This is a genomic window from Pseudomonas sp. S2_B07 (assembly GCF_054668435.1).
Genome location: NZ_CP162769.1, coordinates 282734 through 398076, shown reverse-complemented (window position 1 = coordinate 398076; position 115343 = coordinate 282734). Strand labels below are relative to the sequence as shown.

Here is a 115343-nt window from a genome sequence, read left to right as displayed (position 1 = left end):
GATCCGGCGCCCTGGTCGTGAAATCGTGGCCGTCGATCAATGCCCGGGATCCCAAGGACGGCCAAGGGCCGATGTTGATGGCTTTCTTTGAAGTCCTAGAACAGCTGAAAGGAAGCGGTTTCGCCTTTCTGCCAAAAATTGAACACTTTGGTTACGACCGCAGCGGTAACCCATTCCTGGCTCAGGAGCATATCGACGGTGAGCACTGGGATGAGCTGAAGGGGTTGTCAGTTGAGACCCGTATCGTCGTCGCCCACGGGCTAATCGAGGCAGTTGACGGGTTGCACGGCCAGCAATTGAGCCACGGCGATCTGCATCCACACAACGTCAAAGTCAATGTCGATTCCGCTCCCGAAAATACCCAAGTCTACCTGCTCGACTGTCCGGATTTCTCGGCTTCAGGCGCGTCACCGGTCAACACCCGCTACAGCCCCGTATTGGAAAACTGCACCCCAGCAGAGCGAGACAACTTTGCTGTGATGAGAATGGTGTTTGAGCTCCTGGACATGGACTGGGACGTGCCGTCGCAAAAGGACATTCCCGCCCTGAGGGCGGCCGTCGCCCACGAGATGGATACTGAATCCGGCTTTCTTTCCCTGGAGCGTTTCAAGGATGCTCTGGAAGCTGCTTTCACGCCTGCAAAAACCATTGAAATCGTCTCTGTCGTCCTTAGAAACAGAAGTGGCGATGCATTTGAGATCCTACCTGACAACGGGAAAGTATTCGTTGTCGTGAAACCCGACCAAAGAGCCCCCACCAAAGCCTTGGAGGTGACGTTCGCAGGTATCGGCGGGCAGTTACTGACCGAGTTCAATCCTGCTTCCAAGCAGTTTGTAAATGCGTTCAGGGCCAATCAGGAGATGCGGGTTCCCGCCTATCTGGCGCGTCAGGCAAACCACCACATAGAGGCACGGTTCAGCATTTCGGGCGGTACCAGCGTCAATGTCTATGAGCTGACCAAGCTTCTGGCAAAAGACGAGGCGTTTTTAAATCTCGCCGCGCAGGTGCATGACGCTGAAGTGCGTAAGCAAGCGGCGATTGAGGACGGTGAAAGCGTAGCGGACTCGATTACTGGTGAGGACGAGGACAACGGACTGGCCATAGATGAGGCGCAGCTAGAAGCTGTGAAAGTGCGCAGTTTCCCTGTCAGTCAGATATGGAAAACCATCACCTCTACTGAACTTGAGGCCCAGCCCTCTTTCCGTGTTTCCGAGGAACCACACTTCCACAAGGATGGCGTAGGACTTTTGATTCCCTACGCCATGGATGCGAAGGCCCTTGAGAGTTTTGAGGCGGGAGACAACATCCGACTGATCCTCAGAGACGGGGAGAAGGATATTGATATCGGTGAGATCAACCTGGGCATGAGCGTGCGTGATGCAGTCTACGTGCTTGCCTCCAGTCGTTCGAAACGCGTACAGGCTGACTCTCAATTGTTCCTCCAAAGCCGGCAAAATAAGACATCAATGACGCGTCGTCGTGGTGCGATGGAGCGGATTTTGAACCGGCAGTCAGTGCTGCCAGATTTGATGGATTACTTCGACGAAAAATGCAAACTGGCACCAAGGGGGTATGCAGAAGAGCCCAGCGATGCAGACTTTGCAGTGTACGAACGCACTACTGCAAGTGGCACGGTCATCGGACTGAATGAGGCCCAGCGTGCCGCATTTACGCAGCTTATCACTACAGGCCCAGTGGGCCTTTTGCAGGGGCCTCCGGGAACAGGTAAGACAGAGTTCATCGCGGCCTTCATCCATTATCTGATCAGCAAGGTCGGGGTGCGAAATATCCTCCTTGTCAGCCAGTCTCATGAAGCTGTCAATACTGCAGCAGAACGGATCCGCGCGCACTGCCGTCGACTGGACACCGAGCTGAACGTTGTGCGTTTCAGTAACCGTGACCAGGTTGTCTCTGAGGAGCTACTGGACGTTTATTCTCGCAATATCGTCGACCGCCAGAGAAATGGGTTTAGCGCTGAACTTAAGGAGCGCGTGGGCTTCATGGCTTCGTCGTTAGGTTTAAGTAAGGCTTTTGCCCAGACGATGGTCGATGTGAATCAGCGAGTGTTTCACTTGGTCCGATCGTTGAAAAAGCTGGACGAGGAAATTTTGCGCGCTCAGGGAAACGGAGCAGATCGAATGGCTTTGCAAGCGCTGAAGTCCTCTCTGATGGGCGAGCTGAATCTTAATGCCAGCTTGTTTCTTGGCGAGCTGGGTGAGGGCGAAAGCTCACCCCAAGAATTGCTGGAGCGCATCTATGATCACGTCCAAACGGTTCATGGCGTGCGGCCTCCGGAATTTAAACACTGCCTTGACCTGATCCAACTTTCTCATGAGTACGTTGAGCGCCTGTCGAGCAACAGGGCCAATTATGATGAGTTCCTCATGCGGTCCAGGACATTGGTTTGCGGCACCTGCGTGGGTATCGGACTGCAACATCTCAAGCTTGCAGAAACCCATTTTGATTGGGTCATCATCGACGAGGCTGCTCGATCGGCGCCGAGTGAATTGGCGATCGCCATGCAGGTGGGCTCTCGGGTCCTGCTAGTCGGCGACCACAACCAGCTGCGTCCTACGTATGAGGAAGAACATAAGGTAGCTATTGCCCGTTCCCTGGGCATTACCACCAGCTCAGCTGAATTCCAGCAGGTCATGCGCAGCGACTTTGAGCGAGTGTTCCATTCCCAGTATGGGCGTGCCACTCGAGCGACGCTCAATACGCAATATCGAATGCTTCCAGCGATTGGCGATCTGGTTAACGAGATCTTTTATGACATCGACCTTGAGAACGGTTACAGACCAAGTCCTACCTATTTTTCACAAAAGGTTCCTGAGTGCCTGTCCCATGTGGTGACCTGGATCGACACCAGCGAGTTAGGCAAGAAAGCCTACGACAGCGGCACGCTGAGCCTGTCTAACAATGCTGAAGCGGATGCGATCATACGGCTGCTAGAAGAAATCGCAGAGGACACCGAATTTTGCGCGGGCATGGCTATGGAGATGGCCGAGTCGCAAGAACCTCCAATCGGGGTCATCTGCATGTATCTCGATCAGCGAAAACTAGTGAGAAAGAGATTTGCCGAGAAAATCTGGTCGGAGGAGTTCCGCAAGCTGGTAAAAATTGAGACCGTCGATAGTTATCAGGGTAAAGAAAACAACATCATCATAGTCTCCCTGACTCGGGCCAAAGCGGATCAATCACCTGGCTTTTTGGCGACCCCGAATCGTATCAACGTCGCGATGTCACGCGCGATGGAGCGGTTGGTCATCGTAGGCAGTTTGAAAATGTGGAGCGGCAGGAACGCGAGGCTTCCATTGGGTCAGGTAGCCAGCTTTATCCAGACGAAACAGGACACGATCAACTACTGCATCAAACCAGTGACGCCGGCCAGGAGGGTTGTCTGATGGAGCTTAACCCAGTTGTTCTATTCGAGCTGGACGTCGTGGTGCCCGCGCAACAGTTCCGTATTGAGTACACCCTTGTGGATAAAGGGGGCCTGCCAGTCGTACCGGAATTTCTTCTGCGGCTGCTAAAAATTTCGGCGCTGCTGCCAGCTGAAATCGCCAATTATTTCGGGTTTACGGCTCAAGAGCTCAGTTTTGCAATCACACCGTTTCTACAAACGGGGGAGCTTAAAACGCGTCCTGATGGGCGAATAGAGCTGACCGATAAAGGCCGTGGCTTGTTTGCCAGCAACCATGAGTCACCGATTGTGAAGCGCAAGGAAGAGCGCGAGCAGATGTTCGTGTTTGAGCTCCTGTCGTTTACTTGCCTTGGAAAAAGCCTTGGAGATGCCGACTCCAAACGTTGCCTGGAATTGCAGGCGCCAAGCGATACGCTTTCCGAGTCCGGTGCTAAGGCCGTCGGTGCGTTCATGCGTCAAATTTACGACATTTATCGCGCTGGTCACCTGGGCGGGCAGGCGCAGGATGGGGGGCCGCCGGAGCTCTACAAGGTCGCAGGCGTTCAAAAAGTAAGGGATGGCTGGGAAAAGATAGAAGAGCGTGTAAGCATTGATGCCGACTCTCGGCAGATACGCTTTGTCGCGAAGGAAGGCCTGCGCGAAAACGAGATCTATATGCGTCAGCGTACGGAGCAGCTGGGCCGCATGCTGGGTAGAGGAAACCTCAATCAGGTTCTTCAGCTCGCCGACATCTTGGGAGATTCGGACGCCTATGACTTTATGTCTTCAAATGGGCTGGACCTTTCTGCTCTGTACAACAGCGCAAGTGCCGTTGCACAGGTTAGAGAGTCTTCCGGGCTGCGACTTTTTGGATCGCTTCAATTACAGCAAAACTGGGATAGAGTTTCTTCGGTGCTGCGCAAACATCAGAAAGCGCTTCAGGGTGAACCGCAAGCCGCCCCGATTAGCCTGTCCTGGCTGGCTCCGGCCTCTCACGAGCTCTGGGGCCGCTCGGCCAGGCATGCCCAGATTTGCAGTGCATTTTCTGATCTCTCAAAAACAAAAAGCAAGGGAGGCGGGAATGATGGAAAACCTGTTTTCGACGCTAAGATTTTGATCCCTGTTTCTGCCAGCGATGATTGGCCGGCGATCAAGCGCGCAAAAGGCGACTGCAACAATGCCAGACTGCTTCTGTGCGGCTTTGTAGAGTCAGAGCAACTGGCGCCGCTTGAGGCGATGGTCATTCAGGGAAAATGCGCGGTCGTGATTTACCATTTGGTTTTGCCGACGTTGTCTCCGGTGCCTATCCCATTCGGATTCATCACGGAGGATGCGGCCAAGATCCTTAATGTTGAAAACCTGATAAACCGCACGATGGGCGAGTACGTCACAGGTAATACGCAGCGTTACCTCGGTAGCTTCGAGCGACCCGCCGCCTGAGAGCAGGGACTGGGAACCTTCGCAGCGGTGGGGTAAAGGCGTCGGGCTTTCGACCTGGGGGTCGGCTGTTTTGGCATACCCCCGGATAAGGCGAACACTTCGGTAGCCCCCTTAGCCACGATGGCTTGGGGGCAGCTTGATTCATCAGCTTCAGATTTATCCGGTCAACGATGCAACAACCCATCCATCTACACGTCCGAGATCTGCCACGACAGGCAACCGCGCTCGAGTTTGCCGCTTCCACTGGCCCCGCGCATCGGCTAGAGATGCGTTGAAAAATGCGCCGCCGAAGTCTCGTTCACTGGATCGGTTTGAGGTCCAGTCGGAGGGTACTCGCGGCTATGTGAGCAGGTGGGCCAGAGCTGCAACCGTAAAGCTCAGGCCTACGAGCAGCGCAACTTTGGAGCGCATCTGGTAAGGACGATAGTGGGCGCTTTCAATCTTCGAAAACTCGGCTTCTCCGATGCCTGCATCGCTTCTCGCGTACAAAGCGATTTGGAGATTGCTCCTGGATTTTTCAGGGTCCCGCTTCGCCTCAACGTAGCGTGAATAGTTCCAGTACGAAATCCCAAGTGCTGTTGCGCACAGAGCCCATATCACTGATTGGATGAACAATACGGATGTCACGTTGCTCCTACCTCCTTGAACACAAATCCTATCGGTTTTCAACGGCCCGCAATGCCGCCTTGATGCTCACCTACAATTTTGGCCCAACGTTTGACGGTCGGGCCTGGTGTGTACCTGGGTAGGGTCAGACCTTCACTGGGGATGTCAGAATGTTCGGATCGAGCACGATCAAGATCGGATAAGTCACCCCGTACTGCCGTTCGTTGCCAGCAACAGCTTGATAGCCAGCTGCAATTGAAGCATCGACGATATCTTCGATGCAGTCCCGCGTCGTCTGCTGAAGTAGATTCCAGGCAAGCAGGCCAGCAGCGGTTTCACGCTGATAAAGAGCGAGATGCGCCATCTGTGCCATCAGCAGATCTCCGGGCCTAACTGCATACTTCATGATCTCGCCTGTCCTCCAGCCACCTTCCCAGTAGGGCTGGTACTCTGCTTGGATATTGCCCTTGCCCGGACGGCGGCTTACAACAAGCTGACGCAGACGCTCCGACTCCTGCGGTGTACACGTCACTCCTGGGTCAGAGATATCAAGCACATGCGCCCCCGGTTTAAGAGTTGCCTGATACACGTTGGGACTAGCATCGGGCCCTCCAGCGCTCCCCACAGCGAACTCACGATTTCTCGTGAAAAATAAGCCTTTGTGGAGCGGTGAGCGCCCCTTTAGAACGCCACGGCCAGTCAAGGTCCACTGATTGATGGTAGAAGGTGTTCCATGTAGCCAGCCTGTGCAGATGTTCACTGTTCTTTCCTTGTCCTAGAAGCTCCGGCGAGCCGGAGCGACCTCGTCTAAATTACTCGACCGGCTTGTACACATGCCGAGTAATCGCGAAACCATCATCGACTGACAGAACCTCGAAATCGTTCCCGAGCTGCCGAGCCATAGCTCGGAACGCAGTGATCTCTTCATCGTCTTGGTTGCTCTTGGCTCCCTGGTAGGTCTTGCCGATCTCGCGAATGCTATGCTCGATCAGACCCAACACGGACTCAGGCATATTCAGATGGGACGGTGATCTGCTTATTGCTCATGCGGTGCCCTTATGTCATGAAGGTTGAACAGCGGAGCTCCAAAAGTAGAATTCCGCTACTGCCAAAGCCCCACGTTTTACGGCAGGGCTTGAGTGTTCCGGGTGCGAATTTTCTACAGAAATACGGTGTCAGTGAGGGTCTTGCTACCATCAGCACTGGTGGTGGTCATCCGCATCCGCGCTCCCTCGCCACCTCGCGTCTCAAAGCCCTCGGGTGGATCGATCAAGAACCCGGCAGTGCGGGTGCTGGCATCGCCGAGGCCATAGACTGGGTTTTCTCCTTCAGCGCTCGGCTTCACATCGCCAAAACACGGCAACACCGCGTCGCTCTCTTCGGGCGTCAGTGGCAGGTACATATTATTGGAGTGCTGCACCAATTCACCGCTGCAGTGGCGCAACAGGTAGATATCAGACCCGAAGATGCCTTGGCGGCGTCGGATCTGCACGACGTAGCCGATCTGATTGATCAGCGGCGCCGGTCCTGGCCCCGTCAGCACGTACTGACCAAACTTGGGCAGTCGATCCTGAAAGCCGCTAAACATGGTCGTCGCGCGATCCTTCCAAACGGTCGGTTGGAGTACGCGGGCGAAGACCTCTTGATAATCTGGCTTTTCGCGGTCCATCGTAATTGCCCCCTCATTTTCACGGACGCGAAAACTGCGCCCCATTACCGCCGAGCCCGCGCGTCAATGGCGGGCAGATGATCCAGCGGATTCCCATGGTCAGTTAGTAAAGGGTCCGGAGCGCCTCAAGAAATCAGCTTGACCGTAAAAGCCGCCGCAAAAGCCTGTGGGCAACTCGCCATTATCACGCTTATATTACCAGCTCCGGGCAGAGCGCAAGCCGTCGATGCACACCTCACCTACAACGAATACACTCGCGATCCTGACTACCTGGGGAGCGTTGCATTGAAGCTGTTCGATCTATTGAAACTGTGGGAGCCGACGTTTTCTCCGGAACGGGCCAAGGTCCACCTGGCCAGGTACAACGGCGAGGATCATCCGCTCGACGTGTTCATACAGGGAGGCTTCGACGTATGGCAGAGTCGGCAAAGCAACCGCAATTTTAAGCTGCCCTACGTGGTTTCGCTGATTCAAGCGGGCAGTCCAACCCGCTGGTTGTTTGCGGGTCTGTTTCGGACAATGGATTGTGTCGAAAGAGACGGCCCGAAGCCTGACTACATCTACACCCTGGAGCGTGTGCCGGCGGCCGAAGAGTGGGTAGGGCGGCTGTATCTGAGCAGCAGCTACACCAAACGTAACTCCTACCCGTATGGTCAAACCCTGGCAGAGGACTTGGCAGTGACTGAACTGCTGGCCGAACGCCTCAGCATTGGCCATTTCCCTGGCTTCAAAAAGGTCAACCTGACCAAAAGCCAACTCGATGTGGTGGTCCAGCAGAACGTTGATTCCTGGCGCTCAGCCCTTTCGAGCGTCAAGGGTATCTACCTCATCACCGATACCCATACCGGCAAGCTTTACGTGGGCAAGGCCGACGGGGAGACAGGTATCTGGGGGCGCTGGTGTACGTATTCGACGACCAGCCATGGCCACAACGTGGCGCTGAAGCGGGAGTTTGGTATTGATGCTCCACCCGAACGCGAAAAAGATCTGCGATTCTCATTGCTGGAGATCGCAGACCTGCACGCGATGCCGGGGGAAATTGATGCCCGCGAGAGCCATTGGAAGGAAATCCTGTTGACCAGGTCGCATGGTTACAACCTTAACTAGTCATCATCAAAGCGTCGTGGGTAATTGCACCGACTCGCCCGCCCAGCATTCCGTCTGACCAGTCATTTGCATCGGATATGACCGCAGACCTCGTGGCCATGGCCGCTAACGAACGACCCAATGCTGACAAATGTGAGAGGCAAATTCGCCGTATAGGTAGCGATGGCGTCCACTCAAAATTCGCGGGTAGGTGCCCCCTGCGCAATTTCAGCGATCGAGTAGAATGAGCTTTGAACCCGAACGGCCAGGCTGAACGAATGCTCCGGAGGTATTCCCATGACAGATAACCCAATCGCTTTACGCAACGGTAACCAGGTCAGCCCAGCGGATGAAATTTACCCGCGCAAAAGTGGTGGCCAATACGGTAAAAAACTCGGTGTCGTCGGAGACCTGGTACCAGCGCTGAATTGTTATCAGATAACGGTGGTAAAAACGTGTGATGAAGAGCGAATCATCGGGGCAATAAAGGGAATGCTGGAAGACAATCGCCTGCTGGACCTCAAGTTTAGCTACCAGGCGATCATCGACAGCTTTCAAACGTACGTCGACCACGAGCAAGATGATACGTTGGGGCATACACAGCAAATGTGCACGGTAGCAACCCCCCAATTCAAGCATGCTTTCGAGAGTGCGCTGTCATCTTTCAATCCCTACCGGTTTGACCGGACCCCTCGGCGATTCGTCAGTGACGCGCTATTACCGCTGGTGACCATGGCTGATGCCTACCTCATCGTGTTGTCGATCGGTTTTCACTCGCGAACCAAGCGCACTCCATTGACAGCGCGCAAAGACAGCGTCGTTCTTCCTCTTATCGACGATGCCATCAAACTGCTCGAAGATCGACTCCAATACGCACTGTTACCATCAGGCTCTGCTAAAAAGTCTCCAATGGCGGCACTGCTTTTCAGCAGAAATATGAAAGGGTTTCTGCATTTCTACCCGTATTGCAAAGGGTATGACGGCGAGGCTGGAATTGTGCAGATGGTGTCAGAAGCGAACGAGAAGGAGTCTGGCGACTATTTTGATGGGTATATGGTGTCAAGCAGAATCCTGGGCGATGCCGATCCCTACTTAGTATTTGCCGAGACGCTTATTGAGTTGCTCAATCGATTCAAAGCCCTGCGTAATATAAGGCTAAACTTTGATCCTGATCCTGATGCTGAGCCGCAGTCAGATCCTAGGGCAATCCTCACCCATTCCGACAACAATACGCTGGCGCTCACCGCAGAAGTCCCGGCCACATAGCGGAACGAAAAGCTGGCCAGATCGGTCGCGGACTCGTCACTGGATACGGCTTGCCTCGAGCGCGACGAATCCTTCAACTAAATCCGGGTTGGATTATCGGCACCTGAGCTCTGAACGAGGAAGGTGCCTTTGGCTAAAACTACCCTCAAACCTCGAAAATCCGAAGATATTGCTGGGAAGGCAGACCCGAAACGCCGTCCACAATTTCGGTGGGGGAGGTAGAGAGGGCTCGGGCTGCGACCTTCTGGGATGCAATGTTCGAGTTCGGCACAATGGCCTCGACGTACAGCTTGAGAACTTTGCCCCGTGTTTCGTGCTGGAGCTGGGTCAGGCTCTTTTCGACTACTGCGTGCGCGTTGCCTTTCTGTCGATAGGGCTCGGCAACTGCATAGCCGATGTCAAAATAGGGAGTGTTGCCCACGGACTTCTCTAGGAAGTACACAGCGACGGCCTTGACTACCTTCCCTTCCATCAGGGCGTAGGTGGATCGGGGGGTGCCGTCTGCATCGTCGTGTAAAACGATCAGGTCAGGGAACAGAGAGCTGAGGCGTGGCTGGATCAAACCAGCAGTTAGAGCCTCCTGGAAGCCGAGCAGGCTTTGAAGCGGGTCCTGAGCGTGGGACATTTCGTTTCTCTTTGAGGGCGCCGCTGTGGGCAAGGGGCATTTTGGTATGGGCGTACGGTTTACTCGGCATTTTTGAGCAGAATCGAATAATCTCATCAGCGAGAAGGACGTCCATGTTTACGTCCGAGAAAACTGACAGGGAACGACTATGACCCAGCTACAAGAGGCCCCACAAGACATCATTGAGACCTTTCTTCCGACGATTCTTGAGAATGATGCGAAAGGGATTTTGTCTGATTTATTGGGGCAACCCGGGCTCGCTATGCACTTCATGGGGTTCTCAGAAGCCCAGACAGTGCGGGCGATTCGTCACGTGGTCGGGATCCTTGAAGAGTGCTACCGCGCAGGCCACCTCAAGATTGTAGTGAGCCATGAAGACACCCGACTCTATGGCTATGCCATGTTCTTCGTGCACCAGGTTCCCTCCATGCCACGTTACTGCCACAAAATCTTTGTGTTCGAGCCCTACAGGGGGCATGGCCTTGGTAGTCAATTGCTGAATGGCGTAGTGAACTATTCGCAAGGCACTTGCCTGCTTTGCAGACACGATTTGGTTCCGTTCTACGAGCGTGCTGGCTTGGAGTTCAAGGGCGAATTCACACCGCCGACCGCTCAGCAAGGCTTTGCCTTATCGAGGGATATGTATGCTGGCCTCGCCCTAATGGGAGCACCAGGGTCTGAAGATGGATCGCCGGTTTTCATGTTGAACGATGACGACATCAAGCAGCTTCTAGTCATTTGACTTGTTGGCCCTCTCCGCCTGACCTCAACCATTCCCCGTCCCCTTATCGAGACCCGCTGAATGCCGCAATTCGTCCAAAATGGCCCCTACATTCCCGAACGTTTGCTGCAGGCGCATGAAGAGGGGCGAGTGGTGTTCTTCTGTGGGGCAGGCATCTCCTACCCCGCACGCTTGCCAGGGTTCCGCGGCCTCGTGGAGGAGTTGTATCGGCGCCTTGAGCCGAATGCGAGTGGGGTGCAGAAACTGGCAATCAAGTCCAAGCAATACGACACCGCCGTCGGACTGCTGGAGGCTGTAGTCGGGCGTGAGAGAGTTCGGCGGACTATGGCGAGCATTCTCACGCCAGACCTGAGCTCGCCCAAGGCAACCGCAACCCACAAGGCCCTGTTGAACCTGGGCAGGACTCGCGATGGGCGCACGCGGTTGATCACTACAAACTTCGACCGTTTGTTCGAAGAGGTGACTCCCGCGGCGACGTTTCCGGTCCACGTCTTCCAAGCGCCCCTGTTACCCGTACCAAAAAATCGTTGGGACGGGGTGGTGTATCTTCACGGCCTACTGAGCGAGGCCCCCACAGCGAGTGAACTGGATCGCCTAGTGATTTCCAGCGGTGATTTTGGCCTGGCGTACCTCACTGAGCGATGGGCCGCGGGATTCGTGAGCGAGCTGTTCCGCAATTACACCGTTTGTTTCGTGGGTTATAGCATCACCGACCCCGTTCTTCGTTACATGATGGATGCTCTGGCTGCCGACCGCCTGCTTGGCGAATCGTCCCCGGAGATGTTCGCGTTTGGCAGTTACTCTCAAGGCGAGGAGGAAGATCGCGCCAACGAGTGGGAGGCCAAGAACGTCACACCGATCCTCTACAAGGAACACCGCCGTCATGCGTACCTGCACAAGACCCTGCAGGCATGGGCGGAAACCTACCGCGACGGCGTGCGCGGCAAGGAGCGCATCGTCGTTGAAAGCGCGATTGCTCGCCCTCTGGCAAGTACCGGGGAGGACGATTTCGTGGGTCGCATGCTTTGGGCGTTGAGTGACCGTCACGGCCTGCCTGCCAAGCGCTTTGCCGATTTGGAGCCGGTGCCTTCGCTGGATTGGCTAACGCCGTTGAGTGAGGCTCGCTTCGGCCATATCGACCTTGCCCGGTATGGCGTTCCTCCGAATACCCGCTTGGATAAAAAGTTGGCTTTCAGCTTGATACGCAGGCCCTTGCCTTACCCGCTGGCCCCATTCATGAGCGTGGTAGAAAGCGATGGTGTCATCGGTCTGTGGGATCCGGTGATGGGGCATTTGGCGCGGTGGCTGACTCGCCACCTGGATGACCCGGCATTGTTGCTTTGGCTCATCAATTGGGGCGGCCGTTTGCACGTCAATTTTGCCTCAGGGATTGAGCACAGCTTAGAACAGCTGGCCACCCTCGAGCGCGAAGGTAAAACCGACGAACTGGCCCGCATGCGAGCCGGTGCTCCCAATGCGGTACCCGGGCCTCTGATGCGTACGCTTTGGCGGCTGCTGCTCGGTGGCCGCGTCAAAGTCAGTCCGCGGGCACTCGATTTATACCGTTGGCGAAACCGATTCAATCGTGATGGGCTTACATCGTCCCTGCGTCTGGAGTTCAGGGAATTACTGTCACCACGTATTTCGTTGCGTGCGCCGTACGGCTCCTCCGCCGAGGATGGAGAAGGCCAAGAGCAACAACAACTCAAGGATTTGGTTGAATGGGAGATCGTCCTGATGGCGGATGACGTCCATTCCAACCTGAAGGATCTTTCCAGTATCGAGCGCTGGCAAGGAGCACTGCCCGGCCTTCTCACCGATTTCACGGGCCTGTTGCGGGACGCGCTTGACCTGATGAGGGAACTGGGGGGCGCTGATGACAGGCGTGACAACTCGTACACGCAGCAGCCATCGATCGATGTGCACCCACAGAACAACGACTACAACGACTGGACAGCGCTCATCGAGCTGGCGCGGGATGCCTGGCTGGCCACGGCTGCGGTTTCGCCAGAGCGCGCAGCCCTCGAGGCGGAGCTCTGGTGGACCATCCAATATCCTCTTTTCAAGCGCTTGGCTTTTTTTGCTGCAACGAAAGGTGATGTCATAGGCAGTCGCCGTGCCCTTGACTGGCTATTAGCGGATGACCACTGGTGGCTTTGGTCGTTGGAGACTGAGCGTGAATCCACACGCTTGCTCGTTGCCCTGGCGGAGAAGGGCGATCCTGGGATGGTCCTGGAGCTTGAACGCGCCATTCTTGCCGGCCCGTCTCTCACGATGTTTGATGACGGTGCCGATCCCGACCGGCTGGCTCGTGTTCTGGATAGGGAGGTATGGCAGCGGCTGGCTAAGGTCGCCGGCGCCGGCGCCACGTTGAGCGCGGTTGCGCAGGAGCGCCTGGATGCGCTCGGCCGGCAGTACCCGGAGTGGGAGTTGCCGCAAGATCAAAGCGATGAGTTTCCATACTGGAGCGGAAGCGACGATGACTGGCGAAAGTTCACTGCCACACCACGCCGACGCGGTGAATTGATCCAATGGCTAAAGCAACATCCAGACGCAGATTACTTCCAGCAGGATGATTGGCGGGAGCGTTGCCGCGACAACTTTGCAACTACTGCCTGCGCCCTGTGGGCCCTGGCGCAAGAGAATTTTTGGCCGGCAAGCCGCTGGCGCGAGGCGCTGCAGGCATGGTCTGAGGGCAAGCACGTCTCACGCGCCTGGCGTTATATGGCACCCGTATTGGCTGGGGCACCGGATGAGGCCATGGCGTCACTAACTCAGGGTGTGAGCTCCTGGCTGAGAACCATCGCTAAAACCTTTGTTGGGCACGAGGAGGAATTCTTTACGCTCGGGCATCGCGTCCTGGAATTGCACAACCGCGACGGCAGTGAGACGGACGACCCCGTTGGACGAGCCATCAATCATCCCGTGGGGCAAGTCACTGAGGCGCTGCTCCAATGGTGGTACCGGCAGTCACTGGAGGACGGGCAGGGGTTGTCTGTCGAGCTTAAGCCCACCTTTACGGAACTCTGCGATGGCAGGATTGAAAAATATCGGCATGGGCGTGTCTTGCTTGCGGCCCATGTTATTGCATTGTTCCGGGTTGACCGTGACTGGGCCACGGAACACTTGCTGCCTCACTTTGAATGGCAGCTCTCTGAGCATGAAGCTCGCGCAGCTTGGGAGGGTTTTTGTGGTCGCCCCGCCTATACCGCCCTCTGATGGAGGTGCTGAAGGGCTCGTTTCTGGATTCCTCTCGTCACTATGAAGCGTTGGGCAAACATCGTGTGCAATACGCCTCACTTTTGACTTATGCCGCACTGGACCCGGGTGATACGTTCACGTCCTCTGAGCTTGCTGGCGCTGTCCGCGCACTTCCTCCAGAAGGATTGCGGTACGCCGCAAATGCGTTGGTTAATGCTCTGGAAGGAGCAGGCGATCAACGTGCGGACTACTGGGCGAACCGGGTGGCCCCCTTTATCAACAACCTCTGGCCAAAAGGCCGGGACGTTATGACGCCGGTGATTGCCGAAACCCTGTCCCGCTTGTGTGTAGCGGCGGGCGGAGCATTCCCTGAGGCTATGGAGATACTTCGTGCGTGGCTACAGCCATTGGGTCATCCAGAGCCCGCGGTGCGTATGCTTCATAAAGCGGACCTTTGCAGGATTTTCCCTGAACACGCCTTGGATTTTTTGAGCCTCGTGATCGGTGAACAAACCCAGTGGCCACCCACCGATCTTTCCAACTGTCTGGAAGCTATCCGAACCACTGAGCCAGCGTTGGAGGAGGATCCACGCTACGAACAGTTGCTGAATTATCTACGTATGCATGGGTGCGGATGACAATCAATAGCGGTAGTTCGTGAATGGCTGCTTTTGGCCGATTCTGTTGAAACAGTCGGTTTTTTCAGAATGCCGCAGGATGGATCGGTGAAAGCGCCTCTTCGGAACGCTTCTACGTGAAATCTTATCTTGAAAGGCTCTGCGGACATTCAGGATTTCAATCTCCGAAGCGTACTTTTCTGCTTTAAAAATACGGCCGACTTTTTCAACAGAATCGGCCAATTTTTACCTGTCGCCACCGTCAGTTATGTGGTTTGGGCTGGCGAGCAATTAACATTGAGAGCGGTATGGAGTGAGGATGTTAAATCCAGTCCGGGATACGACTACCGCCCCCTAATCTTTTAGGCTTCATTCGACACGACCCTGTCGGGTGCTCCGCGGTAACCGAATGCGGTTTAATGCCCAGGCGGGTGAGCCAAAGCGAAGTACCCACTTACATCGACTTGACCGATACCACTTCCACAAATCTGAATTTTTTTCTGGCTGTCTTAGTAGCTTCTTGTTCTGCAACTAGGGAGCTCAGCGTATCGGCCTCATGTACCATCTCGTGCATCTCGCCTTCAAATTCATTTCCCACACGGAGCGTGACTCTCAACCTAGGTACGAAGCCTTTTGAGACTGACTTTTTCTTCTCTGCCTTCACCGGTTGCACGATCACAACATCCGGGACTGTGTCCTGCACGTCCGGGTGAATTGCCGGCGCAGAGGGCTCAGGATCACCGAATAGTGCACGGCGCATCTCATCTTCCATCAATTCTGTATTCACGCTATTTCTCAGAAGGGTGTTACCTGGCCAGCACGCCATCGGGACCATGCTGGAGATTCTCGTATACCTTGAGATTGACTAGGAGACTTCCCCCGGAACCCTCAAGTTGCTCAAGGTCGATGTGCCTGACTCAGTACGAAACGCCAGACAACGCTCCGCAATATTTCGACATCACCGGCTACGAGCTAAGAGTTTTGGTCCGTGTTGATCTCACGCCGAATACGTTCAAGCAGCGAGTCTAAATCTGTATCCGGATCGAGGAGCAAAAAACTCTCAAGGAGGAGGGTAAGCGGGTGCACCCCCATTCTGTCGGCAAGCTCCGATGCCTTTTCCAATGTAACGTTCTTAAGGCCGCGCTCAAGCGTACTCAGATACGTCCTGCTACTGACGATTCCAAAATCTTCTTGGGTCAAGCCCCTGCGAAGCCGTGTGTTACGTAACGCAATGGCGAACGCTTCCTTCAGTTCCATTTTGCTTAATCCACAAAAGGAACGATGAAGCCTTTTTGAACTCTATAGAGCTACAATCTATAGTGTTCATTTTGAGAGAGATTTATGCCCGCACTTCAGATTAGCGCCCGTCAGTTATCTGCGACGAGTAATGAGCATAGTCCTTCAACCATGCTGATGGTCGCGGTGGCGAACGTTGCTCAGCCGGAGCAGGGGATAGAGATAGTCAAACGCTTCTCCGGCCAACATCTGATCGACCTGTTCAACGAAATGGATCGGCCTGATTCAGATAAGGCCATCGTTGGTGTCCTGCTGGCAATTCCTCCAAAACTTAACGGCTCTCCGCGATGGATCGCTGAGAATGTGTTTGATTTTGGCCGAGTCGAGCTAAGGTTAGCGGATGACGCTTGCTTAGATACATACGCCTACCGGCTTGCTTCAAAAGCTGTATTCAGAGACAACGCTAAGGTCGACCCAGCAGATATCCTGGGCTGGAGATCACTCTATGAAACGTCCAATGCGAATGGTGACGTTGATCCAGAGCTTGTCGCCCATCAAACCTGGTTGTCTATCGTCATCACTCGAATGGTCAACGCGGTAAATCTACCTGATGAGGAAGATGCCCCTGAGTAGTTGTCGACTCTCCATTGGTACCGTAGCTCAATCCCAAAGGAGACCTTTTTGCAGATCAAACCGGGGAGGAGGGTACGGATACTTCTGTCTTTCAAGCGTATCGACCTCCACGCTAATCATCGCTGCCGGCGATAGGCCACGAGGAGCGCGACGACGAAGCCCCCTTACCCAACAGTGTTCACGAGAGTCGGCCATGAAAGGAAGACGTAAAGTCAAAACGTCTAAGTGGTTTTTAAAAGCTCAATTTGAGGCCGAAGCTCAGCGCATGATGGCAAATAGATCTAATGAAGCAGCACATAGATTTCTTGATGCGGCCTCGCAATTCGGAATAGAACATGAACCTACTGGGCGACTTGCGGGCGGCTAGCATAACGCTAATCCTCAAGGTGACCGCGGCTCCAAACGCCTATTTTCGACCCATTACATGTTGTCAGATAATGCCCCCCTGGATGCATAGACAAATCTGAATTGCCTAGCTGACAGCCTAACCCTCATCAAGCGTCCCAGTATTTCTTCCGATATTGAGAGCCCCATGCACAAATCAGATCTTCCAATGCTACTCACTCAGACTATCGAGGTAGTTATCCGCGCGGGGCAGCTACTTATTGCGGAATGGGCGAGGGTAAATGGACCACGAGGGAAGGGCGATAAGGCCATAGTAGACATAGAAATCGAACGCGTTCTACGCCAGCAACTTCTAGGACTTTTTTCTTGTGACTTCTGGGGCGAGGAAACCGGACATAGCCTCACGGGACATTCCTGGTGTTGGGTCGTCGATCCTAACGACGGTACGAGTGATTTTCTCAAAGGTCTCAAAGGGTCTGCCATTTCTGTCGGCCTTCTGCATAAGCAAATTCCGGTATTGGGCGTGGTCTACGCACCAGTCACTGTTGAGGGCTCGCCTGATTGCATCGCCTGGTCTGAGGGACTACCCGATTTGTTACGCAATGGACAGCCAGTAGCAAGAAAGCTTTCTGGACTGGCGTTATCAAGCGGCTCCTACGTGATGGTGAGTGCCGCCGCGATCATCAAGCCAGAGATCAATCGTGAGCTCTGTACCCCCAGCAGTTTTGTTGCGATGCCCTCAATTGCCTATAGGCTTGCAAAAGTCGCCGCAGGAGATGGCGTCTGCGGAGTTTCTCTGTACGCGGTTTCTGCACATGACGTCGTTGCAGGACACGCGTTGTTGCGAGGAGCGGGTGGCATTTTGCTCAATGAAAATGGTGAGCCAATTTACTATGTAACGGTCTCCAGACGCTGCTTCGGGGGATCAGAGATCGCGTGTCGGACATTGGTGGCTCGAGATTGGAATCGTATTTTCACAGCGGAGGAGAGCCAAGCTTAAACGGCAATCATTGACTTCGGCGTTTATAATCAAGCCATAGCAATGTTGACGCCTGAGGTGTCAGGCACTTCGCCCGCTGCTCCAGCAGTGCGCTTCGTGCAGCAGGAGAATTGGAAGGTAACTAGGAGTTCAAACCCATGACGATTGATCCCGCTAAAGATGTCAAAGCTACCGCGATCGAGGCATTCAGTCGGGTCGAGAGCTCAGCTCCTGCGGGCAAACCTGAAGGACCATGGAATAGACGTGTGTCATCGTCCGGGGGCGGCGCCTGCAGGAAGAGATGAGAAGCGTCGGACTATCGAAGAAAGAGAAGAGGAAATGGTTGCCCTTGCCAGAGCTCATATTCTGACGTGCGGCGACTTCCTTCTAGTTCAGGACTTGGCTAACCATCTGGGCATTCACGTTGAGCTCCTGAGTCCCGCACTCAAGGGGTGGGAAGCGGACCACCGAATTTTCTCGATCGATCACGATGGCTGCAGGTCTTTTCCAGTTTACGCGTTCCCATCGCAAGGCGGCGCCAGCCCGATTCCCGGTCTTAGAGATGTATTATCTGTTCTCTGTCCCATGAAAGATGGTAAGGGCGTTTCATTCTGGTTTATCTCTCCTAACGCATGGCTTGAAGGCAAGCGCCCACAGGACCTCCTTTCCACCGAGCCAAGCCGTGTTTTTGCTGTTCAGCACATGATCGCCAACTCAAAAAAATGGCACATTGCTATTGAAGTCGTGTTTTTGCACCCTCACATAGGTGGAGTCCACCTGAAAATTCGGTCAGGGATTAGAGCGATAAAATGTCCATAACGCCTGTGACACCGTTGAACAGCAATACATTCTCCGGCAGTTTTGATGATGAGGAACTTGCCATCTGGCTGGATGGTTGCCTGAATCAAAAACACCGAGTGGCTTATGTCCATGCCGGGTATCTGTGCAAGCTGGTTGACCTCGATGAGGCCAGCCTCGTTCTTTACCCATCTGATCCGGGGTCAAACGCCAAATCAAGCTTGAAGAAGTTGGTCGGCAAAAATCTGCTCCTCAGTTTAGAGATGCCGATTGAGGAACTACTCGATACCAAGGCAGCAGACAGGGGCTGGGCATTTACTCAAGTACAGAGTAAACCCCAAGTGGATGCTTTTATCGCTACCCGGAATGAGATACTCGGCAAAATCAGTGGTAGAGGACCAGACATTTCCGAAAAAACAGCACAGAAGGTCTGGGCTGATGCTGGCACGAGATGCATGTTTGAAGGCTGTGGCCATGACCTCTCCGAGGTTAAGCTCTGGACCAAAGCTGCTCGAGTGGGATATTTGGCGCACATTGTTGCATCAGACCCTGAAGGCCCGCGGGGAAATCAAAGCGACTCTCACCGTCTCGCAGATGTCCCGGATAACATCATGTTGATGTGCGATGAACACCATCGCCTGATTGACTCTTTTGCACCTCAGATTTACACCGCAGAAATCCTGAACGGGATGCGTCAGTCTCACAGGGATATCGTTCGTAATTATTTGAATTCGCTAGCGTTTCCTCGCACGAAGGCAGTGACTTTGCATGCGAATCTGGCAAACGTACCGACCTATTTCCATGACTCTGAATTGATTGAAGCCATTGTGGCGACCAGACGAGCCATGGAGCCCGGCGTCATTCATTACGTGCGTCGCAAATCTCAGCGAGACGACCGTCATCTGCCTGAGTTTTGGTACCAATATTTGAGAGAGCATGAGAATCATATTCGAGAGCTCGTGACCGGATTCAACTCCAGCAGTGGATTGAACACTGAAAATTTGGCCATCTTCCCTCTGCACCATATCCCGACCTTGGTTCTGGCAGGTCGAGTAATGGGTGAAGCCCAGGCTATTCAGATCTTCCAGTATGACAAGGTCCGAAAAACCTGGGCTTGGGACTCGAAGGCTAATGCTCATTCACCAGGTACTTTTAGTGTTAACTCTCTGCCGCCGGATCGCGCAGACGAGGTTTTTATAACTCTTGAGCTGTCGGCAAGCCTTGATGAGGACGCGTTGTCTGCTGATTTCAAAGCAGCGGTGGATTCCGGCCAGATGCCCTGGATTCGCGTAACGACTTCAAAGACAGGAGCTGACTGCATCGGGTGCTCGGAGGACCTCGATCAGTTCGCGCAAGCTGCCCGAAGAGCGATTGTTCACGCTCAAGACGTGATGAGGGTTCAAAAGGTGCACCTTATCGCTATCAGTCCTGCCAGCACGGTGTTCCGTTTCGGCCAGATGCTGCAGGCAGGTCACCACCCTGAGTACGTTGTTTATGACCGCGCAGGTCGCGACTACAAGTTTGTTCCTGCCCTATCAATCACGGGTCATCACGTATCAGCCACTGATGGACAACAGTCCGTCAAAATTTCTCTTCGATAACGAGCCTAAAGCCATGAGTAATACCAGAAGCGCAGACTTGGTGATCCACGCTGAACAGGCACGTCCCGTTCGGTTGACGAAGTCTTTTGAGTCGTACTCTGGTCTGCTCGACAGTCTGGGGTCTCACGCTCAAGACAGGCAGCTCGAATACAGGCATTGGGAAAAAGCACTCAATGAAGTGAATGTGCACATCACGGTGCGTGAAGATGAAATCGCGGCTGCAAAAGATGCGTATCAAGTAGTGGCTGAGCACCTGGCGGCGAATCTCTCCTGGCCCCCCGAGGCCATTTCAATTTTGCCTCAAGGTTCGGCCAGCACCAAAACCTTGATTCGATCGCCCAACGGAGGCGAAAAATTCGACATCGATGCAGTATGCCAGGTTGATATCTCTCGCATTGAGGCCTCAAACCCAATGGGCTTCTTTGAGTCTATTGGAGGGGCGTTGGTTGATCTGGAGGCTGAAGCTAAAAGACGTTGCTGGAATATCCCTTTTCCTGGCCAGCCGTTTTACCTCGAATTCACCCCATCCGTGCCGTTGGATACCGTTCCCCCGCAGACCTTTTACTCGATGGCGCCACGCTATCGTGTTGCGCGATACAAGGAAACGGCCTTGGCTGTGGTGGACACTCCAACAAAAAGCTGGAAAACCTCCAACCCTGCGGGCATGAGCAAATGGGTAGATGACACTGCCAAGCGTCCTCTCGTCCTTGTCGCAGCGATGGAGTCGTTGGCGAAAAGCCGGGTACTAGATAGTGTTGCACCTGTGCCGGATCAGACAGTGGAAATTACCGATACCCTCCGGGTAGCCATTCGCCTGTTCAAGCGTCATCGGGATATGTGCGTGAGACGCGGAATCATTGAAGCGGGGACCAAACCGATCTCTGTGATCATTGTTACTCTGCTGACCAGTTGCTATGAAGGTTTGGCTGATCTGAATCGGGTATTTGAACATCCCGTACAGGTATTGGACGAACTCGCGGCCTACATGCCGCACCTCGTTTTTAAGCTTGGCGACAAGTACCGAGTGGAAAACCCCACCGTTGAGGGAGAGAATTTTGCTGAGAAATGGAACGATGACGGGGGGGAGCGTTACAGATCGTTTATGACCTGGTGTGAGGCGCTTTCTGCTGATCTCAAAACTATTCTTGTATTAACTGACCCACCAGCTATTTCCAAGCGTGTGCGCGAGGTGTTCGGTATTCCGGCTCCAACCGGCGGTGGGAGCGGTCTGCCCACGATCGAGACCCCAAAACCTAGAGCCACTCCGGCAACCTCTGGGCTGGCTTGAACGATGGGGTGAATTAGTTGACTTTAAACCTGGCCCTCATACGCGACCAATTCCCGGATTTGCAGCCTTCAGCCTTAAGCCGGGAAGGGGGCATAACTGCCTACCAATTGCAGTTGCCTCCTTTCGAGCAGGAAAGGGGATTCAAGTGGGCTGAGTTACGTCTGCCCGACGGGTTCCCTGAGTGCACCAAAGCATTCATTCAACTGTCCCCCGATGCGGTGCTGCGTATTCCGCATCTTGACGGTGCTGGGATCCTTTGTATGGAGGGTGACCCCGGACCGGGCTTGGGTTACTCCTCTGAGGAGAGGATTCTTTTTCTTCTAAAGGCCTATCTGGAGCAGTTCCTAAAGCCGTGGTTGAATGGCGACCTGGACGGAGCCTTCGAGACTGAAACACTCAACTATTGGGCTATCGAGGTGTCTCGCGCCCGCTCGAAAACTGATCCAGTGAGAGCTGTTTGGACAGTTGATCCCCCTCCAGCGAAGGCGACGATCAGGAACGGTTTGCTCCTGATGCCGAATAGGATCATCGTTGCCGCGGATGAGGCTGTACGAATCACCAATCGCCTGGTCCAGATCGCGGGTGCCCGGCAGCGTACGCGGGTGTTGGTTGCGGACATCCCGATTTCACATGTACTTACTCCAGCCACTTGGCCTAAATCTGCGGTTGATCTGGATCGCATACTCAAAGGCCGGCTTCCTTCCGCGGAGTATTCGAAATTTCAATCACATCGAAGCCGGCGCGGCCGAGGGATTCATCGCGTGGTCCTATTGAGGAATGCTGAAATTGCCTTCGCATATCTTCTTCCAGGCGGTCCGCCAACGGTGCTGGACATGGGCAAGGGAAAGAAATCGTTTCCCTCTTTACCCAAAGTGCTGCCACTCACCACATCTCGCTTAGATCCGAATTGGACAGTCGGGCGAGACCAGCATCCGGAAGTTGGTTGGCGTCAGGCGAAGCATGTATTGGTGTTAGGAGCAGGGGCTCTCGGGAGTCCGATAGTCGATCATCTTGCCAAGGCTGGAGTTGGCAAGATATCGCTGGTGGATGCTGACATCATGTCTCCTGCGAATGTCGGGCGGCATCTACTTGGGGTGGAGTCTATTGGCGAAAGGAAGGTGTGTGCAGTTGCCAAGCGAGTCAATTCAGCATACCCCGCGACAGAGGTAGTTCCGTATGCCAAGAGCACAGCCGGGTGGCTAAAAGAAAACTCTTTAGCTGATGTACACGCAGTGCTCGACCTCACCGGCGAGCCAGATGTACGAGTACGGGTCGAACGCGCTCGACAGGAGCACCCATGCCCTTTGCTGGTCGGCTGGATGGAGCCCTATGTCGCTGCGGCTCATGTTTGCTCTTTACCGTCCGGGCAATTATGGCTGCAAGGAGCAATAGACCCTTTGTACAGCTTGCAGGCGGTGGTGTGGCCCAACGAAGTTATCCAGCAAGAACCCGGATGTAGCAGCCGGTTCCAGAGTTACACCGCAGCTGCGGCAGAACACGCTGTCGCATTGGTGGCTGAGTGCGCGTTGGAGATGATCGACGCCGTAGTAGAACCAATCCTCCCGAGAGTGCGGAGCTGGGTGCGCGGGCAACACTATCTGGATAAGCATTGGCCCGGACTGACACACAAGGAGTGGGCGAGCGTCGCATCTGAATTTGACGGCCTGATACTGGCGAGGCCGTTTCCATGAGCAGGATCTTTTTCTATCCCGACAACAGACAATATGTCCTGTTCACTGACCATGCCTTGGTACACATGTATGCACACGCTCAACGCCGGCTCTGGCAGAAGGAAGCAGGTGGAGAGATTTTTAGCTCAGAGCCGGACTCAAATGGACTGATCATCAGTAACGCCATGGGGCCGAATCCTACTGACCATCGACGCCGGCACGCTTGGAATCCGGATGTAAAAGCATCTGACAGGAACAGGCAGAGCGAATTCGAACAACACAGACACGCAGTAGGTTTGTGGCATACACATCCGGAGAGCACTCCATCCCCATCCTGGCGTGATGAGAAAACTACCTGGGAATACCTCGACTCCTTTCAGGGCGACAGAATTCGTTATCTCATGGTGATCATCGGCAACCGCGGCAGCATTCCGGGCATGGCTGTCTGGGTGGCCAGCGGCCAATCATCTCGCGACTGGCTACAGCTAGGCGAAGCTACAAGTCGGGCTGAAGTGGATGATCCCGAGATTCGGCGATCGCAATGTGCCGGCTAAGACTCGTAGCTTTTCGTGAGGCAATACGAGGCACGCAGAATATTCACCTTTGCTGAAGCGGTGTGATTGCCCTTATCAAGCGAAATAGCTCTGCCTGGTACTGAGCGTCTTGCAATGCCTGATGGTTTCCATCTGACTTGGGGTGAAGTCGAGCGGCCATCTGGCTGGAACGTGTGCCGGCCCAACTTGATCCTGTCGCTCCCATATAGAGCGCTTTGATATCCAGGGCGGCAAAGCCGAAAGGGTTCGACTTTAGGAAGTAGTGAAAATAGTAGTTGATAAACGACCAGTCAAATGGGGCGTTCAGTCCAACAAACACGGGAACACCGTCCGCGCCTGCTATGTTTGCCACCCAATCCTGAAACATCCTCATCGCATTTTCTGGACTTAACCCTTCAAGAGCGAGTGTCTCCAGGGATAGTCCGGTCACTGCCAGCGCCTCGGGATCGACGTTGGTCGAAATTGGCTTGAGCTCACACGCAAACACCTGTCCGGGATCGTCGACGTTACAAGCTCCGATCGTAAGCATGCTATACACACCGGGAATCGGGCCAGAGGTCTCGACGTCAACCGAGATATAAACTTCACGCTTTTGGCTCATGAGATCAAAGTGTCTGCTGAAATGAGAGTGGGACGCCCTTTATGGTGTTTCAGTTTTTGGGGCATGCATGATGGTGGATTTGTACGATATCAGTTTCTTTGCAGATTGTTGTCGAGTGGAGCAAGGTTCCATGCTTTAGAAACCGTACTTTGTACCGCTCAGACCGTCCAGTAGCATTTTTTGCGGAGGGGCCGAGGTTGATTCGTAAAAAGAGTTTCGCTAGCGTTGTGGCTTCAGAGTCTAAACCGGCCTAGCAACTGCCCCAGGTTTTCTGCTGACTGCCCGAGACGTCAACTTGCTTCAATGGATTGGTGCATAAGGTGTCGAGCGCAGAGATCGATCTGTCAATTGCTCCCTGCGTTTAACTGAACTTTTTCCGGCGATCGGTTAGCTTTCAGCTCTTTCGGATGAAATTTTTTCCATCATTGCACTCGACTCTTCGTCAGTTTTAAGCTGAGGGTTGCACATGATGGATTCCAACACTTTATTCGGTGTGCTCAAGACGGGTGCGACAATCGATAATTGAAGGTTCTTGCTCATATCCGCTGCTTCTTTAATCGTTGTTCGAGGAATGCACGCAATGCTTAAAAGACCCAACCAATGCTATTTTTTTTCGGGCATTGCATTCTGACGGTATGAAAGATTGGTACCTGCTTTGCATACTTAGCGGTATGGCATTGCAAGCTAGACCAGATAAGGAGTCGATCACTGAGATAACGTCGGAAGTAGCTAGCCGCATGCAGGCAATATCGCGACAGGTTGAGACGCCGGAATCAGCATTATTCCTCCAGGATTATACCCCGGAGCACCTACGTGCCTTCGAAATCGCTTTCGCCCCTCTGCTTATGTCATCTCTTGGTCTGAATCCAGACTTTGAACTTCTCCACGACCCTGTCACTCTGGAAGTCATAAAAGACCGTTTCAGTCTTCGAGTAGACGATGTGGAGCACTCTGAGGTCTTCGTATGGGAGTGATTGCCTAAATGTGCTCCCAGTGATGCGATCGCGTGCTTCGAAAGGTGTGTTGGCCGGACGGATATGACCCGTTGCCACGGGATACCCAGTGCCACCGCTTGAAGTTGTTCGTTATGCCATGCTGGCTAGGAGGAGGGGAGACGACCATCGACAAACGATCTTGCACTTACAGTGCCTGCGGCAGTACTTACGAACAAAGCCTAAATAGTAATGAAATTATGAGCTGAATGTAAAAAAATTGATTTTAAGCCAAAGTTTAAACTTGGGGGCGACGTTAGGAACCAGAGCTGGCAGGATTTATTTGTAACATTTGCCGCCGCGCGACTCTCGCTTATGGTCCTTTCAGTGTCAGGGCGAAACGGTGAAGACTTCAACGAGAATTGTAGTCTGTGCCACGGGGTGAGGAAGGGTATATGTTCCATCCAGTCTTGGAGGGCTGCACGGGCAAGACGGCCTCTCTAAGAGATAAGCTGGCCAGGGCAAGAGTATTTTAGAGAGTTCATTGAAAGATGATCCAAGTGTCGACGATCGCGTCCAATCAGTATGACGCAGAAGTTGTAGAGTAGGTAGGTAGGAATGAATGAATGAAGCAGCAAGGAGCATATTAATAACTCAACTAAATAGATGTTTAGTTGAGTTACGCAAAAACTCCCATTACTTTACAAAAAAAACACTGCAACAGAACATTTTGACGTAAGGCTGAAGGGGGGGACCAAGAGGGCATAGACGACTAATAGTGCGTAGTCTATTCTCAAGAGTAAACCTTGTGGGAGCACCTATCAATGGAGAAATACACTGAGACCTCCACGCCCATCTTGGACATCGTTCTGGTTGATGACGAGGGTCGGCGCTTACCTCCACCCGTCATGACGGTTATCGTTGATGAAAGAACGCGGGTAGTAAGTGGACTGACAATTTCAACTGGGAATCACGGTGGGGTTCTAGAAATACTCAAAAATCAAAGCGACTAATCGGCAAATGATTGGAAGCAGTGCAGCGTGGCTCCCTGCAAACCTTCTGTATCTCGCTGTAAATTAACTGGAATTGATATTCCACAGATGAGGGCCGTGAAAATTTGTAAGCAGACATCGCGCTCAAAGATGCGAATTTTAAACAGCGTCGAATTTGAAAGGAGATTTGAGTGCCAAAATTGTTTCATTGTGACGAAACCTGCAACGGCCGCGCTATGGCTGTGGCCGCTCAGATGACTCCCGAACAAAGCCTTTAACAAACCGTGCTGGTGAGGCTAAATTTATACAGTCACTCTGAGACCCACGTATCATTTTTAACTGACAGAAATTCTCAGTGCGTTCAAAAAGTCGCTTTTTTACCTGATTTATGAAGCTCAGCAGAACGGTTGGCGCGGCAACAACAATCTAGTTTTGTCAAAAAAATTAAGAAATTTAATGAATTAAATAACACACTGCATGTGCGGTCGCGTCACCAGGAACGAATTAGCACCGATTTGCGCAGATTCTGATCGCCACGATGTCGCATTAATTGTAAACACGAAACGGATGGGACAAACCCGAGTGCTCGTAAGCCCTTGAATTCGTGGTGGCATTTTTAACTGACGGTTTTCGCATTTTTAGCTGTTCTCGACACTTTTGCCTATCCGTGGGTGATGCCTAAGACCTTTTCGTTGGCCGCGAGCAATATCTTCTCGGCATCGGAGCAAAGCATCTGCTGAGGGCGACGGCCTCCGAGAAAAGCGTTGCTAGAAGCAAACCAAAATGCGATTCCCCATCCGCCTTTCATCGCTCTCAATACATCGAGGATCGCCTTCACGCCAGGTGCCGGCCTATGCCTGGAAGGCATACGTTGGAAACAACAAGCCACCGGCATGCTGAATTGAAAACACCTGTCTCTCAGCTTCCCATTCGTCCAGGCGCATAGGGGGCAGGTCAAGCCGCTGAGCAGTTTGATCCTGCGAGAGAAAATCACCGCTATCAAGGATGGCTTTCTTCGCGATCTCAAGCATTTGCTGCTCCCGAAAGGCGGTATCCCGGTTTGCTGCCATTAACAGACTCCCACGTGCAAACAAAGTCATAGTCCACCATTGGACGTCGGACCGCGAATCTTAGCAATCAAGGCACGCTCATTTTGATAGACCGATAGTGTGCAGGATTGCGCCAGCAGTGGCAGTAGACACAGTAGTTATCGAGGGGCACCCGGTAGTTAACCGGAAAAAGCGCAAACCATCGTCTAATTTTCTACCGAATATTCCACCTACATAACTGCTCGTAAGGCAGGCCAAACAAGGGCTCGAAGGTGATCAGCGATAAAAAAACGTACATCTAAATCACCGGAAAGACACCATTAATTAACCGGAAAAATGCGTTTAATTAAGCGGAATCATGGCGACAGCATCGTGTGCAGCGTAAATTTCTATACCCGATTCCGGTGAATTAACGTTCACTGAAGTGATCGCTATAAAGCCCTGTAAATTTTCTTCATAAAAATCAGTCACATAAAAGAATCGCAGGGCATTCCGGTTAATTAAGGACGCTGACAGTACCTTATGAGCCTCATGAACATTTCTAACATAGCATCTGATTTAACATAATATACATTACACGTAACAACGTATTTCAGGATCAGCCCGGTTGCACGCAGATTTCGCAGCTCTCGGAAGTAATCTCTTTTCATTTTGAGAACTAAATCCCTTGCGTGGGCGCTTCGCTGCCAGGAAAAGACTTTACTTCTGCGGGCTTCAGAGCCCATTCCGTGGGGCCTATGCGACTTTTCTTGTTCCTGAACCTTCTACGCAGAATGCGAATATTGCGCAGAAATACTTGTGCTGGAGATCAAGCCAGCAGTTCTCATAAGTAACGTGTAAAAAAATGGGAAGTAATAGTGTAAATCGAGCCTTTCGCCTCACGTTCACGGATTTGCTCGCAGATCACTTGTCCAGCAATCATCAGCGCGCTACAGGCTCTGGCGCGGCCTTTGTGACCGTCATCGTTCATGATTCTACGTCATGAGCAGCGGATCCAGAAATGTCGCCCTTGATGAGTACGCGGCGAGTCCATCCGAAAACACGTCGCTGCGTGAAATCTGAAGCGTTCAGCGTGGAGGTTGGTGCGTTGATTTCAAGGGCTGCCACACGTGAAAAGCGCCGCCTGATTTACTTGCAAATGCTGACAGTTTGGGCGGTGAACACCTTGCGCTTGAAGGCTGTTGAACTTTCCTCCTACCAAACACCCTGGACGCTCTCTTGAACCTAGCCAGATAAAAGCTCAGAAAAATGCCAATCCGGTACCGTTGTTAACCACAATTTTGACTTGTTAACTACGGTGGTTAACAAGTCAGAAAACAGGTTTACAGAGTGTTTTTGCCCCTGAGTGTTAGCCTATATTTGCCTGGCGCATCTGAGCTTTTAAAGCTCCGCAATGCTGTTCCAACTCCGGAATTGCCGCTTGGAACGGTTACACTTATAATTGCTAGCGCTGGTCTGTCAGCCGTAGACTTCCAGTTGTTGGCCCCGCAAGATTAGGTTGGACTACATCAGAGCGCGTGTCTGACGAGCGATATGTGCTCTTAAAGGTGGTCTACCGCCAATGGCAACCTAACAACCTTTACGTGAAGTCATTAGCTAACTCAACTAAATACCCATTTAGTCGAGTTGGCAACCTTCTAGCGCCCGTCCAGATAACGGAACAGTTCCTCTTCCTGATCAAAGTGCAGTCGCACAAGGGTATCCAGACGGATCAGCTGATGCTGAATCTCATCAGCAGGCGTTGTCGCAGAGTCGGCGCTGAAGTCGCCGCTCATGCGCACCAGTAAATGGATGAGGCGAAAAATCTCTCGATGCACGTGACTCATGGCCGACATCGGGTCCTCCCCCGGCATGCTTTGTGTCAGCAGCGGGTACAGTGTGTTTTCATCTTCGTGTTCATGCTGCGCCAGTGATGTTTGCAGCTTGTCGACCAGTTCCTGCAAGTCTGTCTGTGCTTGCGCAAGTGGGCGCTGGGCAAAGTCGCTGGCCAGTTGGTGCAGATCGCTCAGCACGGTGGAGAGTTGCTGGTGTTCGTCTTGCAGGTGATCGATGTGCTCTGCGGTAAGGTCTCGTTTCCTCAACGCCCATAACGGCCCCAATGCCCGCAAGGCGTTAATGATGATCGCGACGTCGATGCCCTCCTGCACCACGGCGCCAATCAGCGGCGGCAAGTAGCCAAAGGCGGCTGCCGCCATGGCCAGCAATGACATTCCCATCCCGACCAGCACACCTTGGCGTGCGATGTAGCGGGTTCGTCGGGCAATGTCCAACGCCTCGACCAGGCGATCCAGACGATCCACCAACAGCACAACGCCAGCGGCTTGCGCAGAAGCCGTGGCACCGCCCGCCCCCATGGCTACGCCGACGTTGGCCGCCGCCAGCGCCGGGGCATCGTTGATGCCGTCGCCGACCATCAGTGTGCTAGCGCGCAGGCAACCTTGCTGTACGGCACGCACTTTATCCTCGGGGGTCAACCCGGCACGCAGCTCGTCAATCCCGGCAGACAGCGCAATCATCTCCGCGGTTTCCAGGCGATCCCCGGTGAGCATGACGATCTTTTCGATGCCCCTGTTGCGCAGTCGACGCAGCGTCTGCGGGGTTTCGCGCCGAACCTTGTCCGAGAAAACCAGCAGGCCTGCGAGTTTGCCATCCACGTCGATGAAGCTTCCACTGCACGCCAGGTAATCCATGTGGCGCAGCATGGCGGCGACCCAGTCGGTTTCAGGGGGCGCTTTGTGAACAAAAGACAATGTGCCGAAACGCACCTGCACGCCATCGACGCGCCCACAAAGTCCAGAGCCTGGGCTTTCTTCTACTGTCTGCGGGACGCTGAGCGGCAACTGGCGCTGATGGGCCGCTTCAACAATTGCCTGGGAAACAGGATGCGTCGAGGCCTGTGCCAGCGAAGCGGCCAGGGCAAGCAGGCGCTGCGGATCGCCCAGTCCGTTGACCTCTATCGACTGCAGGCGCGCATGGCCGCTGGTCAGCGTGCCGGTCTTGTCGAGAAACACTTGTTTGACCCCGGCCAGCGCTTCCACGGTCGCGCCGTCCTTGATCAAGATCCCGCGCCGCGCTGCCCTCGAAATACCCGACATGAAGGCAATCGGTACGGCCAGAATCAAAGGGCAAGGTGTGGCCACCACCAGCACGGCCAGCGCGCGCAAAGGATCGCCACTCAATTGCCAGGCCAATCCGGCGATCAGCAATGTCAGTGGGATGAAGAACAAGGCATAGCGGTCGGCCAGGCGCACGAAAGGTGCGCGCGAACGACGTGCCTCCTCGGCCAGCCGCACGATGCCCGCGTAGGTACTCTGCGCGGCCGTTCGCGTGGCGATTAGCAGGATGGGCGCACCGACGTTGGAAACGCCGCTGGGCAGTTGCTCTCCTTCTCGACGGGTGACAGGCAGCGACTCACCGCTGAGCGCCGATTCGTCCAGAATGGCCGCAGGACTTAGCAGCCGACCGTCGACCGGGATCACCTCTCCCATCCGCACCAACAATGTTTGATGCAGTTGGACCTGCTCAACCGGAATCTCGCGCAAGCCACCCTCCTCCTGCAGCCAGGCAAAACGTGGCGCCCGGTCGATGAGCGCACGAAGCTCACGGTCAGCGCGTTGCTTGGTGAAAAACTCCAGGGTCCGTCCAGTCGCCAGCATCAAGGCAATCACCGCCGCCACCAGTGTCTGGTCAAAGACCAGGGCGGCAGTGATCGACAGCAGCGCGATCAGGTCGACACCGGCCTCGCGCCGGGCCAGGCGCCTGACGATTTCAACGAGCAGTACCGCAGACATCACCAGACTTCCCGCGGCCCAGCACCTCGATGCCCAATCAGGTGCTTGCGCAACATACGCAATGCCGCCGGCCAGCAGCGTCAGTGCGGTGAGCAGCAACAGAACGGGGTCCAGCCACTTACTGAGCATTGAAGTGAGTTCCTTAAAAGCGATGTGCATGCCTCGCTGTAAAAACATCTGTCGTTCATCGAGGTAGAGCTTAGGACTCGAATGCCTTTCGTGTCCCCGGGGCGCCGCAATTTCGGCGTTCGATACAACACAAGTCATGGTTGTGCCCGGGCAAATCGGGTGTTTGCCGTCTTTCTGATCTAAATCAATCAGGCGTTGGACGGACACGTAGACATTAGAGTCAGCATTCGCACACATCGCATTCGATGTGTGCAGAAACTCTCGTTTCGTGGAGGCTCCCATGGCTACGCACCTGCAAGGCACCCAACCGGTCATCCCGCCGACTGCCCACCCACTTGCAGGCAGTTTGCGAAAGGTGGAGCCCAAACGCTTGTCCTTGAGTTTGCTGATTGCGCTGGTGGTCGGTTCGATGATCGGCAGCGGCATTTTCAGCCTGCCGCAAAACATGGCGGCCAGTGCCGGCGCCGGAGCCATTCTGATTGGCTGGCTGATCACCGGTGTCGGCATGTTGTCGCTGGCGCTGGTTTATCAAACCTTGTCCAACCGTCAACCGGCTCTGGATAACGGTGTGTTTGCCTATGCGCGTGCCTTGGGTGGCGAATTCCTCGGGTTCAACTCAGCCTGGGGTTACTGGATCAGCGCCTGGATCGGCAACGTCAGCTACCTGGTGATTTTGTTCGCGGCGCTGAGTTATTTCTTCCCGCTGTTCGGTGAAGGCAATAACAAAGCGGCGATTGCCGGCGCGTCCGTGGTGCTGTGGTCGTTGCACTGGATGATCCTCAGAGGGATGCGCACTGCGGCCCGGGCCAACGCGTTGACCACGGTAGCCAAGATCGTACCGTTACTGCTGTTTATCGGCCTGGTGATCGCGGCCTTCCAGCGTGAAACCTTCACTGTCGATTTCTGGGGCTCGCCCGCGCTGGGCAGCACCCTCGATCAGGTCAAAAGCACTATGTTGGTCACCGTTTGGGTGTTCATCGGGATCGAAGGCGCCAACGTGTTCTCCGCCCGCGCCGCAGAACGCGCCAACGTCGGTCGCGCCACCGTCATCGGTTTTGTCATCACCCTGTTGCTGTTGATTGCGGTGTCGCTGCTGTCACTGGGCATTTTGAAACAACCGGAGTTAGCCGCCCTGAAAAACCCTTCGATGGCCGGCGTACTTCAGGCTGCCGCCGGGCCATGGGGCGCGGTGCTGATCAGCATCGGCTTGATCATTTCGGTGGGGGGCGCCCTGCTCGCCTGGACGCTGCTCGCAGCGGAGTCGGTGTTCACACCAGCCAAGGAAAAGGTGATGCCAGGTACGCTCGCCGTGGAAAACACCCAAGGTGTACCGGCCAATGCACTGTGGATCACCAACGGCTGCATTCAACTGTTCCTGTTACTGACGCTGTACTCGAGCGCCACTTACCTTGCGCTGATTTCCCTGGCCACCTCGATGATTCTGCTGCCCTACCTGTTCAGCGGTGTGTATGCGCTGAAACTGACCTTGCAGGGCCAGACCTACGCCGGCCACCGCGCCTTGCAACTGCGTGACATGGCCATCGCCGCGGTCGCGACGCTGTATTGCCTGTGGCTGCTGTATGCCGCCGGGCCTAAATACATGTTGCTCAGCGCTTTGCTCTACGCCCCCGGTTCGTTGATTTACCTGGCCACCATCAGGTCTCGCCAGGGACAACCGCTCAGCGGCCCTGAGACCGGGCTGTTGATCATTATCTGGACGGCCGCAGCCTTCGCCGGCTGGATGCTGTGGTCCGGGACACTGGCCTTGTAAGGTCAGTATCACGTGTTTGTTCTGTCGTGGTGGACCGCCAAACGGGTGTTCGCGATCCATCTCTATTACCCAAGAGGAGGAAATCAAAATGAGCAACAGTGAAAAAAAAGTACCGGTTCATAGCGACGACAAAGCCAGTCAGCATCCAGTGACAACAGACGTCTGGCGCCCCCTGGAAAAGCTTCGGCAACAGGTTGATCACCTGTTCGAAGACTTCAATCGCGGCTCGGGGCTGTCGCCATTCGGTCGCGGGCTGTTTGATGTCGAGCCGCTCTGGCGACGGGAACTGATCGGCCATAGCCTGCCTGCCGTGGACATCTGCGAGAAAGACAAAAGCTACGAAATCACAGCTGAGCTGCCCGGCATGGATCAGAAAAACATTGAGATCAAACTGTCCAACGGCAGCCTGATCATCAAGGGCGAAAAGAAAGAGGACAAGGAAGAGAAAGGAAAGGGTTATCACCTCAGCGAGCGTCACTACGGCTCCTTCGAGCGGGTGTTCAACTTGCCCAAAGGTGTCGATGCCGAGAAGATCGACGCGAGTTTCAGCAAGGGAGTGCTGAGCATCTCGCTGCCGAAAAAGCCCGAGGCCATGAAAGCGGATAAAGTCGTGCCAATCAAAGGCGAGTGAGTCCCAGGCTGCCCTGCCCCTGTCGGGAAACCGGTGGGGGCTTTTTTATGTTCATTGCAAAAGACTGAAACAAGGCGCGCGTTAATGCTGCGATCACAAGTTTTCTTCGACGCAGGAATTGGATTGTCTGACCGCCAGAATGCTGCCCTGCAACGAATACAGCGCGCGCTCCATAGTGCTGCCGATGAATCGATGAGTGCCCACCCGATGCACGGTGCCCATCACCACGACGTCAACCTGGTAATCATCGACAACTGCACTGATCACCGGCATAGGCAGCCCCATGAAAAAATGCCGGCGCTCTGGAGCAATGCCATAGCGCTCAGCCAGGGTGTTGAAGGCCTGATGAAGGGACTCTCGCAACCCATCCATGAAGGCCACATTCCAGCCGCCGGTGATCAGCGGCGTATCGCCATTGAATGCAGGCGATAAATCATAGGCGTAAAGCAGGTGCAGCGATGCGTCGCATTGCACGGCCAGCGTATGAGCTGCCTGAATAATGGCATCGTTCACATCATGGATTTGTGTGACCGTATCAAACAGGTCCACAGCGGCGACGATCCGATGAGGCAACTCATGATGGACCTGGTTGACCAAGTGCAACGCAACGGGACATCCACGCAGCAAATGGTAATCCAAAGGTGTAACGAACACCCGTCCAAGTACCGGGTCTACCGTGACATCCTTGATGACCAGGTCGGGCTTGAGCGCTTCTACACATTTCAAGATGTCGAGCACTGGATCGCAGGTAAAGACAACTTGCACGTTCACCTCTAATCCCTGTGCATTGAGACGCTGAAGTGTCTGGTCCCTCCAGTGGAGATAATGGCGCTGATATCGCTGATCCCCCTCCTCGTCTCTGTTCTCTTCCCACACTGGCGCCATGGGCGCCGGTTCTATAAAGGCTCGTACATCCAGCATGGCTCCACTGGCCCTGGCCAGGGCGATGGCACGCAGCAAGGCTGGGGCCTCTTTCAGGTTTGGGTTGGCGATCAGCAGCAAGCGTTGATAGTGGGCCATGACACACCTCCTCTCTACACCGGCCCATAGCGTGGCCATGTTCAAAGACTGCGCTTGTTGCACCCTTTGCCTGTTTGATTTACATCAAATCCAGGCAATTGAGCGCGCTGTCACAAGAGAGCTGATCCAGATCATATTCAGGCGCAGTCAGCGGAGTAGAAAGAAGTGAATCGCGAGATTTGCCACTGCGCGCCAACCTTTGAAGACGGCTGGAGGATCGCATCATGATCACTGTCAAAGACCCTGATGATCGGGCCTCTGAAGCCTATTCCAAAGTCACTGGGAAATACTGGATCGAAGCGCTCAAGGATGGTCGTCACGTGTTGATCCGGCAACTGACGGAAAAAGACCGCGAGCGAGAGTACAGCTTCATCAAACAGCTGTGCCCTGAGTCCCGGCACATGCGCTTTCTCACGCAGATCAACGACCCCGGGAACAAGCAGTGCCTGGCATACATCGCATTGGTCCACGAAAATGGCCAATTGATCGAGATCGGCGTCAGCCGTTATGTCGCCACGGGCGAATATAAGTGTGAATGTACGGTGACAGTCGCCGATCAATGGAAGCATCTGGGGCTGGGGACGCTATTGATGGCACATTTGATCTGGGCCGCGCGCAAGAACCGTTTCCACCAGATGTATGCGGTCGACGCCTCCAGCAATGCCCCGATGCGCGAGCTGGCCAGATCCCTGGGCTTCGAAACGCGCAACGATCCCTTTGATACCCGTCAGGTGATTCACGGCCTGTACCTGTAAAACGACTTGAGCGCTGTCAGCGAAAGCCATTATTTTTTTGCCCCCAGTGTTGCCATGTAATGGGCGACAGATTCGGCATCCGCATCCGACAGTGAATGATGTTGCTTCATCAGGGCGTCCCGGGGGCGCAGTTCGGTCTGTTGAAGCACCTTGATCTGGCGACTCATATAAGCGGCATGTTGACCCGCCAGGCGGGGAATCGGGCCATCTCCCTGACCGTCAGCACCGTGGCACGAACTGCACTGCGCGACGCCCGCCCCAGGCAAGCCCTGGCGAAAGATCAATTCACCGCGGGCATCGGGTGTGTCGGCATCCGCCTTCATGGGGCTCTGACTTGAAAAATAGTCAGCCAGTTCGGCTATCTGGGTCTGCGTCAGATGGGTAAATCCCCACATGTACTGAGTCCCGGTTTTATCACTGCGTGCATGGTCCTTGAAGTCAGCCAACTGCAACTTCAGGTACTCTTTTTGCTGCCCGGCTAACTTGGGAAACAATGGCGAGAAGGACTCTCCCGTCTGTCCATGGCATTGGGCGCAAACCTGGTCGTTCATGACGATACCGGACATGGGCGAGGTTGTTTGCGATGGCTCTTCGCTCGTACGGGTACACCCCATGAGCGCTGCCAAGCAGAGGGCAAGAGCAAGATGTGATCGGTTGAAAAAACTCTTCATGCCAAATGCTTCCATGATCTACGCCCCTGTGTTCAGCGGATCAATACGCGTCCTTCACCTGCCGTTCAATTCCCTCTGCTGATGACAGCCCTAGGCTGGAGCCTAGCTAGACGCAGACCATTTACAAGGTCAGAGCAGAATGAGCCTTGCGAGCCTGCATTCAGAATAACGCCCATCGCGTCAGGTCATATTCGGCAATCAGCGAATACTGGATCACGACACCTTCTCTTAAGGCTTTTCACCCTTTATTGACGAAACTCAATTGTTTATCTGGAGCAAGGTGTAGGAATACTCAAACAGGTGATGAAGCGACACAAAAGCTTGCGTTTAAACACAATGTGTCAAGGACCTGCGGATCGATTTCCGGCAGTTGTGCGCAAGCGCAATACCGCTGGCGGTAACCCACCCTTACGGGGACGACGGTCATGAACACACCCTCCCAAGACATGCTGGATAACCTGTATGGCTCACCTCGGCACATTGACCAGGCTGCCATCGCACCGCTTCTGCGCCAATACGCCGAGCCTCTGCCGGCGCTGGACTCATCCGCCTTTGGTGAAATGTTCGATCGCTATGCCGATGCGCGCGTGGTGTTGATTGGTGAGGCGAGTCATGGCACCAGTGATTTTTATCGAACCCGGGCAGCGATCACCCAAAGGCTGATTGAGCAACACGGGTTCAACATTGTGGCCGTTGAAGCCGACTGGCCGGACGCAGGCCATGTCGACCAGTATGTCCGGGGGTTGGCACATTCGGCGTGGAAACGTCACATCTTCAGCCGATTCCCGACCTGGATGTGGCGTAACACCGACGTGAGAGCATTCGCCCACTGGCTGCATCAATACAACCACACCCTCGCCACTGAGCGTCGCGTCGAGTTCCGCGGGCTGGACGTATACAGCTTGCGCAACTCCATCCATGAGGTGCTGAGTTATCTGGACCGGGTCGACCCACAGCTGGCCCACGAAGCCCGGCGGCGCTATGGCTGTCTGACCCCTTGGCAGGATGATCCCGCCTTGTATGGTCACTTCGTCGAACGTGCCGGCTTGATGCCTTGTGAGCAACCGGTGATCGAACAGCTCGACGCCATGCTGGCTGAACAACTGGCCGGGCTCATCCAGAACGACGAGGCATTCTTCAATGCGGCGCAAAATGCTCGGGTGGTGCAGGCGGCGGAACAGTATTACCGTGCGATTTATCGAGGGTCGACCGCCTCGTGGAACCTGCGTGACCGGCACATGTTCGACACACTTCGGGCACTGCTTGAGCACCGGGGTCCACAAGCCAAAGCCGTGGTCTGGGCGCACAATTCTCATATTGGCAACGCGGCTGCGACGGAAATGGGCTGGAAGGGTCAGTTCAACATCGGTCAGCTGTGCCGCAGTGCTTATGGGCGCGATGCTGTTCTGATCGGCATGAGCACCGACCGTGGTCAGGTGGCCGCGGCCGATGACTGGGACGGCGACATGCTCATCAAGGACATCCGGCCCTCTCGCCCGGACAGTTGGGAGCACCAGTTCCTAATGGCGGGTGTGCCGGCGTCATTGACCGACTGGCGAGACCCAACGCGCAAAGCGCTGCGCCGGGTGTTGTCCAAACCATTGCTGGAGCGGGCCATCGGGGTGATTTACCGCCCTGAAACCGAGCGTGGCAGTCACTACTTCGAAGCGACGCTGGCCGAACAGTTCGACGCCATGATCTGGATTGAACAGACCCAACCCGTGACAGCACTGGCGCTGCCGAAAAGCCAGAGACTCGAACCGGAAGACGAAACCTATCCGTTTGGCGTGTGAGGCCGATCAGGCGTTGTCAGGCGGGGCCGTGCAAATGCTTCTCGAACCAGTCGCCAGCGAGTCTGGCGACTTCTTCAAGGGCGCCCGGTTCTTCGAAAAGATGAGTCGCGCCCGCCACGATTTCCAGCTGCTGCTCACACCGCAAGGCATGACTGCTTTGATCATTCAATTCGAGCACCACCGGGTCCTGGGCGCCCACGATCTGCAGAGTGGGTGCCCTCACCTGCGACAATGCAGCCCCCGCCAGGTCGGTGCGCCCTCCCCGACTGACCACCGCATGCACCACCTCCGGGCGCACGGCCGCCGCCAACAACGCCGCCGCAGCACCGGTGCTTGCGCCGAACAGGCCGATTCGTAGCGAGTGCAACTTCACGTCCCGACCGACCCAGTCGATGACTTCCACCAGTCGCCTGGCGAGCAAGGCGATATCGAAACGTAGCTCCCGGGTGAGGTTGTCCAGCCGTTGCTCTGGCTCCGTGAGCAGGTCGAACAGCAGCGACGCCAGCCCCCTGCTGGCCAGCGACTCGGCGACATACTGATTACGCGGACTTGTACGACTGCTGCCGCTGCCATGCACGAAGACCACCAGACCGCAGGGGTTGGCCGGCAGACGCAAGTCGGCTGATAACTCAACGTCCTTCAGGTCCAGCTGTCGATAGTGCGACTCAGTCATCGACGTTCCCCTGAACCTTGGCGCTGGTGGCGGCTTCTCGCTGCCAGGCCAGTTGCAACAAATCAATGACTTCTTCGTCCGAGGTCTGGGGGAAATTCAAGTACCAATACCCGATCGACATCATCCATTCAGGCATGAGTGGGCAGATCACCTCATCGACTTCGAAGCTCAGCGTGTCCACCGTTTCCAGCGGCGCAACCGGCACGGCAACGACGATACGAGCAGGTGCCTGCATACGCACCGCGCGGATCGCCGCCATCATCGAGGCGCCCGTCGCCAGGCCATCATCCACCAGAATCACCACCTGCCCCTTGAGCTGTAAGGGTGGCCGGGCGCCCCGGTACAGCAACTCGCGCCGCTGCAATTCCCGTGTTTCACGCGCGACCACGGCGTCGAATGCGGCCGGGGAAATCGGGTGGGCCCGCAGCGCTTCTTCATTTCGGATCTGGATACCGCCACTGGCGATGGCGCCCATGGCGAACTCCGGGTTGGACGGCACGCCCAGTTTGCGCACCAGCATCAGGTCCAGGCGCACGTCCAGGGCCTTGACCACTTCATAGGCGACCGGAACGCCGCCACGGGGTAAGGCGAGGACGATGACATCGGGGCGCTGTGCGTATTTGAGCAACGGTTCCACCAGACGTCGACCGGCTTCTTTCCGGTCCTTCAACGTGGTTTGCAATGAGGGGCTTTGACTCATGAAAAACCTCCCCAGGCGATGACGCCTGTCGTTTCGTTTCAACATGGCCTGGCCCGATCTAGACGGCCAGAACGCTGCAAGGCACCTGGTACAGAATGTGTTCGGTCGTGCTGCCCAGCAGCTTCTCCAGGCCGTGATACTGGACTCTGCCCATCACGATCACATCCACCTTCTGCTCGCTGGCAAAATCGCTCAACGCCGAGACCGGGTGTCCGAGAACAAAATGCCGACGGTCAGAGGGGACGCCATACCGACCGGCCAATTTAATGAACGATTGTTCCTCGGTGGTGCGCAACTCTTTGGTGATGTCTTGAAGCGCCAGCCCCCCCATGTCCGCCAGATAGACCCCAGAAAGATCGCAGGCATACAGCAGGTGCAACTCGGCATCGCACTGCAACGCCAGGTTGGTGGCTTGCTGAATGATCCGCTCGTTCAGCTCGCTGTTTGCAGGCGCCGTATCCGAAGCGTCAACCGCCGCCACGACCTTGCGCGGCAAGGCATGGCCACCGCCGCCCACCAGATAGATCGGTATTGGGCAGTGGCGCAACAAATGCCAATCCAGCGGAGTGAAGAACGCGCGTTTGAGCGCTGATTCGTGTTGCACTTCCTTGATCAACAGGTCGGGCTGCATTTCCGTGACGCGATCAAGAATGTCTTGCTTCATGTCATCGGTCCACGCCACCTCCGTCGTCACTTCGAGCCCGAGAGCGTGGAGTTTGGTGGCCTGGTTCTGCAGCCAGTCGCGATGGTCCTGACGATAGCTTTCCAGGGCCTTTTCCTGCTCGCCTTCGTCAAGCAGTGACAGTATCTTCAACGGCTTTATAAACGCAGCAATATGCAAGCTCGCGCCGCTGGCCTTGGCCAGGGCGGCCGCATGGTTTATCGCAGGGGAATGGCGCAGGGCCGGGTTGATGATGAGTAACAAGCGTTGATATTGGCTCATGATCTGACTCCAGACAGGGGGGACTTGACGCGCCGGATCAGACGCCAGCGTTTGATTCAGAGTCCTCCGTTGATGTCGCCCAGGCGTTGATTTATATCAAATCCCTGCGCAAGACCGATCAATGGACTAACGCCGCTCATGGATTGACATTTCATTTCTCCGTACTTGATCAATATCAATAGGGCCGAGCCGAGCGGGATTACGTTGGCAGTGGCCCCGCACTTTTTGGCGGTTGATTGGTTTCGACAGGAGACGGCAATGTCTGCCCCACTTGCGAGTCAGCGGTTGCGCTTGTACGACAGCGATGAACTCGATGGCGTGCTGCAGGCGATGGCGCGCCAAGCGGCGATATTGTTGCCGCCCGCTCAATCGGCACTGATTGGCATCCAGCGCCGCGGCGAGCCTCTGGCACAGCGCTTACAGCAGCATCTTTCGCGTCAGACCGGCCAGCCAGAACTGCCGCTGTACCCCCTGAAGGTCAAGCGCTATGCCGATGACCTCAAGGTCCTGCATGCACATACGGAATTGACCGAGAACCCGCTTCTGGGCGCGCTGGACCTTGCCAATACAACCCTGCTTGTTGTCGACGATGTGCTTTTTGAGGGCCATTCACTCCTGCGCACCTGTGCCTATCTGGCGCAACTGGGGGCCCGTCGGGTCTACACGGCGGTATTGGTTGACCGGCATGTTTGCCAGCAACCGATCCGTGCCGACATTATCGGCGTGCATCTGCAAGTTGCCGCCCATGACATCGTCGAATGCAACGTCCCGCCCTACGAAATGGAGTTCTGCATTGAAGTGTTACGGCATGGTGCTGTCAGATGACGGCGCAACTGTTCGATAAGCCTCAAAGGAGCCAATGCATGCTCACTGACCGCCCGCTTCTTTTTGCCCTGCAAGGCAGTGAGCACTATGCAACCCGCGTCGCGCAGCGGCTTGGCTGCCAACTGGCCCTTCATGAAGAACGCAACTATGAAGATGGCGAACATAAATGCCGACCGCTGGCGTCGGTTAACGGTCGCGAGGTCGTGGTGTTCCATTCCTTGTATGGGGATGATCGGCAGAGCGCTAACGATAAGTTGTGTCGCCTGTTGTTCTTTTGCGGAGCACTCAAGGATGCCGGTGCTCGCCATGTGCAAGTCGTAACACCCTACCTCTGTTACGGACGCAAAGATCGTCGCAGCCAACCTCAAGACCCAACGATCACCCGCTACCTGGCGACCATTTTTGAAGCCTGCCACGTTGATCGTCTGGTTGCCCTGGAGGTGCATAATCCGGCCGCGTTCGACAATGCCTTTCGCATTCCTGCGTGGAACGTGCAGTGCACAGAATTATTCGCCGAGCATTTCGCCAGGTTCGTCGGCGACGCCGACGTGGTAGCGGTGTCCCCGGATTCCGGTGGTGCCAAGCGCGCCGAACAGTTTCGTCAGGCCCTCGAACGACAACTGGGACGCTCAGTGGGCAGTGCGCTGATGGAAAAGCACCGTGCTCACGCGACGCTGACGGGCACCCTCTTGGTGGGCGACGTATCGGGTAAGACAGCCATTGTTTTCGACGACCTGATCAGTACCGGTGAAACGCTGAAGCATGCGGGCCTTGCCTGTCAAAAGGGTGGAGCCACCCGATTATTCGCCGCGGCGACCCATGGTTTGTTTACGGCGGGCAGCCAACTGTTCGACCCGCCGCTTTTCGAGCACATTGCGATCTCTGACAGCGTGCCGCCATTTCGCCTGCTGCCCGAGTGTGTGACGCAGCACGTGCACGTACTCGACAGCACCGCCCAGATAGCCACCTTGCTGGCTGAAAATGGAGCATTCGATTCCGTCTGAGCGGAAGCTGTCGATCAGAGCCAATGGGAGTGCCTGACGTTGAAAAAGATGAAAATCAACACAGCATTCACACTGATGGAGCCAGGCCCGGTGGTCTTCGTCACCACAAATGACGGCCAGAAGAACAACATCATGACCATTTCGTGGACCATGGTGATGGGCTTCACGCCGACTTTCGCCATGACCACCGGCCCCTGGAACTATTCATACGCCGCGCTTCTGAAAACCAAGGAGTGCGTCATTTCAATCCCCACCGTCGATTTGATCGATTGCGTTATTGGTGTGGGGACCTGTTCCGGTGCGGACACAGACAAGTTTGCAACATTCGGATTGACGCCCGTGAAAGGCAAACATGTCAGGTCACCCTTGATTAAGGAGTGCTTGGCCAATATCGAATGCAACGTTATCGATGTCATCGAGAAACACAATATTGTTGTCCTCGAAGGCCTCGCCGCCTACATCGACGATTCACGCAAAGAGACACGAACCATTCATTCAGTGGGTGATGGTTCCTTCGTCATGGACGGACGCAAACTGGATAGAAGAGAAAGGATGCAGTCGAAGCTTCCAGAGGGTGTCTAGGTGTTTAGTGGTTGTGCGCAATCACCCATTCAAATGGACTCGTCATCGTCGTGCTGATCTTCCAGCTGAAATACATTGAGATCGGTCGAGTGAAGACGGGTCAGCGTCAACGTTGCCATGCAATAAGTGCATTTTCCGCTGGCAGAAAGGCGTCTGAGTGCCAGGCGCGTACCCGAGGGGTGTAGCCATCCACGGGCCGCGTGGCAGAGACAGAGATGGAAAAGATATAGCCTTGAATGGCGCCGGGAATGGGCCCGACAGCGTTCATCGGCAGGCATTCTGCCGGGTGTTCATCGTATGGGGCGGCATAGAGTTCCACCCTTACCCACTCCGGTGCGATCTCCCCCAGATAGACCGGCACGCTGATGTACAGCCGCTCGCCGTCGTGTTTCGCATCGACCGTGCCGAAATGAATGTTGTCCCATCCCAAGGCAACCGCCTTCTGCCAGGCATGAAGCGCACGTGCGAGCTCGGCCTTATCCTTGCTACGGCGTCGGAAAGCCTGGATCGCCGGTTGGTAACAACCGTCCAGGTATTCGAGCAGCATGCGATTGCTACTGAATTGCGGCCCCAATTGCGACATGCTGGCGCGCATGCGTTGCACCCATCCTCGTGGAATTCCCTGCGTGTCGCGCATGTAAAAGGTGGGGACTACTTCTTCTTCGAGCAAGCGGTACAAGCACTCGGCGTCGGCGACATCGTCGCTGGGGGCGTCGTCGCCGATCGCCCAACCGCAGGTGGACTGGTACGCCTCCGCCCACCAGCCGTCCAGTTGGGACAGGTTCAGTCCGCCATTGACCAGAACCTTCATACCACTGGTGCCGCAGGCTTCCCATGGTCGTCGCGGTGTATTGATCCAGACATCGACGCCTTGCACCAACTGTTGGGCCAGTTCAATGTCGTAATCCTCCAGGAACACGACATGCCTTCGTAGATTTGGACGATGAACAAACTCCATCCATGCCTGGATCAGCTGCTTGCCCTGCTCGTCATTGGGATGGGCTTTACCGGCGATGATCAGTTGGACCGGTCGATGTTCATCGGTTAGCAGGCGACTCAGGCGCTCCGGGTCATGCAGCAACAGATTCGGTCGCTTATAGTCGGTGAATCGCCGCGCGAAGCCGAGCGTCAGGCAATTGGGATCGAGCACCTGCGCGGCTTCTTCGACGTGCAGCGGTGACTCGCCACGTTGTCCAAGATGCCATGCCAAACGGTGACGCGTGTAATGCACCAAATCGCGGCGTTGCTCGGCGGCCATCGTCCACAAGGCCCTGTCATCACTGTTGGAGACCGTCCCTGAGAGAGACTCCACCGTGCCGAGCCAACGTTCCTTGCCACAGGTGCTGGTCCACAGGTGATCGGACCACACTGAATCCCAGGATGGCACATGGACGCCGTTGGTAATATGCCCTACGGGTATCTCTTGAAGCGGCCAGCGTGGATAAAGATCACTGAACAATCGACGGCTAACCTCGCCATGCAAACGACTCACGGCATTGCACTGGGCGCACCCACGCAATGCCAGAAAAGCCATGTTGAAAGGCTCATCGTCGTTCGCCGGATCACGCCGGCCCAACGCAAGCAGTTCGCGCAATGAAATGCGACAGTCTTCGAGAAACTCGCGCGCATACTTGTAAATAAGCGCGGGTGGAAATGAGTCGAAACCCGCAGCCACTGGCGTATGCGTTGTGAATACATTACCCGCACGCGTTGCCCACCACGCCTCCCAGAACGATGTTCCCATCTTGTGCATAAAGCGACGGGCACGTTCCAGCACAAGCAGTGCGGCATGACCTTCGTTAAGGTGGCACACGTCCACGTCGATCCCCAGTGCGTCGAGTACCGCCCAGCCACCGATGCCGAGCACCACTTCCTGGAGCAAACGCATTTCCGAGCCGCCGCCGTACAACTTAGAGGTGATACCGCGATCGGCGGCACCGTTGCGCAGATCGTTACTGTCCAGCAGGTACAGGCGCGTACGTCCGACAATGGCCTGCCAGATACGCAAATACAAAGTGCGACCGGGAAGTTGCAGCACGATTTTCAGCCAGGCCCCTTCATTTCCGATGGTTGGCTGAATCGGCAGGCTGGTGGCATCGTTGTAAGGATAGGCCTCATGCTGCCTGCCTTGCGCGTCGATGTATTGCCGAAAATAGCCTTCCTGATAGAGCAAACCCACCCCAAGGATTGGAGCACCCATGTCGCTCGCCGTCTTGAGGTAATCCCCTGCAAGCACACCGAGTCCGCCGGCATAGAGCGGAAAGGCCTCACTCAGACCGTACTCCATACTGAAATAAGCGATACGCGCCGAATCGCCAGCCGGTTGCCGCTGCGCATACCAGCCTGAGTCGTCGAGATAACTCCGATGCTCTGCAATGGCGTGCGCCAGTTTCTGCGAGAAATGGGCATCTCGGCAGAGTTCGTCAAGACGCTGCTGCGAAGCATTCTGCAGAATCATCCACGGATTATGGGTGCGCTCCCAAAGTTCTGGGTCAATCGATTTCCACAGGTCGTCGAGTGCATGATTCCAGGTCCAGCGCAGGTTAAGCGCGAGCTCGGTCAGTGTGCAGAGTGGCTCCGGCAACTCACGTGGCAAGAAGGCATACACGTCGACACCTCAATGTAATCGGCAGTTTTGCGGATCTTGATCAGGCGGGCCATGCGGCAACGGCTTTACGGTGTGCGATTAAGTGACAGGCGCTTTTCCACCGCCAGAACATGCCGAGTCGTGGCGAGCACTGCATCCGGATTGAGGCTTATCGAGTCGATGCCAATTTCCACCAGAAATTCAGCCATCTCGGGATAGTCAGACGGCGCCTGTCCGCAGATACCGGAGTGGCGGCCGTTGCGTTTTGCTCCCTCCACCGCCAGACGAATCATCTGTTTCACTCCCGGATCGCGTTCATCGAAATCGAAGGCGACGATTTCCGAATCGCGATCCACGCCGAGCGTCAATTGGGTCAGGTCATTGGAGCCGATGGAGAACCCGTCGAACAGTTTGGCGAAGGCGTCGATCAGGATGACGTTGTTGGGGATCTCGCACATGACGTAGACCTCCAGTCCGTTCTCTCCGCGCTTGAGGCCATGGCTGGCCATCGCTGCCAACACCTTTTCACCCTCCTCCACTCTGCGGCAAAAAGGGATCATCAATTTGACGTTAGTCAGGCCTATCTCGTCGCGCACCCGCTTCATTGCCGCGCATTCCAGCGCAAAACCTTCGGCATAGGCACTATGGGTATAACGGGACGCCCCACGAAAGCCGATCATCGGGTTGTCTTCTTCCGGCTCGAAATACTGACCGCCCAGCAGGGTCGCGTATTCGTTGCTTTTGAAGTCGCTCATGCGCACGACGCAGGGTTTTGGATACACCGCCGCCGCAATTGTGGCGACGCCTTCGGCCAAGGTCTTGACGAAAAAGTCCGCAGGATCATTGTAAGCAATACTCAGGGCAGCGATTTTTTCGCGTGTCGTGTCATCCACCTTTTCCGGGTGTACGAGCGCCATCGGATGCACCTTGATGTACTCATTGATAATGAATTCCATACGCGCCAGACCAATGCCATCCACCGGTAGCGAGGCAAGACTAAAGGCCTGATCAGGATTGCCCAGGTTCATCATAATCTTTGTTTTTGGATGTCCCAGCTGGCTGAGATCGGTGTGCTGAATGTCAAAATCCAGAATGCCTTCATAGACGTTTCCGGTTTCGCCTTCGGCGCAGCTAATGGTGATCGGTGTGCCGGTTTCTATTTTCTCTGCCGCGTTTGCGGTTCCCACGATGGCGGGAATGCCCAGTTCACGCGACACGATGGCGGCGTGACAAGTACGGCCGCCCCGGCTCGTCACAATAGCCGCTGCGGTCTTCATGACAGGTTCCCAGTCGGGTGCCGTGGTATCTGAGACCAGCACCTCGCCCGGTTGGAAATCACTGAGATGCTTGGCATCGTTGATGACACGCGCCTTGCCGGCGCCAATTCGGGTACCGACCGCCCTGCCCTTGAGCAGCACTGTTGATCTTTGCTTGAGATGGTAAATCTCAAGCACGCTGCCTTTCTTTTGCGACTCCACCGTTTCCGGTCGCGCCTGTACGATATATAAGCGGCCATCGATCCCGTCTTTGGCCCATTCCATATCCATGGGCTTGTAAAAACCGGCTTTGCTCGAGTAGTGGTTTTCAACCTTGATGGCATAGTCGGCCAGCACCATCACATCCGCATCAGAGAGGCTAAAGCGGGTTCGTTCTTCGTGGGGCGTGTCAATATTCTCGGTGTATTCCACCGCGATATTGCCGGTATTGAGCGTGTCGGTAAAAATCATCTTCTTTGCTTTGCTGCCCAGGCTGCGCTTCAAGACCGCCCGATAACCCTGGAGAAAGCTGGGTTTGTGCACATAGAAGCTGTCGGGGTCGATTGTGCCCTGCACCACATTCTCGCCAAGCCCCAGCGCGGCATTGATGAAGACGACATCCCTGAAGCCTGTTTCCGTGTCCAGCGAAAACATCACGCCACTGGCCCCGATATCGCTACGCACCATTTTCATGACCACGACGGCGAGATAGACCTTGTAGTAATCAAAGCCATTGTCGTATTTGTAGTGAATGGAGCGGTCGGTAAAGTTGGATGCCAGGCAACGTTTGTAGGCATCAAGCAGATCATCGTCACCGGCAATGTTGAGATAGCTGTCGTTCTGCCCGGCAAATGAGGCCTGCGGCGAATCTTCAGCGGTCGCCGAGGAACGCACTGCCAATGAAATGTTTTCGCCGTATTCTTTTTTGAGTTGGGCATAACTGTGCAAAATCGCCGTCTTTAGGTCTTCCGGCAATGAACAGCCATATACAATCGCCCTCGCCTTTTCCCCCCGCGCCTGCAAATCCTTGATGTTGGCGGGGTCGAGTCCGTCAAGTGCCGCATGCAGAGGCTGCCAGGCCCTATTGTGATCAAGTACATAACGATACGCCTCAACGGTGATGGCAAAGCCGTTGGGGATGCATACCCCCTCAGTCGTGAGGTTCTGGTACATCTCTCCCAGCGAGGCGTTCTTGCCACCCACCAGCGATACATCGTTGATACCCAGCTCTTTGAACCAGCGGATATGTGAAGGCATCACGATGTTTCTCCATTGGATGGGGGAGACTTTGTCGGCCGTTTCTACTTCATACAAAGCTTTATGGCTTGATGCCGTCTGCGTGTGTTGATCTAGATCAATTTGCGTCTTTTGAGCAGTAATAGCGGGGAGTTTCAGCCCCCTTTTTGATTTATGCAGAAGGTGTACCTGGACACCAACTGGCCCCGGACCCCGGACCCCGGACAACAAGACTGTCAACGGCTGATATCAGTTTTGTGCGCTTTGCGGTCGACCACCGCCATCCCGTAAAAACGACTTGAGTGAGGTCAGCGAACGGGTATTGAGCACATCGTGTTTTTCCAGCCAGGCTCGGCGCGCCTGAGCGACCCCGTAGCGCAAATAAGAAAAATCCGCGGTGCGATGGGCGTCCGAATTGATGCTGATGAGCACCCCTTGATCCTTGGCGTATTGGCACTGCAGGTCAAACAGATCCATGCGCTGGGGTTGCGAGTTGAGTTCCAGGCAGCAACCACGCTCAGCGGCTGCCTTGATGATTGCAGGCAGGTCCATGTTCAGAGGCGCGCGTTCATTGATCAACCGACACAGGGGGTGTGCCAGTATGCTGAAGTAGCGATGATCCATGGCCCTGAGCAGGCGTTGGGTTTGTTGATGCAGCGTCAAGCCGAAATGACTGTGGACGGCGCCCACCACCAGATCCAGGCGCCCCAGAATGTCGTCCGGCAGATCCAGGCGCCCGTCTTCGAGAATGTCGACCTCAACACCCTTGAGCAAGGTTATGCCCTGCAAACGGGCATTGAGCGAATCGATCTGGTCGATTTGCTTCAACAATCGATCAGTGTCCAGACCATGGGCCACCCTGAGGGACCGGGAGTGGTCGGTAATTGCCAGGTATTCCAACCCGGCTTGCTGCGCCGCCAACGCGATCTCTTCCAGGCTATTGCCGCCATCCGAGTCACGGGTATGAGCATGCAGGTCACCTTTGAGGTCGCTCAACTCAATCAGCCTCGGTAAACGACCTGTCAGTGCCGCCTCGACTTCACCGCGATTTTCGCGCAGTTCCGGGGTGATCCATACCAACCCCAAGGCCTGATAAACCGCCACCTCGGTGGTATGGGCCACGCATTCTGCGGCCTTGAACACCCCATATTCATTGAGTTTGAGCCCCAACTTCCGGGCCCTCTGGCGAATCGCGATGTTATGCGCCTTGCTGCCAGTGAAATACACCAGAGCGGCGCCAAATTGCGCCGGTTTTACAATACGCACATCCACTTGCAGGCCTGAACCCAGCACGACGCTGGCACGCGTGCGCCCTTTAACCAACACGGTGGAAATCTCCGGGTGCTTGAGCAAGTGTGCCGTGACGTTCACAGACGGCGCTGCGGCCACGAGGATGTCGATATCACCGACGGTGTCGCGCATGCGACGCAGACTTCCGGCCACCGTTGCTTCCTCGATGCCCGCAAGCTGCTGCAAGTATTCGATCAGCCGGCGCGCCACGGGCTCCACAAACGCCAGCGGCAAACGGTGTTCTTTTCCGATCCCCTGCTGCGCGGCACTTAACAGCCGCGTTTCCATCTTTTCGCCGAAGCCGGGCAGATGGCGGATTCGCCCCTGTCGAGCCGCCTCGCATAACTGCTGCGCGGTTTCGATCCCCAGATCGTGATACAGGTGCCTGACACGTTTGGGGCCCAATCCGGCGATGGACAGCAGTTCAACCAATCCGGGCGGTAATGTCGAACGCAACCGCTGGCGCAAAGCACAATTTCCGGTGGTAACGATTTCGTTGATCTTGCCTGCCAGATCAACTCCGATACCGGTCAGTTTGGGCAGTGGTTCGCCACGCGCGATGGTCTCCGCGAGCTCGAAGGTCAACGCCCTTAACGTGCGCGCCGCATTACGGTAGGCCCGGATCCGAAAGGGGTTGGCGTCATCGATTTCCAGCAGATCAGCAATTTCGTCAAAAACCGCGGCAATCTGATCATTGCCAATCACCTGCCAGTCCTTGAGCGAGGCCGATAGCAAGGCGGGTAACGGTTCCTGAGACGGTACGGCGGTGAGCTTCATTGCAAGAGCCCGTCCAGTGGGATGAAAAACGCGCGTCTGAGCGTTGATATTGACTCACGATCTGACTCCAGACCGGCGGGCGAGCCCCGCTCACCCCTTCAGCGTATGCGGCCGGGGGGGGTCGCGGGAACCATGCGCCACGCTTCAGGGCACTGGCGCACATAGGGGTAATAGCCTTTGGCAGAGTCGCAGTAATACCAATTGGGCGGTGACTGCGCGGCGGGCGGTGCAGCCCCCGTGGTTGCGCCGGGAGGGAGGATTGCTGGCGGCGATTCGATGATCACTGTAGGTGGATTGGCCGGGTAGTAGTAAGTCGGAGCGGGATAGTAATAAACCGGATAGGCAGGGTAGTAATAAGGACCGGGAATACGCGCAGCTTCCCAACCGAGGCCCAGTCCCAGGCCTATGCCCCACCAAAATGCCCCTGCACTGCCGTGATGCGAGTCGGCATTGGCCGGTAAGGCCAGGCTTGTGACAATCAGGATGATCCCTGTCAACGCGCACCGTCTTACCGTGTCGAGGTTCATGATGTTCACCCAATCGAACAGTGAGTCAGCGCCTACTTCAGGTCTGTTTGGTCCTGGTCGCCGTCCATTTGCGGTCTTGGCATGTGCATTTGCATCGGCATCTGCATTGGCATCTGCATCGGCATTTGCATTGGCATCTGCGAACCGTCATAGCCAGCATTCCTGTGATGCATCGCTGTCCAGAACAGGTCGAATATGGTTTTCTGTTCAGTTCCCAGAGCGTCATAAAACGTTTTGGTACGCACCTGAGCAGCATCCAGACGCACCAACTGCGCCTGCATCCAGTTGGTTTCTGCGCGCAGACGCTCTATCCCTTTTGCCATTCTTTCCGGCGTCGTTTCATCAAGAGGCGCTTGCTTCGCGCTCGCCATCTCGTTGCGCCGGGCCTTGTCCTTTTCCAGTTGCTGATTGGCATCCGCGGTGACCCCGGTAGCCCATGTCTCCCAGGCGGGCATTTGCTCCGGCTTGAGATTGAGCTTGGCTTTCAGTTTATCCAGGCTCCGCTGCGTATGTTTGACCCAATCGAAGTCCTGGAAATGATGGGTCATGCCACCTTGCGGTGACAGGGGTGGGTTGGCGAAGACGCTGCTGGATGGCATCAAGAAAACACTCGCCGCTATCAACATGCATTGTCCGATCACGCTTGATTTGTTCATTTCAGCTCTTCTCAATACGGTGGTGGGGATGGTTCGAGATTAGGAGCCAGGCAGGTGGATAATCTGATCCACATCAGAAAACAGCCAGACAAATGAGGTTGCGGCTAGACGGTCGATAGTGGCAGCCGCCGTGTTCCCTTGGTGACGCATCGCCAGCCCATCGCAAAGCACATCCGCGTCCTCCATGTCATGGGCGGTAGAGTGTTTTGCGATCAGCCAATCCAGCGAACCTCGGGCGTCTTGTGTGAGAGGGGGCCAGGCGCAGATTTCGGATGGCCAACGATAATGGGCGCCACTGGCGTCCACTCGGCCGGCAGGCCCAGGGCATGCTTGCCATCCGGCGTATTAAGAAAGCTCTGCGCGAAACCGATCCAACAGGTGGCAAGTCCTTCTGCATAGGCGGCGAGCATCAGATTCTCGGCAGCCAGGGCACAGTCTTCGACGATCCAAGGACTCGGAGCATTTCCCGAAATCAGGATGAGTGCAGGTGCGTGATAGAAGATCTGAAAGTTTTCGTCATTGAGCAACGTATGGAAGTGCTCGGAATGGAAGCCAGCGGGCATCGTCTTGAGCATGTGCGCTTTCGCTTCACGGGAGATTCGATCCAGCAGTGCCTGATCGCGAATCACCGTGAAAGTCCACGGTTGTTGGTTCATTGCGCTGGGCGCCTGGGCCGCGGCACTGATTAAACGCCGCAGGACGTTCTCATCAACAGCTTCTGTCGTGTATTCACGCGCCGAGCGCCGGCCGGAGATTGCCTTGTCGATGTTCATGAGTGCATACCTGATAAAGGGCCGTCTCATAAGGTTGTCCACCCGCATGGACCTGCTGTTGATTTAGATCAAATCAAGGCGGAACCCGCCTCTCGTTTCGTCAGACAACTCGCGCACGTCTGAACGACGCCACGTCGCGCGAACTTGATCTGCATCAGATGAACGCTGTGCGCTCACTGCACACTGGATTGGCCGGGTTCGCTCTTGCGAGACGGGCAACGCGGGAGAAATGGCTCGCGCAGGAGCGCTGACATGTATGGAAAAACCCTGGTACCTACCAGAAGCAGCGCCGCGCTGCGGTTTCTGATACGCGCCGTGTTGGTGGGCGCTTGCGCAGTGGCCTGGGGCGCGGACGACGCCGTGCTGAGGGTCGAACCGCGCGTCACGATCCTCGTTTACCACCGTTTTTCGGACACAGCAGACGACTCGATGACCGTGCGCATGAGCACCTTCGAATCGCAATTGCGTGTCCTGCGCGAGCGTGGCTACCACATCGTGCCGCTGCGTGAAGTGGTCGACTGGCTACGCGATCCCGAGGCAACGCTACCGCCCAAGCCAGTGGCGATCACCGTCGACGACGGCCATCGTTCGGTATACGAAAAATTGCTGCCGGTGATGCTGCGAGAGCGGTTCGCGGTCACGCTCTTTATCTACCCCTCGGCGATTTCCAACGCGTCCTATGCCATGACCTGGGAGCAATTGCGTGCACTCAGGCAGACCGGGCTCGTGGATATTCAGTCGCACACGTTCTGGCATCCCAATTTCAACGTCGAGCGCCGACACCGTTCGCCAGCAGATTTCCAGCAATTCGTTCACACACAACTCGACAAGTCACGTCGACGTCTCGAGTCGCAAACCGGCGCCCCTGTCGACATGCTCGCGTGGCCGTTCGGTATCTACGACGACGAATTGATCACGCTCGCCGCCGATGAAGGCTATATCGTCGGTTTGACCCTGGACGCGCGCAAGGCCGACCGGCACGCACGGCTGCTGGCACTGCCACGCTTTCTGATGACCGACGCCTATGGCGCCAACACGTTCGCACGCCTGCTCGGCGAACCGACCACTCAGCCAGTGCCCGCCGCAGGGAGCGCGCCATGACCTTGACCCGCGTCTTGAGGCGTTTGGCGATCCCGATGTTGTTCGTCGTCACGGCTTTGCTGGCTGTTCAAGCCTTGGCCTTTACCGGTGTCGTACTCGACTCGAGCACTCGTCATCCGGTGGCTGGCGCGACCATCACGACGTTGGCCGGTGTAACCCACACCAATGAGCATGGGCAATTCGAGACGGCTCACGCGGCACGGAGCGTCGCGGTTCGCGCCCCGGGGTATCTGCGCACCGAGGCCAAGCTGTCCGACGAGACGCCTGTGACGCTCACATTGACTTCGTTTCGTCCGAAAGCGGTTTACCTGTCGGTGTTCGGCATCACCAGTGCGACCTTGCGCAACAGGGCCGTCAGCCTTGCCGACCATACGGTGATCAATGCACTGGTCATCGACGTCAAGGGCGACCGCGGTCTGACGCCCTATCGCAGTGCCGCGCGCGAGGCAATCGGCGCAGCGGCCCGCGTGACCACCCGCGTACCACAGGCGCAGGACTTTCCTGCGCTGCTGGCCAGGCTGCATGCACAACACCTGTACCTGATCGCGCGGATTGTGGTGTTCAAAGACGACCCGCTCGCCGACGCGCATCCGCAGTGGAGCGTGCACACCGCCGACGGACAACCCTGGCGGGATCGCGAAAACCTGCAATGGATGGACCCGTTTTCCCACGACGTCTGGCAGCACAATCTTGATGTCGCCGAGGAGGCGGCGCGGATGGGCTTCGATGAGATCCAGTTCGACTACGTGCGCTTTCCCGACAAGAGCGGGCTACGCTTTGCCCTCCCGAACACCCGGGCCAACCGGACTGCGGCGATTGTCGAGTTCCTGCAGGCCGCACGCACACGGCTCGCACCCTATAACGTCTTCATCTCGGCGGACATCTTCGGCTACGTCTGCTGGAACCTTGATGACACCGCGATCGGCCAGCAGATCGAACTGCTCGGCGCGGCGCTCGACTATATTTCTCCGATGTTGTACCCCTCCAGTTTCACGTGGGGGTTGCCGGGCTGTACCAACCCGGCCGCCGCCCCCGGCCAGATAGTCCGGCGTTCCCTGGCGGAGGCCATGCAGCGCACCGGCCTGCCGGGCGTGCGCTTTCGTCCGTGGTTGCAGGCATTTCGCGACTACGCGTTCGATCATCGCCCGTTTGATGCGGCGGCGATCAAGGCGCAGGTTGACGCCGCCGACGCAGCCGGCACTGATGGGTGGATGCTATGGAACCCTCGCAATCACTACGAAGTCAGCGACCTGCCACAGCGTTGATGGGTGCGCTGAAGCACTGGACGCTGCTGCTCGGCATGGCGACGGCGACGCAGATGACGAGTGCCAGCGATCTTGATGCGCCGACACGCCTGCAAGCCGCACAGATCGTCGACACACAGATTGCCGCCGGACGACTTCCAGGTGCCGTTGTTGTGATCGGGGATTCCACACAGGTGCTGTATCGCCAAGCCTTCGGACAACGCATGACGACGCCCTCCCCCGAACCGATGACGCTGGACACCGAGTTCGATCTTGCGTCGCTGACCAAGGTCATCGCGACGACCACGGCGATTATGCAACTGGCCGAAGCGGGCCGCCTCGATCTGGACGCACCCGTTGCCCGGTATTGGCCTGCGTTTGCGATGCAAGGCAAAAACGCGGTGACGGTGCGTGAGCTGCTTGCCCATACCTCCGGGCTAGCGCCAGACTTGCCTGCGCGGCCCCCGCAGCCCGGCCGGAAAGCCGTATTGAGTGCGATCGCGGCGCAGCATCCGCGCAGCGCGCCCGGTGAACGCGTGCTCTACAGTGACCTGAATTTCGTGGTGCTCGGCGAGCTGGTCGAGCGCATCACTCACCTCCCGCTGGACGCGTATTGCCGTGTTCACATCTTCGGCCCGCTCGGTATGCACGACACGGTCTTCATGCCGGACGCCGGTCGAGCGGCACGCAGTGCACCGACCATCGCCAACAAGGCCGGCATCCTTCGCGGGCGCGTGCACGATCCCACGGCCCGCTGGATGGGCGGCGTTTCCGGTAACGCGGGGCTGTTTTCCACCGCGGACGACCTCGCCCGCTTCGCGCAAATGATGCTCAACAACGGGCGCGCAGGCTCCGTGCGCATTCTGCGACCCGAGAGCATCGCCGCACTGGCGGCGGCGTCCTCACCGCTCGCGGCCGTGCCGTGGCGCGGCCTCGGCTGGGAACTGGCCGCACCACTCGTGCAGAATCATGACCGCCTGCCGCCGATTGGCGTCATCGGCCACACGGGCTATACCGGTACGGGCCTATGGATCGATCGGGTCACACGCCAGTTCATTGTCATCCTGACCAACCGTGTGTACCCGGACGACCGCGGTGATGCTCGCCCGCTTCGTGCGCAGCTGCTCGCGTTACTGGCAAGCCGAGCCGTGCCTGTGAGTGCTGCACAGATCGGTCGGTCGTTGCCGTCAGCCTTGCCGGCGCTGCATGAAGCCAATCGCCTGCCGGCCTCGACCGGCCCAGTGCAGACCGGCATTGACGTGCTGGAAGCGCAGCGGTTTGCGCCGCTCGCTGGCCTGCGCGTGGGGTTGATCACCAATCGCAGCGGTTTTGACGCCGAGGGCAGGCGCACCGTCGACGTACTCGCGCATGCGCCAGGCGTCACGCTGGCGGCGCTGTTCTCGCCGGAACACGGGCTTGATACCGATGTGGATGAACGGGTCGGTGACACCCGCGACGCGGCGACGGGCCTCACCGTACACAGCCTGTACGGCGCAACGCAGCGTTTCCCGGTGGGGTCACTTCGTGGACTCGATGCGCTGATCTTTGACATACAAGACGCCGGCGTGCGTTTCTTCACCTATGAAACGACGCTCGGCTACGCGCTGGAAGCCGCCGCGGCGCGAGGCATTCCATTGTTTGTGCTGGATCGGCCCGATCCGCTCGGTGCACAGCGCTTCGGCGGTCCGGTGCTGGATAGCCTCCGCGAATCGTTCACGGGCTATTTTCCTGCGCCGCTTCAACCCGGCATGACGGTCGGTGAACTGGCGACTCTATTCAATCGCAATAAACACATTGGCGCGGACCTGCGCGTGGTGCCGATGCAGGGCTATCGACGCACAATGACGTTTACCGACACCGGTCTCGGTTGGGTGCCGCTATCGCCGAACCTGCGCACACTGTCCCAACTCGATCTGTACCCGGATGTCGGATTGCTCGAAGGCGCGAATGTGAGTGTCGGGCGCGGCACGCCGCATCCGTTCGAGTGGATCGGCGCGCCGTGGATCGACGCGACCCGCCTCGCAACCGCCCTGAATGCGCTGGATGCCGGCGCGCATTTCGCGCCACTCGACTTCGTCCCCACCGAGTCCACCTGGCGCGGTCAACTCTGTCATGGGGTGAGTATTACGCGCGACGCAGCTTCCGAGCGGCGCCCCGTGGCAAGCCTGGGACTGGCACTGCTCGCCACATTGCACCGGCTCTATCCCGATACGTTCAAGCTGGCGGCAACGCGCGGTTCGATCGGCTCGCAAACCGTGTGGCAAGCGATTCACGACGGTGCTACACCGGATGCAGCGCAAGCACTCGACGCTGCGGCGCTTGCGCGCTTCGCACGACTGCGGCAGCAAAACCTGCTTTATTGAGTGTGAGTACGGACGTCAATCCCTGTGAGTGAGAGCCTCCATCGTGCAGCCCGCAATCGCTGCCGGGCGGCCACTGTTCGGGACCTTCATCCCTTTTTCCCCAGGTAGGTGATGAGTTTGTCCAGGGTGTCCACTTGCTGGTAATCGCTTTCAGGAATTGCAATGCCCAGACTGCGGTTCAGCGCTTCGATGAAACGAAGCCAATCCATGGAATCCAGATCAACCTCTTCGCGTAGCGACCGATCGGGTCGCAGCTGCTCGATCTCAAGTTCCGGGGCAATGCCTTTCAAGGCTTTCCAGACTTCATCGCGGATCATGTTCGGGTTCATGTGTCCTCTCCTCAAAGCGCCTCTGGCGTCTGCAACAAGCGTCGGACTTCGCCCAGAAAACGTGCGCCGTAGTGACCGTCGCTGACTCGATGATCGGCGGACAAACTGCTAATGACCGTCGGCATCACACACAACTGGCCGTCTTTCACCCAGGGCCGCTCAGTGATCCGACCGAAACCGACCAAGGCCACCTGGGGCGGATAGATCACCCCTAATACGCTGTCCACGCCCTGATCGCCGAGTTGAGTGACCGTCATGCCGGCGCCTCCCAGCTCGGAGCTGCGCAGGGATCCGCTGCGGGCGCGCTCGACCAGGCTGGCCAGTTCACTCATTAACTGCGTCAGGGAGGTGTCCGCCACATGATGCAGAACCGGGGCGACCAGGCCCCCCTGGCGCAAGGTGATTGCCACCCCAAGGTCGGTATCGAGTGCGGGCTTGAAGGCGTTATCCAGCCAGAAACCATTGAGCTGCGGATACTCGCGCAAGGCCAGCGCCACCGCCTTGAGCAGCAAGACGCTGGGCAGCAGGCGTTCCTGAAGTGTGCTTTGCGCATTGTGTACCTGCAGCCACGCCATGACGTTATCCAGGGCGATGGTTTCGCTGAGGTAATAATGGGGAATCTCGCGTTTTGATCGGCTCATGGCTGCGGCGATGGCGTGCCGCATGGCCTGATCGGGGTCTGGAGGGTGCGTCACACGGGCAGCGGTCTCGATGTCCTCCAGGGTAATGACACCCTGTGGACCATGGCCTTTTACATCACCGGCACTGACCCCTAACTCGGCAGCACGCTTGCGCGCCGCTGGAGAAACCCGCGGGCGCCTGCCCGCCGGGGCTTGCTCTTCGATCAGCAGAGGTGCCGCTGTCGTTCGTCGTGCACTTTGCGGATTTTCGCCCGGTTCCAACAATCGGGCGATGGCGGTACCGACCGGTACTTTGGCGCCGACATCGATCAGCAGTTGCGACACCGTGCCGTCATGCCAGCACTCGACATCGATGGCGGCCTTGGCGGTATCGACGACGGCAATCACCTGACCTGGCTTGACCACATCGCCCGGATGGACTTTCCACTCCAGCAACGTGCCTTCATCCATATCAGCCCCCAGAGAGGGCAACTTGAACTCGATCATCGTTTACCCTCCGCGTCTGATACTCGAACGCGCCATTGTCATTGCGCTCACCCGGATGTCCCCTGGCACAACTCATGAGCGGCCGCGACGATCGTCGACACTTGTGGCAGGGCCGCCTCTTCCAGATGCCGGGGATAAGGGATCGGCACCTCGGCGCTGCACACCCGTGCCGGTGGAGCATCCAGCTCGAAAAAGCCTTGTTCAATGATCCGCGTAATGATCTCGGCAGATAGGCTGCCGCTGCGCCATCCCTCATCGACCACCAGGGCGCGACGGGTTTTGCAGACTGAAGCCATCAGCGTCTGGTCGTCCAGAGGGCGCAGGACCCGCAGGTCGATGACTTCGCAATCAATGCCCTCCCCGGCCAGCACCTGCGCTGCCTCCAGGGTTTTGCCGAGAGTGCCGCCATACGTGATCAGGGTCAGGTCCTTGCCGGCACGGCGTACCTTGGCAGAGCTGATGTCCACTGCCTCCCAATCGCCCGCATCACCCTCCAGGTTATAGAGCTGGGCGTGTTCGAATATCAGCACCGGGTCTGGGTCCAGCAGCGCGGGCCGGAGCATGCCGCGCGCATCTTCGATGGTCGCCGGAGCGAGGATTTTCAACCCGGGAATATGGGCGTACCAACCCTCCAGACTGTGCGAGTGCTGCGCTGCAAGCTGGCGTCCGGCACCGGTCGCCATGCGCACGACCAAGGGCACGGAGAACTGTCCGCCGGACATGTGCCTCAAGGCGGCCGCCGTATTCATCAAAGGATCGAGTGCGAGCAGACTGAAATTCACGGTCATGATTTCGACAATCGGCCGCATGCCCCCCAATGCCGCCCCTATACCGGCGCCCACAAAACCCAACTCGGACAACGGCGTGTCTCGAATGCGCTCGGGGCCGAACGCCTCAAGCAACCCCAGGGAGACGGCATAGCTGCCACCGTAGCGACCCACGTCTTCGCCCATCAGAAATACCCGTGGGTCCTGCTGCAGCGCCTCACGCATGGCCTCGCGTAGCGCTTCGCGATAGGTCATGCGAATGCTCATGGCGCCACCGTTGGGGTGTATACATCAAGAGACAAATCCTCGAGTGGCTCCAGGCGACCGCTTTCGGCATACGTCACGGCGGCTTCCACTTCCGCGTCCACCTGGGTCAGGATCGCCAGAAATCCGGGCTCGTCCAAAAGGCCTTGCGCCTTAAGCTGTGCACTGTACGTATGGATCGGCCCATGGGTCTTCCATTGCTCCACCTCGTCCTTGTCACGATACAGCTGCGGGTCGAACATCGAGTGGGCACGAAACCGATAGGTGCGAAACTCCAGAAAAAAAGGCCCACGCCCTGCGCGGATGTGTTCAACCGCATCACGAGCGGCTTCATACACCGCGATCACGTCCATGCCATCCACGGACCGGGTATCAACTTTGTAGGCCGAGGCTTTCGCACACAGGTCAGTTTGCGATTGCGAACGGTCCAGGGCAGTCCCCATCGCATAGAGGTTGTTTTCGCAGCAAAACAGCATCGGCAGCTGCCACAATGCCGCCAGGTTGATGGACTCATGGAAGGCCCCTTCCGCCATCGCGCCTTCACCAAAAAAACCGGCACAGAGACGCGATCCACCTTGCATGCGTTCAGCAAGCGCCAGGCCGACCGTCAGTGGCAAGCCACCCGCCACGATGGCATTGCCGCCGTAGAATCGCGTAGTGGCATCAAACAAATGCATAGAGCCGCCGCGTCCCCGCGAGCATCCTTCCTGGCGCCCATACATCTCGGCCATGATGGCTTTCATGGGGACGCCCTTGATCAGCGCGTGGCCATGTTCGCGATACGTCGCGACCACCGCATCGTTGGCGGCCAGCGCATGGAGCACGCCGACCGCTACCGCTTCTTCACCAATGTACAGGTGCAGGAAGCCACGAATCTTGCCCTCCCCATACAACTCGCCAGCCCGCTCCTCAAGACGGCGGATGCGCACCATGTCACGCAGCAAATCGAGCGAAATGTCCCGGGAACGCGGTGGTAGGCTCATGACGGGCTCTCCATGCTGGACGTATCGCCTTCAGGCAAACCCAGTTCCCGGGCCTTGAGCAGACGCCGCATGAGTTTTCCGCTACGGGTGTGCGGAAGCACCTCCACAAATTCCAGCTCCTTGGGCGCAACGACCGCCCCAAGACGCTTGCGTCCATGACCGAGCAACTCGTCGTGCAGGGCCGGGCTGGCAGTGAAACCCCGCTTGAGTGAAACAAAGGCCTTCACGGTTTCGCCCAACAGCGGATCGGGCTTGCCAATCACCGCAGCCTCGGCCACGGCCGGGTGTTCCATGAGGGAGCTTTCAACTTCGAACGGACCGATCAGGTGACCCGCCGACTTGATGACGTCGTCGCTGCGACCAATAAACCAGTAGTAACCATCGGCATCGCGACGCACCAGATCGCCGCTCAGGTACCACTCACCGACAAAACAGTGGCGATAACGCTCCTCCTGTCCCAGGTAGGTACGGAACATGGCAGGCCAAGGCTGTTTCAAGGCCAGATCACCGACCTCGTTATCGCCCAGGAACACCAATCCGCCCTCTTCACCTCGTACGACGATGGCCGCCTCGACACCCGGTAGCGGTTTGCCCATGGACCCCGGTTTGATCGGCATCGCGACCGTGTTGGCAATCATGATGCCGCCGGTTTCGGTCTGCCACCAATTGTCGTGGATCGGCAGCCCAAGCACCTCTTTGCCCCACCAGACAGCCTCGGGATTGAGCGGCTCGCCGACACTGGCAATAAACCGCAGACTCCGAAAACGATGGCCGCGCGCCAAGGCCTCGCCTGCTTTCATCAGGAGGCGAATGGCCGTCGGAGCGGTATACCAGACTGTCACTTGTTGCTTCTCCAGTATCCGGTACCAACGCTCAGCATCGAATTCATTGCCCTCGACCACACTGGTGACGCCCAGCAACAACGGGGCAAAGATCCCATAGGAGGTGCCGGTCACCCAACCCGGATCGGCGCTGCACCAATAGACATCGTCGGGGTGCAAGTCCAAGGCGTATTTTCCTGTGACGCGGTGAGTCAGCGCCGCGCCATGGACATGCAACACACCTTTTGGGGTGCCCGTCGTGCCGCTGGTGAAGTGTAAAAGTGCGGGGCTGTCGGCGGTCGTATTGGCAACGGTCAAGGCTTCCTCTGCCTGCGCCAATAGTTGATGCAAATTAAGCGTCCCCTCGATAGGCGCCGTGTCCCCGCCATTTTCGTCATACAGCAGCACATGCTTGAGTGCCGGCAAACGCTCACGTATGGCCGCGATCTTGCGCCGGTAGAGGGTTTCACTGGTCAGCAACACACTGCCTTCGCCAAGACGCATACGGGTTTCGATGGGCTCCGGGCCGAACGCACAGAACAATGGCGACACCACGCAACCGAGTTTCAGGCCGCCGAGCACGCCCAGATAAAGTTCCAGCCCCCGGCCACAGAGGACAAATACTCGTTCGCCGGGCATCACGCCCAGTTTTTTCAATACATTGGCAAATCGATTGGTCAGGAGGCTCAGTTGGGCGTAGCTGATGTCACAACTGCCCCCATTGCGGTCAAGAATGCGCAATGCGGTATGCCGTCGATGCGCACCCTGCGCATGCCGATCCACGGCCTCATACGCGAGGTTCAAACCGCCGCCCGGCAAACCGGCCAGAGCACGGGCTTCCACCTGCCAGGAAAAGGCGTCCCGAGCTTGCACGCTATCGAGCCAGTTCGGCGCTAGCGGCAGGTTGGACAGGGTTTTCTTAATGATCGCCGGATGCATGATTGCCCCCTTGAGTCGTCATCGGTCCGTCCTAGACCGCCAGGACGCTGCAGGGCACCTGATACAGAATATGTTCGGTCGTGCTGCCCAGCAGTTTCTCCATCCCGTGGTATTGGACTCTGCCCATCACGATCACATCCACGTTGTGCTTGTCGGCGAACTCGCTCAGCGCCGAAACGGGATGTCCCAGAATGAAATGCCGACGGTTGGCAGGCACACCGTACCGACCGGCGAATGTCAGGAACGATTTTTCCAGTTCCTTGCGCAGCCCCTTGGTCAGCTCCGACAGTTTCAAGCCACCGCCCAATTCCTCCAGGTAGTCTTCCGTGATGTCATAGGCATACAACAGGTGCAACTCGGCATCACACTGTATGGCGAGGCTGGAAGCCTGTTGGATAATCCGGTCATTCAATTCGCTGTTCTCGGGCCCAACCGCCGAAGCATCAACCGCCGCCACGATCTTGAGCGGCAAGGCATGGTGCGCCCCACCCACCAGATAAACCGGTACCGGACAGTGGCGCAGCAAGTGCCAGTCCAGGGGGGTGAACAACGTGCGCTTGAGCGCTGATTCATGTTGGATTTCCTTAATCAACAGGTCGGGTTGCAACTCCTTGACGTGATCCAGGATGTCTTGCTCCACGTCATCCGCCCACGCCACCTCGGTGGTCACCTCGACCCCTTTGGCACGCAGTTGTCTGGCCTGGTCTTTCAGCCAGTCGCGATGGTCCTGCAGGTAACGCTCCCGAGCCTTTTCCCGGTCGCCTTCTTCAAGCAGCGGCAACAATTTCAACGTCGGGATCAACGCCGCAATATGCAGACATGCACCGCTGGCCTTGGCGAGCGCTGCTGCATGGTCGATTGCCGGAGAATGGCGCAGCGCCAGGTGGATGATGAGTAACAACCGTTGATACTGGCTCATGGTCTGACTCCAGGCAGAGGGCTTCAACGCTTGCCGCTGATCCTCGCGGAGCTCAGACGTTGCGTCGACGCCGGACCCAGTACCAGCGTTGATTCAGGTTGCTCCGCTGGAATGTGCCAGACGTTGATAAATATCAAAAACCGGCGTGAAGCCCACAAGACGCGCAGCCTTTCATTCCACCGCACTTGATCAATATCAATCGGAGCAGGCCTTCCCTTCTTCACACTGCCGAAAAGTCCGCAGACGGCGTGGAGGCGAGAATGAACAACCTGCAAGACGAGGTCATTGCCTTTCTCTCCAGGCCGTCCAGCTACGGCACGTCAAACCAGCCCGTGGAGCGTATCGAGACCCATGGTTCGGTGATTTTTCTGCAGGCCAACCGCGCCTATAAACTCAAACGCGCCGTGGCGTTTGCCGAGCTGGATTTCCTCAGCCTGGAAAGCCGGAAAAACGCCTGTCAGGCAGAATTGCTACTCAATCGACGAACAGCACCGACGCTGTATTTGAGCGTGTGTTCGATCAATCGCCAGGCGGATGGCCAGTTGGCGCTCGATGGTGGCGGACAGGTGGTTGACTGGCTCGTGGTGATGCGCCGTTTTGCTCAGAATCGGCTGTTTGACCGCATGGCCATTGAAGGACGTCTGACGGAACCGATGATGGAACAATTGGGGGGCGAGATCGCTCGCTTTCATGCCAACGCACACATCACCCCTTCTTTCGGTCGCATCCCGGACCTGTACGAAGAAATCGAGAAAAACCATCGGGAAATGTCGCGTTATCCACCGATCCTCGACCTTGCGACAGTCACCGCGATTGCTCATGCCTCCCGGAACCTGCTGGAGTCGTTGAACGGCTGCCTTGAAGATCGCCGCCATAAGGGCCGCGTTCGCCGTTGCCATGGTGATATGCGTTTGGCCAATATCTGCCTGCTCGACGGTACGCCGACGCTCTTCGATGGCATCGAGTTCAGTGAGCGGCTTTCCTGTATCGATGTGCTCTACGACCTGGCTTTTGTGCTGATGGACCTGCAACACCATGGGCTGAACAGGCTGGGGGCGCGTCTGTTGTCCAGTTACCTCAACCACAGTGATGTGCAGGAAGATTGCAAACCCTTGGCGTTTTTTCTTTCTTTGAGGGCTGCTACGCGCTGTTTCTCCCTCGCGGGTGCAGCGCTACGTCATGTCGATCCGGCCAAGCGATACGAGAAGAAGGAAAAAGCGGTCCAGTTGATGCACCAGGCACTGAGTTACTTGCACGGCGAAAACCCGATCCTCAATCACCTGGCAATGACTGAGGCGTCCTCCTATACATGAGCGCTACCCACCACCGGATTTTCATTCAGGAAAAGATGGCTGGGCGGGTGATTCCTTTTCCGGAATATCCGTCATGGTCGCCTCGGTCAGCAGCAAGATACTGGCGACTGAAACAGCATTTTCGAGGGCAATCCGCACCACCTTGGTCGGGTCGATGATGCCGGCTTCGTACATGTCGACATAGCTATTGGTGGACGCATCGAAGCCAATATTCCCTGGCTCCGCAAGCATGCGCGCAACCACGACGCCGGCATCCACGGCCGAATTTTCAGCGATGAGTCTGGCCGGGGCTTCCAGCGCCCGGCGAAGAATCTGCAAGCCGGTCCCGGCATCGCCCTCATAACGGGCTTCTTCGGCCGCAATAATCGGGACAGCCTTGAGCAACGCAAGCCCGCCACCCGGCACAATGCCTTCGGCGATCGCCGCCCGGGTCGCTGAAATGGCATCGTCCAGCGCATCTTTGTGCGCCTTCATTTCCGCTTCGGAAGGCGCCCCGACACGGATCACCGCAACACCACCCGACAGCCTGGCCAGTCGTTCCTGAAGCTTTTCCCGGTCGTAATCGCTGGTCGTACTGTCTATTTGCGCACGGATCTGCTGCAACCGAGCCTCGATGGCCTCGCGTGTGCCGGCGCCCCCTATTAACGCCGTGCTGTCTTTTTGCACCACGACTCGATGTGCACGCCCCAACTGGTTCAGTTCCACCTGTTCAAGGGGGACGCCCAGCTCGTGGGAAACCACGGTTGCCCCCGTCAGAACGGCCATGTCCTGAAGCATTTCCTTGCGCCGATCACCAAAGCCCGGCGCCTTGATTGCCACTGCTCGCAGAACACCGCGTATCTGGTTGACGACTAGCGTGGTCAATGCCTCACCTTCGATATCGTCCGCGATCAAAACCAGGGGTTGCCCGCTTTTAGCGACGAGCTCAAGCAAGGGCAGCAAGTCTTTGAGTGCACCGATCTTGTGGTCACAGAGCAGCAGGTAGGCGTCATCGAGTTCGACCTGCATCTTCTCGGCGTCGGTGACGAAATAGGGTGAGACATACCCCCGGTCAAACCGCATGCCTTCCATGACTTCGACCACTGTTTCGGTGGTTTTGGACTCCTCGACACTGACGACGCCTTCAACGCCGACCTTTTCCAGGGCGTCTGCCACCAGTTGACCGATGACGGCATCGTTATGCGCTGACAGCGTGGCGACCTGAGCCTTCTCCTTGGGCGTGCTGACGGGACGCGACTGGGTGGCGAGGGATTCGATGACCAACAAGAGGCCACGATCCAGGCCGCGCTTGAGGTCGATCGCACTGGCACCCGCGACGACGTTGCGGATGCCATCGGCCAGGATGGCATGGGCCAACACCGTTGACGTACTGGTCCCGTCCCCTACCGCATCACCTGTGCGTTCGGCCGCCTGACGCAGCATTTGCGCGCCGAGGTTTTCCTCGGGGTCGAGCAGGTCAATGCGTTTGGCGATCGTGACGCCATCATTGCAGACCGTCGGATTGCCCCACTTATTCTGGATCAGTACCGATTTTGATTTCGGCCCCAGCGTCACACGCACGGCGTCCGCCAACTGTGTGGCGCCACTCAGGATTTTCTCGCGAGCTGCAGCACGAAACACGATTTTAGTGTGAGCCATCAGGGTGCTCTCCTGGCCAGTTCCATAACAAGTGCGTTTTGGCAGCTTCTATGAACTGGCCCGTGCAACGTTGACTTTTATCAACAAACTCACAACGCCACCAAGCCCTCGGCCGCCGCAAAGAATGCGCGCGCCGTAGGGATGACCGACTGTCAGCTCACGTCCCGGAATTGACACAGATCAATTCGCGCCGCCAGAAACCGAGTCCAAATGAAGGTGTGTGTTGAGCAGGCTGAAAGGAGAAGGGATCTGTTTTTGGTCTCGGTCACAGGTGAGATCTTTTTCCATTTGATGTGTGAGGAGAAACGCCATGGACAAGTTTCAGCAGAGTCAAAAAAGCAAGCTGTTCAAAACATCCACTCATGACCCCTATTGCTTGCAGAAGGTTGAAGGTTCAGCCATCTGCCCGCAGTGCGACGCGGTCTATCAAGCCGGAAACTGGACCTGGAAACACCCTGAAAACACGGTCGTCCATAACGCGCAAACAGCGACGTGCCCAGCCTGTCGGCGCATCAATGACAACATGCCAGCGGGGACGCTTACGTTATCGGGCAGCTTCTTGCTCAAGCATCGAGACGAAATCATCCGCCTGATCGAAAACACCGAAAAAAAGGAAAAAGCCGAGCATGCCCTGGAACGCATCATGGACTTGACCGATTCAGCGGGTGACCTGATCGTGACCACGACTGGCATTCATCTCGCGAATCGCCTGGGCCATGCACTGGAGGCCGCGTTCAAAGGGAACTCTGATTACCGGTACGGCGACAACGAGTATGGCTTGAGCGTCGACTGGACACGTGACGAATAGAACCGGGCGCGGTTGTCTCAACAGGGAAAATGGAGGGGGACCAGGACACCCCCGCTCACCTTCTTGTGCTACCCGAGGGCGTATGAATATGGCCATCAATGAATCAGCCCTGCAGCCTGCAGCCAACCTTCAATCGACCAATGGCAGCATGGCGTTGTTTTCTGAAGCCGACCGTCTGAACGATAAAGCCTACGCCCTGTTGGACGAGCCCGTTTCGACGCACACCATCCATAAATTTACTGAAGCAAAAAAACGGGCGGATGAAAAATACCGACAAGCCTGGCAGGAATGGCGTCATACCAAGGGCAAAAACGCCCGATGACAGCACGTGAAGGCTTGAGCCATGCCTTTCCCGTCATCCAGAGACAGGCGTGACGATGGATCTGCGATGGCGCTTCGAGCGCTGACGACGGTAGAAAATACGCTTCACACATTCAGCTGACGCCATGTACACCAGGCTGATCGTCAACACCACCGCCAGAATATGGAACGGCAGTGGCACCAAGCCGAACCATGGCGCTAGCGCACTGTACGGTAGCCCGATTGCAAGCAGACCAATGCCCAGCGCACTGATCATCAGCAGTTTCGCCGGGCGGCTTTGGTAAAACGGCCTGTAAGTGCGCACGATGAAAATCGTCAGCAGTTGGGTCAGCAGCGACTCAACGAACCAACCGCTGCGGAATACTTCGGGAACCATGTCTGCGAGCAGGTACAAGGCTACGAACGTCAGCATGTCGAACAACGAGCTCACCAGCCCGAAAACCACCATGAAATTGCGGATTTCAGTGATGTTCCACCGATGAGGCGTGCTTTCCCATTCGCGATCAACGTTGTCGTTGGCAATCCCCATGGAGGGGATGTCAGACAGGAAGTTGTTGAGCAATATTTGCTTGGCCAGCAGGGGCAGGAAAGGTAACGCCAGAGAAGCCAGGGCCATACTGATCATGTTGCCGAAGTTGGCACTGGAGACGATGGAAATGTACTTGAGGGTGTTGGCAAAGGTATGCCTGCCCTCTTCGATGCCTTCGCGCAGGACATTCAGATCGTGCTCCAGCAACACGAAGTCGGCGGCTTGTTTCGCGACGTCGGCGGCGTTGTCCACGGAGATCCCGATATCGGCCACTTGAAGCGCGGGTGCATCATTGATGCCATCGCCCATGTACCCGACAACATGCCCGGTCTTCTGCAGGGCTCGGATAATGCGTTCTTTCTGATTGGGATCGACCTCGGCGAACAGGGTCGTCAGCGGGGCCAGGTGCATCAACGCTTCGTCTTTCATCGCTGACAGCTCAGCGCCGGTGATGATCCGCTCAACGGGAAGACCCACCGCCATACCTACGTGGCGGGCCACCAGATGACTGTCGCCGCTGATGATCTTCACTTGCACACCGAGCTTGTCGAGGGTGGCAATGGTGTCTTTGATTCCCGGTTCTGGAGGGTCAAAGAACAATAGAAAGCCGCGAAAGGTCATGTCCTTTTCTTCATCCCGGCCATAGTGTGGCTGATCCGGCAATGTACGGGTGGCAAGCCCCAGGACTCGAAACCCCTGCTCGCTCCAATCGGCGAAGCGTTGAGCAATCGACGCGAGTTCTGCGTCGTTCAACGCGATAACCTGATCACCTCGACGCCTGTGCGTGCAAACCTCAAGCACATTGTCCAATGCCCCCTTGGTCACCATCAGTCTGCTGGCCTCGGGCGCATTGGCCACCACCACGCTGAGGCGCTTGCGAACGAAGTCATAAGGGACTTCATCAAGCTTGCTGACGCCTGCGCAAGGCAGGTCTTTGCCGGCCAGAGTGATGGCATCGTCCATCGCGTTGCGCATTCCGGTCTGGAAGCTCGAATTGAACACCGCCAGTTGCAAGACATCAGAGGCGACGACGCCTTCTACATCCATGGCACCGTCCAGCACCACGACCCCCCGGGTCAGCGTACCGGTCTTGTCGGTACACAGGATGTCCATGGCCCCGAGGTTTTCGATGGCATTGAGGTGACGCACGATGACCCCTTTGGCCGCCATGCGCTGCGCGCCTTTGGCCAGCGTGATACTGAGGATCGCCGGCAACAGTTCCGGCGACAGGCCGATGGACAAGGCAATGGCGAACAACAGGGTGTCGAGGGTTGGGCGATGCAGCAACATATTGATGCCGAACACCACAATCGTGATGACCAGCATCACCCGCAGCAGCAAGCCACCGAAGTGGCGCAGGCCACGCTCAAATTCAGTTTCGGGGGGCCGTAGCGCCAAGGTCTTGGCGATGTGGCCGATTTCACTCTCCTGGGCATAGCGCGTCACCACCACCTCGGCAGTGCCGCTGCGCACCGAGGTGCCCATGAACACACAATTGTGGCGCTGCCCCAGGGGGGCATCGGGGGCGCAATCACCGGGCAGCTTTTCTACCGGAAAGGTTTCCCCCGTCAGCAGGCTCTCGGCGATGAAGCAATCAAGCGCTTGTATGATGCGGCCGTCAGCGGCAATCAGGCTGCCGGCACTGAGTAACAGGATATCCCCCGGCACCACCTCACTGGCGGCCACTTCCAGGGGCTTGCCCTCACGACGTACCATCGCCCGCAGGGCAATCTTGCTGCGCAGCTGTTCCACCGCCTGGCTAGCCCGACTCTCATACCAGGCGCTGAGTACCGCACTGATCAGCACTATGCACCACACAATCGCCGCGTCGAGCCAGTCCCCCACCATCACGGCCACCAATGCGCCCACAATCAGAATCAGGACCAAGGGGGTGCGCATTTGCTCCAGCACCAGTCTGGTCAACCCCCGTGGCCGGTCCTTTGCCTGGACCGGTGCACTGCGCATTCGGGCTCTGGCCTGAGTTTGGCTCAACCCCTTTGGGGTGCTGTGCAGGGTACTGAACACCTGGCTGACCGGCGGGCTCCAATAATCGGCGTTTTTGTCACGCGTTGTTTTTTTGCCTGTCGATTGCCATTCGCGATGCGCCAGCCAAAGGCCCGGCACCATCGGCAACCAGAAGGTTAATCCGCGAAACAACAACGTGGCCGAAAGCGCCACCGCAATGTTCACCCCGACCCAATGCAACGTCACCACGGCCGCCGCCTCGAAGGCACCGAGACCACCCGGCACAATGCCGATACTGCGCAGCACACTGGCCAGCATGAATCCGGCAAAAAGGCCCAACGGCGGTGCCGAGACACCCAGCGCTCGGACCAGCACCCATAACGTTGCGCTATCAAGCACAATGATCGCTAACTCCAGCAGCGTAACGCGCCAGAGCAAGGCGTGACTGCGAACCAGATTTTTGTCGGCGCCGGTCAGTAACGAAACGCTCTTGGCGATAATCGAAAAACCCTGGCCCGGCACATGGGCAGCCAGGCGGCTATTACCCGCCAGTCTTGGGATGATCACCGCCAGAACCAGGCTCACCGCCACAAACACCACACAAGTGGTCAGTACCGTGGCCGTCGCATGCCCCTGGAAAATCACCACCGGCAACGCCACGCCAACGGACAGCACGTAGGCCAGGAAGTACCCGGACACATCCAGCACCAGACACGCCAACACCACTGGTTTGGCAAACCCGAGTCGTACAAACGAGGCGACCACCGCAAATGCGCCGCTGATACCGGAAGACGGCAGTGCTTGATCGACAAACAGTTTCATCAAGCTCAACTTGCCCGAATCCCAGAGTGAAAGGCGCAGGTCCCCGGCCTTGAGCACCACGCGAAACACCTGCCCCTGGGCGACATACGTCAGGGCTTGCAAGCCGAAGGCAGCAATGAGCCACAGTGGTTCTGCCTCCACGAGCAATCGCGTGAAGGATTCGACATCGGTGAAGTGCAGCGCGACGCCAATGACCGTCGCAAACATCGCGGCCCCCAGCAGCCAGGTCAGCCAGAGCGCAGGTCGACTGTAATGCGGGTCTTCTTCAAAGACAGGCGGGTGATTCAGGTCCGGATTGGGCGGTTTAACAGACATGCCGTGCCCCTGAGCCATTGAGCAGGAGCCTTGATTCTGGGCGCGTGACGACGAGTCTCTTTGATCAATGTCAACTACTCTCGCCCGCCCCCTCGCCGATTATCTCCGTACCCGTCTACGTGCCCACGGCTTCATGGCTGGAAAGCATCAGAAAGTTGATCCGAATCGCCTGCACTCTCTGATTTTTGTCTACTGATCGCCGGCTGTCGACTCGCGGAGGCACTCACTGACGCCTTGTTGATTTAGCTCAATGTCTTGGCGCCGCTCAGGCGTAGAAAAAACCAATAGGGCTCGTGCGGCCCGCCAATACCGGATCAAACAGAGGACACAGACATGAGCGACTTGAGCCTGCGTAAAACCATATTGGAAGAGCTCGAATTCAAGCCCGATATCGAAGCAGCCAACATTGGTGTAGCCGTGGACAATGGCGTGGTCACGCTGTCCGGTCACGTCAGCAGCTACGCCCAGAAAATCAGCGCGGAACGCGCGGTCAAAGGCATCAATGGCGTACGCGCGCTGGCCGATGAAATTCAGGTCAGGCTGGATAAATACGCCGGGACTTCCGACGACTCGATCGCCACCCGCGCCTTGAAAATCATCCATTGGAGTTCCGACGTTCCCGAAGGCGACGTCAAAGTCATCGTGCAGAGCGGGCGGATCACTCTGGAAGGACAAGTGGACTGGCAGTACCAGAAAGAAACCGTGGAGCGCTCGGTGCGCAAGTTATCCGGCGTGGTTGGCGTGTGTAATCGCCTCACCTTGCGCCCTCGGCTGGATGTCTTTGATATCCAGCAACGCATTGAGGCCGCGCTAAAGCGTAGCGCCGAAGTGGATGCCAAGGATATTCATGTCACCGTCGAAGGTGATGTGGTGAGGCTCGAAGGCCGGGTTCACTTGTGGCGCGAACGCCAGATTGCAGAACGGGCCGCCTGGTCGGTGCCAGGCGTGAGCAAAGTGGAAGACCATTTGCTGCTTGCGTGAGTCAATACCCTGGGGAGCCGGTGGTTCCCCAGGACGTGCTGCTCAATTCCGCCGAACTGGACGGATTCGATCCTCGTAAAGGCGTCGGACACTGGAGCCATTGGGCAGGCATTTGCACGATTACCTACGGGAGATTTGTCATGTCCGATCAAACACGTTTCATGCTGGTCGTTCCGCCCCTGATGGAGAACAATCCCGCTTTCGATCGGGCCGCCGCGCTGGCCAAAGCGTCGGACGCGGCACTTCACATTGTGGCATTCGACTACCTCGAAGGGCTGGCGACTGCCGGAATGGTCAACCAGCAAGCGCGGGAGCAAATGCGAATCAGCTACGTCGAGCGCCATCGACAATGGTTGGAAGACCAGGCCCGTCCGTTGCGCAAAAACGGAGTACACGTCACAACTGAAGTCGTCTGGGTAGAAAGACCCTTGCAGGAAATCCTCATCCATCTCAAAGAACAATCCATGGCGGTATTGATCAAGGCGCTGGAACACGAAACGCTGCTATCACGCCTGATGTTTACTCCGTTGGATGTTCATCTGTTACGCGAATGCCCGGTGCCCATGCACTTCGTCAGCCACATGCACCACGCATTGCCCCGCAAGATCGTCGCTGCGGTCGACCCTTTTCATCGCAATGGGCAGTACAAAAGTTTCAACGACAGAATTCTGCAAGAAGCCCAAAAACTGGCGAGCACCTGTCATGCAGAGCTCGACGTTATCTATGCCCATGACCTTTCATCCATCAGCGCGGATGAATTCGGCTTCGCAAATGGCTCGACGTTTTTCTCATCCAGCAAAGCCAAAATGCTATTTGACGCACAGGCTGATGCCTTTCGTGAACTGTCTGAGCGCAACGGTATCCCGCCGGAACGCCAGCATCTGATCATGGGTAACCCCGTCAAGGTGCTTGCCAGCTACGCAGCAGCGTATGAGACCGATGTGATTGTGATGGGACGAATCGGGCACCGGACAATGGACCGGTTTATCGGCAGTACGGTGGAACAACTGCTGTTCAAAATGCCATGCAGTATTTGGGTCATTTCCCCGCAGGTAATCATTGAAAGTGACGTTCACTGACGGGGGCATGTTTCGCCATCCTCTCAGTCATCCAATCACCGGGTAATCCACACCGTGGTGCGCCCCATTCATCAACCTCCGAGACAACGCCAAGCTCCCCGCTACACTTCCTTATCTGCGCCGCGCTATCGCGTCATGCTGGATGCGAGCAAATGACCGACTGCTGAGGGGCACAGCCTGAGAGCGGAGTAACGGATGCTTTATTTTCAGCAAATGTTGGGCACCGCCGTGTTTGCCATCACCGGGGTGCTGGCTATCCAGAAAGCGGGGGTCGATGTGTTCGGCGCCGTGGTGCTGGGCATCATCACGGCTATTGGTGGCGGCACCGTTCGCGACCTGTTGCTCGATCAACCGATTTTCTGGATCGCGGACTTCAACTACATCTGGGTCGCCTTGATTGCCGCCGCGCTGGCTTTTTTCTCACCAAAAGATTCCAGCAGCGCTATCGCCTTTTGCTGTACCTCGATGGATTTGCGGCCGCGCTGTTCGGATTGGTCGCTACCGAGAAAGTGCTCGGATTGCATCTCGCGGCGCCTTTTGCCGTGATGATGGGTGTACTGACCAGTATTGGCGGCGGCATCGTGCGTGATGTTCTGGCCGGCAGAACCTCGTTGTTGATGTCACGTGAGATCTACGCCACGCCGATCCTGCTGGGGTGCATCGTCTATGTCCTGTTGCGCGATGCATTCCCGACTATCCAGGTCGCCGGCTGGATTGCCTTGCTCTTTACCTCGGGCCTGCGGTTTCTCGCCATTTACAAGGATCTGCAAATGCCAACGATTTTATCCACCCGGCAGGGGTAAAAATGAAGCTAATGTTCGATGTTACGCGCAATGAACCTTCCAACGCTGATCGATCCGAACGGTGTTGCTGGTCAGTAAAAATCTACTCAGGAGCTTGGTTATGAGAATCATCGCGACGCTTGTATGCACACTCTTGTTTTCGCTGGCTTTGTCATCGCCGTCTTTTGCCGCTTCAAATTGCAATAACGCCGGCAGTGCCAGTGCTGCCAAAAACTGCGTTAAAAACAACAATGATCAAAAAGGTAAAGGCAACTGCAATGGAAATGGTAACTGCGACAAAGCCAAGGAAGCCAAAGACAAATCTGATGATTATTCGGTCAGTTGCATGGAGATCAACAACATGACCCTGCGCCGTCAATGTCTTGATAAGCGCAGAGATTGATTGACAGGCGTCTGGTGGGTAGCGAGGGCACTTCGATTGAGTGAAGGCGTGCCCTCGCCGCTCTCACCGATACGACCTAACGGCCAGTAGACAGTAGCGCGAGAAAATACCAACACGTGCATAAAACGACCTAGAACACAGCGGCAATTAAGCAGATTCTCTCGCTCGCTCTCCCGCAGGCCTGGCCTGCGCAGGCTGACAATTGAGTGGTCGGTTCAGTTCTGGTCATCAGGACTGCCCGCACTCATAAAAACCGTGACTACACTGACCCAAGTACATCGCTTGTGCCATGAGGGGGCGACCATGCTGGATTACTTCGCGCTAGGCCTGTTGTTCTTTGTCGGGCTGGTCCTGTTCTACGGAATCATCGCGCTACACGACATACCCTATGAAATAGCCGTACACCGCAATCACCCGCACCAGGATGCGATCCATGCCACCGGCTGGGTGAGTTTGTTCACCCTGCATGCGCTTTGGCCATTTCTGTGGATCTGGGCGATGGCGTACCGGGAAGACCGGGGCTGGGGATTTGGTGATGGCAAGTCACCACAATTTCATGTTGCTCATCTGGAACAACAGGTTGCCGATCTGCAAAGTCGCATTGAGCGACTGGAAACGGCAACAGGTACTGCGCTGGGCACGCCAGCGTCGGACAATCGCGGTGAGGGAATCTAAGCCATGGATCTTCTGCTTGTTTTGACCTATGCCGCCATCTGCACCGCCATCTTCAAGATCTTCCGCATACCACTGAACAAATGGACGGTGCCGACCGCAGTCCTCGGTGGGATCCTGATCGTGGGCGCATTGATCTTCACGATGAACTACAACCACCCGTACTCTGAGGTCGCGCGCTCTTACTTCGTCTCCGTGCCGGTCATTCCGGTGGTCAGTGGCCAGGTCATCGACGTGCCGGTCAAGGGTAATGAGCCTCTGGAAAAAGGCGATGTGCTGTTTCGCATCGACCCTGCCCCGTTCGAGTACAAGATCCAGTCCATCAAGGCACAGTTGCTATCAGCGAAAGCTGATCGAGCCCGAATCACTGAGCTGATCAAGCGCAACTTTGCCACCCAACGTGAACTGGACGTCGTCGTTGCTCGCTCTGACGATTTGCAGGCACAACTGGAAAATGCTCAGTATGAACTGGACAACACCACCGTTCGCGCCCCGAGCAAAGGCTTCGTCACCCATGTTTCCTTGCGTCCGGGCATGATGGCGACCAAGTTACCCTTGCGTCCTTCCATGGTGTTCATCCCGGATGAAGGGCATTACTTTGCCGCGTGGATGCGTCAAAACAGCCTGTTGCGCTTGTCGGTCGGCGATGAGGCAGAAGTGGCTTTTGATGGCATTCCCGGCAGGGTGTTCGAGGGGCGGGTCAAGACCGTCGTCAACGTTATCGCAGAGGGACAAGTTCAGCCCTCTGGAACATTGACCGGCTTCACGGGCTCACCGCCGGCCGGCCGGGTACCGGTCATTATCGAGATCACCGATCCGGACTATGCCCAATACAGCAGCCAGATGCCGGGCGGCGCGTATGGGCAGGCGGCACTCTATAGCCAGCACTTTGAGCATATCGCAATGATGCGCAAAATCCTGCTGCGCATGGCTGCCTGGATGAACTACATCTTTCCATTCCATTAATAAATGACAGGCGTCCCCTTTTGACAGGGGACGCCTGCCCTCCTCTGTTTGTCCTCGATCAACTGCATTTTTCTGTGACTGCACGCTGCCGTTCAGGCGCCATGTGGGCGATGGAATAGGGATCTAACGCAGCATGAAAAATTTGGGTTGGAGCACTTCATGAACCAACAACGTAGCGATCAGGAAGATCGGCTTTCAGGATTAACCCCCCGGCGAGTTGTGAGTGCCCTGTTACCAGAGTGGCTTGGCGACTACCAACAGGGCTGGTTCAAAGGCGATGCCATCGCGGGTCTGACCGCCGCGGCCGTGGTCATTCCCAAGGCACTGGCCTACGCCACCATCGCCGGCCTGCCGGTACAGATCGGCCTCTATACCGTGTTGGTGCCGATGGCGATCTATGCCGTGCTCGGCAGTTCACGCCCGCTCAGCGTCAGTACCACCACAACCCTTGCGATCCTGGTCGCCTCCGCACTGGGTCAGGTCAGCCCGTCCGGCGATACGGCGACCCTGATCGTTGCCTCCGCCACGCTGGCCTTGATGGTCGGCGCCATATTGGTCCTGGCCGGGATATTGCGCCTCGGCTTCGTTGCCAACTTCATTTCAGAACCGGTGCTGGTGGGCTTCAAGGCCGGCATCGGGATAGTCATCGTGCTCGATCAACTGCCCAAGTTGCTGGGCATCCATATCGAAAAAGGTGGGTTTTTTCACAACGTCCTCGCCACTGTCGAAGGGTTGGGGCATGCCTCATTGCCGACCGTGGCCGTCGGTGTATTCATGGTGCTGATTCTGATCGGCATGAAGCACTTCACCCCCCGATTGCCAGCACCACTGATTGCGGTTGCGCTCGGCATTGTCGGCATGAGTGTGCTGAATCTGGAGCAATTGGGTGTGTCGGCCGTAGGAATCGTGCCAATCGGGTTGCCGGGGTTGACGCTGCCCGACTGGTCGATCGTGTCACAGCTCTGGCCATCGGCCCTGGGCATTGCGCTGATGAGCTTTACCGAAACCATCGCGGCGGGACGAGCTTTTGCCCGCAGTGATGAACCCGCGCTGCAGCCCAACCGTGAGTTGGTGGCGACAGGGTTTGCCAACATCGGCGGTGCATTGCTTGGGGCCATGGCGGCCGGGGGTGGAACCACCCAAACCGCCGTCAACCGCTTGGCCGGTGCGCAATCACAACTGGCGGGGTTGATCACGGCCGGACTGGCACTGGGGACTTGCCTGCTGATTGCGCCGTTCATTGGCCTGATGCCCAATGCCACGCTCGCCGCGGTTGTGATCGTGTATTCGATTGGCCTGATCCAGCCTTCGGAATTTCGCGACATTCTTTCGGTGCGCCGCACAGAATTTATCTGGGCACTGGTGGCACTGGTCGGGGTCATGTTGCTCGGCACGCTGCAGGGGATCGTCGTCGCGATCATTGTTTCGCTGCTGGCACTGGCCTACCAGGTCTCTGACCCGCCCGTTCACATACTTGGGCGCAAACCCGGCACCAATGTGTATCGCCCGCCCTGCGCCGAGACTGACGACGAGCACTTCGAGGGGTTGCTGATGCTGCGCCCTGAAGGTCGCATTTTCTTTGCCAACGCCGAACGACTCGGTTCGAAAATCCGCTCGTTAATCGCTGCAGCTGCGCCACGCGTTGTGATTCTCGATCTGCGCAGTGTTTTCGACCTGGAATACACCGCTTTGAAAATGCTCACGGCGGCAGAACAGCGTCTGCGAGAAAAAGGCATTTCGTTGTGGCTGGTGGGCATGAGTCCCAGTGTTTACGCGATGGTTATTCATGCTCCATTGGGCGTCGCATTGGGTGATACGCGGATGCTCCCCAATCTGGAGCAAGCCGTTGCCGATTATCAGCGCCAACAAAGAGATCAAACGTGATTTCGCGCGCAGCCCTGAAGACCGATGACCTGCGTCATCTGCACGTCGGGAATTTGAACTACCCTTTAGTACGCAAGCGGTACCGGGAATTCGCAACCGACACACACTCTATTCAAGACCACCAGAGGTTGAAGTATCGCGATGAAAAAAACCAATCGTGAAATTGCCGATTCTGCGCAAAAGAAAGCCGACACGCTTAGCCGCAAAGACTACGAAAAACAGCTCAAGACCCTGCACGTCGAACTCGTCAAATTGCAGCAGTGGGTGGTCGCCACGGGGGCCAAGGTCGTGATTGTTTTCGAAGGCCGTGATGGCGCCGGCAAAGGTGGCACGATCAAGGCGTTGACCGAACGTGTCAGCCCACGGGTGTTTCGTGTGGTGGCCCTGCCAGCACCGTCCGAACGAGAAAAAAGCCAGATGTACCTGCAACGCTACATGCCGCACTTTCCAGCGGCCGGCGAGGTCGTGATCTTCGATCGCAGCTGGTACAACCGGGCAGGTGTCGAGCGAGTCATGGGTTTTTGCGACGAGCAACAGGTGATCGGCTTTTTAGCACTGGCGCCGTTGTTCGAACGTCTTATGGTTAATTCCGGCGTGCTGTTGTTCAAGTACTGGCTGGAAGTCAGCCCTGAAGAACAAACCCGGCGGCTCAAGGAGCGCATCACCGACGGGCGCAAGATCTGGAAACTGTCACCGATGGACATCAAGTCCTACAACCGCTGGGACGACTACACGCGCGCCCGTGATGAGATGTTCGAAGCCACCGACACCGACTGGGCGCCCTGGAACGTTGCCCGTTCCGAGGACAAGAAATCCGTACGGCTGAACGTGCTGACTCACTTGTTGGGGAACATCCCCTATAAAAAGGTCAAGCAAGAAAAAGTCAGCCTGCCGAAACGCAAGATCGGCAGCTACAAGGCAGCCAATTACCCGTTCAAATACATCGCTGAACCCTACTGAGGGCTCAGCGTGATGCGTCGGCCTTATTCCTCGGATTTGGCCGCTCGCGCGGTCTCTTCGATGGCGCGGATACTGACGGCGGCGAATATGGCCGTCATCAGAACGCCATTGAAACCCAGCAAAACTGCAAGGACACGAGAGAGGGGCATTTTGGGTACCAGGTCACCGTAACCGATGGTCAATCCGGTCACGAACCCGAAGTAGATACCGTCAAACGGCCCCCACCCTTCCAGGTAGGCGATGATCAGACCGAACAGCACGATCGTAACCAACAGAATTGAGAAAATCGGCCAGACAACACGAATGTAGAACCACACTGTTTTGTAAAACTCGCGACGGACGTGCTTTGCATGAGATTGCGTCATGACATGGGCTTCCTGAAGTTGAGCTTGGCGACATCTGAATGCGTGGTGCTGCGTCACCTGACAGCTTGGCACAAGTGCAGAGAAAGGAGTTTTCGATGGCCGACTCAAGTAAAAAAATGAGCCTTGTGGGGCTCACTACCCTGGTGATGGTCAACATGATGGGGTCGGGCATCATCATGTTGCCGACCAGCATGGCCCAGCTCGGGGCCATTTCATTGCTGTCATGGATCGTCACGGCGATTGGCTCCATGGCCATCGCCTACTGCTTTTCCCAATGTGGCATTTATTGTCAGCGCTCCGGCGGGTTATCCGCCTACACCGAAGAAGCGCATGGCAAGTCAGGGTTCTTCCTCTGTTCGTATCTGTACTTCCTGTCGCTGGCCATTGCCAACGTTGCGGTCGCTATCTCGGCCGTGGGGTACATGACCTCGTTCCTGCCCTGGCTGGGCACGGGCGCAATCCCCCTGTTCATCGGTACGGTCGGCCTGCTGTGGCTGACCACCGTCGCTAACTTCGGTGGCCCCGGCATCACCGGCAGGATCGGCGCGATTACAGTCTGGGGAGTGATCATCCCGGTGGCAGGCCTGAGCATCATTGGCTGGTTCTGGTTCAAACCGGAGATATTGGTGTCCGCCTGGAACCCGAATAACCTTTCCAACGCCGACGCGATCAGCAGTGCGATTCCATTGACCCTCTGGGCATTTCTGGGTATGGAATCAGCGGCACAGGCCAGCGACGCCGTTGAAAACCCCAAGCGCACCGTACCGCTGGCCTGCCTGTTCGGCACGTTGGGTGCAGCGGTGGTCTACGTGCTGTCGACGACCGTGATCCAGGGCATCATTCCCAACGAGGAACTGGCCAACTCCTCGGCGCCCTTCGCGCTGGTCTACGCGCAAATGTTCAACCCCACGGTCGGGACCATCATCATGGCGTTGGCGGTGATGGCGTGTGTGGGCTCGCTGCTGGGATGGCAATTCACCTTGGCTCAAACGGCGAAAATGACCGCCGACCAAGGAATGTTTCCGAAACTGTTCAGCAAGCTCAACAGGCACAACGCGCCCCTCCTGGGCATGCTGGTGTGTGGTGTGTTGCAGACGCTGATGGCCCTGTCGACCATTTCACCCAATGCCGCCGCTCAGTTCGGCAAACTGGTCAATCTTGCCGCCGTGACCAACCTGATCCCCTACGTGACGGCACTGACCGGGCTGCTGGTCATGATGTACAAGGCGCGGGTTTCGTCAGCGGTTTACCTGCGTAATACCCCCGTATTGCTGATCGCGCTCGCCTATTCATTGTATGCCCTGCACTCGTGCGGCAAGGACGCGGTGTTCGGGGGCGCCCTTGTGCTGGTGTTCGGCTACCCACTGTATGGCTGGCTCGCCAAGCGCTTTGCCGTTGTGTCTCCCTCCGACCCTGCCAGGGTCGACACCCCTTAGGCCTGGTTTCTGGACGGTACTGACATCTGAATTCGGGGAATGGGACATGAATGCACAACGAAGCAAAACCATCGCACTGCTCTTTGCCTGCCTGCCACTGCTGGCCAGCGCCAACACCCTTGAACGGGTGCGCTCAAGCAATACGTTGACCCTCGGCTACCTGCCTGACTTCGCGCCCTTCAGCGTCAAAGTCGGCGACAAGGTCCAGGGTTATGCCATCAGTCTTTGCGACAAAATCGCCAACAAGGTCAAGGCCGAACTGGGTTTGCCCGAACTACAGGTCAGTTACCTGCCTGTCACCGTCGTCGATGGGATCAGTGCCGTCAGCTCAGGCAAGGTCGACCTCCTCTGCACACCAACGCCGCCAACACTGGAACGACGCAAGACAGTGAGCTATTCGGTGCCCATTTACACCGCAGGCCTCTCGGCGGTGGTGCACCAGGATGCCCCGGCGACGCTGCTGGACGTGCTCAATGGCAAAGTGGCCCACACCGGACCCACCTGGCGTGCCACCGTCAACCATGGTCTGTCCAACCAGACTTATGTCACCACGACCGGAGGCGTGAGCGAGGCGTGGATTCGTCAGCAGATGCGCTTGCTGGGCGTGGTCGCCACACTGATCACGGTCAATACTACGGCCGAAGGACTCGAGTTGGTCGCCAAAGGCAAAGCCGATGCGATGTTCAGCGAACGGATGATGCTCAGGAACCTCCTCGACAGCCGCTACCCAACGGGCAACCTGGTCCTGCTGGAGCGTATTTTCGAGTACGCCCCAACGGCCATGGCAGTACCGCGTAACGATGAAGATTTCCGCTTGCTGGTCGACACCACGCTGAGTGAAATGTACCGCTCCGGCGAGATTGAACAGGCGTACGATAAGTACCTGGAAGGCGCCAGCGACACGACCAAAAAGCTGTTCAAGGTCTATGCGCTGCCATAGCGCCGACGAAAACAGACGGTGTCCACTGGAGAACTCCCGTGATCAAGTACTTGATTCCCCTTGTCATGGTCGCCCTGCTCATCGCGATCAGCGGTTCGTCCTGCCATGACCGTCAACAGGACAACGATGAAAACGCCGTGCAGCATCCGCCGTTTACCGATGGCAATGGCAAGTACATCCCGCAGCAGCAACTTCAGCCTTCGACGATGCCTCGGCAGAGAATGTGAAGAGCGCTCAACTGTCCTTCGGTTCTTGCGCGGGTGCCGTATACCATTTGTCCCGGGGCACCCACTTCTCTGCCTGCGGATCACCCAAATAATGCGGCGACATGATCTGCACGCCGTACTCATTGAACACATCCTGAATATTGGCGTGCAGCATGCTCAGCAACTCCGCACGCGGTCGAGGCTGGCTGGGAATGGCCTGGGCCACCAGACGGTACTCGGGATAGAAGTCTGACAACGCGGTTTGAAATACCTGCGGGGGCGGGTTTTCAAGAATGCCCGGGGTGCGTTTGGCGGCTTCCAGCAACATCGCCTCCACCTGCCGCCACGGCGTGTCGTAGCCAATGGTCACGACGGTGTCGACCACGTAACCGGCGCCCTGCACGGTGCGCGAGTAATTCTTGGTCACGGTGTTGGTGATCATGGAATTGGGCAGGGTCAACACTTCGCCCAGGCCCGTGCGGATTCGCGTGGTGAACATACCCAACTCGGTCACCGTGCCTTCGTACTCGCCAATGCGTACAAATTCGCCGGGACGCAATGTTCGGGTGTAAGTCAGGATCAATCCCGCCGCCGCCTGACCCACCACGCTGGACGCGCCCAGCGAAATCATCAAGCCGATCAGCACCGACAAGCCTTTAAATGCATCGGTGCCGGCGCCCGGCAGGTACGGATAAGCCATGGCCAATGCAAACAACCACACCGCCAGGGACACCAGGCGCTGGGTCGGTTGCAGGGTTTCATGGTTCAGCCAACTGAAGGTGCCGGGGGTCGCCATGCGCCGAAGCACCCGACGCATGAAGGCGGTAACGCCTCGGGCGATGAAATAAATCGCCACCGCCACGCCCAGTCCGGGAATGGCGCCCAGAATGCCTTGCAGCAAATAGTCGCCGAGTTCCAACAGGTAGGTGTTAAGGCGTTCGCCCCATGGCCGAGTGTAGGGGAAACGCGACAGGACAAACCCCAGCCATTCATAGGTCAACAACACCACCACGGCCCAGCGCAGCCACTCAAACGCACGACTGACCAACGGATAGAGGTAACTGACGTCGAAAAGCTGTGTGCGCCCGACCTTCAGCGCCTGGCTATGACGATGCACCAGTCCGGGAAGTTTCTTCAGCAGTTTGCGTCGCAGGTACGCCATGGCGTAGAGCAAGACGATGTAAATAACAGTGGCTAACACCGCAGCGCCCACCGACCTTATGATTAACTGCAGGCTGCGCGCTTCCTGGGTTTCAGACACCACCAGACGCAGATTTCGCGCTGCTGCTTCAGCCGCCTGCTGCGCCGAATCGAATTCGCTGGCGTCGAAATCCTTGGCCGAAACGATAAACGCGCGCCGGCTGCCCAGCAGTACCATATAGCTGTCCAGCACCGGGTCGACGGTAACGTTCAGATCATCCGCCTCATCCAGCGCTTCGCCGATCACCGCTTTCGCGCGCTTGACCCGCGACACCGGAGGTTCCCCCAATATCGTTGCGCGAAACACCATGACGCTACGGTTGGCGACCTTTAATTCAGCCGGCGGATCCACCACGCTGGGTGTATTTTCGGCCCACACCAACACCGACCCGCACATCCCGACAACGATCAATATCACCGCGAGCAACCTGCTCCGCATGCGTCAGTTCCTTACGTCACAGGATTAGGACAGGGTCTGTAGGCAGCGTAGTTGAGCGATGAGCGGTTGTCAGATTCCCGCCGTCGGTCCTTGGTAAGCGATTGGGTAGCGGCCAGCGAGCCAAAAAAAACAGGAGCGCGGCAAGCCGGGCTCCTGTTTTTTTGTCTGGACTTACTGCGTCAGCAGCACTTCGGCCCAGCCTTGCTGCCGTATCGAGCTTCCTGGCGCTCCCGGAAGAACACCTCGTAGCTCATCACCGGTTTGTCCGGGTGCTTGTTCTGCATGTGCTCGACGTAGGTGTCATAGTCCGGCATGCCGACCATCAGGCGCGCGGCCTGACCGAGGTATTTACCGAGACGACTCAAGTCATTGAACATCAACACCCTCCTCCATCAAGCCTGTGGAATGGCCTGGAATGGCGCTTCTTTATCCGTGCGTTCCTTAGTGCCCCAGGCGGCGATGCCGACCTTGAGCGCAAAGAACAGAATGCTGAAGACCACGAACAGGAACAGCGCCGTCAGCGTCGCGTTGGTATAGGCGTTGAAGATCACATGCTGCATCTGGTCAATGCTCTTGGCCGGGGCCAACACCTGACCGTTGGCCAGCGCGTCGCTGTACTTCTTCGCCAGGGCGAGGAAACCGATGGCCGGGTTGGCGTCGAACAGCTTGATGAAACCCGCCGTCACGGTGCAGATCAGCAGCCAGACGGCTGGCAGCATGGTCACCCAGATGTAGCGCTGGCGCTTCATTTTGATCAGCACAACCGTTGCCAACATCAGCGCGATACCGGCCAGCATCTGATTGGAGATACCAAACAGCGGCCACAAGGTGTTGATCCCACCCAGAGGATCGATCACGCCTTGGTAGAGCAAGTAACCCCACATCGCCACGCAACCGGCGGTGGCGATCAGGTTGGCGGGCCAGGAATCGGTGCGTTTGAGCGCTGGAACGAAGGAGCCAAGCAAATCCTGGAGCATGAAGCGACCGGCACGGGTACCGGCGTCGACCGCCGTCAGGATGAACAGCGCTTCAAACAGAATCGCGAAGTGGTACCAGAACGCCATGGTGTTTTCACCCGGCAGGACGTGGTGCAGGATCTGCGCGATACCGACCGCCAGGGTCGGCGCACCGCCAGCACGGGCCAGGATAGTGGTTTCACCAATGTCATGGGCCACCGCTTGCAGGGCTTCCGGGGTAATCGCAAAGCCCCAGCTGCTGACGGTTTGAGCGACGGAGACAACATCCGCGCCGACCAACGCCGCGGGGCTGTTCATCGCAAAGTACACACCTGGCTCGATGACCGAGGCGGCAACCATGGCCATGATGGCGACAAACGATTCCATCAACATGCCGCCGTAACCGATGTAACGGGCATGACCTTCACTGGCCAGCAGTTTCGGCGTGGTGCCGGACGCGATCAGCGCATGGAAACCCGAGACCGCGCCACAAGCGATGGTGATGAACAGGAACGGGAACAGACCGCCCTTCCACACCGGGCCGGTGCCGTCGATGAACTGGGTCAGTGCGGGCATTTTCAGCTCGGGCATGGTGATCAGAATGCCGATCGCCAAGGCCACGATGGTGCCGATTTTCAGGAAGGTCGACAGGTAATCACGGGGAGCCAGGATCAGCCATACCGGCAGTACCGCCGCGACAAAGCCGTAACCAATCAGCATCCAGGTGATCTGGATACCGGTGAAGGTAAAGGCCTTGGCCCACACCGGATCAGCCGCGATCTGCCCACCGAGCCAGATCGAACCGAGCAACAACGCCACGCCGACCACGGAGATTTCGCCAATGCGACCCGGGCGGATGTAGCGCATGTAAATGCCCATGAACATCGCAATCGGGATGGTCGCCATCACCGTGAAAATGCCCCAAGGGCTCTCGGCCAAGGCTTTCACCACGATCAGCGCCAGCACCGCGAGGATGATGATCATGATCAGGAAGCAGCCAAACAGCGCGATGGTGCCGGGGATGCGACCCATTTCTTCACGAACCATGTCGCCGAGCGAACGACCGTTGCGGCGAGTGGACATGAACAGGACCATGAAGTCCTGAACCGCACCGGCCAGCACCACGCCGGCGATCAGCCACAGCGTGCCGGGCAGGTAGCCCATTTGCGCCGCCAGTACCGGGCCGACCAGGGGACCCGCGCCGGCAATGGCCGCGAAGTGGTGACCGAACAACACGTGTTTATTGGTCGGCACGTAGTCCAGGCCATCGTTATTGATGACCGCGGGCGTGGCACGATTGGGGTCCAGTTGCATCACCTTGGTGGCGATGAACAGGCTGTAGTAGCGATAGGCAACGAGGTAGATAGCGACAGCTGCGACTACGATCCAGAGGGCGTTGATCGCTTCGCCGCGGCGCAGGGCCACGACACTTAGCGCAAACGCTCCCAGAACAGCCACGGCAAACCAGGCGAGGTGTTTAGCCAGACGGGGCATAGCGTGTCTCCTGCCGACAGCCAGTGACTGCGGCGGTAATTTTTATAATTGTGTCCGCGGTGCGGAGCTGGCCCAATATCCCCGCATGCCGTCTACAAATAAATCCGCGTTACTACGTACGCCACGTCTACGTAGTTCTACGTAGATAACGCAGATCCCTTGTAGGAGTGAGGCTGCTCGCGATAGCTATCTACCGGCCAATATCAATATCGCCTGATACACCGCCATCGCGAGCAGGCTCACTCCTACAGGGGGTTTGCATTTCAACCGACTGACACGTCGGCCGCTGGTCATTCCGTCCAGCAGCGCTACAGGAAACGTATCTCTTTGGCCTATGATGCCGGCCTTCGCCCTTCTTCGGTCCGGTCAGGAGCCAAGATGCAGCTCAAACACAAAATCGTCGCGCTCGGGATTCTGCCGCTGGTATTGGCCATTGCGGTGATTTGTGCGCTGGTGATTTCCCTGAACCGCCAACTCGGCGATCAACAGGCCCAGCTGATTGAAGACAGCATCCTGTCCAGCAAGCGTGCCGAGCTTAAAAACTACGTGGAAATGGCGCAAAGCCTGATCGCGCCGCTGTACGACGACGGCCACGGTGACGCGCATGCCCAGCAGCAAGTCCTGGAAGAACTGCGCAAGCTCAGCTTCGGCATCAACGGCTACTTCTTCGTCTACGACCGTGAAGGTCGCAGCCTGATGCACGCGCGCCAGACCGAACTGGTGGGCAAGTACCTGTGGGACATGAAAGACCCGCACGGCTTGCCGGTGATTCAGGCGCTGCTCAAAAGTGCGCAATCGGGCGAAGGCTTTCAGCGTTACGCCTGGAACAAACCCTCCTCCGGTCAGGTCACCGATAAACTCGCCTACGTCGTGATGCTGGACCGTTGGGGCTGGATGCTCGGCACCGGCATTTACCTGGAGGACGTCGAACGCGCCACGCAGCAGGCCCGTGACGAAGTGGCTCAGGGCATCCGCAAGACCATGCTGGCGATTGCCGTGGTGGCGTTGGTGGCGGTGCTGTTTGTATTCGCCAGTGGCATGACGCTGAACGTCAGCGAGCATCGCCTGGCGGATAAAAAATTGCAGCGCCTGACCCAACGCATCGTCAGCCTCCAGGAAGAAGAGCGATCACGGGTTTCCCGCGAGTTGCATGACGGCATCAGCCAGTTGCTGGTGTCGATCAAGTTTCGCTTCGAACTGGCCAGCCATCTGCTGGAAAACGAACAGGGCCATGACAAAGGCTTGAGCACGCTGAAGGATGCCACCGAGCGCCTGGGCGAAGCCATTGGTGAAGTCCGCAGCCTCTCCCATGACCTGCGCTCTTCCCTGCTCGACACCTTGGGCTTGCCGGCCGCCATCGGCCAACTCGCCGCCGAGTTCGAGCAACGCAGCGATCTCAAAGTAACGTATGACGACAACGAATTCGACTGTCACCTAGTCGACGGCGCGGCCGTCGCGCTGTTCCGGATCGTGCAAGAAGGCCTGACCAATATCGAACGCCACGCCCAGGCAAAGAACGTTTCCATTACCCTGCACGGCGCTGAAGAATCGGTACGCCTGAGCGTGGTGGATGACGGAATCGGATTCAATGTCGCTCAGGTCGAGCGTCGCCACGCGGGCATCGGCTTGCGTAACATCCGTGAACGGGTCGAGCACTTTGGTGGACGTTTCGAACTGATATCGATCCCCGGCAGGAGTGAACTGGACGTGCAGCTGCCGATGAAAGTACCCGCTACGAAACGCTGACTCACCCCTTACAACAAGAGTGAACACCCGCGATGAACCTGCCTTACCCGATCCGCGTCGCCTTGGTCGACGATCATTCCCTGGTCCGTGACGGGATCAAAGCGTTGCTGGCGGTCATGGCGCCCCTGGAAGTGGTGGGCGAAGCCGAAAGCGGTGCTCAGGCAATCGAAATGGTCGGGCGCTGTCAGCCGGACCTGTTGCTGGTCGACATCAGTTTGCGCGACATGAACGGCCTCGAACTGACGCGCCTATTGCGCAGTCAGTACCCGACGCTGAAAGTGCTGGTGCTGAGCATGTACGACAATAACGAATACGTGAGCGAGTCCGTACGTGCCGGTGCCAGCGGCTATGTGCTGAAGAATTCGCCCTCGCGGGAAATCATTGCGGCCATCGAAGCCATTGCCAGCGGCGGCACGTTCTACAGCGCCGAAATCGCCCAGCGCCTGATCGCCGATAAAAGCGCCGACAACGAGCTGACCCCACGCGAAAGCCAAGTGTTGTACAAAATGGCTCAAGGCCTGAACAACAAGGAAATGGCCCGCGAACTCGACATCAGTGTGCGCACGGTCGAAACCCATCGCTTGAGCATTCGCCGAAAACTCAACATCGACAAACCGGCGGCGCTGGTCAAATACGCGATCGATCACGGGATTATTTCGCGCTAGAAAAAACTGCCGCCGGCCACTCGACAGTTCATACAGGCGTCTATGCTCCAGTGATCTTTCTTGGCTGGACACGGAACTATGCCTCCAGGTCGGTCCCCGCTGGTGCAACCGGGCTACCTCATCCTGTTGGGTGCGCTGACCCTGAGTGGCTGCATTCGGCTCGGCCCGGACTTCCAGCCGCCGGGTGAGGAATGGATCAAACATTGGGACACTCCGGCCCTTGAGCAATCCAGCCAACGTGGGGCGAATCCGGATCTGCGCGAGTGGTGGCTTGTCTTCAACGACCCGGTGCTCGATCAACTGATTGCGCAAGCGGATGCTTACAATTCCAGCCTTAAAATCGCCGGTCTGCGAGTGATGGAGTCCCGCGCCCAATTGGGCATTGCGCAAAGCACGCTGTACCCGCAACTGCAGCAAGTAAGCGCTGACAGTTTGTATGTCAAACGTCACCAATACGGTGGCAACAATCCGCAGGATAATAATTTCTGGCAACACAGTGCCGGGTTTGACATTGGCTGGGAGCTCGACTTCTGGGGACGCTTCGCCCGCGCCATCGAATCCGCCGATGCAGCTTATTTTTCCGCCCAGGCCAACTACGAAGACGTGCTGGTCCTGCTGCGCGCCCAAGTGGCCGACACCTATTATTTGTTGCGCACCACCGAAGCCCGGCTGCGCGTCGCCCGTGAAAACGCCAAGCAGCAAAAGCGCAATTTCGAGATCACCGAAAAACTGTTCAAGAGCGGCCAGGATGCTGAGCTCGATCTGCAACAGGCCAAAACCCAGTACCTCGGCACGTTGGCCAGTATTCCCAACCTACAGGACCAGTTGCAACGCACCCGAAATGCCCTGGCCGTGCTGATTGGGCAACCGCCAGGCGGGCTGCCGCAGGTGGTCGATAATGACAGCCTGGTGCCGCTGGTCGATCGCGCGGTACTGCAAGATGTGCCCGCCAGCCTGCTGTTGCGTCGGCCTGACGTCCGCGCCGCCGAACTTAACGTTGCCGCCCAAGGGGCGCTGATCGGCGTGGCCGAAAGTGATTTTTATCCGTCGCTGACGTTGCTCGGCAGCATTGTCTGGTCGACGGACACGCTCCACGGCACGTCCAGCAGCCTGGACCTGGTCGGTGGCCCCAGTCTGCGCTGGAATGTGTTCGATTACGGGCAGATCATCAACAACGTGCGCGTACAGGACGCGCGGTTGCAGCAGTTGATCGAAGCCTACCGCGACAAGGTTCGCCAGGCCGCGCGCGAGGCTGACGATGCGGCCAACGGCCTGATCCAGTCACTGGAAAGCGAGCGCATCCTGCGTGAAGCCGGCGGCGCCGCCAAGCGCTCGTTGACGCTGGCCAGCGTGCAATTTCGCGAAGGCTACTCCGACTTCCAGCGGGTGCTCGACGCGCAACGGGCGCTGCTCGAACAGCAGGACAATTACCTGATCGTGCGCGGCAATGCGGTGAGCAATGTCATCGCTCTGTACAAGGCCCTGGGCGGCGGGTGGTACTCCGCCCTGCCACGCGTCGACCCGGCCACGCGCCATGTGATGGAACAACGCACCGACTGGGGCGACATGCTGGACGAGCCCGCCGCCGATCAGCCCGCTTTCCCGCTACCCGCCAAGGAAAACAGCCATGAGTGACGCCGCGCAGCCCTCCCCCAACGCCGCCGAGCCCGTGGCGGCCGATCCGGCGAAAAAAGGCATCAAATGGGTATTGCTGCTGATCATCCTGAGCCTGGTCTGGTACCTGTTGGCCGACCGTTTCACGCCCTATACGCAACAGGCCCGGGTCGGTGCATTCGTCATTCCGGTGGCGTCTGAAGTCGCGGGCCGGGTGATCCGGGTAAACGTTCACAACAATCAGATCGTCAAGGCCGGCGATGTGGTTTTCGAGGTGGATCCGGCACCCTACAAGATTGCCGTCGACCGCGCCCGCGCCGACCTTGAGACAACCCGTCGGCAGTTGGGCGCCAGCACCGCGGGGATTGCCTCGGCGCAAGCCGCCTTGCGCGCCGCCCAGGCCAACGAAACCAAGGCCCGCCAGGAGAATCAGCGCCTGGAAGGGTTGTACCGTGAAGACCCGGGGACCATTTCCGTGCGCGTTCTCGACGCATCACGCACCAGCCGCGAAGCTGCGATCAGCCAAACGGCCGCCGCCCGCGCCGAGGTAGAGCGTGCTAAAGAAACGGAAGGTGGCGGTGAAGACGTCAACGCAAAACTGCGCAGCGCCGCCACGGCGCTGGAAAAAGCCGAATTGGACCTGTCCAACACGCAAACACGGGCACGCTCGGCGGGGTTGATCACGGACCTGCGCACCGACGTCGGGCAATTCGCCGCCGCCGGCAGCCCGGTGATGACGCTGATCACCATTCAGGACATCTGGATCACGGCCGACATGACCGAGAACAACCTCGGCCTGGTGCGCCCCGACACGCCAGTGTCCATCGTCCTCGATGCGGTGCCGGGTGAAGTTTTCGAGGGCCATGTCCGCAGCGTCGGTTATGGCATCAGCGTCGGGCAGCCAACACCGCCCGGCACCTTGCCCGGCATCCAGAACAGCCGGGACTGGCTGCGACCGGCTCAACGCTTCCCGGTGATCATCGAGTTTTCCGAACAGTCCATGAACGCACTGCTTGGCAGCGGAAACATTCGTGCCGGCGGGCAGGCTGAAGTCATGGCCTTCCCTTCACCGGGCAATTGGCTCAACCCGCTCGGCCGGGTCTATTTAGGGCTGATGAGCTGGCTGTCCTATGCCTACTAAACGCACACCCCGGGAGCAACGTGCGCTGCGGTTGGCCAGCGGCGCGGCACTGTGCCTGGCCATCAGTTTCGGCCTGGCGCTGCCGATTCCGTTTCTCGCCCCCGTGTTGTGCCTGCTGCTCCTGGCCTCGGTCAACCGCCCGCTGCCGTTCAAGGCGGCAATCGTGCTCGCCCTGGTCGCGATGCTCACCACCGGCATCGGCCTGCTCTTGATCCCGATCCTGCGTTACTACCCGTTGACCGGCGTGCTGTTGGTCACGGTCAGCCTCTTTCTGGTCTTTCGCTGGGGGCTCAGTGGCGGCAACAACCTGATCGTGACCTTGCTGGTGATGGGCCTGACGATGATCTCTTCGGCGGGTGTCGCCGAGTTCGACCTGGCGGCGATGGTCATCGGCGCGCTGGTCAAAGGTTTGTTACTGGCGGTGATGGTGATTGCCCTCAGTCACTGGATATTCCCCGAACCGGACAATGCCCCCTCGCCACCCGCCGCCCCACCACCGCAGGGCGTAGAAGCCAGTCGGATTGCGTTGCGTGCAACCTTGATCGTCTTGCCGACATTCCTGCTGGCGATGATCGACCCGGCGGCCTACCTGCCGATCATCCTGAAAGCGGTCGGCCTGGGTCAGCAATGCTCAACCACCAGCGCGCGCAATGCCGGGCGTGAGCTGCTCGGCGCGACCTTGCTCGGCGGTTTGCTGGCCATCCTGTTCTGGTGTGCACTGAGCCTGTTTGTGCACCTGTGGATGTTCTTCCTGTGGATGCTGCTGTTCGGCCTGATCCTGGCGCGCAAGCTGTATGCCCTCAGCCCCAGCCGCTATGGCCCGGGGCTGTGGCTCAACACCTTTATCACCCTGATCATCCTGCTGGGCCAGTCCGTGCAGGACAGCGCCTTGGGCAAAGACGTCTACACCGCCTTCGCCGTGCGCATGGGCCTGTTCATCGCCGTCACGCTGTATGCCTACGTGATGGTTCGCTTGCTTGACCGGCCGGCACAGGCACAATCACCGGCTCAGGGATTGACCTGATACCCCTTGCCTTGCAGGCAACTGGTATAGGCCGTCTGGCTGTTGGCAGCGCTGGTTTTTTCATCCGCCCGGCGTTCCTGCCTCTGGCGCGAACCACCCACCACGACACCGGCCGCCGCCGCCCCTTTGGCTTGATTCTGCCGGTATTCCTGCTTCACGTTGTCATTCGCGTTGTCGTAAAACTCGTCGTGCTGACGCCCGCGCGCATCGGCTGCAACGGCACCGGCGGCGGCACCCACCGCGGCCCCCTTCACTCTTCCTCCGGAAGGAGACGTGTCGGTCGAAGCCGTCTGACTGGCCGCAATGCTCTGGCATTCATTGATATCCAGCTGGGTCTGTTGCGAACTCTGGCCTTTGGTCGGCACAACGGTTTGCGCCCAGCCCTGGGCAGATGAAACCGACAACGCGAGGCACAGACTGATGGAAGACAACCTAGGCATGATGACCTCCTGCGCAGTTCCGAGCAGTCCGTTGACCGCCCTCCCACGCTTGATTGAGCATCAAGAAGTGTAGATCAGCCATCAGCCGCCTCAGGGCCCTTATGTCGATTGCTGCCCGTAAAGATGAAACTTTTCGATCGTTTTGGCCTGATGACCTAACCTCATAGGCTGAGTGACCAACAACAGAGCCGAACGCCTATGCGTCATGTATTGATGTCAGTGATTTTCGTCGCGCTCACCCTGCTGGTGCCCAGTGGCGCAGCGCTGCCCGCGGATGATCCCGCACCGTCTTCAATAATTGCGCCAGGCGCTTCGTCGGCGGCGGTGTCCACCAGTGAACTGCAAGGCCTGCAATTGCGCCTGGACCTGATCAAACAGCGGGTTTCACTGGCCAATAACGTCACCATGATGGTCGGCCTGCAAGACTCCGTTCAGTCGTTTATCAATGACGTGGACAACCTGCAATCGTCGCTGTTGCCCGAACAGAAACAACTGCAAGCGCAACTGGACGTATTGAGCGGTCCGGTTTCCCTGGGGGGCGAGGCTGTCGAGAAATCGGATATCACGGCGCAACGAGCTGTTCTTTCCGAGCAAAAGAAAAACGTCGATGCCAGCTTGAAAATCCTCGCCGCACTGAGAGCCAGTGCCGTCGACCTCCTTACACAAATCGCCAGCATCCGGCGCAGTCTTCTGGAAAGCGAAGTCACACTGCGCAGTGGCAGCATCCTGGGACGGGATTTTTGGGCACCGTTAATTAACCCACTCCCGGAGGATCGCCTGCGGCTCATCAATTTCATCGAACAAGCCGGCGACACACTCGCGGCTGCCTGGCAACCCGGCCAGCGTTTGTCGACAGTCCTGCTGATGTTGCTGGCACTGGTCATCTGGATCTGGGGCCGCAGACTGGCTGATCGAGGGCTGACCTGGATTTGCATCCATCGCCTGCCTGAAGGGCGATTGCGGCGAAGTACGCTGGCCCTGGCGTCTGTCGTGGCCACGGTGTTGACCACCGCCTGTGCGTTGCAACTGCTGTTTTACGCCCTCACGCGGGAACTGCCGTTGTCGCCGATGATTCAGAACTTCGCCGAGGAGTTCGAAAGGGTGGTCTATACCTGCGTGCTGATCACCGGGTTGAGCCGTGCGTTGTTGGCCAACCAGCACCCCTCCTGGCGGCTACCCGCTATCGACGATTCCGTCGCGGAGGCCATAAAGCCCTACCCCAGAATACTGGCCGCCACCCTGCTGGTGACGGTGACGATAGCCCAAATCACCAATGTCTCCGGCATGAGCGGCGCCGCCGTGCTGTTGGGGCGAGGCCTGATCGCACTGGTGGTGGCAATTATCTTCGCGTTGTTGTTCCGCCGCGCGAGTCACGCCCGAAGAGTTCTGGTTGCCGCTGGCGACAGCATTGAAGCGGGCACTGCCCTGGCCGGCCTGATTTACACCTGCACGATCATTGCGCTGGTCATCTCGTTCTTCGCCTTGCTGATCGGCTATGTGTCCCTGGCAAGGTTCATCACGTATGAACTGGTCTGGGGTTTTATCGTCCTCTCAGGTTTCTACATGCTGATCCAGTTGCTCAGGGACAGTTGCGAATACCTGTTCTCCCCCAAGAGCCCGAGCGGCAAGGCGATCAAACAGTTGCTGGGGATGGGCGATGTGCGCCTTGAGCAAGCCCAGATCATTTTGTCCGGGGCCGGTCGTGCGACGTTAATACTGTTGGCGGTCATTTCGCTGTTTGTCGGCGGCGTAGGCACCACGTTCGGACAACTGGTGACCCAGGCGCTGTCGATCCTCGGCGGTGACGGTTTGCGCAAACTGAACATCATTCCCGGCCATTTGCTCAATGCCATCCTGGCCCTGTTTATCGGGATCTACCTGATTCGAGCCCTGTGCCGCTGGCTGGATGACGAATTCCTGCCGAAAACCGATATGGACCCCGGCATGTGTGCCTCGCTGAGTACCCTGTTCGCCAACATCGGCTATGCCCTGGTGATCCTGCTGACGCTGTCATCGCTGGGCATCCAGTGGACCAACCTGGCGTGGATTGTCAGCGCCCTGTCAGTGGGTATCGGTTTCGGCTTGCAGGAAATCGTCAAGAACTTCGTCTCTGGCCTGATCCTGCTGACCGAGCGTCCGGTCAAGGTCGGCGACCTGATCAGCATCAGCGGCGTGGAAGGTGATATCCGCCGCATCAACGTCCGGGCCACGGAAATCCAGCTCAGCGACCGCTCGATTGTGATCGTGCCCAACTCCCAGTTGATCTCGCAAAACCTGCGCAACGTGACGCTGGGCGGCAGTGCCCAAGGCGTGGCGAGCCTTGAGTTGATGTTCCCGCTGAACATCGATCCGGAGCAGGTGAAAAACCTGCTGTATGACACCTACCAAGAGAACGAGAACATCCTCGATAAACCGGCGACGTTTGTGCGCTTCAGCAAACTCAGCCCCGATGGCATCACCTTGACCATCACCGGTTACGTCAGCAGCCCGAGAATCGTCGGCATCACCAAAAGCGACCTGTTGTTCGAGATTTTGAAGCGACTGGGCGCGGCGGGGATTGAACTGGCTAAGCCGGCGACCCCGGACTGAAGGATGACGTCCGGTTAGTTCGTTCAGCGCTGGCCGCAGCGCTTGAGTGTTTCACTAGGCAACTCTTTGAACAACGCCCGATAACTGCTGGAAAACCGCCCCAAATGCCAGAACGACCAGTTCATCGCTACCTCGGCAACGGTGGTCTCGTTGGGGGTGCGGCCGAGCAGTTCGCGGTGTGCGCTGTTGAGCCGGCGCAGGCGCAGCCAATGGCTCGGTGTCATGCCGGTGAAGGCCTTGAACGCATGCTGCAACTGACGCAACGAAACCCCGGCGACCTGGGAAAGCTCCAGCAGATTGAGGGTTTCTTCCGGGGAATCGGCGGCCCACTCCCCGATGCGTTTCATGATCGCGCGCTCTTCGGTGCGGCGCTGTAAGCCACCCCGGTCGAGGCACACGCAGGCGTTGTCGAGGATGTACAAACAGTCCTCCAGCAACTGCTGTGTCAGGGCTTCCTTGCTCGGTGGGTCGAGTGTTTCGCCCAGACGGGTCAGCGTGCCGCTCAGCCAACGGCTGAACAAGGCGTTCTGCCCCGAGTTCAGCGGCGACAGGAACAACCCTTCCAGGCGCGCCACGTTCAACCCCTGGCGCTGAACGAATTCAGGGCCGAATACCACGGCGATTTCCTGGTAGTTCTCGGGGGTGATCCAGATGTTGCGGCTTTCACCATTGAGCAGGTAAAGCGCGTTGTCGCTGCGATCAAAACAGAACGCCAGTGCCCCCTCGGGTGCGCTGAAATTCTGCTCGACGCGGGTGTTCATCTGCTCTTCGTAGATCTCCACGCCTTGCAAGTCCAGATAGCGCACACGCCCGGCGAAATGCCCTGGCGACATCTGCTGATAGTGCTGGACCCAACCCGGTGTGGCGCGGATTTGCTCGGCGACATCTTCGGTGTTGAACGCTTGAACCTGAATCGGACTGGACGCTGACATGGGTGACCTTACGCACTCGTTTGGTGCGTTTTGGTGCTGCTTAAAGTGGATAGATGGAACCGCAAGGCTCGCCCAAGATAGTCGTCAACGCGTCTCAGGGGAAGAGTGCGGTGGATGAAACCGCCCTCCCCGACGTTAATAAAACCAATAACGAGGTCTTTATGAATGTCCCTTTCGATCAGCTGTTCACTTGGCTGAAAGATCACAAGATTACCGAAGTCGAGTGTGTGGTCAGTGACTTGACCGGCATTGCACGCGGCAAGATTGCACCCACTAACAAGTTCCTGCATGAGCGAGGCATGCGCCTGCCGGAAAGTGTGCTTTTGCAAACGGTAACCGGGGACTTTGTCGACGACGACATCTACTACGACCTGCTCGACCCGGCCGACATCGACATGGTCTGCAAGCCGGACCCGAATGCGGTCTATGTGATTCCATGGGCGATCGAGCCGACCGCCATCGTCATCCACGACACCTTCGACAAGTTCGGCAACCCGATCGAATTGTCGCCGCGCAACGTGCTGAAGAAAGTGCTGCAGTTGTACACCGACAAAGGCTGGCGGCCGATTGTGGCGCCGGAAATGGAGTTCTACCTGACCCAGCGTTGCGAAGACCCGGACTTGCCACTCAAGGCGCCGATGGGTCGTTCGGGGCGTGCCGAAAGCGGTCGTCAGTCGTTTTCCATCGACGCGGCCAACGAGTTCGATCCGCTGTTCGAAGATGTCTACGACTGGTGTGAACTGCAGGGCCTGGACCTCGACACGTTGATCCACGAAGACGGCCCGGCGCAGATGGAAATCAACTTCCGTCACGGCGACGCGCTGGACCTGGCGGACCAGATCACCGTGTTCAAGCGCACCCTGCGTGAAGCCGCGCTCAAGCACAATGTGGCGGCGACCTTCATGGCCAAGCCGATTGGCGATGAGCCTGGCAGCGCCATGCACATTCACCAGAGCGTGGTCGACATCGCCACCGGCCAGCCGATCTTCGCCGACGCCGATGGCAACATGAGCGAGCTGTTCCTGCACCACATTGGCGGTTTGCAAAAGTACATCCCTAAAGTGCTGCCGATGTTCGCGCCCAACGTGAACTCGTTCCGCCGCTTCCTGCCGGACACCTCGGCGCCGGTCAACGTCGAATGGGGCGAAGAAAACCGTACCGTCGGTTTGCGCGTGCCAACCTCGTCGCCAGATGCGATGCGCGTGGAGAACCGCCTGCCGGGCGCCGACGCCAACCCGTACCTGGCGATTGCCGCAAGTTTGCTGTGCGGTTACCTGGGCATGGTCGAGCGCGTCGAGCCGAGTGCTGCGGTACAGGGCCGCGCCTATGAACGTCGCAACCTGCGCTTGCCGATCACCATCGAAGACGCCCTGACCCAGATGGAAGAGTGCGACACCGTCGAACGTTATCTGGGCAGCAAGTTTGTTCGCGGTTATGTCGCGGTCAAGCGTGCGGAACACGAAAACTTCAAGCGGGTGATCAGCTCCTGGGAGCGTGAGTTCCTGATGCTGAGCGTCTGAGACCTGATTCGCCTGCACCGGCCTCTTCGCGAGCAGGCTCGCTCCCACACTTTAAATGCATTCCAAATCTGAAATGCATTCCCCTGTGGGAGCGAACTTGCTCGCGAAAGCGGCTTCAGGATCAACAAAGAATCTCCGGAAGAATCCAATAATTAGAAGAGGTGTCGATATGCGTCTATTGAAATCCATGTTCCCGGTCGCGCTGGCGGCAATGTTCAGCGCCGGCGTGCAGGCTCAGCCACAGGTCAGCGTCTACAACTGGACCGATTACATCGGCGAAACCACCCTCGCCGACTTCCAGGCCAAAACCGGGATCAAGGTGATCTACGACGTCTTCGACTCCAATGAAACCCTGGAGGGCAAACTGCTCGCGGGCCGCACCGGCTATGACGTCGTAGTGCCGTCCAACCACTTCCTCGCCCGTCAGGTGAAAGCCGGCGCGTTCCTGAAGCTCGACCGCGAGCAACTGCCGAATTTCAAGAACCTCGACCCGAAACTATTGGCCTTGCTGGAAAAGAACGACCCACAAAATGCGCACTCCGTGCCGTACCTGTGGGGCACCAACGGCATCGGCTACAACGTCGACAAAGTCAAGCAAGTGCTGGGCGTCGATCACATCGACTCCTGGGCCGTGCTGTTCGAACCGGAAAACATCAAGAAACTCAGCCAGTGCGGCGTGTCGATGATGGATTCGGCGGATGAAGTGTTCCCGGCGATCCTCAACTACATGGGCATGGACCCACGCAGCGAAAACCCCGAAGACTTCAAAAAGGCCGAAGCCAAGTTGTTGGCGATCCGTCCTTACATCACCTATTTCCACTCCTCGAAGTACGTGTCCGACCTGGCCAACGGCGACATTTGCGTGGCCTTCGGCTACTCGGGTGACGTGTTCCAGGCCGCCAACCGCGCCAAGGAAGCCAAGAACGGTGTGAACATCGCCTACGCCATTCCCAAGGAAGGCAGCAACCTGTGGTTCGACTTGCTGGCCGTTCCCGCCGATGCGAGCAATCCAAAAGAGGCCCATGCGTTCATCAACTACCTGCTGGACCCACAAGTGATTGCCAAGGTCAGCGCGTCGGTCGGTTACGCCAACCCGAACCCGCCAGCCAAGGCATTCATGGACCCGGAACTGGTGAACAATCCTGAGGTGTATCCATCCCAGGCCGTCCTCGACAAACTCTACATTTCGACCACCCCGCCCCAGGCGATCATGCGTTTGATGACCCGTTCCTGGAGCAAAGTGAAGTCCAACAAATGACTCAGTACAGCAACGAACACACCCATTCCTACTATGCCGCGTCGGCTAACGGCCTGACGCCGCGCCCCACGTTGACTTCGGACCTGACGGCCGATGTCTGCGTGATCGGCGGCGGCTTCACCGGCGTCAACACCGCCATCGAACTGGCGCAGCGCGGGCTCTCGGTGATCCTGCTGGAGGCCCGGCGGATTGGCTGGGGCGCCAGCGGGCGCAACGGCGGCCAGTTGATTCGCGGCATCGGCCACGACGTCAGCGGGTTTGCCAAGCATGTCGGCGCCGAAGGTGTGCGCTATCTGGAACGTGCCGGCGTCGAATCGGTGCAAGTGGTGGGTAATCGAATCCGCGAACACGGCATCGATTGCGACCTGCGCTGGGGCTTCTGTGAACTGGCCAACACCCCGGCGCAGTTCGCCGGGCTGAAGGCCGAACACGCGGAGTTGATCGCGTCGGGCTACGCCCATGAAACCCGCCTGGTCGAACCCGGACAGATCCGCGAGCAGGTGGTGAACGCCGGCGTGTATGCCGGTGGTTTGGTGGACATGGGCTCGGGGCACTTGCACCCGCTGAACCTGGTGCTCGGCGAAGCCCGTGTCGCGCACTCCCTCGGCGTGCAGATCTTCGAGCAGAGCCCGGTGCTGGAACTGATCCATGGCAGTACCGTGCAGTTGCGGTGTGCCGGCGGAACGGTGCGCGCCGGCAGCCTGGTGCTGGCTTGCAACGCGCATCTGGAAGAACTCGAACCCAAGCTCAGCGGCAAGGTGCTTCCGGCGGGCAGCTACATCATCGCTACCGAGCCTCTGTCGGAAGAAGCGGCGTCGAAACTGATCCCGCATAACGTCGCGCTCTGCGACCAGAAAGTTGGCCTGGATTACTACCGGCTCTCGGCGGACCGGCGTTTGCTGTTCGGCGGTGCCTGCCATTATTCCGGTCGCGATCCGGCGGACATCACCGCCTACATGCGCCCGCAAATGCTCAAGGTATTCCCGCAACTGGCCAATGTGCGGATCGACTATCAATGGGGCGGCATGATCGGCATCTCGGCCAATCGTTTCCCCCAGGTCGGGCGCTTGAGCCAGCACCCGAACGTGTTCTACGCCCAGGGCTACTCCGGCCATGGCCTGAACGTCACCCACTGGTGCGCCAAACTGTTGGGCGAAGCCATCCATGCCGGGCACAGCAAAGGCTTCGACGTGTTCAGCGCCGTGCCGCACATGACCTTCCCCGGCGGCCGTGCCCTGCGCTCGCCACTGCTGGCGCTGGGCATGCTCTGGTACCGGATGCGGGAAGTGTTGGGTTAACGTTAAGCCATCCTTCACTTGCACATGAAAAACGACAGGAGATGCCGGGCTGCCTCAAGCCGCTTCGGGTTGGTAAAAAGACACCCGGCATCCGTCGACACCCGCTAACGCCCCACCGCCGCTTCAATCGCTGCGATATCGATCTTGCCCATCTGCATCATGGCCTCGAACGCGCGCTTGGCTGCCGCTTGATCAGGACTGGTGACCGCGGCCGTCAAGACACGCGGGGTGATCTGCCACGACAAACCCCACTTGTCCTGGCACCAGCCGCAGACATTTTCCGTGCCGCCGTTGCTGACAATCGCGTTCCACAGGCGATCCGTTTCGGCTTGGTCATCGGTCGCGACCTGAAACGAAAAGGCCTGGTTATGCTTGATTCCCGACCCGCCGTTCAGGCCGAGACACGGTATGCCCATCACCGTGAACTCAACCGTCAAGACATCGCCCTGCTTGCCCGCCGGATAGTCGCCCGGCGCGCGATGCACGGCACCCACGGCACTGTCGGGAAACGTCTGGGCATAGAAAGTCGCAGCCTCCAGCGCAGTGCCGTCGTACCAGAGACAAATCGTGTTTTTGCTGATCATCGTGGTTCTCCTGGATTGGAACTCGAAGGTGCATTTTAGCAGCGCAGAGAATTGCGACCGGACGCCGAGGTATTGACCGAGGTTCGAGGCGTGTCAGCCATCAGCGAACCCCGCCGTTACACAGTGGTCACAACCAGTGATGGCATCGCAACTGATCAGCGGCCCGGGGCCTCTATAATTCAAGCGCGACGCTTGCAATCCCAACCTTTCAGGGTGCGCCGGATAACGTCAGCGAGCTCGGTTCCTGCCAGATGCAGACACTGACTGCTGGCCCCATCCAAGCTCCCTTTCTCGGAGTACGGAAATGACACGATCAATGCAATTCCTCCTCTCGTTCTTCCTCGCAACAGCCTCCTTGGCCTCGGCGAGCCTCCTCAACACAGCAGGTGCGGCCACCGCCGAGGATTTGAATGCCGACGCTCGGCAAGAACTGAAAATCCTCTACAAATCCACCCCAGCTGCCGAAACCCTTTCAAAACAGGCAAAGGCGATCCTGGTCTTCCCGAAAATCATCAAGGCTGGCCTGGTCTTCGGCGGTAGTTATGGCGAAGGCGTGTTAATGGAAGGCACGAAAATCGATAAGTATTACAACTCCGTCAGCGGGTCATGGGGGTTGCAGGCCGGCGCCCAGTCGTATGGCTATGTGGTGTTTCTGATGACCGACAAAGCAGTGAAATACCTCGCCGAAACCAAGGGTTGGGAAATCGGTGTGGGGCCCACGGTTGTCGTAGTGGATGAAGGGATTGCGAAAAACCTGTCCAGCTCGACACTGAAGGATGACGCCTACGCGTTCATTACCGACCAACAAGGGTTAATGGCCGGCGTCAGCATCGAAGGCACGAAGATTTCCCAGATCAAACGCTGAAAACGGCGGTTTGATTGGGTGTCAGTCTCCCCTTCGACAATCACTTTTCTGCTCGATTGCTGCCCGGCTTAACGGGCAGTAATCGTCTGTGGATTCAACCGGTCGAGGCAACAGATTGGCTAAATCGTTCAGCGGGTGCTTGGTAGAGTAGTGTTTTCCGAAGGCAGCTATTTAGCTGCCTGCCACTTCTATCCCCATAAATGACTGTAGCTCTACGCAGCGGCCAATTAAGTCTCGGCAGCTCGCTGTAAGGTTATTCAACACCTGTCCTTCAGATATCAGTTAGCCATGTCCACGCTCAGCGAAGAGAGCCGTCAGATCGTAGCTTCTCTAACTTCGCCATGAGCACCCAAGTGACTATCAACCGTCTGGCCACTGGTGGATAGCCGCGCCCCGACCTGTCCATCGACGTGATCGTGCAGTTGCTGTTAAGTGAAATCACGCGGCTCAAGGCCACCCGCGTGGTGATTGACTTTTTGTCAGGCTTCGAACTGGCGCTGGCGTCGACCTTTCGCGAAGATTTTCGCGAATCACTGTCGTGTATGGTCACCGCCCTCACCAGTGTCGGCGTCAGTGTGTTGCTGACCTCGGACCTGGAAGACCGCTACATTGCCGGCCGGCTGGTGCGGGTGCCCAGTGAAGAACTGCCGAGGATGCAGGCGCTGATTGAAGGTCAGGTGCAACACATGTCTCGGTTAGTGGACGATTTGCTCGACCTCTCCCGTGCCAGCACCGGCAAGCTGCGACTGGATTGCCACCTCGTCGTCATTCACCTATGCCGCTGCACTGCATGGATCATAGTAGTCGTTGGCGTACTCTTTTGGTTCGGGTTTCCAGCAGCTTGATAGTCCGGTTATGGCCACTTACGTCTCATGCGTTGGCCGCTTCACGTCCTGAGGAAGTCAGCCAACCAACATCGATGTTCTTGAGGCGCGTGAACCCGGATTCTACCGGTGGCTAACTATCTGCTTATTGTTTAACGCGTCATCTTATTCTATGAATCCAAGGGCTTATAGAGACAGTCGCTAAACTTAACCAGAAAGAAACTCCCTCTCAAAACATTCTCAGTAGTCACCACCCGCTCGACCTGCTTAAATAACCCGCAGGCTTACGAATTGATTGGCTATCTGGCCAATCTATTGCGCTAATGCCGATGCATAATGGGGTATAAATAATGACAATTAAGCCATCAATCCACACTTTTCCAACTAAATCGCAATCGACCATGCTGGCATTTGCTTGTGCACTGGGCGTCTCTCAGAGCGCCGAGGTTTTTGCCGAGTCGCCATCAGGGGCCAGTGTTCCAGATTCAGCGTTTTTTATAGGGTTCGGCGCCAGCGCCAATCACACCCAATTTAACAACCAGGATATTTATGCAACCGGCTTGTCGAATGTCTATGATTCGAATACCGGCGCCTATATTTCTTCCGGCTCTGCCGGTGGGCCAGCTGTCGACCTGAGCATGGACTCCGATTCAAAATTTTCGCCGTCACTGCAAGTGGGCTATTTCAAGCACTTCGAGAACAGCAAATGGCTGTGGGGCGGTAAATTTACTTACGATTACTTATCAACCAGCTCTAAGACAGACCCTTTCCTGATCCCTCAGTTTGGCGCTTACGGAACGACCTCTTTTACCGGGAATGCAGTTGTCCGCTCGTTTGAAACCGAAGTTAAACATCACATGTCTTTAGTACCCTATATTGGCCGGTCATTTAAGTCCGGCTATATTTATGCAGGCGCTGGACCGACCGCTTCTCAAATAAACACCAAAATTACCGACTTGGTTGGTTTTGCCGACCTCAAGGGAAATCGCACGGATATATCTGGGCAGCCGACTAACTTTTCCGGTTCAGACTGGGTGTACGGCGGCACCGCGACACTGGGCGGCACCTACTTTTTAAGTGCATCGTGGTTTCTGGACTTTAGCTACAACTACTCCGTCACCAAAAGCCATACCATCGACTACTCCGCTCCATTCACAAACCCCGGCACGCCTTACACTTACACTGGTTCGCTCATCGGTAGCACCACTGGCAGTATAACGACACAATCTGCTGCGCTATCAATTAACCGGGCTTTCTAGTTTAACGTTTGGCGTCTCTCGTTATTTTATGCGTTTTAACTATTGTAAAGACCATAATCCAACGCGTTGCACAGACGAATAAAAACCCGGAACAACACAGACCGAGACGGGTGACCGTGGAAACTGAGTGCGACACCTGACCTTTCCGGTAAGGTGAAGCCCAATGAAATTATCACGAACTCATGTTGGCTTCTCGCTTATAGAAACGGTTCGTGGCCGACGGCGGTCCTCCCCGAACGGCAGCTGTTGGCCGGTTGCGCCCCATCAACGGCGGTGTCGCTTGGCAGTCTTCAAAATGATGCTGTAACGATGGCACGCCTCGCCAATCGCCAACGCAGACACCTTCTTGATCAAAAATCCCCCTCTGATACGCGCGATAATTAGCTAGCTATTTGTTAACGAAAGTCTGAAGTATTGATTTGAACTTTCAGATTCTTTCGCCGCACGGCCTGTGCCTAACATCGGCGCCACAGTGAACCAGCCTCGGTATCGCTCAGTGGATCAGATGACGCAGACGCCCGGACCTAATGTCCTCTGCCCCGGTTGACCATTGATCGCTGATTGGCTTGGCGCCATCGAAGTGCTTTTGCAGTAGGCCCTGGGATTTTTGAGGATCACCGATGAAGCTGGAAATTTTTCGCACGCTGTGGGGTTACACCGCCAGCAAAGCTCAAGCGCTCGAGGAGTTGCTGCAAGCCGGCTTTGATGGCATGGAAGCACGCCTGCCACTGGACGCCCGGGAACGGGCTGAGTTTGGCGCCTTTCTCCAGGCCAATCGCCTGGGCTATATCAGCACTGTCTTCACCGCCTACGACGTGCTGCCGGAACAGTCGGCATCGCCTGCCGTCCACCTCAACGACCTCGATCAGAAACTCGCCTGGGCTGCCGAACTCGGCCCTCGTTTCGTCAATGTGCTGGCAGGCAATGATCGCTGGTCCTTGCCGCAACAAGTGGCGTTCTTCGGTCAAGCACTGGAACTGGCGCGCAAGCATGGTCAGGTGTGCAGTTTCGAAACTCACCGTTCGCGTTCGCTGTTCAACCCCTGGGTGACCCTGGAGTTGATCCGGCAACTGCCCGAGTTGCTGTTCACCAGTGACATCAGCCATTGGGTCGTGACTTGCGAGCGTCTGCTGAATGACCCGGCCGATGACCTCAGCGCCTTCATCGAGCGCGTTCACCATATCCAGGCCCGGGTCGGTTACGACCAAGGCCCGCAGGTCCCACACCCGGCAGCTCCCGAATATGCAAAAGAACTGGCTTTCCATCAGCAGCATTGGGAAAGCATCTGGCGTTCGCAGCAAACTCGCGGTTACCAGGTCAGCACCCTGACCCCGGAATTCGGCGCCGACGGCTACCTGCATCACTTGCCCTTCACCAACGTCCCGGTGGCCGATTTGTGGTCATTGAACGTGTGGATGGGCCAGACCGAGCGCGAACACTTCGAGCGTTTCCACCACTCAAGCCGTCCTTAGTGAGCCGATGCGTCATGCCTGACAATAAAAACAACAGCGCCAGCACTGACACCCACACAGCCAACTTCAATAGCATCCCGGTGGTGAACATCGCCGGTCTGTTCAGCTATGAACTGGAACACCGCCTGGCCGTGGCCGAACAATTGGGACGCGCCGCCAGCGACGTCGGGTTCCTCTATATCACCGATCACGGCATCGACCCGCAACTGATCGCCAACCTGCGCAAGGCTGCCAAGGATTTTTTCGACCAGCCTTTCGACACCAAGATGCAGCACTACATCGGCACCTCGCAAACCCACAAGGGCTTTGTTCCCGAAGGCGAAGAGGTCTACTCAAAAGGCAAGCCGGACCACAAGGAAGCCTTTGACGTCGGCTTCGAAGTCCCGGCCGATGACCCGCTGGTGCTAGCCAACACTCCATTGCTGGGGCCTAACGACTGGCCGCAACTGGCAGGTTTCAAGGCGTCAGTGCAGGCCTACTATGAAGCGATCTTCGCGTTGGGCCGGCGCCTGTTCGGCGGCTTTGCCCTGACCCTGGGCCTGGAAGAAAACTATTTCGACAGCCTGGTCACCCGCCCGCCATCCAAACTGCGGCTGATTCACTACCCCTTCGACGGCGCCGCCCACGACGCACCGGGGCTTGGCGCCCATACTGATTATGAGTGCTTCACCATTCTCTTGGCCGACAAACCTGGCCTTGAGGTGATGAACAACCTTGGGCAATGGATCGATGCACCACCGATGGCCGATGCCTTTGTCGTCAATATTGGCGACATGCTTGAAGTCATGACGGCAGGCGCATTCGTTGCCACTGCACACCGGGTGCGCAGCGTGAAAGAGGAGCGCTATTCCTTTCCTCTGTTTTATGCCTGCGACTATCACACCCAGATCAAACCGCTGCCAGGGTTCGCCCAGGCAGGCAACGACTACGAAGAAATCACGATCGGCGAACACATGTATGGCCAAGCTCTGCAGACCTATCAGTATCTGCGTCAGAGGGTAGCCAATGGGGAAGTTCAACTGCCAGGCAAGGCACGCAAGCCCGCCAGTTTCGGACATTTGAAAAATCAGGTTCAACCGTCCTGATTGAAGTTTTCAGTTACACCCTTACCTACGCCGGAGTCAGTAAAAGATGAAAAACAATAAAAAGAACCTGTTGAGCTTGGCTGTATTGGCAGCCGGTATGCTCGGTGCCTCGGTGAGCATGGCTGCGACCGGCCCGTTCAAGGTCGGCATGGAAATCACCTACCCTCCGTTCGAGTCCTATGACAAGGACAAAAACGTCGTGGGTTCCGATCCTGAACTGGCAGCGGCACTGGCCAAGCACATGAACACCACGGTGGAGTTCGTCGACACCAAGTTCCCGAGCCTGATCCTGGGCTTGAACTCGGGCAAATACGACGCGGTCATTTCCGGCATGTACATCACACCGGAACGCCAGACTCAGGCCCAGACCATCGCCTATGCCAACACCGGTGCCGCGGTCATGGTGCCCAAGGGCAGCGAAATCAATGCAAAAAAACCTGAAGACCTGTGTGGCTTGAAACTGGGTCTGGAACAGGGCACCACCTGGGTCAAGGAATTCCGCAAACTGTCCGATGAATATTGCGTGCCGAACAACAAAGGCGCGATCACCGTCAGCGAGTACCCTTCGGCGCCTGAAGTCACCCAGGCCCTGTTGTCCAAGAACATTCAGGCCCAGGTTGAAATCGCAGGCGCGGCAAAATTGATCGCGGAAAAGACCAACGGCCGAGTCGTCATCACCACCGATCACCCGATCTATCAGCAAACCCTGGGCATTTTCGTCAAGAAAGGTAACGAAGAAACCTTCCAGGCGGTGCAAAAGGCCTTCGAGGAGACCAAGAAGAGTGGTGAGTATGCCGCTATTCTTAAAAAATACGCCTTGGAAGAACCGACCTCCCATTAAGAACCTGTCCTTGTAGTCTGGTCATCTGCCGCCCCTGCATGGGGGTGGCAGATCGAGGTGCCCTATGCCATTCGATTGGTCGTATTTCTTCTCCCTGTTCTCCCTGCCGGACTTCTGGAACGCCTGCATCACGGTGATCCAGCTCAGTGCCCTGGCCTGGTTCATCGGCATGCTGCTGGGTTTTCTCCTGGCCTCGGCCAAGCTGTCCCAATCGCCCTTGCTGCGCATTCCCGCAGCGGTCTACATCTGGTTCTTTCGCAGCATTCCGTTGCTGGTGCTGGTGGTGTTCGTCTACAACTTGCCGCAATTGTTTCCCGGTAGCGGCCCGATTCTGTCCAACCCCTTCTACTCCGGCTTGCTGGCCCTGGTGGTCACCGAAGCGGCGTACATGGCGGAGATCCATCGTGGCGGCCTGATTTCCGTGGCCAAGGGCCAGAAGGAAGCCGGGCGCGCGCTGGGCGTCGGCGTGTTCGGCATGCAACGTTTGATCGTGATCCCCCAGGCATTCCGTATTTCACTGCCCACGTTGATCAATGAATACATCACGGTGGTCAAGCTGACATCGCTGGTCTCGGTCATCTCCCTGACCGAAATCCTCACAGTCGGCCAACGCCTCTATGCCACTAACTTCCTGGTCATGGAAACCCTGGCGGCAGTCGGCGTCTACTACGTGTTGATCGTCACCGTGTTCGGCTATTTCCTGCAGCGTCTGGAACGCTACCTGGACCTGAATTTCCGCAAGCCGCACACACTCGATGACGCGGCCGTGGCGAAGTTCAAAGCCTGCGCCGAAGCGCTGCCCGACAGCGGGCGCAAAGCCGCCGGCAATAATGCGACACCCATCCTGCAATTGAAGAATATCCAGAAGAGCTATGGCACGCATAAAGTGCTTTTGGGCATCGACCTGACTGTCGCATACGGCCAGGTGGTCTCGATCATCGGGCCCTCCGGCTCCGGCAAAACGTCGCTGATCCGCACGGTCAACGGGCTGGAAAGCATCGATACCGGCGACATTCTGTTGTTCGGCGAAACATTCATTGAGGCGTCGGACAAGCCCGACAGCGCCCGCCTGCGCAAAGGCGTGCGGCACATCGGCATGGTGTTCCAGAACTTCAATCTGTTCCCGCACCGCACCATTCTCGACAACGTCACGCTGGCACCGCGTTACCACGGTCAGCCAGGCGAGCTGAGTGAACATCGTGCCTACGCGCTACTGGACAAGGTCGGCCTGCTGGCCCATGCCCACAAGTACCCGCACCAGCTCTCCGGCGGGCAGCAACAGCGCGTGGCCATCGCCCGGGCCCTGGCGATGGAGCCGCAGATCATGCTGTTCGACGAGCCGACCTCGGCCCTCGACCCGGAACTGGTCAACGACGTGCTCAATGTGATCCGCGACTTGGCCAAGGAAGGCATGACCATGCTGATCGTGACCCACGAAATGGACTTTGCCATGTCAATCTCCGATCGGGTGATTTTCATGGAGAACGGCAATATTCAACTCGATGCCGCCCCTGAAACCATACGTTGCGATGCCGAGGGCGAACGAGTGCGGCGCTTTATGGGCATCGGTGCTCAGTCGCCCAACCGCTCCGCAGCGGTGGATCACGCATGAACAGGCAACTCCTTTTTTTGAGCGCTCTTCTTTCAGGAAAACACGCATGAATCTTGGAATAGCAGGACGCTGGGCGCTGGTATGCGCCGCCAGCAAAGGCCTGGGTAAAGCCTGCGCACAGGCACTCGTCAGCGAAGGCGTGAACGTGGTGATTACTGCGCGGGGCGAACACACGCTAAATGAAACAGCCCTTCAGCTCAGAGCGATCAATCCTGAGGTGACGGTCATCGCCGTGGCGGGAGACATATCGACGCCTGAAGGCCGGGCAGCCGCCCTCCTGGCCCACGAGCATTTCGACATCTTGATCAACAACGCTGGCGGCCCTCCTCCCGGGGATTTCCGCGAATGGGATCGCGACGCCTGGCTCAAGGCACTGGACGCCAACATGCTCACGCCGATCGAGTTGATCAAGGCAACAGTAGACGGCATGGCGGCACGCGGATTTGGCCGGATCATCAACATCACGTCGAGTGCCGTGAAGTCGCCTATCGAAAGCCTCGGCCTGTCCAACGGCGCGCGCAGTGGCCTGACGGGGTTCATCGCAGGGCTTGCCCGGCAGGAACACATTGCCAGTCGTAATGTGACGATCAACAACCTGCAACCGGGCTCCTTCGACACCGATCGACTGCGTGACAACCTGGTCGCGGCGGCCCGGGAATCGGGGCAAGACAGTGAGGCATTCCTCGACGAATGCCGCCGTGAAATCCCTGCCAAACGCTTTGGCTCACCCGAGGAATTCGGTGCGCTGTGTGCCTTCGTTTGCAGCCGCCATGCAGGCTACCTGACCGGGCAGAATTTGTTGATTGATGGCGGGGCAATTCGCTCCAGCCAGTAATGACGGCAGGCACAACGGAGCGGACCTCGCAACGGGGTCCGTTCCAGCGCCCCCCCGTTTAAACAACAAAAATCCCGCCTGTTTAAACGAAGCCTCCTGTTACCACCCAAAGGCTACAACGCCTTGCGCCATGGCCTACGGGTAAGACAGAATCCGCCGGCTTGTGCGTCCAGGTCCCCGTCGTTAACTTGATTCCTGTCACTGCTCATCAGTGATCGGGTCTGCAAGCCCGCCGGAACACGTTCCAGTGCGCACCTCCCCTTCGCGCACGTATCGGGTGATCAGCACGCCGCCCGGCGTGCTGGTCGAATGCGCCAACGTGAAGGCCCAAGCCTGCGCCGTGTCATCGAACAAGCGCTTGCCGCGCCCCAGCATGACGGGAAACGTCATCAACCGAAGTTCGTCGACCACTCCGGCGGCAAGCAGCTGGCGCACCAGATCGCCGCTGCCCTGGGTCAACAGATCGGCACCGTCCTGTTGCTTGAGCGAACGTATCGCATCGGCAAGGTTTCCTTCCAAGGCACGACTGTTCTGCCATTCCAGCGTATCGGGGTGATGCGTGGCCACATGCTTCGGCGCCCGGTTGAACAGGTCAGCAATACAATGGCTATGGGAATCGGCCTTTTGCTGCGGCCAATACGCCGCAAATATGTCGTAGGTGCGACGGCCCAGCAACAATTCGAACGGCTGCGAAAACAGGTCCTGTACCGCCTCGCCAGAGACCTTGTCGGCGTGGGGCACGATCCAGCCACCGAAACGGAATTCGCCGCTGGTGTCTTCTTCAGGACCGCCGGGGGCTTGCATAACGCCATCCAGACTCAGGAAAGCGGCAACGGTGAGCTTGCGCATGGTCTTCTCCTGTTGAGCGCGCGTATCGGGAATGCCGGGGATCACAGCGTACCCGCCGATTCATTCCCTGACAGATAGTCGAACGAGCCGTTGCGAAATCGACAGTACGCCGTACAGATGAAGGTTCACCGATACCGCATCGTTTTGCATTTCGATTTGCTCAATTGCAAGGCACTTCTATATTGAGGAGGTGCTCTGAACTTCCTGCCTACTGTTGAGCCTTGGCCCATGGCGAATACTGATCAATTGATCATCTGCGAGCACTGCGACTCTGTGTATGAAAAAGTCACGCTCGCCAAACACCAGAAAACCCTGTGCACCTGCTGCGGCGGCGTGCTCCAGCGTTACAACGGCCTGACGGTGGAGCAACGACTGGCGTTAACCTTCACGGCGTTGGTGCTGTGGATTTTCGCCAATTTCTATCCGGTCATGAGCATCAGCCTCAAAGGCTTGAAAAACAGCGCAACCCTGTGGGATTCGGTATTGGCCCTGAGCCTGGGTCCGATCACGTTCATCGCGATGGTCGCCGCGATTGCAATGATCATCGCGCCGATTTTCCAGCTGTTGCTGCTGATCTGGGTCCTGGGTTTCGCCCTCTCGCACCGACGTTCCCCCGGTTTCAAGTTCTGCATGCGCTGGCTGGAATCCCTGCGGCCCTGGAGCATGCTGGAAGTCTGCCTGCTCGGCGCCATGGTCGCGGTGATCAAACTGGCCGGATTGCTCGACGTGCTGCCCGGCATCGGCCTGTTTGCGCTGGCCGTGCTCAGCCTGATGATGATCCGCATCGCCGGGCGCGATATCCGTGAATTATGGGACATCCTATGAACATGCCCCCGGTCGCCAGCGACCTCAACCTCTGCCTGTGCCATAGCTGCGGCATGGCCTGCGACATGACCGGTGAGCCCCACGAATGCGAGCGCTGCGGCGCGCCGCTGCACCGGCGCAAATCCAATTCGCTGGCCCGCACCTGGGCCTACATGTTCACCGCCCTGGCGTTTTACGTGCCGGCCAATCTGTTGCCGGTGATGAACACCAAGATGGTCGGCAATGGCGCCGACAGCACGATCATGAGCGGCGTCCTGGAGTTCTGGCAGCACGGTGCATGGGACATTGCCCTGATCATTTTCATTGCCAGCATTGCGGTGCCGGGCATCAAGTTCGTGGCCCTGACCATGCTGCTGGTGACCGTCCAGCGCGGGAGCCTGTGGGCACGCAAGGAGCGGTCGCAGCTGTACCGCTTCGTCGAGATCATTGGTTACTGGTCGATGCTCGATGTGATTGTGGTGGCGATGGTGGCCTCTCTGGTGAAGTTTCAAGCCCTGGCCGACATTGAACCGCGCCCGGGCATTCTGTTTTTCGGTTTGGTGGTGGTGTTCACCATGCTGGCGGCGATGAGTTTCGACCCGCGCCTGATCTGGGATAAAAAGCGGGAAAACCCACAAAACGAGGAGGTCATGGATGAAGTCGCAAGCCACTGAAGGGCCTCAAGCCCCCGGACAGGCCCCGGTCAAGACCGGACGCAGTCTCTCACTGGTCTGGATCGTGCCCATTGTTGCGGTATTGGTCGGGCTGTCACTGGTGGTCCACAGCATCTTGCAGGAAGGCCCGACCATCACCGTCACGTTCAAGACCGGTTCTGGCCTGACGGCCAACAAGACTGAGGTTAAATACCGCAACGTGGTGATCGGCCAGGTCGCCGATGTGGAGCTGAGCAACGACCAGAAGAATGTCAACGCCACGATCAAACTGACCAAACAAGCCGAAAGTTTCACCCGTTCAGACTCGCAATTCTGGGTCGTGCGGCCACGTATTGGTGCCGGCGGGGTTTCGGGCATTGATACGCTGCTGTCCGGGGACTATATCGGCGCCGACATTGGCCAGGCCAATGGCCGCTCGAAAACCTTCAAAGGTCTGGAAAACCCGCCACCGATCACCTATGGCGAGCCGGGCAAGCGGTTCACCTTGCATACACAGGACCTGGGTTCGCTGGACATCGGCTCGCCGGTTTACTACCGCAAGATTCCGGTTGGCCAGGTGGTGGCCTACGCGCTGGACCCCGACGGCAAAGGGGTAAACATCGACCTGTTTATTCATGCGCCCAATGACCAGTACGTCACCGAAAACACCCGATTCTGGAATGCCAGCGGTGTGGACGTGAGCGTCGGCGCCAACGGTTTTGCGCTCAAGACCGAGTCCTTGTCCTCTCTGTTGGTGGGCGGTATCGCCTTCCGCGCGCCGGACTACAACCCCAACGACAAGCCGGCCGCCGAAGAGTATGCCTACGAGCTGTTCGAAGACCAGCAAACCGCCCTCGCCCCGCCCAATGGCAAGGCGCAGTTCCTGGCCCTGCGTTTCGATCAGGCGATGCGCGGGCTCAAGGTTGATGCGCCGGTGGAATTTCTCGGCATGGAAATCGGCAGAGTGGTGTCGGTCAACCTGGATTTTGACCCGGTAAAACGTACTTTCCCGGTCAACGTCGGCATTGTGATCTACCCGCAACGCCTGGGTCAGGCCCACACCAAAATGATCAAGGCGCTCAATCATGACCCTAATGACGAAGCGGCTGGCGTGCGGATGATCGGTACCTTCATCGACAACGGTCTGCGTGCCCAGGCCCGTACCGGCAACCTGCTGACCGGCCAGCTGTACATCGCCCTGGACTTCTACCCCAAAGCAGACAAAGTCGCTTTCGATCCCAACGTGCGCCCGGTCATGATTCCAACGGTGCCGGGCAGCCTCGAACAGTTGCAGGAAAAGCTTGAAGCCATGATCAGCAAGATCAACAAGCTGCCCGTGGAGCGCATTGCCGACAACCTCGACAGCAACCTTGTGGAACTGCGCAAAGGGCTGGTGAAATTCAACGGCAAGACACTGCCCGGCGTAGATACCACCCTGTCGGAAGTCAGCAAGACCCTGCAGTCGGCCAATACGACCCTGCAATCCGCCAACTCCACCATTGCCGAAGATTCGCCACAAAGGGAAAAACTGGGGCAGACCCTGGATGAGCTTTCACGTACGTCGCGATCCTTGCGTGAACTGACGGATTACCTGGGCCGCCATCCGGAGTCACTGATTCGTGGTCGACCTGACAATGCCGCGGCAAAGGACCTGAAATAATGACCGGGACGCAGAAGAAAGGAGCAACACCTATGGGTTTTTCGCCAAAGCTCACCTTGGTCACTGCGCTGTTACTGCTCGCGGCCTGCCGCAGTGATCCTGTTCACTATCACACCCTGATGCCGCCTCAAACGGGGGGCGCGGCGCACAATAATGCGGTGTCCATCGAGATTGAGAGCCTCAGTGTGCCAGCGCAGGTCGACCGGCCACAGGTGGTGATTCGCCAAGGCAACAGCGGCCTGGTGCTGCTCGAAACCGAATGGTGGGGGGCGTCGCTGGGCGATGAGTTTCGAAGCGCCCTGATCGATCAATTGGCCAGCGCCAATCCCCCGCGCAAGCTGTCATTGCGCATTGATGTCCAACGCTTTGATTCGGTTCCCGGGCAATATGGGCTGATTGACGCGACCTGGCGCCTGCGCGTGACCGGCGAAGGCAATGGGGCCGCACTCACCTGCCGCAGCACGTTGCAAACGCCTTCAGGCGCGAGCATTGAAGATCTGGTTGCCGCCCAGCAGAACAACGTCAAACGCCTGGCTGCACTGATCGGACAGGCGGCCAGGGGCACACGACAGAGTTGCCCGTCCTCCTGACTTTAATGCCCGGACACTGTTCAGCGGTGCCTCCGTCACCGCTGAACCAAGCATGACAGGATGGTTTTATATCGACACGTCAAACGTCGTGACAGGGGCCGAATAAGCGATAAGGGTTCTCAATCATTGACTAAGTTGGCAGCGCCCACATCCTGAGCAATTTTTTCACATTCGTTTCACTCCTCCGCTACCTGCCCGCCTCTAGTTTTGCTCGTAACTCTCCTACTTCAGATAACGAACGACACATGACTTCGCGCACAGTAAAACTGGCGTCATTGATCGCCACCTCGGTGGTTGCTGTAGTTGTCACGGGTTTGGTCTTGTGGCCGAGATCGCCCACTCACCTGGTCAGTGCCGAGAGCGCTGCCAAGGCTGAACTCTTTCAAGACTGGCAGGCTGGCGAAGTGGTTGCGCTGGTCCGTCACGCCGAGCGGTGCGACCAATCCAGCAACCCTTGCCTGGGGCCGGCGGACGGTATCACCCGCTTCGGCAACGAATCCTCCATGGCGGTCGGCCAGCACTTCATGCGCCTGGGCATGGCGCAAACCGATGTGTTGAGCAGCCCGGCCACGCGCACGATACAAACGTCGCACGCGATGTTCGGCAATGACCCCAAGACACAGGAATGGCTGGTGACTTGTGGCAAGACACTGCGCAACGACGTGGTCGCGCACAAGCAGGCCCATCGCAATCTGGTACTGGTCTCTCACAGTGGCTGCATTGGCGACTTCCTGGCCGAGACCGGTTTCCCGCATGCGGCCAAGAGTGAATACGGCAGTACAGTGTTCCTGCGCATCGACACTAATGGGCAACTCCAAGTGCTGGGCATTATTAATCCTGAAGACTGGAACGCAGTGCAGGGGAAATAAACAACGGCGCGCCAACAGCCATCAGTAGCCGCCGACTCGACTTGAGTTGCCCCACTGTCCATTGAACTACGACACCCACGCTGCCTGCTTGCGGTATTACGGCAAGGACGAGTCATGACTTCGCATACCCCATTACCCCATTCTACGGATCAGCTAGCCAGCGCTCGCGTCCCGATTGAACGCTGGCTCGTACCCGGCCTGTTATTGGCGTTTGTGGTTTTTTACCTGCTGCCGCTCGTGACGCACGGGCTATGGATCCCCGACGAAACCCGCTACGGCCAGATCAGTCAGGAGATGCGCCTGAGCGGCAACTGGGTCGCGCCGCACTTCATGGGCATCCGCTACTTCGAAAAGCCTATTGCCGGCTACTGGATGATCGCCATCGGTCAGGCGATCTTTGGCGATAACCTGTTCGGCGTGCGGATTGCTTCGGCCGTGAGTACCGGGCTGAGTGTCTGGCTGACTTACCTGATCGCCCGCCGGCTTTGGAACGATCCGCGCAAAAGCGCGGCCTGCGCATTGCTGTACATGAGTTTCGGGCTGATTGCCGGTCAGGCCGGTTACGCCAACCTTGATCCGCAATTCACGCTCTGGGTCAACTTGAGCCTGGTCGCGCTTTGGTTTGCCATCGACGGCCAAACGTCTCGAAACAAGGTGAGTGCGTGGGCGGTGATGGGTTTTGCCTGTGGCATGGGTTTCATGACCAAAGGCTTTCTCGCCTGGCTGTTACCGGTGTTGATCGCCCTGCCCTACATGATCCGGCAACGGCGCATGGGCGAATTGCTGCGTTACGGTTCGTTAGCCGTGTTGGTCGCTGTCGCGGTGTGCTTGCCATGGGTGCTCGCCATCCAGCATCGGGAGCCGGACTTCTGGAACTTCTTCTTCTGGAATGAACACGTGCGCCGGTTCGCCGCCGATGATGCGCAGCACGCACGACCCTGGTGGTTTTATCTGCCGCTGCTGGTCGCGTCGAGCCTGCCGTGGGCGGCATTGCTGCCCAACACGTTGATCAACGCGTGGAAGCAAAAAGGCCAACCGGCCATCGCGTTCATGCTGTTGTGGCTACTGTTGCCATTGGCGTTTTTCAGCTTGAGCAGCGGCAAACTGCCGACCTACATCATGCCGTGCCTGTTGCCGTTGGCCCTGCTGATCGGGCACACGGTCATGGAGCAGCTGAATCTGGGTCGGGGCCGTTCAATTCGCATCAATGGCGTGGTCAACATCAGCGTGGGCACCGCGGCGTTGATCGCCTTGCTTTAT

Annotated in this window: 98 protein-coding genes and 1 pseudogene (2 of these 99 running past the window's edge); 64 read left to right on the top strand and 35 right to left on the bottom strand. The window is 57.3% G+C overall.

The window, feature by feature from the left end; all coding sequences use genetic code 11:
* Together AB4N43_RS01890 and AB4N43_RS01885 are read left to right on the top strand one after the other, a co-directional pair.
* A protein-coding gene (locus AB4N43_RS01890; RefSeq protein ID WP_460152985.1) for an AAA domain-containing protein crosses the window boundary here: on the top strand, nt 1-3404 show its 3' portion. It extends 1759 nt beyond the left edge of the window; the window shows 3404 of its 5163 coding nt (coding positions 1760-5163); its start codon lies off the left edge, out of view; it ends in the stop codon at nt 3402-3404.
* A complete protein-coding gene (locus AB4N43_RS01885) occupies nt 3404-4843 on the top strand; it encodes a hypothetical protein (protein WP_071172442.1) in 1440 nt (479 codons plus the stop codon). The genes AB4N43_RS01890 and AB4N43_RS01885 overlap by 1 nt, the downstream gene beginning before the upstream one ends.
* A 751-nt stretch (nt 4844-5594) precedes the next feature.
* On the opposite strand, the gene AB4N43_RS01880 is transcribed toward AB4N43_RS01885, so the two are convergent.
* Nucleotides 5595-6209, bottom strand: coding sequence for a hypothetical protein (locus tag AB4N43_RS01880; protein WP_460152983.1), 615 nt, complete (start codon nt 6207-6209; stop codon nt 5595-5597).
* A 399-nt stretch (nt 6210-6608) separates the two neighbouring features.
* Nucleotides 6609-7118 (bottom strand): hypothetical protein, encoded by a 510-nt coding sequence (locus AB4N43_RS01875; protein ID WP_460152982.1) that lies wholly within the window; start codon nt 7116-7118, stop codon nt 6609-6611.
* Between the two features lie 138 nt (nt 7119-7256).
* Between AB4N43_RS01875 and AB4N43_RS01870 the strand changes: the two genes are divergently transcribed.
* Nucleotides 7257-8225 carry a GIY-YIG nuclease family protein gene (locus AB4N43_RS01870; RefSeq protein ID WP_256590829.1) on the top strand — a complete coding sequence of 323 codons (969 nt, stop codon included), beginning with the start codon at nt 7257-7259 and terminating at the stop codon, nt 8223-8225.
* A gap of 276 nt (nt 8226-8501) precedes the next feature.
* Complete coding sequence (locus tag AB4N43_RS01865; protein ID WP_460152980.1) at nt 8502-9470, top strand: hypothetical protein; 969 nt, start codon at nt 8502-8504, stop codon at nt 9468-9470.
* A 145-nt stretch (nt 9471-9615) separates the two neighbouring features.
* Here AB4N43_RS01865 and AB4N43_RS01860 read toward each other — a convergent pair whose 3' ends face one another.
* Nucleotides 9616-10095, bottom strand: a complete 480-nt coding sequence (locus AB4N43_RS01860) for a GNAT family protein (protein ID WP_460152978.1) — start codon at nt 10093-10095, stop codon at nt 9616-9618.
* 148 nt (nt 10096-10243) lie between these two features.
* Between AB4N43_RS01860 and AB4N43_RS01855 the strand changes: the two genes are divergently transcribed.
* From AB4N43_RS01855 to AB4N43_RS01845, 3 genes are read left to right on the top strand one after another with little or no spacing between them, the layout of a single operon-like run.
* Nucleotides 10244-10837: a GNAT family N-acetyltransferase gene (locus AB4N43_RS01855; protein WP_128605310.1), complete on the top strand. Its 594-nt coding sequence runs from the start codon at nt 10244-10246 to the stop codon at nt 10835-10837.
* A 60-nt stretch (nt 10838-10897) separates the two neighbouring features.
* On the top strand, nt 10898-14056 hold the full coding sequence (dsr1, locus tag AB4N43_RS01850; protein WP_460152976.1) for an anti-phage defense-associated sirtuin Dsr1: 3159 nt from the start codon (nt 10898-10900) through the stop codon (nt 14054-14056).
* Nucleotides 14056-14676 (top strand): hypothetical protein, encoded by a 621-nt coding sequence (locus tag AB4N43_RS01845; protein WP_460152974.1) that lies wholly within the window; start codon nt 14056-14058, stop codon nt 14674-14676. The genes dsr1 and AB4N43_RS01845 overlap by 1 nt, the downstream gene beginning before the upstream one ends.
* 433 nt (nt 14677-15109) lie before the next feature.
* Here AB4N43_RS01845 and AB4N43_RS01840 read toward each other — a convergent pair whose 3' ends face one another.
* Nucleotides 15110-15442 (bottom strand): hypothetical protein, encoded by a 333-nt coding sequence (locus AB4N43_RS01840; RefSeq protein ID WP_460152972.1) that lies wholly within the window; start codon nt 15440-15442, stop codon nt 15110-15112.
* A 185-nt stretch (nt 15443-15627) separates the two neighbouring features.
* Nucleotides 15628-15912 (bottom strand): helix-turn-helix domain-containing protein, encoded by a 285-nt coding sequence (locus tag AB4N43_RS01835; RefSeq protein WP_019649822.1) that lies wholly within the window; start codon nt 15910-15912, stop codon nt 15628-15630.
* 84 nt (nt 15913-15996) lie between these two features.
* Here AB4N43_RS01835 and AB4N43_RS01830 point away from each other — a divergent pair, with 84 nt between their 5' ends.
* From AB4N43_RS01830 to AB4N43_RS01795, 8 genes are all read left to right on the top strand, one after another.
* The gene (locus AB4N43_RS01830; protein WP_460152970.1) at nt 15997-16524 is read left to right on the top strand and encodes a hypothetical protein; all 528 of its coding nucleotides are present in this window, start codon (nt 15997-15999) and stop codon (nt 16522-16524) included.
* Nucleotides 16525-16717: 193 nt separating this feature from the next.
* A complete protein-coding gene (locus AB4N43_RS01825) occupies nt 16718-16891 on the top strand; it encodes a hypothetical protein (protein ID WP_191629402.1) in 174 nt (57 codons plus the stop codon).
* Nucleotides 16892-17056: 165 nt separating this feature from the next.
* Nucleotides 17057-17869: an inositol monophosphatase family protein gene (locus tag AB4N43_RS01820; RefSeq protein ID WP_460152968.1), complete on the top strand. Its 813-nt coding sequence runs from the start codon at nt 17057-17059 to the stop codon at nt 17867-17869.
* A gap of 318 nt (nt 17870-18187) precedes the next feature.
* Nucleotides 18188-18667, top strand: a complete 480-nt coding sequence (locus AB4N43_RS01815) for a hypothetical protein (RefSeq protein ID WP_460152966.1) — start codon at nt 18188-18190, stop codon at nt 18665-18667.
* Nucleotides 18658-20247, top strand: a complete 1590-nt coding sequence (locus AB4N43_RS01810) for an SAVED domain-containing protein (protein ID WP_460152964.1) — start codon at nt 18658-18660, stop codon at nt 20245-20247. Before AB4N43_RS01815 ends, AB4N43_RS01810 begins: the two co-directional genes overlap by 10 nt.
* Before the next feature lie 13 nt (nt 20248-20260).
* On the top strand, nt 20261-21535 hold the full coding sequence (locus AB4N43_RS01805; RefSeq protein WP_460152962.1) for a nucleotidyltransferase domain-containing protein: 1275 nt from the start codon (nt 20261-20263) through the stop codon (nt 21533-21535).
* Nucleotides 21536-21552: 17 nt separating this feature from the next.
* Nucleotides 21553-23226, top strand: coding sequence for a HesA/MoeB/ThiF family protein (locus AB4N43_RS01800; RefSeq protein WP_460152961.1), 1674 nt, complete (start codon nt 21553-21555; stop codon nt 23224-23226).
* Entirely contained in the window at nt 23223-23759 is a 537-nt protein-coding gene (locus AB4N43_RS01795) for a Mov34/MPN/PAD-1 family protein (protein ID WP_460152959.1), read from the top strand. Before AB4N43_RS01800 ends, AB4N43_RS01795 begins: the two co-directional genes overlap by 4 nt.
* Before the next feature lie 43 nt (nt 23760-23802).
* On the opposite strand, the gene AB4N43_RS01790 is transcribed toward AB4N43_RS01795, so the two are convergent.
* Nucleotides 23803-24360, bottom strand: coding sequence for a 3'-5' exonuclease (locus AB4N43_RS01790; protein WP_460152957.1), 558 nt, complete (start codon nt 24358-24360; stop codon nt 23803-23805).
* Between the two features lie 2775 nt (nt 24361-27135).
* On the bottom strand, nt 27136-27315 hold the full coding sequence (locus tag AB4N43_RS01785) for a hypothetical protein (protein WP_460152955.1): 180 nt from the start codon (nt 27313-27315) through the stop codon (nt 27136-27138).
* 1018 nt (nt 27316-28333) lie between these two features.
* On the opposite strand from AB4N43_RS01785, the gene AB4N43_RS01780 reads away from it, so the two are divergent.
* Nucleotides 28334-28555 (top strand): hypothetical protein, encoded by a 222-nt coding sequence (locus tag AB4N43_RS01780; protein WP_460152953.1) that lies wholly within the window; start codon nt 28334-28336, stop codon nt 28553-28555.
* Between the two features lie 415 nt (nt 28556-28970).
* On the opposite strand, the gene AB4N43_RS01775 is transcribed toward AB4N43_RS01780, so the two are convergent.
* Entirely contained in the window at nt 28971-31253 is a 2283-nt protein-coding gene (locus AB4N43_RS01775; RefSeq protein ID WP_460152951.1) for a heavy metal translocating P-type ATPase, read from the bottom strand.
* A 409-nt stretch (nt 31254-31662) separates the two neighbouring features.
* On the opposite strand from AB4N43_RS01775, the gene AB4N43_RS01770 reads away from it, so the two are divergent.
* Nucleotides 31663-33024, top strand: coding sequence for a basic amino acid/polyamine antiporter (locus AB4N43_RS01770; protein WP_460154193.1), 1362 nt, complete (start codon nt 31663-31665; stop codon nt 33022-33024).
* An 88-nt stretch (nt 33025-33112) separates the two neighbouring features.
* Nucleotides 33113-33655, top strand: coding sequence for an Hsp20/alpha crystallin family protein (locus tag AB4N43_RS01765; protein WP_027923142.1), 543 nt, complete (start codon nt 33113-33115; stop codon nt 33653-33655).
* 93 nt (nt 33656-33748) lie between these two features.
* On the opposite strand, the gene AB4N43_RS01760 is transcribed toward AB4N43_RS01765, so the two are convergent.
* Complete coding sequence (locus AB4N43_RS01760) at nt 33749-34675, bottom strand: universal stress protein (RefSeq protein WP_460152949.1); 927 nt, start codon at nt 34673-34675, stop codon at nt 33749-33751.
* A 224-nt stretch (nt 34676-34899) separates the two neighbouring features.
* On the opposite strand from AB4N43_RS01760, the gene AB4N43_RS01755 reads away from it, so the two are divergent.
* On the top strand, nt 34900-35430 hold the full coding sequence (locus tag AB4N43_RS01755) for an N-acetyltransferase family protein (RefSeq protein WP_460152947.1): 531 nt from the start codon (nt 34900-34902) through the stop codon (nt 35428-35430).
* A gap of 29 nt (nt 35431-35459) precedes the next feature.
* Here AB4N43_RS01755 and AB4N43_RS01750 read toward each other — a convergent pair whose 3' ends face one another.
* Nucleotides 35460-36116, bottom strand: a complete 657-nt coding sequence (locus AB4N43_RS01750) for a c-type cytochrome (RefSeq protein WP_027923139.1) — start codon at nt 36114-36116, stop codon at nt 35460-35462.
* Nucleotides 36117-36526: 410 nt separating this feature from the next.
* Between AB4N43_RS01750 and AB4N43_RS01745 the strand changes: the two genes are divergently transcribed.
* The gene (locus AB4N43_RS01745) at nt 36527-37894 is read left to right on the top strand and encodes an erythromycin esterase family protein (RefSeq protein ID WP_460152945.1); all 1368 of its coding nucleotides are present in this window, start codon (nt 36527-36529) and stop codon (nt 37892-37894) included.
* Nucleotides 37895-37910: 16 nt separating this feature from the next.
* Here the strand turns inward: AB4N43_RS01745 and AB4N43_RS01740 are convergent, their stop codons facing one another.
* From AB4N43_RS01740 to AB4N43_RS01730, 3 genes are read right to left on the bottom strand one after another with little or no spacing between them, the layout of a single operon-like run.
* Nucleotides 37911-38567 carry a dienelactone hydrolase family protein gene (locus AB4N43_RS01740; RefSeq protein WP_027923137.1) on the bottom strand — a complete coding sequence of 219 codons (657 nt, stop codon included), beginning with the start codon at nt 38565-38567 and terminating at the stop codon, nt 37911-37913.
* A complete protein-coding gene (locus AB4N43_RS01735) occupies nt 38560-39267 on the bottom strand; it encodes a phosphoribosyltransferase (RefSeq protein ID WP_027923136.1) in 708 nt (235 codons plus the stop codon). The genes AB4N43_RS01740 and AB4N43_RS01735 overlap by 8 nt, the downstream gene beginning before the upstream one ends.
* 58 nt (nt 39268-39325) lie before the next feature.
* Nucleotides 39326-40210 carry a universal stress protein gene (locus tag AB4N43_RS01730; protein ID WP_027923135.1) on the bottom strand — a complete coding sequence of 295 codons (885 nt, stop codon included), beginning with the start codon at nt 40208-40210 and terminating at the stop codon, nt 39326-39328.
* 258 nt (nt 40211-40468) lie between these two features.
* Between AB4N43_RS01730 and AB4N43_RS01725 the strand changes: the two genes are divergently transcribed.
* From AB4N43_RS01725 to AB4N43_RS01715, 3 genes are read left to right on the top strand one after another with little or no spacing between them, the layout of a single operon-like run.
* Nucleotides 40469-41035 carry a phosphoribosyltransferase family protein gene (locus tag AB4N43_RS01725; RefSeq protein WP_027923134.1) on the top strand — a complete coding sequence of 189 codons (567 nt, stop codon included), beginning with the start codon at nt 40469-40471 and terminating at the stop codon, nt 41033-41035.
* A gap of 38 nt (nt 41036-41073) precedes the next feature.
* Nucleotides 41074-42039, top strand: coding sequence for a ribose-phosphate diphosphokinase (locus AB4N43_RS01720; protein WP_194940064.1), 966 nt, complete (start codon nt 41074-41076; stop codon nt 42037-42039).
* A 48-nt stretch (nt 42040-42087) separates the two neighbouring features.
* Entirely contained in the window at nt 42088-42621 is a 534-nt protein-coding gene (locus AB4N43_RS01715; protein WP_460154192.1) for a flavin reductase family protein, read from the top strand.
* 106 nt (nt 42622-42727) lie between these two features.
* On the opposite strand, the gene glgP is transcribed toward AB4N43_RS01715, so the two are convergent.
* From glgP to AB4N43_RS01685, 6 genes are all read right to left on the bottom strand, one after another.
* On the bottom strand, nt 42728-45229 hold the full coding sequence (glgP, locus tag AB4N43_RS01710) for an alpha-glucan family phosphorylase (RefSeq protein ID WP_460152941.1): 2502 nt from the start codon (nt 45227-45229) through the stop codon (nt 42728-42730).
* A 65-nt stretch (nt 45230-45294) separates the two neighbouring features.
* Complete coding sequence (ppsA, locus tag AB4N43_RS01705) at nt 45295-47721, bottom strand: phosphoenolpyruvate synthase (protein WP_460154191.1); 2427 nt, start codon at nt 47719-47721, stop codon at nt 45295-45297.
* A 228-nt stretch (nt 47722-47949) separates the two neighbouring features.
* Complete coding sequence (gene polX, locus AB4N43_RS01700) at nt 47950-49767, bottom strand: DNA polymerase/3'-5' exonuclease PolX (protein WP_460152939.1); 1818 nt, start codon at nt 49765-49767, stop codon at nt 47950-47952.
* Between the two features lie 98 nt (nt 49768-49865).
* On the bottom strand, nt 49866-50264 hold the full coding sequence (locus AB4N43_RS01695) for a hypothetical protein (protein ID WP_460152937.1): 399 nt from the start codon (nt 50262-50264) through the stop codon (nt 49866-49868).
* 62 nt (nt 50265-50326) lie between these two features.
* Nucleotides 50327-50950 (bottom strand): Spy/CpxP family protein refolding chaperone, encoded by a 624-nt coding sequence (locus tag AB4N43_RS01690; protein WP_059182942.1) that lies wholly within the window; start codon nt 50948-50950, stop codon nt 50327-50329.
* Nucleotides 50951-51162: 212 nt separating this feature from the next.
* Nucleotides 51163-51723: a nitroreductase family protein gene (locus AB4N43_RS01685; RefSeq protein ID WP_027923127.1), complete on the bottom strand. Its 561-nt coding sequence runs from the start codon at nt 51721-51723 to the stop codon at nt 51163-51165.
* 252 nt (nt 51724-51975) lie between these two features.
* Between AB4N43_RS01685 and AB4N43_RS01680 the strand changes: the two genes are divergently transcribed.
* Genes AB4N43_RS01680 through AB4N43_RS01670 form a run of 3 tightly spaced genes read left to right on the top strand, consistent with a single transcriptional unit; the run spans nt 51976 to nt 56431 of the window.
* Nucleotides 51976-52824 carry a polysaccharide deacetylase family protein gene (locus AB4N43_RS01680; RefSeq protein ID WP_460152935.1) on the top strand — a complete coding sequence of 283 codons (849 nt, stop codon included), beginning with the start codon at nt 51976-51978 and terminating at the stop codon, nt 52822-52824.
* Complete coding sequence (locus AB4N43_RS01675) at nt 52821-54089, top strand: putative glycoside hydrolase (RefSeq protein ID WP_460152933.1); 1269 nt, start codon at nt 52821-52823, stop codon at nt 54087-54089. The genes AB4N43_RS01680 and AB4N43_RS01675 overlap by 4 nt, the downstream gene beginning before the upstream one ends.
* Nucleotides 54089-56431 carry a serine hydrolase gene (locus tag AB4N43_RS01670; RefSeq protein ID WP_460152932.1) on the top strand — a complete coding sequence of 781 codons (2343 nt, stop codon included), beginning with the start codon at nt 54089-54091 and terminating at the stop codon, nt 56429-56431. Before AB4N43_RS01675 ends, AB4N43_RS01670 begins: the two co-directional genes overlap by 1 nt.
* 86 nt (nt 56432-56517) lie before the next feature.
* On the opposite strand, the gene AB4N43_RS01665 is transcribed toward AB4N43_RS01670, so the two are convergent.
* Genes AB4N43_RS01665 through AB4N43_RS01640 form a run of 6 tightly spaced genes read right to left on the bottom strand, consistent with a single transcriptional unit; the run spans nt 56518 to nt 62580 of the window.
* Nucleotides 56518-56760, bottom strand: a complete 243-nt coding sequence (locus tag AB4N43_RS01665) for an acyl carrier protein (protein ID WP_027923123.1) — start codon at nt 56758-56760, stop codon at nt 56518-56520.
* An 11-nt stretch (nt 56761-56771) separates the two neighbouring features.
* Nucleotides 56772-57887, bottom strand: coding sequence for a dihydrolipoamide acetyltransferase family protein (locus AB4N43_RS01660; protein ID WP_027923122.1), 1116 nt, complete (start codon nt 57885-57887; stop codon nt 56772-56774).
* Nucleotides 57888-57934: 47 nt separating this feature from the next.
* Nucleotides 57935-58921: an alpha-ketoacid dehydrogenase subunit beta gene (locus AB4N43_RS01655; RefSeq protein ID WP_027923121.1), complete on the bottom strand. Its 987-nt coding sequence runs from the start codon at nt 58919-58921 to the stop codon at nt 57935-57937.
* Nucleotides 58918-59901, bottom strand: a complete 984-nt coding sequence (gene pdhA, locus AB4N43_RS01650; RefSeq protein WP_460152929.1) for a pyruvate dehydrogenase (acetyl-transferring) E1 component subunit alpha — start codon at nt 59899-59901, stop codon at nt 58918-58920. The genes AB4N43_RS01655 and pdhA overlap by 4 nt, the downstream gene beginning before the upstream one ends.
* Entirely contained in the window at nt 59898-61661 is a 1764-nt protein-coding gene (gene acsA, locus AB4N43_RS01645; protein ID WP_460152927.1) for an acetate--CoA ligase, read from the bottom strand. The genes pdhA and acsA overlap by 4 nt, the downstream gene beginning before the upstream one ends.
* A gap of 31 nt (nt 61662-61692) precedes the next feature.
* The gene (locus AB4N43_RS01640; RefSeq protein WP_059182937.1) at nt 61693-62580 is read right to left on the bottom strand and encodes a universal stress protein; all 888 of its coding nucleotides are present in this window, start codon (nt 62578-62580) and stop codon (nt 61693-61695) included.
* Nucleotides 62581-62840: 260 nt separating this feature from the next.
* Between AB4N43_RS01640 and AB4N43_RS01635 the strand changes: the two genes are divergently transcribed.
* Nucleotides 62841-63893, top strand: a complete 1053-nt coding sequence (locus tag AB4N43_RS01635; RefSeq protein WP_027923117.1) for a phosphotransferase — start codon at nt 62841-62843, stop codon at nt 63891-63893.
* A gap of 21 nt (nt 63894-63914) precedes the next feature.
* On the opposite strand, the gene groL is transcribed toward AB4N43_RS01635, so the two are convergent.
* Nucleotides 63915-65531 carry a chaperonin GroEL gene (gene groL, locus AB4N43_RS01630; RefSeq protein WP_460152925.1) on the bottom strand — a complete coding sequence of 539 codons (1617 nt, stop codon included), beginning with the start codon at nt 65529-65531 and terminating at the stop codon, nt 63915-63917.
* A 310-nt stretch (nt 65532-65841) separates the two neighbouring features.
* Here groL and AB4N43_RS01625 point away from each other — a divergent pair, with 310 nt between their 5' ends.
* Nucleotides 65842-66339 carry a BCAM0308 family protein gene (locus tag AB4N43_RS01625; protein WP_460152924.1) on the top strand — a complete coding sequence of 166 codons (498 nt, stop codon included), beginning with the start codon at nt 65842-65844 and terminating at the stop codon, nt 66337-66339.
* Between the two features lie 82 nt (nt 66340-66421).
* Complete coding sequence (locus tag AB4N43_RS01620) at nt 66422-66661, top strand: hypothetical protein (RefSeq protein WP_228758754.1); 240 nt, start codon at nt 66422-66424, stop codon at nt 66659-66661.
* A gap of 33 nt (nt 66662-66694) precedes the next feature.
* Here the strand turns inward: AB4N43_RS01620 and mgtA are convergent, their stop codons facing one another.
* Nucleotides 66695-70291: a magnesium-translocating P-type ATPase gene (mgtA, locus tag AB4N43_RS01615; protein WP_460152922.1), complete on the bottom strand. Its 3597-nt coding sequence runs from the start codon at nt 70289-70291 to the stop codon at nt 66695-66697.
* A 333-nt stretch (nt 70292-70624) separates the two neighbouring features.
* Here mgtA and AB4N43_RS01610 point away from each other — a divergent pair, with 333 nt between their 5' ends.
* The 9 genes from AB4N43_RS01610 (at nt 70625) to ppk2 (ending at nt 78018) form a co-directional block, all read left to right on the top strand.
* Nucleotides 70625-71272, top strand: a complete 648-nt coding sequence (locus AB4N43_RS01610) for a BON domain-containing protein (RefSeq protein WP_027923112.1) — start codon at nt 70625-70627, stop codon at nt 71270-71272.
* Nucleotides 71273-71412: 140 nt separating this feature from the next.
* Nucleotides 71413-72351, top strand: a complete 939-nt coding sequence (locus AB4N43_RS01605) for a universal stress protein (protein WP_027923111.1) — start codon at nt 71413-71415, stop codon at nt 72349-72351.
* A gap of 195 nt (nt 72352-72546) precedes the next feature.
* Complete coding sequence (locus AB4N43_RS01600) at nt 72547-72897, top strand: trimeric intracellular cation channel family protein (protein ID WP_460152919.1); 351 nt, start codon at nt 72547-72549, stop codon at nt 72895-72897.
* Nucleotides 72861-73154: a trimeric intracellular cation channel family protein gene (locus AB4N43_RS01595; protein WP_460152918.1), complete on the top strand. Its 294-nt coding sequence runs from the start codon at nt 72861-72863 to the stop codon at nt 73152-73154. The genes AB4N43_RS01600 and AB4N43_RS01595 overlap by 37 nt, the downstream gene beginning before the upstream one ends.
* Before the next feature lie 100 nt (nt 73155-73254).
* Entirely contained in the window at nt 73255-73536 is a 282-nt protein-coding gene (locus AB4N43_RS01590) for a hypothetical protein (RefSeq protein ID WP_194940073.1), read from the top strand.
* Nucleotides 73537-73839: 303 nt separating this feature from the next.
* Entirely contained in the window at nt 73840-74211 is a 372-nt protein-coding gene (locus AB4N43_RS01585; RefSeq protein ID WP_027923108.1) for a DUF3302 domain-containing protein, read from the top strand.
* A gap of 3 nt (nt 74212-74214) precedes the next feature.
* The gene (locus AB4N43_RS01580) at nt 74215-75174 is read left to right on the top strand and encodes an HlyD family secretion protein (RefSeq protein WP_027923107.1); all 960 of its coding nucleotides are present in this window, start codon (nt 74215-74217) and stop codon (nt 75172-75174) included.
* Nucleotides 75175-75333: 159 nt separating this feature from the next.
* Nucleotides 75334-77058: a SulP family inorganic anion transporter gene (locus AB4N43_RS01575; protein WP_027923106.1), complete on the top strand. Its 1725-nt coding sequence runs from the start codon at nt 75334-75336 to the stop codon at nt 77056-77058.
* Between the two features lie 141 nt (nt 77059-77199).
* Complete coding sequence (ppk2, locus tag AB4N43_RS01570) at nt 77200-78018, top strand: polyphosphate kinase 2 (protein WP_027923105.1); 819 nt, start codon at nt 77200-77202, stop codon at nt 78016-78018.
* A gap of 23 nt (nt 78019-78041) precedes the next feature.
* Here ppk2 and AB4N43_RS01565 read toward each other — a convergent pair whose 3' ends face one another.
* Complete coding sequence (locus AB4N43_RS01565) at nt 78042-78383, bottom strand: potassium channel family protein (RefSeq protein WP_460152914.1); 342 nt, start codon at nt 78381-78383, stop codon at nt 78042-78044.
* Between the two features lie 95 nt (nt 78384-78478).
* Between AB4N43_RS01565 and potE the strand changes: the two genes are divergently transcribed.
* Genes potE through AB4N43_RS01550 form a run of 3 tightly spaced genes read left to right on the top strand, consistent with a single transcriptional unit; the run spans nt 78479 to nt 80986 of the window.
* Nucleotides 78479-79819, top strand: a complete 1341-nt coding sequence (potE, locus tag AB4N43_RS01560) for a putrescine-ornithine antiporter (protein WP_460152913.1) — start codon at nt 78479-78481, stop codon at nt 79817-79819.
* Nucleotides 79820-79865: 46 nt separating this feature from the next.
* Nucleotides 79866-80759 carry an amino acid ABC transporter substrate-binding protein gene (locus AB4N43_RS01555; protein WP_027923102.1) on the top strand — a complete coding sequence of 298 codons (894 nt, stop codon included), beginning with the start codon at nt 79866-79868 and terminating at the stop codon, nt 80757-80759.
* Nucleotides 80760-80797: 38 nt separating this feature from the next.
* A complete protein-coding gene (locus tag AB4N43_RS01550) occupies nt 80798-80986 on the top strand; it encodes a hypothetical protein (protein WP_027923101.1) in 189 nt (62 codons plus the stop codon).
* Between the two features lie 7 nt (nt 80987-80993).
* Here the strand turns inward: AB4N43_RS01550 and AB4N43_RS01545 are convergent, their stop codons facing one another.
* The 3 genes from AB4N43_RS01545 to AB4N43_RS01535 form a co-directional block, all read right to left on the bottom strand.
* Nucleotides 80994-82604 (bottom strand): mechanosensitive ion channel family protein, encoded by a 1611-nt coding sequence (locus tag AB4N43_RS01545; RefSeq protein ID WP_460152910.1) that lies wholly within the window; start codon nt 82602-82604, stop codon nt 80994-80996.
* Between the two features lie 179 nt (nt 82605-82783).
* Nucleotides 82784-82981 carry a YbdD/YjiX family protein gene (locus tag AB4N43_RS01540; protein WP_007949127.1) on the bottom strand — a complete coding sequence of 66 codons (198 nt, stop codon included), beginning with the start codon at nt 82979-82981 and terminating at the stop codon, nt 82784-82786.
* Between the two features lie 15 nt (nt 82982-82996).
* Nucleotides 82997-85054 carry a carbon starvation CstA family protein gene (locus AB4N43_RS01535; protein WP_027923099.1) on the bottom strand — a complete coding sequence of 686 codons (2058 nt, stop codon included), beginning with the start codon at nt 85052-85054 and terminating at the stop codon, nt 82997-82999.
* Nucleotides 85055-85432: 378 nt separating this feature from the next.
* Here AB4N43_RS01535 and AB4N43_RS01530 point away from each other — a divergent pair, with 378 nt between their 5' ends.
* From AB4N43_RS01530 to AB4N43_RS01510, 5 genes are all read left to right on the top strand, one after another.
* Nucleotides 85433-86800: a cache domain-containing protein gene (locus tag AB4N43_RS01530; RefSeq protein WP_460152908.1), complete on the top strand. Its 1368-nt coding sequence runs from the start codon at nt 85433-85435 to the stop codon at nt 86798-86800.
* Nucleotides 86801-86832: 32 nt separating this feature from the next.
* Complete coding sequence (locus tag AB4N43_RS01525; RefSeq protein ID WP_027923097.1) at nt 86833-87465, top strand: response regulator; 633 nt, start codon at nt 86833-86835, stop codon at nt 87463-87465.
* 78 nt (nt 87466-87543) lie between these two features.
* Nucleotides 87544-89100, top strand: coding sequence for an efflux transporter outer membrane subunit (locus AB4N43_RS01520; protein WP_059182929.1), 1557 nt, complete (start codon nt 87544-87546; stop codon nt 89098-89100).
* The gene (locus AB4N43_RS01515) at nt 89093-90220 is read left to right on the top strand and encodes an HlyD family secretion protein (protein WP_027923095.1); all 1128 of its coding nucleotides are present in this window, start codon (nt 89093-89095) and stop codon (nt 90218-90220) included. Before AB4N43_RS01520 ends, AB4N43_RS01515 begins: the two co-directional genes overlap by 8 nt.
* The gene (locus tag AB4N43_RS01510) at nt 90210-91244 is read left to right on the top strand and encodes a DUF2955 domain-containing protein (protein ID WP_059182928.1); all 1035 of its coding nucleotides are present in this window, start codon (nt 90210-90212) and stop codon (nt 91242-91244) included. The genes AB4N43_RS01515 and AB4N43_RS01510 overlap by 11 nt, the downstream gene beginning before the upstream one ends.
* On the opposite strand, the gene AB4N43_RS01505 is transcribed toward AB4N43_RS01510, so the two are convergent.
* Nucleotides 91229-91684 carry a YMGG-like glycine zipper-containing protein gene (locus AB4N43_RS01505; protein ID WP_027923093.1) on the bottom strand — a complete coding sequence of 152 codons (456 nt, stop codon included), beginning with the start codon at nt 91682-91684 and terminating at the stop codon, nt 91229-91231. The genes AB4N43_RS01510 and AB4N43_RS01505 overlap by 16 nt on opposite strands.
* A gap of 198 nt (nt 91685-91882) precedes the next feature.
* On the opposite strand from AB4N43_RS01505, the gene AB4N43_RS01500 reads away from it, so the two are divergent.
* The gene (locus tag AB4N43_RS01500; protein WP_027923092.1) at nt 91883-94273 is read left to right on the top strand and encodes a DUF3772 domain-containing protein; all 2391 of its coding nucleotides are present in this window, start codon (nt 91883-91885) and stop codon (nt 94271-94273) included.
* Nucleotides 94274-94296: 23 nt separating this feature from the next.
* On the opposite strand, the gene AB4N43_RS01495 is transcribed toward AB4N43_RS01500, so the two are convergent.
* Nucleotides 94297-95205 (bottom strand): helix-turn-helix domain-containing protein, encoded by a 909-nt coding sequence (locus AB4N43_RS01495; protein ID WP_027923091.1) that lies wholly within the window; start codon nt 95203-95205, stop codon nt 94297-94299.
* 161 nt (nt 95206-95366) lie between these two features.
* On the opposite strand from AB4N43_RS01495, the gene AB4N43_RS01490 reads away from it, so the two are divergent.
* The 3 genes from AB4N43_RS01490 to AB4N43_RS01480 all read left to right on the top strand — a co-directional run bounded on the left by AB4N43_RS01490 (nt 95367) and on the right by AB4N43_RS01480 (nt 99281).
* Entirely contained in the window at nt 95367-96725 is a 1359-nt protein-coding gene (locus AB4N43_RS01490; RefSeq protein ID WP_027923090.1) for a glutamine synthetase family protein, read from the top strand.
* A 169-nt stretch (nt 96726-96894) separates the two neighbouring features.
* Complete coding sequence (locus AB4N43_RS01485; protein ID WP_027923089.1) at nt 96895-97983, top strand: polyamine ABC transporter substrate-binding protein; 1089 nt, start codon at nt 96895-96897, stop codon at nt 97981-97983.
* Complete coding sequence (locus tag AB4N43_RS01480) at nt 97980-99281, top strand: NAD(P)/FAD-dependent oxidoreductase (protein ID WP_460152905.1); 1302 nt, start codon at nt 97980-97982, stop codon at nt 99279-99281. Before AB4N43_RS01485 ends, AB4N43_RS01480 begins: the two co-directional genes overlap by 4 nt.
* Nucleotides 99282-99385: 104 nt before the next feature.
* Here the strand turns inward: AB4N43_RS01480 and AB4N43_RS01475 are convergent, their stop codons facing one another.
* Nucleotides 99386-99865, bottom strand: coding sequence for a VOC family protein (locus AB4N43_RS01475; protein WP_027923087.1), 480 nt, complete (start codon nt 99863-99865; stop codon nt 99386-99388).
* Nucleotides 99866-100169: 304 nt separating this feature from the next.
* Here AB4N43_RS01475 and AB4N43_RS01470 point away from each other — a divergent pair, with 304 nt between their 5' ends.
* The 8 genes and pseudogenes from AB4N43_RS01470 (at nt 100170) to AB4N43_RS01435 (ending at nt 108658) form a co-directional block, all read left to right on the top strand.
* On the top strand, nt 100170-100730 hold the full coding sequence (locus AB4N43_RS01470; protein WP_027923086.1) for a lipid-binding SYLF domain-containing protein: 561 nt from the start codon (nt 100170-100172) through the stop codon (nt 100728-100730).
* 392 nt (nt 100731-101122) lie between these two features.
* Nucleotides 101123-101338 (top strand): annotated as a pseudogene (locus AB4N43_RS01465) (ATPase domain-containing protein); the annotation flags it as partial.
* A gap of 566 nt (nt 101339-101904) precedes the next feature.
* Nucleotides 101905-102813, top strand: coding sequence for an outer membrane protein (locus tag AB4N43_RS01460; protein WP_156428537.1), 909 nt, complete (start codon nt 101905-101907; stop codon nt 102811-102813).
* Nucleotides 102814-103433: 620 nt separating this feature from the next.
* Nucleotides 103434-104285 (top strand): sugar phosphate isomerase/epimerase family protein, encoded by an 852-nt coding sequence (locus AB4N43_RS01455; protein ID WP_059182923.1) that lies wholly within the window; start codon nt 103434-103436, stop codon nt 104283-104285.
* Nucleotides 104286-104299: 14 nt separating this feature from the next.
* A complete protein-coding gene (locus AB4N43_RS01450; protein ID WP_027923082.1) occupies nt 104300-105370 on the top strand; it encodes an isopenicillin N synthase family dioxygenase in 1071 nt (356 codons plus the stop codon).
* 46 nt (nt 105371-105416) lie between these two features.
* A complete protein-coding gene (locus tag AB4N43_RS01445; protein WP_027923081.1) occupies nt 105417-106211 on the top strand; it encodes an ABC transporter substrate-binding protein in 795 nt (264 codons plus the stop codon).
* Between the two features lie 64 nt (nt 106212-106275).
* Nucleotides 106276-107823 carry an amino acid ABC transporter permease/ATP-binding protein gene (locus AB4N43_RS01440; RefSeq protein WP_460152902.1) on the top strand — a complete coding sequence of 516 codons (1548 nt, stop codon included), beginning with the start codon at nt 106276-106278 and terminating at the stop codon, nt 107821-107823.
* 46 nt (nt 107824-107869) lie between these two features.
* Nucleotides 107870-108658, top strand: coding sequence for an SDR family oxidoreductase (locus AB4N43_RS01435; RefSeq protein WP_027923079.1), 789 nt, complete (start codon nt 107870-107872; stop codon nt 108656-108658).
* Between the two features lie 198 nt (nt 108659-108856).
* Here AB4N43_RS01435 and AB4N43_RS01430 read toward each other — a convergent pair whose 3' ends face one another.
* A complete protein-coding gene (locus AB4N43_RS01430; protein ID WP_460152900.1) occupies nt 108857-109507 on the bottom strand; it encodes a dihydrofolate reductase family protein in 651 nt (216 codons plus the stop codon).
* 228 nt (nt 109508-109735) lie between these two features.
* Between AB4N43_RS01430 and AB4N43_RS01425 the strand changes: the two genes are divergently transcribed.
* The 6 genes from AB4N43_RS01425 to arnT all read left to right on the top strand — a co-directional run.
* Nucleotides 109736-110332 (top strand): paraquat-inducible protein A, encoded by a 597-nt coding sequence (locus AB4N43_RS01425; protein WP_027923076.1) that lies wholly within the window; start codon nt 109736-109738, stop codon nt 110330-110332.
* A complete protein-coding gene (locus AB4N43_RS01420; RefSeq protein WP_027923075.1) occupies nt 110329-110985 on the top strand; it encodes a paraquat-inducible protein A in 657 nt (218 codons plus the stop codon). The genes AB4N43_RS01425 and AB4N43_RS01420 overlap by 4 nt, the downstream gene beginning before the upstream one ends.
* Complete coding sequence (locus AB4N43_RS01415; protein WP_027923074.1) at nt 110966-112624, top strand: PqiB family protein; 1659 nt, start codon at nt 110966-110968, stop codon at nt 112622-112624. The genes AB4N43_RS01420 and AB4N43_RS01415 overlap by 20 nt, the downstream gene beginning before the upstream one ends.
* A 32-nt stretch (nt 112625-112656) precedes the next feature.
* A complete protein-coding gene (locus AB4N43_RS01410; RefSeq protein ID WP_027923073.1) occupies nt 112657-113214 on the top strand; it encodes a PqiC family protein in 558 nt (185 codons plus the stop codon).
* A gap of 245 nt (nt 113215-113459) precedes the next feature.
* Nucleotides 113460-114083: a lipopolysaccharide core heptose(II)-phosphate phosphatase PmrG gene (gene pmrG, locus AB4N43_RS01405; protein ID WP_059182921.1), complete on the top strand. Its 624-nt coding sequence runs from the start codon at nt 113460-113462 to the stop codon at nt 114081-114083.
* A 114-nt stretch (nt 114084-114197) separates the two neighbouring features.
* On the top strand, nt 114198-115343 hold the 5' portion of the coding sequence (arnT, locus tag AB4N43_RS01400) for a lipid IV(A) 4-amino-4-deoxy-L-arabinosyltransferase (protein WP_050590165.1). 603 nt of this gene lie beyond the right edge of the window; the window shows 1146 of its 1749 coding nt (coding positions 1-1146); its start codon is at nt 114198-114200; its stop codon lies off the right edge, out of view.

Bases quoted from the DNA above. Each gene is read 5' to 3' on its own strand.
- AB4N43_RS01590 (WP_194940073.1), top strand. From the start codon at position 73,255: ATGAGAATCATCGCGACGCTTGTATGCACACTCTTGTTTTCGCTGGCT.
- AB4N43_RS01415 (WP_027923074.1), top strand. From the start codon at position 110,966: ATGAAGTCGCAAGCCACTGAAGGGCCTCAAGCCCCCGGACAGGCCCCG.
- ppk2 (WP_027923105.1), top strand. From the start codon at position 77,200: ATGAAAAAAACCAATCGTGAAATTGCCGATTCTGCGCAAAAGAAAGCC.
- acsA (WP_460152927.1), bottom strand. From the start codon at position 61,661: ATGCATCCGGCGATCATTAAGAAAACCCTGTCCAACCTGCCGCTAGCG.
- AB4N43_RS01410 (WP_027923073.1), top strand. From the start codon at position 112,657: ATGGGTTTTTCGCCAAAGCTCACCTTGGTCACTGCGCTGTTACTGCTC.
- AB4N43_RS01820 (WP_460152968.1), top strand. From the start codon at position 17,057: ATGCACAAATCAGATCTTCCAATGCTACTCACTCAGACTATCGAGGTA.
- AB4N43_RS01435 (WP_027923079.1), top strand. From the start codon at position 107,870: ATGAATCTTGGAATAGCAGGACGCTGGGCGCTGGTATGCGCCGCCAGC.
- pdhA (WP_460152929.1), bottom strand. From the start codon at position 59,901: ATGAGCCTACCACCGCGTTCCCGGGACATTTCGCTCGATTTGCTGCGT.
- AB4N43_RS01515 (WP_027923095.1), top strand. From the start codon at position 89,093: ATGAGTGACGCCGCGCAGCCCTCCCCCAACGCCGCCGAGCCCGTGGCG.
- AB4N43_RS01635 (WP_027923117.1), top strand. From the start codon at position 62,841: ATGAACAACCTGCAAGACGAGGTCATTGCCTTTCTCTCCAGGCCGTCC.
- AB4N43_RS01620 (WP_228758754.1), top strand. From the start codon at position 66,422: ATGAATATGGCCATCAATGAATCAGCCCTGCAGCCTGCAGCCAACCTT.
- polX (WP_460152939.1), bottom strand. From the start codon at position 49,767: ATGAAGCTCACCGCCGTACCGTCTCAGGAACCGTTACCCGCCTTGCTA.
- AB4N43_RS01510 (WP_059182928.1), top strand. From the start codon at position 90,210: ATGCCTACTAAACGCACACCCCGGGAGCAACGTGCGCTGCGGTTGGCC.
- AB4N43_RS01760 (WP_460152949.1), bottom strand. From the start codon at position 34,675: ATGGCCCACTATCAACGCTTGCTGCTGATCGCCAACCCAAACCTGAAA.
- AB4N43_RS01775 (WP_460152951.1), bottom strand. From the start codon at position 31,253: ATGCTCAGTAAGTGGCTGGACCCCGTTCTGTTGCTGCTCACCGCACTG.
- AB4N43_RS01680 (WP_460152935.1), top strand. From the start codon at position 51,976: ATGTATGGAAAAACCCTGGTACCTACCAGAAGCAGCGCCGCGCTGCGG.
- AB4N43_RS01855 (WP_128605310.1), top strand. From the start codon at position 10,244: ATGACCCAGCTACAAGAGGCCCCACAAGACATCATTGAGACCTTTCTT.
- AB4N43_RS01565 (WP_460152914.1), bottom strand. From the start codon at position 78,383: ATGACGCAATCTCATGCAAAGCACGTCCGTCGCGAGTTTTACAAAACA.
- AB4N43_RS01580 (WP_027923107.1), top strand. From the start codon at position 74,215: ATGGATCTTCTGCTTGTTTTGACCTATGCCGCCATCTGCACCGCCATC.
- AB4N43_RS01485 (WP_027923089.1), top strand. From the start codon at position 96,895: ATGCGTCTATTGAAATCCATGTTCCCGGTCGCGCTGGCGGCAATGTTC.
- AB4N43_RS01740 (WP_027923137.1), bottom strand. From the start codon at position 38,567: ATGACTGAGTCGCACTATCGACAGCTGGACCTGAAGGACGTTGAGTTA.
- AB4N43_RS01460 (WP_156428537.1), top strand. From the start codon at position 101,905: ATGACAATTAAGCCATCAATCCACACTTTTCCAACTAAATCGCAATCG.
- AB4N43_RS01670 (WP_460152932.1), top strand. From the start codon at position 54,089: ATGGGTGCGCTGAAGCACTGGACGCTGCTGCTCGGCATGGCGACGGCG.
- AB4N43_RS01805 (WP_460152962.1), top strand. From the start codon at position 20,261: ATGAGTAATACCAGAAGCGCAGACTTGGTGATCCACGCTGAACAGGCA.
- AB4N43_RS01470 (WP_027923086.1), top strand. From the start codon at position 100,170: ATGACACGATCAATGCAATTCCTCCTCTCGTTCTTCCTCGCAACAGCC.
- AB4N43_RS01885 (WP_071172442.1), top strand. From the start codon at position 3,404: ATGGAGCTTAACCCAGTTGTTCTATTCGAGCTGGACGTCGTGGTGCCC.
- AB4N43_RS01790 (WP_460152957.1), bottom strand. From the start codon at position 24,360: ATGAGCCAAAAGCGTGAAGTTTATATCTCGGTTGACGTCGAGACCTCT.
- AB4N43_RS01780 (WP_460152953.1), top strand. From the start codon at position 28,334: ATGTCGCCCTTGATGAGTACGCGGCGAGTCCATCCGAAAACACGTCGC.
- AB4N43_RS01520 (WP_059182929.1), top strand. From the start codon at position 87,544: ATGCCTCCAGGTCGGTCCCCGCTGGTGCAACCGGGCTACCTCATCCTG.
- AB4N43_RS01585 (WP_027923108.1), top strand. From the start codon at position 73,840: ATGCTGGATTACTTCGCGCTAGGCCTGTTGTTCTTTGTCGGGCTGGTC.
- AB4N43_RS01475 (WP_027923087.1), bottom strand. From the start codon at position 99,865: ATGATCAGCAAAAACACGATTTGTCTCTGGTACGACGGCACTGCGCTG.
- AB4N43_RS01445 (WP_027923081.1), top strand. From the start codon at position 105,417: ATGAAAAACAATAAAAAGAACCTGTTGAGCTTGGCTGTATTGGCAGCC.
- AB4N43_RS01500 (WP_027923092.1), top strand. From the start codon at position 91,883: ATGCGTCATGTATTGATGTCAGTGATTTTCGTCGCGCTCACCCTGCTG.
- AB4N43_RS01455 (WP_059182923.1), top strand. From the start codon at position 103,434: ATGAAGCTGGAAATTTTTCGCACGCTGTGGGGTTACACCGCCAGCAAA.
- AB4N43_RS01430 (WP_460152900.1), bottom strand. From the start codon at position 109,507: ATGCGCAAGCTCACCGTTGCCGCTTTCCTGAGTCTGGATGGCGTTATG.
- AB4N43_RS01865 (WP_460152980.1), top strand. From the start codon at position 8,502: ATGACAGATAACCCAATCGCTTTACGCAACGGTAACCAGGTCAGCCCA.
- AB4N43_RS01875 (WP_460152982.1), bottom strand. From the start codon at position 7,118: ATGGACCGCGAAAAGCCAGATTATCAAGAGGTCTTCGCCCGCGTACTC.
- groL (WP_460152925.1), bottom strand. From the start codon at position 65,531: ATGGCTCACACTAAAATCGTGTTTCGTGCTGCAGCTCGCGAGAAAATC.
- AB4N43_RS01605 (WP_027923111.1), top strand. From the start codon at position 71,413: ATGTCCGATCAAACACGTTTCATGCTGGTCGTTCCGCCCCTGATGGAG.
- AB4N43_RS01825 (WP_191629402.1), top strand. From the start codon at position 16,718: ATGAAAGGAAGACGTAAAGTCAAAACGTCTAAGTGGTTTTTAAAAGCT.
- AB4N43_RS01425 (WP_027923076.1), top strand. From the start codon at position 109,736: ATGGCGAATACTGATCAATTGATCATCTGCGAGCACTGCGACTCTGTG.
- AB4N43_RS01665 (WP_027923123.1), bottom strand. From the start codon at position 56,760: ATGAACCCGAACATGATCCGCGATGAAGTCTGGAAAGCCTTGAAAGGC.
- dsr1 (WP_460152976.1), top strand. From the start codon at position 10,898: ATGCCGCAATTCGTCCAAAATGGCCCCTACATTCCCGAACGTTTGCTG.
- AB4N43_RS01770 (WP_460154193.1), top strand. From the start codon at position 31,663: ATGATCGGCAGCGGCATTTTCAGCCTGCCGCAAAACATGGCGGCCAGT.
- mgtA (WP_460152922.1), bottom strand. From the start codon at position 70,291: ATGTCTGTTAAACCGCCCAATCCGGACCTGAATCACCCGCCTGTCTTT.
- AB4N43_RS01480 (WP_460152905.1), top strand. From the start codon at position 97,980: ATGACTCAGTACAGCAACGAACACACCCATTCCTACTATGCCGCGTCG.
- AB4N43_RS01725 (WP_027923134.1), top strand. From the start codon at position 40,469: ATGTCTGCCCCACTTGCGAGTCAGCGGTTGCGCTTGTACGACAGCGAT.
- AB4N43_RS01575 (WP_027923106.1), top strand. From the start codon at position 75,334: ATGAACCAACAACGTAGCGATCAGGAAGATCGGCTTTCAGGATTAACC.
- AB4N43_RS01525 (WP_027923097.1), top strand. From the start codon at position 86,833: ATGAACCTGCCTTACCCGATCCGCGTCGCCTTGGTCGACGATCATTCC.
- AB4N43_RS01835 (WP_019649822.1), bottom strand. From the start codon at position 15,912: ATGGAACTGAAGGAAGCGTTCGCCATTGCGTTACGTAACACACGGCTT.
- AB4N43_RS01830 (WP_460152970.1), top strand. From the start codon at position 15,997: ATGCCCGCACTTCAGATTAGCGCCCGTCAGTTATCTGCGACGAGTAAT.
- AB4N43_RS01440 (WP_460152902.1), top strand. From the start codon at position 106,276: ATGCCATTCGATTGGTCGTATTTCTTCTCCCTGTTCTCCCTGCCGGAC.
- AB4N43_RS01730 (WP_027923135.1), bottom strand. From the start codon at position 40,210: ATGAGCCAATATCAACGCTTGTTACTCATCATCAACCCGGCCCTGCGC.
- AB4N43_RS01640 (WP_059182937.1), bottom strand. From the start codon at position 62,580: ATGAGCCAGTATCAACGGTTGTTACTCATCATCCACCTGGCGCTGCGC.
- AB4N43_RS01655 (WP_027923121.1), bottom strand. From the start codon at position 58,921: ATGAGCATTCGCATGACCTATCGCGAAGCGCTACGCGAGGCCATGCGT.
- AB4N43_RS01795 (WP_460152959.1), top strand. From the start codon at position 23,223: ATGAGCAGGATCTTTTTCTATCCCGACAACAGACAATATGTCCTGTTC.
- AB4N43_RS01675 (WP_460152933.1), top strand. From the start codon at position 52,821: ATGACCTTGACCCGCGTCTTGAGGCGTTTGGCGATCCCGATGTTGTTC.
- AB4N43_RS01735 (WP_027923136.1), bottom strand. From the start codon at position 39,267: ATGAGTCAAAGCCCCTCATTGCAAACCACGTTGAAGGACCGGAAAGAA.
- AB4N43_RS01660 (WP_027923122.1), bottom strand. From the start codon at position 57,887: ATGATCGAGTTCAAGTTGCCCTCTCTGGGGGCTGATATGGATGAAGGC.
- AB4N43_RS01600 (WP_460152919.1), top strand. From the start codon at position 72,547: ATGCTTTATTTTCAGCAAATGTTGGGCACCGCCGTGTTTGCCATCACC.
- ppsA (WP_460154191.1), bottom strand. From the start codon at position 47,721: ATGCCTTCACATATCCGCTGGTTCAAAGAGCTGGGTATCAACGATGTA.
- AB4N43_RS01810 (WP_460152964.1), top strand. From the start codon at position 18,658: ATGTCCATAACGCCTGTGACACCGTTGAACAGCAATACATTCTCCGGC.
- AB4N43_RS01785 (WP_460152955.1), bottom strand. From the start codon at position 27,315: ATGCTTGAGATCGCGAAGAAAGCCATCCTTGATAGCGGTGATTTTCTC.
- AB4N43_RS01490 (WP_027923090.1), top strand. From the start codon at position 95,367: ATGAATGTCCCTTTCGATCAGCTGTTCACTTGGCTGAAAGATCACAAG.
- AB4N43_RS01755 (WP_460152947.1), top strand. From the start codon at position 34,900: ATGATCACTGTCAAAGACCCTGATGATCGGGCCTCTGAAGCCTATTCC.
- AB4N43_RS01505 (WP_027923093.1), bottom strand. From the start codon at position 91,684: ATGCCTAGGTTGTCTTCCATCAGTCTGTGCCTCGCGTTGTCGGTTTCA.
- AB4N43_RS01530 (WP_460152908.1), top strand. From the start codon at position 85,433: ATGCAGCTCAAACACAAAATCGTCGCGCTCGGGATTCTGCCGCTGGTA.
- AB4N43_RS01545 (WP_460152910.1), bottom strand. From the start codon at position 82,604: ATGCGGAGCAGGTTGCTCGCGGTGATATTGATCGTTGTCGGGATGTGC.
- AB4N43_RS01815 (WP_460152966.1), top strand. From the start codon at position 18,188: ATGGTTGCCCTTGCCAGAGCTCATATTCTGACGTGCGGCGACTTCCTT.
- AB4N43_RS01555 (WP_027923102.1), top strand. From the start codon at position 79,866: ATGAATGCACAACGAAGCAAAACCATCGCACTGCTCTTTGCCTGCCTG.
- AB4N43_RS01860 (WP_460152978.1), bottom strand. From the start codon at position 10,095: ATGTCCCACGCTCAGGACCCGCTTCAAAGCCTGCTCGGCTTCCAGGAG.
- AB4N43_RS01745 (WP_460152945.1), top strand. From the start codon at position 36,527: ATGAACACACCCTCCCAAGACATGCTGGATAACCTGTATGGCTCACCT.
- AB4N43_RS01750 (WP_027923139.1), bottom strand. From the start codon at position 36,116: ATGGAAGCATTTGGCATGAAGAGTTTTTTCAACCGATCACATCTTGCT.
- AB4N43_RS01450 (WP_027923082.1), top strand. From the start codon at position 104,300: ATGCCTGACAATAAAAACAACAGCGCCAGCACTGACACCCACACAGCC.
- AB4N43_RS01690 (WP_059182942.1), bottom strand. From the start codon at position 50,950: ATGAACAAATCAAGCGTGATCGGACAATGCATGTTGATAGCGGCGAGT.
- AB4N43_RS01715 (WP_460154192.1), top strand. From the start codon at position 42,088: ATGAAAATCAACACAGCATTCACACTGATGGAGCCAGGCCCGGTGGTC.
- AB4N43_RS01765 (WP_027923142.1), top strand. From the start codon at position 33,113: ATGAGCAACAGTGAAAAAAAAGTACCGGTTCATAGCGACGACAAAGCC.
- AB4N43_RS01685 (WP_027923127.1), bottom strand. From the start codon at position 51,723: ATGAACATCGACAAGGCAATCTCCGGCCGGCGCTCGGCGCGTGAATAC.
- AB4N43_RS01420 (WP_027923075.1), top strand. From the start codon at position 110,329: ATGAACATGCCCCCGGTCGCCAGCGACCTCAACCTCTGCCTGTGCCAT.
- AB4N43_RS01625 (WP_460152924.1), top strand. From the start codon at position 65,842: ATGGACAAGTTTCAGCAGAGTCAAAAAAGCAAGCTGTTCAAAACATCC.
- AB4N43_RS01535 (WP_027923099.1), bottom strand. From the start codon at position 85,054: ATGCCCCGTCTGGCTAAACACCTCGCCTGGTTTGCCGTGGCTGTTCTG.
- AB4N43_RS01845 (WP_460152974.1), top strand. From the start codon at position 14,056: ATGGAGGTGCTGAAGGGCTCGTTTCTGGATTCCTCTCGTCACTATGAA.
- potE (WP_460152913.1), top strand. From the start codon at position 78,479: ATGGCCGACTCAAGTAAAAAAATGAGCCTTGTGGGGCTCACTACCCTG.
- AB4N43_RS01540 (WP_007949127.1), bottom strand. From the start codon at position 82,981: ATGTTCAATGACTTGAGTCGTCTCGGTAAATACCTCGGTCAGGCCGCG.
- AB4N43_RS01495 (WP_027923091.1), bottom strand. From the start codon at position 95,205: ATGTCAGCGTCCAGTCCGATTCAGGTTCAAGCGTTCAACACCGAAGAT.
- AB4N43_RS01610 (WP_027923112.1), top strand. From the start codon at position 70,625: ATGAGCGACTTGAGCCTGCGTAAAACCATATTGGAAGAGCTCGAATTC.
- AB4N43_RS01720 (WP_194940064.1), top strand. From the start codon at position 41,074: ATGCTCACTGACCGCCCGCTTCTTTTTGCCCTGCAAGGCAGTGAGCAC.
- pmrG (WP_059182921.1), top strand. From the start codon at position 113,460: ATGACTTCGCGCACAGTAAAACTGGCGTCATTGATCGCCACCTCGGTG.